The following is a 115,343-nucleotide window of genomic DNA, read 5'->3' on the forward strand; positions in this document are numbered from 1 at the left end:
AGGTAATCACTAAGTCATTGGCTTCTACACGACGAACGATTTCATTGTCGGCAATATCAAAGCCCGCCGGTACTTGCAAAGAGTGAATATTGGCACGCTTGGGTACTGGCACTACATGGTTTGCCACAAATGTACATTCAACACCAGTACGTTCAGCCGCGCGTACGATTGTTTCGCGAATAACTTTCGGACAGGCATCCGCATCTACCCATAATTTCATGATGTTTTCTCACTCAATTTCGCTTCGAGTTCTTCAACACGAGCAGTCAATTTGGCTACTGTCTCTTCAAGTGCAGCAAGGCGATCCTCTTCTTTTGGTTTTTGGACCGCGACTTCAACTTTCGGAATGCGGTTTGCGCTCTTCCAACTTTTAATAGTCGCAATCAGTGCTGGCATAGGCACAGGTGTTTTCATGCGAGCTTTTACCAGAGCCACAGTGGGTTCTTTACCCTGCTGTTGCAGTTGCTCCATCACGGCTTCCAGCTCTTTAGTGACGTCTTGAGTTAACATAATTTATCCATACTAAAATGACTTCTATCATCATACTTTGCACGGTCGATTTTAGCGAATAGCAATTTCGGCAGAGCCTTGTGCGAGATCTCTCACAGTGGTTGTGAGAGAAAACGATTTCGTCATCAGTTAAATAGAAAACATTTAAGCTAACTTATTGAAAAGTATGGTTTTAACATGTTTTTAACTAAGTTTTTTGCCAAAAGATTTTCTAGGGTAGATTGTGATTTAAAGGGAAAAGCGTAAATTAAACCTTGTCGGCAGGAAGCAGACATGGAACAGGAAAGCACCAAGGATTTGGTTATCGTCAGGAAGACGATTTGGTTATTCAGGATGAATGATCAAGCAAGGAGCGTAGGACATTGTAAGGACACAATCATCAATAGGATGTTGATGACTAAGGATAGACAATGGACCCCTCATAGGATTGAGGTAGGGACAGCATCAGGATGATGCAAGGGACACCGCTCAAGGAACAAGTGATGTGCGCTAACGGGGAATGTTAGCTATCAGGATGATAAGGACACCGCTAGGACGGCGACGTAAGGACTAAGCTGACGGAATCAGCCACTATTATGGATGATGCATGGAGCACTAATTAGTAGCCGGACTGCTGCGAGTAAGACTATGACCCCGATACGCTTGTGTCGGGGTCTTTCTTATTTAAGCCCTTTCATATTTTGGGATGATTGAAAGTGGCAATATCACATTATTTATAAATTCCTCATAACACTGAATAAAAAACAATCCAGATCAATATCCTTTCCAATCAGTTGGTTTAACTTTCGGCTTCTCAAAAAGGCGTTATGTGCCGCATAACATGTTCAAAGCTATTGAACTTTTGTTATGTGGATAAATTAAGTTTGCTGTAATCAAGGAACAGATGTGACCATAGTAACCAGAAGAATGCTTCTTCTACCCTACAATGAGTCGTTGCAACTAGAGTTCGTGATGTTAAATTGCTGTGCTAAAAATCGCGCAGAGATGAATGGACCTCATACGGTGTCTTCTGCCAAACAACTGTTTGAGAAGATTCTGGATGATGAGAATGTCCACAGTATGGCGGTGCTTGAAAGTACCAGCCGTGATTATATGGGACACGTGTTCATTTCAAACCTAGATCATGAACCTGAGCTAGGGTTTATCTTTGATAAAGCTTATTGGGGTAAAGGGTTAGCGACAGAAGCGCTAAAGGCGTTTTTCCCGAAAGCATGCCGTGAGCTTGGGCTACACAAAGTCAAAGCAAATGTGAATAGCCATCACAAAGCATCCATGGCAGTACTGGAAAAACTAGGATTTATAAAGACGAGAGAGAGCAAGGACCTTTACGGCCCTTACTTTGAAATGGAATTTACAAGCGATGTGGCGGTAGGTGAAAGTTCAGCGGCCTAAACCCGATCATCGTCAATTCACCTTGGTAGCAATCATCACCAAGAGATGAAAACTCAAATTGATACACTGTATGCCAACGCCAGATTCCGTCTGGCGTTTTCAGTTTATGGGCACCAAAAGCGATGCTTACCAGTTGAAGATCTAACTGCTCACATTTACGCGTAATCGCCGCTTTTGCCAACTCTGATTGACGTCGTTGTTGCCAAAACAAAAAGCAGAAAAAGCACAGTCCTAAAATGGCCAATAGGTCACCGATCATCCCTAATCCTTCATTATCCCTTTGTTGCTTGCTGCAGTTTCACCAATGCAGTCGCTAGCTCTTCCGATGGGCTAGAGTGCAGCAAAGGCAGCAATACCATTCTTAGCTCTGGCAGCATAACTAAATCGGCAAATAGCTGATTAAATAAAGCCTGATTACCAGTTTGTGCGAGGCGCAATAAAAATTGTTCAGCAATGCTAGCATCAGCCAGTAGGTGCCACGTACGACCTGCAATACCGATTAGTACTTCTTGGTGGCTTAAGCGTGGGCTTTGTAAAATTGCCTTCAAGATTGGCAAGGAAATCTCGGTTGGTGCGCCTGCTAGAGAGCGGATTAAAGCTGAGAGTAAGAATAGATCGGGCTCGTTACTTTCGATCTCTTGCTGCGCTTTCTCTGCAATGCGCTCAGCCAAACGTTCTTGCAAATCAACATGCTCTAACGCACCAAGTAGGGCGTATAGTGGTTCATTGGGTAAGTAGTTAAGGGCTTTACGCAAAGTCACGGCATTTTGCACTTTACCCAGACGAGCTGCCATATCAGTAATACCTTGCAGACCAACTGTTTGCCAGTTTTCCCAGCCTAAACCGCCCGTAAAGTAGTGCTGAGTATGCTCGTAGTATTGGCTGGTGGGTAAGTCCAAGTTTGCGCGAACTTGGCTATGGAAGACTGCCATCTTTTCTTCTGCGGGTTTGAAGGTGTATGGGTTGTTAGAGAGCTTTTGTTGCTGCTCTTCTGTCATTTCTTCACTTAGGCGAGTCCCCATCGCTTCTACGACGTATTTAATGAAGTTGCCAATATCCGCTTGCTTTAGCAGACCTCGCTCATCCAGCTCGAACTTTAAGAACCAAATCCAAGGTTGCTTTTGCTCATTCCAGTATGCGATCGCCAAGTGTGCTTTTCGCTGCATTGGGAATGGGTATGGGCATTGACCTTTTTCCACGTCAGCAAATACTTGTGGCTCGATGGTCTTGATACGACGACCAAGGTCGAAGATTTGATACTCACACTGACTGTTGCTTAGCAACTGAGTGAGGGTTTGAATGTTTTCCATTAAATACGACATCCTAATGTTCTTTTCACAAGAAATGGTATCATTCTTGGCTAATTCAAGGTTCGAGACGGAATTAATGGCAACAAACATCCAATTGGTCGACTTACTTCAACAACTTGAGGCACAACTGCAGCATCATGAGTTGTGGCAACAAACTATGCCCTCTGCAGAAGCGCTACAGAGTACAGAACCTTTCGCGATTGACACGCTGCATCCACATGAGTGGTTACAATGGATCTTTATTGCCCGTATGCGTGCGTTAGTTGAAGATAATCAACCTTTACCTCGAGGCTTTTCTATCGAGCCGTATTTTGCAGAAGTATGGAAACAAGAGCCGCATTACGCCGAGCTACTGGTAACCATTCGAACCATCGACGAACTATGTAAGTAACCTCAATGTCAGAACAAGAAACATCACCATCGGTTGAGCCAGTGGTACTAGAGATCGTTTATCAGGACGAGTATTTTGTCGCGGTTAATAAACCTGCGGGTATGTTGGTACACCGAAGTTGGTTGGATAAGCACGAAACTCAGTTCGTGATGCAAACATTGCGCGATCAAATTGGTCAGCATGTTTTTCCATTGCACCGGTTGGACCGCCCAACTTCAGGTGTACTGGTTTTTGCTTTATCCAGTGAAGTCGCATCGCAAGTGATGCCTATGTTTGCTGAGCATAAAATGGAGAAAACCTATCATGCAATTGTTCGAGGCTGGATTGAAGAAGAAGGTGTTCTTGATTACGCCTTGAAAGTTGAGCTTGATAAGATCGCTGATAAGTTCGCTTCACAAGAGAAAGAAGCGCAAGACGCCGTAACGGCATACAAACCGTTAGCGAAAGTGGAAGTGCCATACTCTACGGGTAAGTTTCCAACTACACGCTACTGTTTGATGGAGATGAAGCCAAAGACAGGGCGTAAGCATCAATTGCGTCGCCACATGGCGCACCTGCGTCATCCAATTGTTGGGGATACGACGCATGGTGACGGTAAACACAACAAACTTTATCGCACGGAATTTGATTCCCATCGCTTATTGTTGCATGCATCAGTGCTGCGCTTTGTGCATCCGTTCACTGATGAAGAAATCGTGATGAAAGCCAATATCGATGAGACTTGGCAGCAGTTGTTTGCTCGATTTACATGGGATGAATCGTTGGTAAGATAAACGGCTATCTTTATTAAGTCGAAAGATAGGAGGGGTGGTATATACCCAAGTAACCTCAAGATGCTAGGTTCAGCGAGACTGACTTGGTTTGTAGACGCGGCGGCGATTTAAAGGTTTAGTGGGTCTAAATCAAGAATCGGCAACAAAGTATACAAGCCAAGGCAGCTCGCCCTTTGGGAGCGTGTCATTGACCCGATTGCTGCGTCAAACAACTTGGAAAGAGCTGGCTATTACACTGCATTGTTTTCCTTGCTCTCGAATCAATGACAACACTCTGAATCCTGCATCTTGAAGTCACTTGGGTATATGTATCACCCCCTTTTTTATTCTTGAGGAATTGAGCGGACTACTTGAGTTTTTCCAGATCCGCTTCGATCTCGGCGATCTTGCTTGAAACCACCTTTTCTAGATGACGAAGATCAGAAAGTATCTTCTCTTTCACATCCACTTCAGCCACTTTCACAGGTTTGGTTATCTTGTTCAGCTCATCGATCACAAGCGTCAGGTTGCGGTTGATCTCCGTGACCTCTTTGTACTTGTGACTGCCACTGTCGACCAGTACATTTTTAACTTGGCGCGGGTATTTGAACTTAACACTTTTCGCGAAGAACTCGCCTTTCTGTTTGTGAAAGTAGATCTTTAGGACGTCTTTGTGTGCTTCTTGTCGCAGGGAGTAACGTTCAATCTGTTTCGGGTCATGGATGCCCAAACCAGTGAGGTGTGGATACATAGGCTACCTCTATCTAATAACTAGAATTAGTTTCCGTATAACTGTAGCAGCCCATTAATGAGCTAGATAGCTGATATTTAGCCAAATTGCTCAACTTGTGGGCAAGATCGCTATCGTTCTTGCCCACGTTAGTTATTGATGAAAGGAAGGTTTCTCTTAAGCTGAGACTGGCTCAGACAAATTCTCAATCAACTTCTCACGCAGTTCTGCTTGCTGTTCCTCGCTTAGCCTACCACCCGCTTCACTGGTTAGAATGAACAAGTCTTCTGCTCGTTCACCAATGGTGGTAATTTTCGCAGCGTGGAGGTTAATTCCCAAGTCAGCAAATGTACGACCAACTTTGGCCAGAAGCCCCGGAGTATCTAGAGCGACAAACTCCATCAAAGTGCGTTTCTTACTCTTGGTTGGCAGGAAGTCGACTTTGGTTTTTACATTAAAATGCTGAAGTTTATTCGGTGTGCGACGTGTTTTGATCTTGGTTGGGCGACCATCTTCCAATACATGAGTAATGTGCTTAGTAACGGCTCCGTGGCGACCTTCTTCAATCGCTTTGCCATGTTGGTCAAGAACCATAAAAGTATCGAGTACATAGCCATCTTTACTGGTCATGATTTGTGCGTCGTGCACGTTGAAGTTACGACGGTCTAACTCAGCAACAACGGTAGCAAACAACGCGGGTTGGTCTGGGCTGTAAACGAATACTTCGGTACCACCTCGTGTCGCTTTTTTACTGATAAGTACCAGTGGCTTTGCTGGGTCTTCCATACGCAGCAAATTCTCGCAATGCCACGCAATTTGCTTATGGGTGTGACGCAAGAAGTAATCAGCTTTAAAGCGCTGCCACAGCACCTCAATTTCTCGTGCCGAGAAGCCCTCTTTACGTAGTAGGGCAGACGCCATTTGTTGATTATGGCGAATACGTTCACGCACATCGACGGGATTTTCTAAGCCGCGACGCAGTGCACGTTGGGTGGAATAGAACAATTCCGCGAGCAAGGTGCGTTTCCAACTATTCCAAAGCTCTGGGTTAGTTGCGCAGATATCGGCTACCGTTAGACAAACAAGATACTCAAGGTACTCTTCATCACGTACTTGCTTGGCGAATTCTGTGATCACATCTGGATCGTAAATATCACGGCGTTGTGCAGTCACCGACATTAATAGGTGATGCCTTACCAGCCAGCTTACTAATTTCGCCTCTGGTTTAGACAAACCGTGTTCAATACAGAAGTCGTACGCTTCACCTTCGCCTATCACCGAATGGTCACCACCTCTGCCTTTGCCAATATCATGGAAAATCGCGGCTAGGATAAGCAGCTCTTTCTTTTGAATGCGAGGGTAAACCTCACAGCAAATCGGATGCTTACTGTGGTTCTCTGCGTAGCTGAAGGTATTAATGTGTTTGAGCAGGCGAATACTGTGCTCATCTACGGTATACACATGGAATAGGTCGAACTGCATCTGACCGACAATTTGGCTCCATTGTGGAAGGTATGCCGCGAGGACACCAAGCTTGTGCATCAGACTGAACGCTTTATGTAGGGCGTTCGGGTGGCGACACAATGCCATAAACTTTTCACGCGCTTCTGGCATGGTGTGTAAGAATTTATTCAATCGACGACGCGCAGTACGCAACTGACGCAATGTTGGTGGGCTAACCCCTTCGATGCTTGAATCATTGGCAATATGCAGAAACATATCCAGAATCGTCTCTGGGCGAGCTTGGAACAAAGCGGGCTTACGTGCCTCAATTAAGGCGCCACGACGTTGGAAGTCTTCATCAATGATTTCTGCATCTTCTGTTGCACCACCATTGATGATGGCTTGATCGAACAGCTTGAGTAGCATCTTATTGAGCTCTGCCACACGTCGAAGGGTACGGTAGAACTCTTTCATCATCATTTCGACGCCGCGATTACCTTCACCCACATAGCCAAGGTGCTCCGCGACCTGCGCTTGGTGGGCAAAGGTCAAACGGTTGTCGTAACGTCGTAGTTCAATATGCAGCGCAAAACGCACGCGCCACAGGAAATCCTGACATTCAACCAACTCACGGTATTCGGCATCTGTTAAGAATCCGTAGCGGCTCATCTCCAACAATGAAGTCGCGCCGAAGTGACGGCGTGCCACCCAACTTAATGTATGAATGTCACGTAGACCACCTGGTGTGGATTTGATGTCTGGTTCAAGATTGTAGGTCGTGTCATGGTACCGAGCATGGCGTTCGCGCTGTTCTTGAATTTTGGCTCGATAAAAGGTCTCGCTTGGCCAGAAAGAATCAGATAGCACCACTTTCTTCAGCGCTTGGAAGGTGTCTTCACTGCCACAGAGCAAACGAGCTTCTTGTAAATTGGTGGCGACAGTTAAATCTGAACGCCCAATTTCAGCACACTCCTCGACAGTACGAACCGCATGACCTACTTCAAGGCGTAAATCCCACAGTAGCGTAATGAACTCACTGATTTTGGCTTCTAGTGCATTAGGCAGTTTGTTGTTCGACAGAATCAAAATGTCGATGTCGGAAAGAGGGTGCAATTCACCACGACCATAACCACCTACCGCGACCAGAGAAATATTATGGATGTCTTTAAAACCAAAGTGTTGCCACAAACGATTGAGGAGTAAGTCCATGTACTCGGCTCGTGACAAAACAAGGTTGGTCACAGGGTGGTGCTGTAGAAATTCTTCTTTTTGGTATGAACTGAATTTTTCAAGTTCTTGCTTAAGTTCTCCGATATTGATTTGTTCATCGGTAAACGTAAGAGGAGACTGAAGGGTCATATTTGCTATCCGTGCAAGCTAAACTATTAGCAATCTAACAAATTTGAAGCAGATAAAAAATATCCCCGCATGAGCGGGGATAGGGAAAGTGATGGGCGATTAAACGTTTTTCATCATACGTGGAATGGTATCGTCGCTACGAAGTGTAAGCACTTCACAACCTTCTTTAGTTACCACGATAGTGTGTTCCCACTGCGCTGAGTTTTTACCGTCGCCGGTGTAAACTGTCCAATCGTCTTGCGCGTCAACAGTACAGCCAAATTTACCCGCGTTTATCATTGGTTCAATCGTAAAGCACATGCCTTCTTTTAGTACACGGCGGTCTTTGTTCTTGTAGTGAACCACTTGTGGCTCTTCGTGGAACTCATCACCGATGCCGTGACCACAGAAGTCTTTAACAATAGAGAACTTGTTACGTGGGTTGTTCTTGTTGTTTTCTTTAATGTACTTCTCGATTGCAGTACCGATGTCACCAACAGTTGCACCAGGCTTAACTTGACGCATACCGATGTAAAGTGACTCTTGTGCAACCATACATAGACGCTTGTTTGCTGGTGAAACATCACCAACTAGGAACATCTTAGACGTATCACCGTGGTAGCCTTGTGGACGAACGCTTAGGTCTGCGTTTTCATCGTTTGGAATAATCACTGTGATATCGACGTTGATGATGTCACCGTCTTTTAGGACCGCAGGTTTCATTTGACCGTTAGCACCCTTTTCATCTTGGGTTGCCGGTATACCGTGACAAACGATGTGGTTGATCGACGTACAGATTGATTTAGGGAATCCATGGTAATCAAGCGGTGCAGAGTAAGCGCCTCTCTCTAGAGCGTAATCGTGACAGATTTGGTTTAGCTCTTCTGTTGTCACACCTGCTTTGATGTGCGGTTCGATCATTTCTAGAACTTCTGCGGCTAGCTTGCCCGCAATGCGCATGCGTTCGATTTCTTCAGCAGTTTTAATCTTGATTGACATTGGCTTTCTCTACTTATTCGTAAGCACGCAAACGTGCGAATGCGCGCATTCTATCAGATATCGAGTGGCTAACCCAAGCCAGTTAAGAATATGAGTCATTCTTACTTGTAGTTTAGTTATGTAATTAAAGAGAGAGTAGGGGGGACTGTGATAGGTAAATTAGAATGGTAAGAAACAATTTTTACTAGCCATGTTGGGCTAAAATATGGTATAAAGCGCGCCGGAATCGAGGACTGTTCTCTTTACTTTTCGTTAGAGAAGTGGCGAAGCAGGCTTCTTCCGATTAACTTTTTATCTTTAAATCACACACATTCCGTCACATGTTCCGGGGTGCTGAGCAGAAGCTTGGTCGGAATTATGGGGGATGTGGAGGCCTAACCCCATAGAGGATTTTAAAATGGCAACTGTATCAATGCGCGATATGCTGAAAGCTGGTGTTCACTTCGGTCACCAAACTCGTTACTGGAACCCAAAAATGAAGCCATTCATCTTTGGTGCTCGTAACCGCGTTCACATCATCAACCTAGAAAAAACTGTACCAATGTTCAATGAAGCTCTAGCTGAGCTTGCTAAAATTGGCGAGAAAAAAGGTAAAGTTCTTTTCGTAGGTACTAAGCGCGCTGCATCTGAAGCTGTTAAAGAAGCTGCAATCGCAAGCAACCAATACTACGTAAACAACCGTTGGTTGGGCGGCATGCTAACGAACTACAAAACAGTTCGTCAGTCTATCAAGCGTCTAAAAGATTTCGAAGCACAGTCTCAAGACGGTACTTTCGACAAGCTAACTAAGAAAGAAGCTCTAATGCGCACTCGTGAAATGGAGAAGCTAGAGAAATCTCTTGGTGGTATCAAAGATATGGGCGGTCTACCAGACGCTCTATTCGTAATCGACGCTGATCACGAGCACATTGCAATTAAAGAAGCTAACAACCTAGGTATTCCAGTATACGCTGTGGTAGATACTAACTCTAACCCAGACGGCGTTGACTACATCATCCCAGGTAACGACGACGCGATCCGCGCAGTTCAACTATACCTAAACGCTGCTGCATCTGCAGTAACTGAAGGTCGCAACAAAGACGTTGCAGCAGTTGCTGAAAAAGACGGTTTCGTAGAAGCTGAATAATAGCGGCTCTGTGTCACACTTAGTCTATGTGAAACCTTGTTGTAGCATAGACTGAGTTATAGTTAGCAATGGGGGCCGACAATGTAGGCCCCTGTTTTTTACCTTATTTCGAATCAAACGAGGAATAGAGAATGGCAACTGTAACTGCTGCTCTAGTTAAAGAACTTCGCGAGCGCACTGGCGCTGGCATGATGGAATGTAAGAAAGCGCTTGTAGAAGCAAACGCTGACATCGAACTAGCAATTGAAAACATGCGTAAATCAGGCGCAGCGAAAGCAGCTAAAAAAGCTGGTAACGTTGCAGCTGAAGGCGCAATCATCATCAAAGAAGAAAACGGCGTTGCTGTTCTTCTTGAAGTTAACTGCCAAACTGACTTCGTTGCTAAAGACGGTAACTTCACTGCATTCGCAGACAAAGTAGCACTTGACGCTCTAGCGACTAAAGCTACTGCTGAAGAGCTAGTTGCTAAGTTCGAAGAAGAGCGCGTAGCTCTAGTTGCTAAAATCGGCGAAAACATCAACATCCGTCGCGTTGCATACGTAGAAGGTACTGCTATCGCTTCTTACCGTCACGGTGAGAAAATCGGTGTTGTTGTTGCTGGTGAAGGCGACGCAGAAACTCTTAAGCACGTTGCAATGCACGTTGCTGCTTCTAAGCCAGAGTTCGTTAACCCAGAAGACGTTCCAGCTGACGTAGTTGCTAAAGAGAAAGAAGTTCAAGTTGAAATCGCTATGAACGAAGGCAAGCCACAAGAGATCGCTGAGAAAATGGTTATCGGCCGCATGAAGAAATTCACTGGCGAAATCTCTCTAACTGGTCAAGCTTTCATCATGGAACCTAAGAAATCTGTTGGCGAAATGCTAAAAGAGAAAGGTGCATCAGTATCGACTTTCGTTCGTCTAGAAGTAGGTGAAGGTATCGAGAAAGCGGCTGAAATGAGCTTCGCTGAAGAAGTAGCACTAGCTCAAAAAGGTTAATCCTTAGAGATTTGTGCAAAGATTAGACCGTGGCCTTGGCTGCGGTCTTTTTACGAAAAGAGCGGCAAAAAATTAGCCGTGATGAATAGTCATCAGCAAACTTGTGTCTATTCATGACTGTTAATCGACAACTCTCTTTTGGAAGGTAAACTCCATGACTACGAACCCTAAACCAGCATATCAACGTATTCTATTAAAACTGAGTGGTGAAGCTCTTCAAGGCGAAGAAGGTTTCGGTATTGACCCAGCGGTTCTTGACCGTATGGCTCAAGAGGTTAAAGAGCTGGTTGAACTGGGTGTTCAAGTTGGTGTGGTAATCGGTGGTGGTAACCTGTTCCGTGGCGCTGGTCTTGCGGAAGCTGGTATGAACCGCGTAGTAGGCGACCACATGGGTATGCTTGCAACGGTAATGAACGGTTTGGCAATGCGTGACGCACTTCACCGTGCATACGTAAACGCTCGTGTAATGTCTGCAATTCCTCTAAAAGGTGTGTGTGACGACTACAATTGGGCAGACGCTATCCGCGAACTTCGTCAAGGCCGAGTGGTAATCTTCTCTGCAGGTACTGGTAACCCATTCTTCACAACAGATTCAGCGGCGTGTCTACGTGGTATCGAAATTGAAGCTGACGTAGTTCTAAAAGCAACGAAAGTTGATGGCGTATTTACTGCAGACCCAGTAGCAAACCCAGACGCAGAGCTGTATGATAAGCTATCTTACGCAGAAGTTCTGGATAAAGAGCTGAAAGTAATGGACTTGGCAGCGTTCACTCTAGCTCGTGACCACAAAATGCCAATCCGTGTATTTAACATGAACAAGCCAGGCGCACTACGTCGCGTGGTTATGGGTGAAGCTGAAGGCACGCTGATCAACGCTGACGCATAATCCTAAACGCCATCCACGCTAGGTTGGATGGCGTTTCGCTTTGCTCAACCCTTTTAGGCTTTCTTCAGGAAAGATGACATTTTTAAGGTGAAACCGTGATTAACGAAATCAATAAAGACGCGCAAGAGCGCATGGACAAAAGCGTTGAAGCGCTAAAGAACAACCTTTCTAAAGTTCGTACTGGCCGCGCGCACCCAAGCCTACTATCTGGTATCTCTGTAGAGTACTACGGTGCTGCTACTCCTCTTAACCAAGTAGCAAACGTTGTTGCTGAAGACGCTCGTACTCTAGCAATCACAGTTTTCGACAAAGAGCTTACTCAAAAAGTTGAGAAAGCAATCATGATGTCAGATCTTGGTCTAAACCCAATGTCTGCTGGCACAATCATCCGTGTTCCACTTCCACCGCTAACAGAAGAGCGTCGTAAAGACCTAGTTAAGATCGTTCGTGGTGAAGCTGAAGGCGCACGTGTTGCAGTTCGTAACATCCGTCGTGACGCAAACAGCGACCTAAAAGGTCTTCTAAAAGATAAAGAAATCTCTGAAGACGAAGATCGCAAAGCACAAGACGAGATCCAAAAACTGACAGACGTTGCAGTTAAGAAGATCGACGAAGTTCTTGCTGCAAAAGAAAAAGAGTTGATGGAAGTTTAATACTCCCACCCACATCACTGTTGGAAAACGCTGTGCTCACAGTGCAGCGTTTTTTTGTGTTAGTCTATCCAACTGATGGAACTCAATTAACTCCCTATGCAAAATTCTCAAGCCTTCTCTGATTCCCTCCCTAAGCATATTGCCATCATCATGGACGGTAATGGTCGTTGGGCTAAGTCCAAAGGAAAACCTCGCGTATTCGGTCATAAAAAAGGCGTTAGCGCCGTTCGTAAGACCGTTGCAGCCGCTTCTAAACTCGGCATTAAAGCCATGACCTTATTCGCTTTTAGCAGCGAAAATTGGCGTCGACCTGAAGAAGAGGTGGGGCTACTGATGGAGCTGTTCATTTCTGTTTTATCGAGCGAAGTAAAAAAGCTGCATAAAAACAATTTACGCTTGCGCGTTATTGGCGATACCAGCCGTTTTAGCGAGCGCTTACAAGGTAAAATTGTCGAAGCAGAAGCACTGACGGCGAACAACACGGGAATGGTGATCAACATTGCTGCTAACTATGGCGGTAAATGGGACATCACAGAGGCGGCAAAAACGTTAGCGCTCAAAGCTCGCAACGGTGAGATCCGTGTAGAGGATATCAACGAGCAGTTAATTTCCCAGCATTTGACTATGTCAGACTTACCTGAAGTGGATCTATTGATTCGTACGAGTGGTGAGTGCCGCATCAGTAACTTTATGCTGTGGCAAATGGCGTATGCAGAAATGTACTTTACTCCCGAGTACTGGCCAGAGTTTGACGAAGACAGCTTAGTAGAGGCTGTGACTTGGTTTATTAACCGAGAGCGTCGTTTTGGTTGTACTGGTGAACAAGTAAAGGCATTAATGGCTGCTCAATAAGGACTAGTTAGTTTGAAACAGAGAATAATAACAGCACTAATTTTAGCTCCCCTGGTTATTTTAGGTATTTTTAAATTACCCCTAATTGGCTTCATTATCGCTTTGACTGCGGTAACGCTATTAGGCTTTTGGGAGTGGACCCAGTTTACAGAAAGCAATTCACGTATTGCTGCGCTTGTTCCGGCAGCCGTTGTAACCGGACTAAGTTTTCTATTCATTTCGCCAGACGCAACCAGCTTAAATCAACTAGCAATGCCACACTACGCAGTATTATCGCTTGGCTTTGTATGGTGGATTATCGCAAGTGGGATGGCTATCACTTACCCTAAAACCACCAATTTATGGCAAGGTAGCAAAGCTCTTCGTCATGTATTCGGTTTTCTAACATTGATCCCTTTTCTTTGGAGTGTGATCATTCTTAGAGCTTCTGATATTTCAGTAGATCCATACCACGGCGCAAAACTTGTGCTGTACGTTTGCTTCTTGGTATGGGCTGCAGACAGCGGCGCTTACTTTGCTGGTAAAAGCATGGGTAAACGCAAAATGGCGCCTCATGTGAGCCCAAATAAGACAATTGAAGGTTTGGTTGGTGGCATCATCGCAGCATTAGTTGTCGGATGGTTATTCGCAGGTTGGTTCGATATCCAATTCACCAGCCCACTTCATATGGTGATGATTACTCTGATTACTGTTGTGATATCTGTTCTTGGTGACTTAGTTGAAAGCATGTTCAAACGTGTTTCAGGTATCAAGGACAGCAGCAACATCATTCCGGGACACGGTGGCATTCTTGACCGTATCGACAGCCTAACTGCTGCATTCCCAGTATTTGCTCTTCTTTACTACGTATTCTAATTTATCGGGAGCGGCATCGTCGCTCCTGAATTTTTCTAACGGTCTTACATCATGCAAAAGTTAACGATTCTTGGTGCAACAGGCTCAATTGGTGCAAGCACACTAAAAGTGGTTGAACAAAACCCTGAGCTGTTTTCTATCGTCGCATTAGCGGCAAGCACGAACGTTGAAAAGATGGTCGCACTTTGTCGCAAATGGCAACCTAAGTACGCGGTAATGGCGGATAAAGCGGCGGCTGTGGCTCTACAAAGTGAGCTAGCTTCAGTTTCTCCAAGCACAGAAGTGTTAGGTGGTGTTGATGCGCTTTGCCATGTGTCTGCGTTAGAGGAAGTGGATAGCGTAATGGCAGCAATCGTCGGTGCCGCAGGCCTGTTACCAACGATGGCAGCGGTAAAAGCGGGCAAGCGAGTGCTGTTAGCGAACAAAGAAGCGCTAGTGATGTCAGGTCAACTGTTTATTGATGCGGTTGCAGAACATGGTGCAGAGCTGCTTCCCGTCGACAGTGAACACAACGCTATTTTCCAATGTCTTCCGCAACAAGTTCAAACCAACTTGGGTCGTTGCAATCTTGAAGAGCATGGTATTTCTTCGATTCTTCTTACCGGATCAGGCGGTCCATTCCGCTATACCGATATTGCAGAGTTAGAAAACGTAACCCCAGCGCAAGCTATTGCTCATCCGAACTGGTCAATGGGACCAAAAATCTCGGTTGATTCTGCAACCATGATGAACAAAGGCCTCGAATACATTGAAGCGAAATGGTTATTTAATGCCGCTCGCGAGCAGTTAAAAGTGATCATTCACCCTCAGTCGGTTATTCATTCTATGGTGCAATATCGTGATGGCTCTGTGTTAGCGCAAATGGGGGAGCCTGACATGGCAACACCAATCGCATTGACAATGTCTTACCCATCGCGTGTGGATGCTGGGGTGAAACCACTCGATTTTACTCAAGTTGGAGAATTAACTTTCCTTCAACCTGATTTTGCTCGTTACCCTTGTTTAAAGCTAGCAATTGATGCTTGTTACGAAGGGCAACATGCAACAACGGCATTGAATGCAGCGAACGAAGTTGCTGTTGATGCCTTCTTAAATAACCGCCTTGGTTTCACAGATATCGCTCGCATCAATGAATCAGTTTTGAACAAAATCACTGCAAGCCATACAACTGAGAATGTGAATAGCTTGGAAAGCTTGATAGAGCTAGATAGAATGTCACGAACTATCGCCTTAGACTTTTTACGCGAGCGTAGCTAATGACTGGTATCTTGTGGAATTTGGTTTCTTTTATCGTTGCATTGGGCATTTTAGTTGCCGTGCACGAGTATGGTCACTTTTGGGTCGCGCGTCGTTGTGGTGTAAAAGTTGAAAAGTTTTCCATCGGTTTTGGCAAGTCTATCTGGAGCAAGGTAGGCAAAGATGGAACAGAATACAGCATCTCTATGATCCCTCTGGGTGGCTACGTCAAAATGGTGGATAGCCGTGTTGATGAAGTCCCAGAGCATGAAAAGCACTTAGCTTTCGACCAAAAGCCTTTGTGGAAACGCACGTCCATCGTGGCGGCAGGTCCTATTTTTAACTTCCTTTTTGCCATTGTGGCTTACTGGCTGGTTTTCCTGATCGGTGTTCCAGCGGTTAAACCCGTAATTGGTGAAGTTACGCCCAATTCAATCATTGCAGAAGCAGGAATTGAATCAGGGATGGAACTAAAATCTATCTCAGGCATCAAAACTCCGGACTGGGAATCAGTCAACATGGGATTAGTTTCTCATATTGGTGATGATTCGATGACAGTGACACTCTCTTCTGCAAACGAAGTGGGTTCAGAAGTCACGAAGACACTTGATATCCGTGATTGGAAGTTTGATCCAGAAACACAATCAGCGATGCAATCGTTGGGCTTCAAGCCATATACTCCAGAGATTTTTACGGAGTTAGCGCAAGTAAGCGAAGGTGGTGCTGCAGAGAAAGCAGGTCTGCTAGCTGGCGATAAGATCATTGCGATTAATGGAAATAAGATTTCTAAATGGGATGAAGTGGTAGAAGCCATTCGTTCTAACCCAGATACGCCAATGGAACTGACGGTGTTGCGTCAAGGTGAGGAGCAATCATTCACACTGACACCGGGTAGTCGTGAGCTAGCTAACAAACAAGTCGTTGGCTTTGCGGGTATCGCACCTGAAGTCGCAGAATGGCCAGAAAGTTATCGCTTCGAATTACAGTTTGGTGTATTCGAGTCTATTGGCAAAGCGATTGACAAAACTGGTCAAGTTATTGGACTTACAATCAGTATGCTTAAGAAACTGATTGTAGGTGATGTTGGTCTGAACAATTTGAGTGGACCAATCTCGATTGCCAAAGGAGCAGGGGCGACAGCAGACTACGGTCTGGTTTACTTTTTAGGTTTTCTGGCACTAATTAGTGTTAACCTAGGTATTATTAACCTCGTTCCTTTACCAATGTTGGATGGTGGTCATCTGCTATTTTTCGCAATTGAAGCGGTCATCCGACGCCCAGTTCCTGAGAAAGTACAGGAAATGGGGTATCGAATTGGTGGTGCGATTATCTTCTCGCTCATGGCGTTAGCGCTATTTAATGATTTTACTCGTCTGTGATAGTTCAGAGACAAAAGTAGTAGCAAGGAATAATTAGAACAAGTATGGCGATTAAGCGAATTCTGTTTGCAAGTTTACTGGCGACCAGTGTATCTGCAAATGGAGCAGAGAACTTTGTAGTTAAAGATATTGAAATCGATGGATTGCAGCGCGTCGCACTAGGTGCCGCGTTGCTGAAAATGCCTGTACGTGTCGGTGACACCGTTGACCAAGGCGATGTTGCAGAGATCATTCGTGCATTGTACGCATCGGGTAACTTCGAAGATGTAAAAGTACTGCGTGATGGTGATGTTCTGGTTGTTCAAGTGAAAGAACGTCCAACTATTGCGAGCATCTCATTCTCGGGTAACAAAGCAATCAAGGACGAGCAGCTACAAGAAAACCTGAATGCTTCTGGTGTTCGTGAAGGTGAAGCGCTTGACCGTACAACGCTAAGCAACATCGAAAAAGGTTTGGAAGACTTTTACTACAGTGTTGGTAAATACAACGCAACGGTAAAAGCGGTTGTTACTCCATTGCCTCGTAACCGTTCTGACTTGAAATTCGTCTTCACCGAAGGTGTTTCGGCGAAAATTCAACAAATCAACTTTATCGGCAATGAAGTCTTTTCTGACGAAGAACTTCTTTCTCGTTTCAACCTAAATGTTGATGTGCCATGGTGGAACTTCCTAGCGGACGAAAAATACCAAAAGCAAGTGCTTGCTGGTGATATCGAAGCTCTGAAGTCTTACTACCTAGACCGTGGTTACCTGAAATTTAACGTTGATTCGACACAAGTGGCGATTTCTCCTGACAAAAAAGGCGTATACATTACACTTGGTCTTGAAGAAGGCGACGTTTACACCGTTAAGGACGTAAAATTCCGTGGCAACCTGATTGGTGAAGAGGCGGAATTCGAAAAGCTTGTGCCATTTGAAGATAACGAGACATACAATGGTTCTCGTGTGACTTCGATGGAAGAAGGCATTAAGCGCGTACTTGGTGAATCTGGTTACGCTTACCCACAAGTCAATACCATCCCTGAGTTTGATGACGAGAACAAGCAAGTTTCTTTGATTGTGAACGTTGACCCAGGCAACCGTATTTATGTACGAGATATTCGCTTTACGGGTAACAACTCGACGAAAGATGAAGTATTGCGTCGTGAAATGCGTCAGATGGAAGGTAGCTGGCTAAACTCGAAATCTATCGAAACGGGTAAAACGCGTCTAAACCGTCTTGGCTATTTCGAAAATGTAGAGGTTCAAACGGTCCGTGTACCTGGCAGCGATGACCAAGTTGATCTTGTTTATACCGTAAAAGAGGCTAACTCAGGCAGCGTAAACTTCGGTGTAGGTTACGGTACTGAATCAGGCGTGAGCTTCCAAGTTGGTCTACAACAAGACAACTTTATTGGTAGTGGTAACCGCGTTGGTATTAACGCGATGATGAACGACTACCAGAAAAACGTGAGCTTGGACTACCGTGACCCATACTGGAACCTAGATGGTGTAAGTTTGGGTGGTAAGATCTTCTACGATGAGTTCGAAGCATCTGAAGCGGGTATCGTTGACTATACCAACCAAAGCTATGGTGCAAGTTTGACATGGGGCTTCCCATTTGACGAACTGAACCGCTTTGAGTTCGGTGTTGGTTACACCCACAACAAGATCGGTAACTTGTCACCTTACCTACAGGTAGAACAGTTCCTACAAGCGCAAGCTGACAACATTGATTCTAGCGGCGCATTGAATACTAATGACTTTGACTTCAACATCTCGTGGACACGTAACAACCTGAACCGTGGTTACTTCCCGACAGCAGGTAACCACCAACGTGCATTCTACAAGATGACCGTACCTGGCTCTGACGTTCAATACTTCAAGATGCAGTATGATGTTCGTCAATACGTGCCATTAACCAAGAAGCATGAGTTCACGCTCTTGTTCCGTGGTCGTCTAGGTTATGGTAACGGTTATGGTCAAACGGATGGCAACGATAACTTGTTCCCATTCTACGAAAACTACTACGCAGGTGGTTTTACAACACTACGTGGTTTCGGCTCTAACTCAGTAGGTCCGAAAGCGGTTTACCGTGATTACTCAGGCTCAAACAACGGTGCTGACACCGCAACAGATGATTCTGTTGGTGGTAACGCGGTAGCGCTTGCAAGTATCGAGTTGATCGTACCAACCCCATTTGCTTCGGATGAAGTTCGTAACCAAATTCGTACCAGTATCTTCTTTGATATGGCAAGTGTTTGGGATACGGAATTCGATTACCGCAGTTCTGGTGCTGAATACGGCGACCGTTACTACTACGATTACTCAGATCCAACCAACTACCGTTCATCTTATGGTGCGGCGTTGCAATGGATGTCTCCAATGGGACCACTAGTATTCTCACTAGCGAAACCAATTAAGAAATTTGATGGCGACGATGAAGAGTTCTTCACGTTCACTATCGGTAGAACCTTCTAAAGAGGAAAATATTTTGAATAAAATGATCAAAGCGGCAGGCATTGGCCTTCTTGTACTTAGCTCTTCAATGTTTGCAAACGCGGCAGAAGCTGCTCAGAAAATTGGCTACATCAACACTGCTCAAGTTTTCCAAGCACTTCCTCAACGTGAAGTGGTTCTACAAAAAATGCAGAAAGACTTTAAGAGCAAAGCTGATGAGCTGAAATCAATCCAAGCGCAAGCTAAGACAAAGATTGAAAAACTGCAGCGTGACGGCGAGCTTCTAGGTCAAGAAGAGATCGAAAAACTGCGTATTGATATCGCTAAACTAGACAGCGAATACAAAGTGAAAGCGCAAGCGCTTGAGAAAGCAAGTGCACGTCGTGAAGCTGAAGAGAAAGCAAAACTATTCAAAACTATCCAAGACGCAGTGAAGAAAGTAGCAGAGAAAAAAGGTTACGACCTAGTTATCGACATCTCTTCGCTTCAGTACGGTAAGCCAGAATACAACATCTCTGAAGACGTAATTAAAGCTCTAAAATAAGAAGTTATGAAGAAATTGACATTAGCCGAGTTGGCAACAATTACCGGGGGTGAGCTATTTGGTGACGAGTCTCTCGTTGTAAACCGCGTAGCTCCAATGGATAAAGCACAAGAAGGCGATGTGACCTTCTTGTCTAACCCAAAATACGCGAAACACCTATCTGAGTGCCAAGCAACTGTGGTAATGGTGAAACCAGAACACAAAGACCAGTGCGCGGGTAACACTCTGGTTGTTGCTGACCCTTACATTGCTTTCGCTCGTGTTGTTCAAGCGATGGACACCACGCCAAAGCCCGCTGATGAGATTGCACCAAGTGCAGTGATCGCAGCGGATGTAAAGATGGGTACTAACGTGACAATCGGTGCTAACGCAGTGATTGAAACGGGTGTAGAACTAGGCGACAACGTAAGTGTTGGCGCTGGTTGCTTTATCGGTAAAAACGCAAAGCTAGGTAACAATACTAAGCTTTGGGCTAATGTGACGATCTATCATGAAGTATCGTTGGGTGATGATTGTCTAGTTCAATCTGGTACAGTCATTGGCTCTGATGGTTTCGGTTATGCAAATGACAAAGGCGAATGGATCAAGATTCCTCAACTGGGTTCTGTGCGTATCGGTAACCGTGTCGAGATCGGTGCATGTACCACTATTGACCGTGGTGCGCTAGAAGACACCATCATCGAAGACAACGTAGTTCTTGATAACCAACTTCAAATCGCTCATAACGTGCAGATCGGATATGGTACTGTGATGCCAGGTGGTACTATTGTGGCGGGCAGTACGAAAATTGGTAAGTACTGTCAGATCGGCGGCGCGTCGGTTCTTAATGGTCACATCACGATTGCAGATGGCGTAGCTATCACCGGTATGGGCATGGTGATGCGCAGTATCGAAGAGAAAGGTCTGTACTCATCAGGCATTCCGCTGCAAACCAACCGAGAGTGGCGTAAAACGGCGACTCGAGTTCACCGTATTGACGAGATGAACAAACGCCTGAAAGCTGTTGAAAAGCAGCTGGAACAGAAAGAAGAATCTTAGTTCCACATTCTGAACAAAGACTCGCGAAATGCGGGTCTTTTTCTTCTATAATGACGCGCTATAAGTAGATTTATCACCAAGCTGGTATACACTTTGCAGGCAATTCCTGAATAAGTGGCATTTGCCGCTGCCTTGCCATCTTGGTTGTTGAGAATTGATATAGGAAGACGACTTTGACTACTGAAAAGAAAACGATGAACATCTCTGAAATTCAAGAGCTACTACCTCATCGCTACCCATTCTTATTGATCGACCGTGTGATTGACTTCCAAGAAGAGAAGTACCTTCACGCAATTAAAAACGTGTCGGTTAACGAACCTCAGTTTACAGGTCACTTTCCACAGCTACCAGTATTCCCAGGTGTATTGATCTTGGAAGCGATGGCTCAGGCGACAGGCCTACTTGCATTTAAATCATTTGGTGCACCAACGGAAAACGAACTGTACTACTTCGCAAGTGTAGACGGTGCTAAGTTCCGTAAGCCAGTAGTACCAGGCGATCAAATGATTATTGAAGTAGAATTTCTGAAAGAGCGCCGTGGCATTGCTGCATTTAGCGGTGTAGCAAAAGTTGACGGCGAAGTGGTATGTTCAGCTGAGCTGAAGTGTGCTCGTCGAGAGTTTTAATATGATTCATGAAACCGCTAAAATCCACCCAGCAGCGGTGGTAGAAGAAGGCGCGAAAATTGGCGCTAACGTGACCGTTGGTCCTTTCACTTACATCACCTCTACGGTGGAGATTGGTGAAGGCACTGAAGTGATGTCTCACGTAGTGATCAAAGGCCACACCAAAATTGGTAAAGATAACCGCATTTTCCCACATGCTGTGATTGGTGAAGAGAACCAAGACAAGAAGTACGGTGGCGAAGATACAACAGTGGTTATTGGTGACCGCAACGTGATTCGTGAAGCGGTTCAAATTCACCGTGGTACGGTTCAAGATAAAGCAACAACAGTGATTGGTGATGATAACCTGCTGTGTGTTAACGCTCACATCGCACACGATGTTATCGTAGGTAACCACACTCACATTGGCAACAACGCGATCCTTGGTGGTCACGTAACGGTTGATGATCATGCTGGTGTTATGGCACTTTCTGCGATTCATCCGTTCTGTACTGTTGGTGCTTATGCTTACGTTGGCGGCTGTTCTGCCGTTGTTCAAGACGTACCAGCTTACGTACTCGCGCAAGGTAACCATGCGACGCCATTTGGTTTGAACTTGGTTGGCTTGAAGCGTAATGGTTTTGAAAAACCAGAGATTCGTGCACTACAGAAAGCGTATAAAGAAATCTACCGTTCAGGTAAGACTCTGGAAGAAGTAAAACCAATCCTAGCTGAAATGGCACAAGAGTGGCCAGCAGTGAAACGTTTCTCAGACATTCTGGAAACGACGGAACGTGGCATCATTCGTTAATCAACGAGTGAGCGGTTAAATAGAAAAGATCGCGCCCAAGCAGGGCTGCGGTCTTTTTGTGTTTTATGGATAACGGTTTGTGTGAGAGAAAGTGTAAACCGTTATCCATAGCGCACAGGAAAAATAGCGAAGTAGATATGGAAAGACCATTACGTATCGGCATCATTGCCGGAGAACTGTCTGGCGACACGCTAGGTGAAGGCTTTATCAAAGCGGTGAAACAACAATACCCTGACGCGGAGTTCGTTGGTATTGGCGGTCCAAAGATGATCGCTCAAGGTTGTGAGTCTCTCTTCGATATGGAAGAGCTTGCTGTAATGGGCTTAGTAGAAGTTCTAGGACGCTTACCAAGACTGCTAAAAGTCAAAGCTGAGCTTGTTAAGTACTTTACTGATAACCCGCCAGATGTCTTTATTGGTATCGATGCACCAGATTTTAACTTGCGTGTTGAACTGGATTTGAAAAATGCAGGGATAAAAACCGTGCATTACGTGAGCCCTTCAGTTTGGGCTTGGCGTCAGAAGCGTATTTTCAAAATTGAAGCAGCAACCAATCTAGTGCTGGCATTCCTTCCGTTTGAAAAAGCGTTCTACGACAAATTCAATGTACCTTGTGAATTCATTGGTCATACTCTTGCAGATGCGATTCCACTGCAATCAGACAAAGCGCCTGCTCGCGAGCTATTGGGTCTAGAACAAGATAAGCAATGGCTAGCGGTGCTTCCGGGGAGTCGTGGTAGTGAGCTGAAAATGCTCTCTCAACCCTTCATTGAAACGTGTAAAAAACTCCATCAGAAATTCCCAGATCTTGGTTTTGTCGTTGCGTTAGTAAATCAAAAACGTCGTGAGCAATTCGAACAAGCGTGGAAAGAATACGCTCCAGAATTGGACTTTAAGTTGGTGGATGATACAGCGCGTAACGTAATTACGGCTTCAGACGCGGTGATGTTGGCTTCCGGTACCGTGGCCTTAGAATGCATGTTACTTAAGCGTCCGATGGTGGTGGGTTACCGTGTGAACGCTATGACGGCATTTCTTGCTAAACGATTGCTGAAGACTAAATACGTATCGCTACCGAATATTTTGGCTGATACCGAATTGGTCAAAGAATATCTGCAAGAGGATTGCACACCGGATAATTTATTCAACGAAGTGTCTCGCTTGCTAGAAAGTGACAACCAAGAAATGTTGGATAAGTTCACCGAAATGCACCACTGGATCCGTAAAAATGCGGACCAACAAGCCGCAAATGCGGTTCTAAAACTGATTGAAAAATAGAGATTTATCATGGCTGTTAAACCAAAAGCGACCAAAACCAAAGTTGAACTACCACCGTTTGAATATCCACAAGGCTATCAATTGGTTGCCGGTGTTGATGAGGTAGGACGCGGTCCTTTGGTTGGCGATGTCGTGACTGCGGCAGTGATCTTAGATCCGAATAACCCAATTGAGGGTTTGAACGATTCTAAAAAACTGAGCGAGAAAAAACGCATGGCGCTGCTGCCAGAAATCAAAGAGAAAGCGTTGGCTTGGTCAGTAGGGCGCTGCTCTCCAGAAGAAATTGACGAGCTAAACATCCTGCAAGCGACGATGGTTGCTATGCAACGTGCGATCGCTGGTTTGGAAGTGCAGCCAGACTTAGCTCTTATCGACGGCAACCGTTGCCCGCAACTTCCGATGGACTCGCAAGCCGTCGTGAAGGGCGATTTGCGTGTTGCTGAAATCAGTGCTGCTTCTATCATTGCGAAAGTCGTTCGTGACCAAGAAATGGAAGAGTTAGACAAGCAATACCCACAATTTGGTTTTGCTAAGCACAAAGGTTACCCAACCAAAGCGCACTTTGAAGCAATTGAACAACACGGTGTGATCAGTGAGCATCGTAAGAGCTTCAAACCAGTAAAGAAAGCGCTCGGCATCGAAGAATAAGCCAAAGTGGTATAACGGGCATATCGGTGTTATAAACCATGCCCGCTTTAGGTTAGAATCCCAAACAAGATTTAGTTTTACGGTACCTGTTAATGTCAGATCCTAAGTTCATTCACCTTCGAATCCACAGTGATTTCTCGATGGTGGATGGTATCAACAAAGTTCCACCGCTCGTTAAGAAAGTCGCCGAGCTCGGCATGCCAGCAATGGCGTTGACCGATTTCACTAACCTATGTGGTTTGGTGAAATACTACGGCACTGCGCATGGCAGTGGTGTGAAACCAATCATCGGCGCAGATTTCAAAATGCAATCGGATGAGTTTGGTGAGGAACTGACGCAACTGACCCTATTGGCTGCAGATAACGAAGGTTACAAAAACCTGACCTTATTGATCTCTAAAGCCTACCTTCGTGGTCACGTACAACACCAACCTGTGATTGATAAAGCTTGGTTAGCCGAGCTGTCAGAAGGTGTGATCGTATTATCTGGCGCGAAAAATGGTGAAATTGGTAAAGCGTTACTTAAGGGTAACCGCAAAGTGGTGGAAAGCTGTGTAGCGTTCTACCAAGAATATTTCCCAGACCGTTTCTATTTAGAGCTGGTTCGTACTGGTCGTTCCGACGAAGAGACTTACCTGCACTTTGCCATCGAATTGGCAGAAGAAACACAATTGCCAGTAGTCGCTACCAACGAAGTGGTCTTTCTCAGCGAAGATTTATTTGACGCTCATGAAATTCGCGTTGCGATCCATGACGGTTACACACTAGAAGATCCGCGCCGTCCAAAGAATTACAGCCCAGAACAATACCTGCGTACTGAAGAGGAAATGTGCGAGCTGTTTGCCGACATTCCGGAAGCACTAGAAAACAGTGTCGAAATTGCCAAGCGCTGTAACGTCACAGTACGTCTTGGCGAATACTTCCTCCCAGCTTTCCCAACCGAGGGTATGGAAGAGACTGATTTCTTGGTCATGAAGTCTCGTGAAGGTCTGGAAGAGCGTCTAGAGTTCCTATTCCCAGATGAGGAAGAGCGCAAGCAACGTCGTCCTGAATACGATGATCGTCTACAAATCGAACTCGACGTAATCAACCAAATGGGATTCCCAGGTTACTTCTTGATCGTAATGGAGTTCATTCAGTGGTCGAAAGACAACGCGATTCCGGTAGGTCCGGGTCGTGGTTCGGGTGCTGGTTCTTTGGTGGCATACGCATTAAAAATCACCGATCTTGATCCGTTAGAATATGACCTTCTATTCGAACGTTTCTTGAACCCAGAACGTGTATCCATGCCCGATTTTGACGTCGACTTCTGTATGGATAAACGTGACCAAGTAATTGATCACGTAGCAGAAATGTACGGTCGTGATGCGGTATCACAGATCATCACCTTCGGTACCATGGCGGCAAAAGCGGTAATTCGCGACGTAGGTCGTGTACTGGGGCATCCGTTTGGTTTTGTAGACCGCATCTCCAAACTGGTACCGCCTGATCCGGGTATGACTCTGGAGAAAGCGTTTAAAGCTGAGCCAGCACTGCCTGAGTTGTATGATGCTGACGAAGAAGTTAAAGAACTGATCGATATGTGTCGCATCCTAGAAGGTTGTACACGTAACGCCGGTAAGCACGCGGGTGGTGTTGTAATCTCACCAACCACAATTACAGACTTCGCCCCGATTTATGCTGACTCGGAAGGTCACTTCCCAGTTACTCAGTTCGATAAGAACGACGTTGAAACCGCTGGTCTGGTTAAGTTTGACTTCTTGGGTCTGCGTACCTTAACCATCATCGACTGGGCGTTGGGTCTGATTAACCCGCGTCTAGAACGTGAAGGCAAAGATCCTGTTCGCATCGAATCAATTCCACTGGATGATGCGGCGTCATTCCGTTTGCTGCAAAACTCAGAAACCACTGCGGTATTCCAGCTTGAATCGCGCGGTATGAAAGAGCTGATTAAACGTCTGCAACCGGACTGTTTTGAAGACATCATCGCATTGGTGGCACTGTTCCGCCCAGGACCGCTTCAATCGGGCATGGTAGATAACTTTATCGACCGTAAGCACGGTCGTGAGGCGATCTCTTATCCTGATGAAAAGTGGCAACACGAATCGCTTAAAGAGATTCTGGATCCGACTTACGGCATCATCCTGTATCAAGAACAGGTAATGCAGATCGCACAGGTACTGTCTGGCTACACCCTTGGTGGTGCGGACATGCTTCGTCGTGCGATGGGTAAGAAAAAACCGGAAGAGATGGCGAAACAGCGTGCTACCTTCGAAGAGGGGGCAATTGCCAACGGCGTCGATGGCGAGTTGGCGATGAAGATCTTCGACTTGGTAGAGAAGTTCGCGGGTTACGGCTTTAACAAATCTCACTCGGCAGCCTACGCACTGGTTTCGTACCAAACGCTATGGCTGAAGATGCACTATCCAGCGGAATTCATGGCAGCGGTAATGACTGCCGATATGGATAACACTGAGAAAGTGGTTGGCTTAGTAGACGAATGTTTCCGCATGAAGCTCACCGTGCTTCCGCCTGACATCAATGCCGGCTTGTATCGCTTTAACGTAGACGAGAATGGCGCGATTGTTTATGGCATCGGCGCGATTAAAGGTGTGGGTGAAGGTCCAATCGATGCGATCTTGGAAGCGCGCAACAAAGGCGGTCACTTCATCGACCTATTTGATTTTTGTGCGCGAATCGACCTGAAAAAGGTCAACAAACGTGTCATCGAAAAGCTGATTTACGCAGGCGCACTCGATAGACTGGGTCCACACCGTGCGGCACTAATGGCATCGCTTAATGACGCGGTGAAAGCGGCAAGCCAACACCACCAAGCGGAAGCATTTGGTCAAACGGATATGTTCGGTGTATTGACCGATGCTCCGGAAGAGGTGGAGCACAAATATACTCAAGTGCCAGCATGGCCAGAGAAAGTATGGTTAGAGGGTGAACGTGAGACGCTCGGTTTATATTTGACCGGACACCCAGTTAACGCATACATAAAGGAACTAAATAAGTACGTTAGTTGTCGACTAAAAGACGCAACCCCAACTCGTCGTGATCAATCCGTGACAGTCGCGGGTTTGGTGATTGCAGCTCGTGTAATGACAACCAAGCGCGGTACACGAATCGGTATCATGACTCTGGACGACCGAAGTGGTCGAATGGAGGTGATGTTGTTCTCGGATGCGCTTGATAGGTATGCAGAACTTCTCGAAAAAGATAAAATTTTGGTTGTTTCTGGACAGGTCAGCTTTGATGACTTCAACGGTGGCCTTAAAATGTCGGCGCGTGAAGTTATGGATCTGGGTACTGCGCGTGAGAAATATGCACGTGGTTTGTCAGTATCAATTGATGCTAAACAGATTAACGATAAATTCTTTGAGCAATTTACTCGTATTTTAGAACCGCACAAAGCCGGAACCGTACCTGTCAATGTATACTACCAGCGTGCCGACGCCAGAGCGCGGTTAACATTGGGCACCGAATGGCGAGTAACGCCAAGTGATACATTACTAGACGATTTAAAACAGTTACTTGGTAAGAGCCAAGTAGAACTCGAATTTAACTAAAAAATTCAGCGCAATACGTAAGACGCTGAGTCAAAAAGGATTCATAGATGAGCCTAAACTTTCTTGAATTTGAAAAGCCAATTGCAGAACTAGAAGCGAAAATTGAAGCGCTACGTGACGTATCTCGTCACGGTGGTGATTCTGCAATTGACCTTGATAAAGAAATCGAACAGCTTGAGAAGAAGAGCCTAGAGCTTAAGAAGAAAACCTTCAGCGACCTAGGTGCATGGGAAACAGCTCAACTGGCTCGTCACCCTTTACGTCCATACACGCTAGATTACATTCAGCACGTCTTCGAAGAGTTTGATGAGCTTGCGGGTGACCGCGCGTTCGCAGACGACAAAGCGATCGTTGGTGGTATTGCTCGTCTTGAAGGTCGTCCTGTGATGATCATTGGTCACCAAAAAGGTCGTGAAACCAAAGAAAAAGTAAAACGTAACTTTGGTATGCCAAAGCCTGAAGGTTACCGTAAAGCACTGCGTTTGATGGAAATGGCTGAGCGTTTCAACATGCCAATCATCACTTTCATCGACACAGCAGGTGCATACCCAGGTGTTGGCGCTGAAGAGCGTGGTCAATCAGAAGCTATCGCGAAGAACCTTAAAGTGATGTCTGGTCTTAAAGTACCAGTAATCTGTAACGTTGTTGGTGAAGGCGGTTCTGGTGGTGCACTCGCTATTGGTGTTGGTGACTACGTAAACATGCTTCAGTACTCAACGTATTCAGTAATCTCTCCGGAAGGTTGTGCTTCAATTCTATGGCGTGATTCAGACAAAGCGCCTCAAGCAGCAGAAGCAATGGGTCTAACAGCTCCGCGCCTAAAAGAGCTTGAGCTTATTGACGAAATCATTGAAGAGCCGCTAGGTGGCGCGCACCGCGACCACGTTCAAATGGCTGCAAACATGAAAGCTAACTTGCTTCGTCAGCTAGAAGACCTTGAGCAACTAGACCACGAAACGCTACTAGAGCGTCGTTACCAACGTCTAATGAACTACGGTTACTGCTAAGCGCTAGCTGATATCTCGCAAGATAACAGATAAAATAGAAAGGGTTGGGCATATGCCTAACCCTTTTTTGTTTCTATCGGATGGCTTATGGAATCGCTTTACTCGCATTTTGCTCAAGTTCTCGACCGCTATTTTCAACCAGATACAAAGATTGTCTTGGCGTTTAGCGGCGGGGTTGATTCGCGTCTGCTACTTGAGCTGCTCAGTCGTTATCAGCAAGTGAACTCAACTGAATCTAAGTTACTCAGGTGTCAGGCGGTATACGTTCATCATGGTTTAAGTTCGAATGCCGATGATTGGGCAGACAAATGCTTGCTATGGGCAAAACATGTGAACATTCCATGCACTGTTGAACGGGTTGAGTTAGACATCAACAGCGGTGAAAGTATCGAGTTGTTGGCACGTGAAGCTCGTTACCAAGCCTTAGAAAAGCATATCCAAATGGGTGACTTATTGCTGACAGGGCAACATGCCGATGACCAAGTGGAAACCTTCTTGTTAGCACTTAAACGAGGCAGTGGACCAAAGGGGTTATCAGCAATGGCTGAAAGCATGCCGTTTGCTGGTGGCATATTAGTTCGTCCGTTGCTGACCGTTAAGCGAGAGCAAATCGAAGCGGCAGCCAGAGAGCAAAAACTGGACTGGGTAGAAGACGAAAGTAACCAAGATATTCGTTACGACCGTAACTTCCTCCGTCATCGAATTGTGCCTGAGTTATCTGAACGTTGGCCGAGTGTCCATCAAGCCGTTCAGCGCAGTGCGAGTTTATGCGCGCAACAAGAAGCCTTGTTGGATGAACTGCTAGGAGCGGCATTTGAGCGTGTTTTGCAAACTGATCTCAGCGTGAGTATTGAAGCACTCAATGAACACAGTGAACTCGCGCGGGCAAGGCTTATCCGAATGTGGCTAGCAAAGCTTGCAGTCAACATGCCGACGCAGGTGCAACTCAATCTGATTTGGAGTGAAGTCGCTTTGGCGCAACAAGATGCCAACCCAAAGCTCAAGCTCAAACAAGGCGAAGTGCGCCGCTTTCAACATCGTCTTTACTGGGTGAAAGAAAGTGTCGATGTCACAACATGGCACAGCGAAATTCAGCTCGACACACGATTGGTACTGCCTGAACATTTAGGAGAGTTGACGCTAAGCACAAGCTCAGATAACGCGACAATAGCGTTACCGTCTCAGCCAGATCTGCTCAGAGTGACGTTTAATCCAGAGGGGCTTTCTGCGCACCCAACCACGCGGAATCACAGTCGTAAGCTGAAAAAGTTGTTTCAAGAGTACAATGTGCCAAGTTGGCTACGTCGTCAAATTCCGATTTTGATGTACCAAAATCAGGTAGTCGCCGTTGGAGATTTGTTTGTTGATCAGGCTTTCAGTGGTCAAGACTGTGAACTTATCTGGCGCAAGTCGTTGTAATTCATGCCACAATATCGAATATAAAAAACAGATACTTAAATAAAAACGATTAGGTGAAGCAATGAAGAAAACAATCATGGGCGCAATGGTGGCGCTAACCATGTTGAGTGGGCAAGCACTGGCTGCTGGAGATGCAGCGGCAGGACAAGCGAAAGCTGCTGTGTGTGCCGCTTGTCATGGCGCGGATGGTATCGCGGTGATTCCGGGTTATCCAAATCTGAAAGGGCAGAACGAGCAATACATTGAAAGCTCGATCAAAGCGTATAAAGCGGGTCAACGTACCGGCGGTCTTGCGCCTGTGATGCAAGCACAAGCGAACTTGCTCTCTGACGAGGATATTGCGAACTTGGCGGCATACTATGCGAGCTTAAAATAGGTACGAACAATAAGTTACGTTAAGCCAGAGTTTTTGCTCTGGCTTTTTGCTATTGACGAACACAACGTATGGTCTCAGTCACCTTGTATTTTGTTGCGTTCTTCGTCAAATAAACTCCATCAGTGTCAGGATTTTCAGTCGCTTGGTAATAACAAGGATTGAATGTTGTGGGACGCTAACCGATAATATGCGCAAACGATTGAAGCTTAAGGGATGAACATGAAAAAGATTGAAGCGATTATCAAGCCATTCAAATTGGATGATGTTCGAGAAGCATTGGCTGAAGTAGGCATTACAGGGATGACCGTCTCTGAAGTGAAAGGCTTTGGTCGCCAAAAAGGGCACACTGAGTTGTACCGTGGTGCAGAGTACATGGTGGATTTTCTGCCTAAAGTGAAGCTAGAAATCGTTGTGACTGAAGACGTTGCAGACAAGTGCGTAGAAACTATCATCGAAACAGCGCAAACGGGCAAGATTGGTGATGGTAAGATTTTCGTGACCGACGTAGAACGCGTAGTACGTATCCGTACAGGTGAAGAAGACGAAGACGCAATCTAACTCCGTCGAGATAGAATTAAGATTTCACTTCATTATGTGGTGAAAATTTGAGTAAGCTAAAAGGGAGCCGCGCATGGCTCCTTTTTTATTATTCGCATTTTATACCCAAGTAACCTCGAGATGCGTAGTTCAGCGAAAGTGACTTGGTTTGTAGAAGCGGCAACGTTCTGAATTCTGCATCTTGAAGCCACTCGGGTATATATGTGACATTTTTGTGTTTAGGTAGGTTTATGTATCAGCGTTTTGCTTTTGCGTTAGTTTTTCTCATTATCGCTGGGTTTGTGAGCTTTCAGGTCATTTTCACCGTGCCAGAACAGCCGCAAATTATTACTCAAACAGGGGCGAATATTACTCAAAACATCCGTTGTATGGAGTTTGATAAACCGCAAGCGCTCGATAAGGACGGTGAATTAAATGTCTTGGTGTGGAATATCTATAAACAGAACCGTGATAACTGGCAACAAGCATTGGATGCGTTTTCTGCCAATAAACAACTGTTGCTTCTACAAGAAGCGAGCTTAACGGATGAGTTTAAGAATTGGTTGGTAGAAGGGCATTGGGTGAGCAATCAAGTCAGTGCGTTCAAAGCATTGGGCAGCGGTGCTGGTGTGATTAGCATTGCTCAGCAAGCGCCAATCCGAGCTTGTGCGTATACATCGAAAGAGCCGTGGCTGCGTTTGCCGAAATCTGCGCTGTACAGCAAATATCAACTGAGCAATGGTCAAACTTTGGCAGTCGTGAACATTCATGCAATTAACTTTACCGTGGGCACAGAAGAATACACATCGCAGTTGTCTGCGTTAGAGATGGTATTGAAGGAGCACCAAGACCCAATTCTGTTTGCTGGGGATTTTAATAGCTGGAGTGAAGAACGTGTCGCTGCGATGAAAAAGGCGTTACAAAAAGCGCATCTTCAAGAGGCTAAGTTTAACCAAGATGACCGAACTCAATTCATTACGGGATTGCCACTTGACCATGTCTTTTATCGTGGTCTGACCCTCAAAAATGCGAAAGCGCCGCAGAGCGACGCTTCCGATCATAATCCACTGTTGGTGTCATTTATGCTCAACGATGAGCGCTGACAGCGTTAAGTTCGCTTGAGGACTTAAGTAATAACGATGTACAGTGCCCAAATCACGTAGAATGCAATCCAAGGCAGGCTCGAAATCACAAGAGCCTGTCCGCGTTCAAACTCAGTCCAAGTTAGAACCACGCCATAACCTAATACAATGTACCAAGGCAGCAATAGCGGTAGTGAGCTTGCAAAATGTGACCATTCGTTGGTTAACGGCAGTTTCAACAGGCCGTTAAGACTGTTTAGGTCTGCAGCGTAAGTCATCACTTCACCGTGTTTCAAAAGTAGGCTCGCGTAGCTGGCAATGTCACCCAGTACAGCAGGGAATAGGATTGCGCTTGAAGCGGCAAACCATTTCCAGTAACCGTATTGTTGTTTGCTCGCTTTTGTCGCTAGAAGGAACCAAAGCGACAGTAGAAGTAGCGTTGCAAAACGGTTAAACACGTCATTGATAATGGCACTTGCCATCAGCGTGTTCGACTCCAACAGTTCAATCTGCTTAGGATCGATCTGTTGGAACTGAGCGGTTAATTGTTCACTCAACCAAGTGAAATCCACATTCGAGAAATAGGCACCCCAAAACAGGAATGGGCTGATCATCAAGAAGATGAACGGTTGCCACCCCCAGCCTCCACGCTGATACAGCGCCAAGAAGCACGATGTTGGAGATCGGAAAATATCCAACAACATTACAAGCGGGTTACTCGATGGGTTCATACACTTACCTTAGTTACGTCAACATACAACTTAAGCTTCTGACCTGGTTTCAGGTACTTCTGCTTTTGAAGAGAATTCCATTTCACGATGTCGTTACTCTTCACCTTAAACTTGCTTGCAATACCACTGATGGTGTCGCCTGAGCGTACGTTGTAGAACACAGTGCGAATTACCGCACCTTTGTCTGAGTTCTTCCAAATCACCAGTTTTTGACCGACGCGCAGTGTGTCTTTTGGTCCCATACCGTTCCATTTCGCTAGGGATTTATGAGAGACCTTGTTCTCACGCGCGATAGACCACAAGCTCTCGCCAGATTGGACGGTGTGCGTCAATTTGTATTGACCACGAGCTTGAGATTGCATTTTGTTGAGGCGATTTTCAGCACTCAAAGCGTACTTAGAATCGTCTTTTGTTGACGTTGGGATCATCAGGTACTGACCAACGCGGATATTGTTGTTTGATAAACCATTAGCACGTTGGATAACTTTCGTTGTCGTGCCGTACTTTTGGGCGAGCACGCTGAGTGAGTCACCAGACTTCACTTTGTAGCGTGCTACTTTAACCCCTTTACCACGGTTCTTTTTCACTTGGGCAAGGAACTGATCCTTTTTCTCAATAGGAATAAGAAGTTGATGTGGTCCTTCTGGGGCGGTAGACCATTGGTTGTAAGCAGGGTTGTAACCTTGTAGCTCTTTTACGCCAATGCCTGCGTAATCAGCAGCAATCGCAAGATCGAGTTGCTCTTTCGGATCAACAAGTGTCAGTACTGGTTTGTTTGGGATCGGTGGGATCTCGATGCCGTACTTATCTTGGTTAGCGACGATGTCGGCAAGAGCAAGGAGCTTAGGAACGTAACTGCTTGTCTCCTTTGGAAGATCCAAAGAGAAGAAGTCTGTTGGCTTACCAAGCTTTTTGTTCTTACGAATGGCACTTGATACACGACCACCACCACTGTTGTACGCCGCGATAGCATGATCCCAGTTACCATCAAAGCGCTTGCTTTGTTGCTCTAGGTAATCGAGTGCAGCATTAGTTGACGCGTACACGTCGCGACGACCGTCGTACCAGTAGTTTTGCTCTAGTCCCATCATTTTGCCCGTACCAGGCACGAACTGCCAAAGCCCTGCTGCGCTGCCGTGCGAGTATGCAAACGCATCAAACGAGCTCTCTACCACAGGCAAAAGCGCCAACTCCATTGGCAGTCCACGTTCTTCGATGCGTTTTGTAATCATGTACAAAAACGGCTGTGCACGTTCTGAAACGGTGCGCAGGTGGCTAGGGTGCTTCAAATACCATGTGCGGTAGTAAGCAATTTTCTTGTTGTCTGGGATGTCCATCTCAAGTTGCATGCCGATACGTCGCCATACATCTTTTTGTTCCTGAGGAGAAAGGGCTTTTGGGGTCTCTTTAGCAGATTTCTTTGCTATTGATTGCTTTTTCTCGGAGTCCGTTTGAGCTGCATCTTGTTTTACTGCTTGCTCGGACTTATTGGTTTCTGGTGCTGGAGTGTTTGTTGAATCTGACTGAGTCAATTGACAGCCAGAAAGTAATAACGCCAACGCCCAACTGTACTTTAAACGCATGGATTCAGCCTATTTAGGGCCTGTTTATCTTCTCCTGCCTGTCGCGCAGCTAAGGTGCGTGGCAGTCGCAAGATAATAGACATCTTGTAACACTAACTAAAAGTAGGGCACATAGCCGCTACTGTATGCGTTTGGGTGAAATACAAACTGCTTTATATCAGCCCCTAAACGCAATAGAAGCGCCAGAGGCGCTTCTATGAAAATCAGCTCACGATAATACTTGCGTCGAGCAAGTTTACAAGCAGAAATTGGTTAAAATTCGTTCTTCCACTCACGTAGAGCTGTAAAAACCGAGCATGGATCGCTATTTTCAATACGGTTTGCGACGGATTGAATAACTTCCGCGTTGGTCGCACGAAGGAATGGGTTAATGAGTTTCTCTTTACGCAGCGTTGTCGGGAGAGTTGGAATGTTCAGCCCACGTAGGCGATTTACGTCGTCGCGGTACTGGCGCAAGTGTTCATTATCCGGCTCAACGGCAAGGGCAAATGCTACGTTACTTGCGGTGTATTCATGAGCGGAGAATACCTCGGTTTCTTCAGGAAGCTTGGAAAGCTTACTTAGGGATTCGAACATCTGCTCTGGTGTGCCTTCAAAAATGCGACCGCAACCAGCTGAGAACAACACATCGCCGCAGAAAAGCTTACCGTCACCGACATAGCCAATGTGACCCAGAGTGTGACCTGGTAAGCCAAGTACCATAAAGATTTCGCCAAACAACTCTAGTTTGTCGCCTTCTTCCATCGCATTGGTTAAAGTTGGAATAGGCTCCGCTTTTGGACCTACCACAGAAACATGTGGAAAAGCATGAACTAAATCTGGAACGCCACCAATGTGATCGTTGTGGTGGTGCGTAATTAAGATCGCTTCTAAAGTTAACTCGTTAGCCTGCAAATATTCTAACACTGGCTTAGCATCGCCCGGATCGACCACCGCACAACGCTTGTCGCTATTTTGTATCAGCCAGATGTAATTATCATTAAATGCGGGTATGCTTTTGATCTCTAACACGATTCGTTCTCCGTCACCCTTTTAATAGTCAGGTGGTTAATGAAACCAGCACTCAGCAACAAAACTTTACAGCACCCGTCGACTTGGTCAGAAATGAACAATGGTCCATGGGTACTTGAGTCAATCCAAACCCGCCTTGATGAGTGGTGTCCGAAGCTGTTCGGTTACCACATGTTGAAATTGGGTGGCTTGAGCTGTGAGCTAACCAGCTGTAGTTGTAACATTCAACACCAAGTCAACGTAGATATCCAGAACCCGTTGCATAATGTCATCGCAGATGGTTACGAATTACCCTTTTTAGAGAAAAGCTTTGATGTTGTTGTGCTGGCTCATCAGCTTGACTATGCAAGTGATCCCCATCGGTTGCTACGTGAAGTTGACCGCGTCATGATGGATGATGGTTATCTTATTATTACGGGGTTTAATCCGATCAGTCTCACTGGTGTAGCAAGTTTGTTGCCTTGGCGCAGAAACAACTTACCATGGAGCGGACGTATGTTCACCGCCAACCGTATCAAAGACTGGTTAGGTGTATTGAACTATCAAGTGATTCATTGTGACCGTTACGCGCTGTTTCCTATGACGCGTTACAAAACTATGTGGACGTGGCTAGAGAATAGCTTAGGCGATTGGGCATCACCGGCAGGAAGTTTGTACTATATCGTTGCTCGTAAACGAACGTACCCTCTCAAACCGATCAAGCCGCATTGGCGCTTGAAGAGAAAGTTAACACCATTGGGCGTGATGAACAGAGAGGGCAGTGCAGTGAAAAAGGTCTCAAGCGGTAAAAACTAAGATGCTTGGTACCCTGTATCTTCTTCGGTTGGGTTTTCTGCGGCTGCGCGTGCTAGCTCATCACAGATTTCGTTTTCACGGTGACCCGCATGACCTTTCACCCAGTGCCAATCTACTTGGTGGCGAGCGGTTTCTTTATCGAGTGCTTGCCATAGATCGGCGTTCTTTACCGGCTTTTTATCTGCGGTCTTCCAGCCACGTTTTTTCCAGTTGTGTATCCATTGCGTAATGCCTTGGCGCACGTACTGGCTATCCGTTGTTAATGTTACTTGGCATGGCTCTTTTAATGTTTGAAGTGCCACTACTGCTGCCAACATTTCCATACGGTTGTTGGTCGTCAATGTGTAGCCTTTTGCTAGCGTCTTTTCTGTTTGTTTGTAACGCAGAACAATGCCGTAACCACCTGGACCAGGATTGCCTAAACAAGATCCATCAGTGAAAATCTCAACGTGTTTGGTCATATTTTTGGTACTATTAGCCGAAACATTTAATAAAGCATAGTCTGACACACATAACCTTATGAATACCAGCAGCAATTCTGAACATAATCGTATTGTCGTACTCGATACCGAAACCACGGGTATGAACCTCGAAGGCGGCCCGCACTACATGGGGCACCGCATTATCGAGATCGGTGCCGTGGAAATCATCAACCGTAAGCTAACTGGTCGTCACTTCCACGTTTACCTAAAACCGGACCGTGACATTCAGCCAGATGCAATTGAAGTACACGGTATCACCGATGAGTTTCTTGTCGACAAGCCGGACTATGCAAATGTCCACCAAGAGTTTTTAGATTTCATCAAAGGTGCCGAGTTGGTTGCCCACAACGCGCCCTTCGATACCGGCTTTATGGATTACGAGTTTGAAATGCTCGATCCGACGATCGGTAAAACGGATGACTTCTGTAAGGTGACTGATACCCTTGCCATGGCGAAGAAAATCTTCCCAGGCAAACGAAACAACCTCGACGTTTTGTGTGAACGTTACGGCATTGATAACTCACACCGTACGCTCCACGGGGCATTGCTCGATGCGGAGATTCTAGCTGACGTTTACCTACTGATGACTGGTGGACAAACAAGCCTAGAATTCAACGCTAACAAGAGTGACGGCGGTGCAGAAGGTATTCGTCGTGTTGAAGGAAGAAAAGCGCTAAAGGTTTTGCGTGCAACTGCCGATGAAGTAGAAGCACACCAGAAAAGATTGGAACTGGTGAACGACAGTATTTGGCAGTAATAGGAGAGACTATGTTGAGGGCTTTGTCAGTCGCTATTTTAGCGTTCTGGAGTTGTTTCGCGTTTTCTGCGAGCGAGTCCGCTATGTCTTTGTTAGATAACCGATTTCGTGTCGACCCAACCATCGAACAAATTACCTTTCTGGTTTATCGCGAACAGAGCTCTCAGCCCGTTGTTCTTGTCCGTCCTGATGGCAAAAAATATTATGCATGGGGTACCTACGACAATGTGCGTTGGTACCAAGAGCCTTCTCTGGACATCATATCGATTGATAATCCAATGCCAGGTCCTTGGCAGGCTGTGGGTAAGGTCACTCCTAAAAACAACATCCGTCTGATTTCACATCTCAAGCTGAGTACCGATGTGTTCCCTAATCGCCTTTACCACAGTGAGGCGCTTAAGTTCACCGCGCGTTTAACCTCAGACGATCAACCGTTGGTATTGAGAGATTTTCTAGACCGCGTCAATCTGCGCGTCACCTTCACCAAATTTGTTGAGAATGAAGACGAACTGATCAAAGAAGCGCGACCAGTACCTATGGTGATCGGTGAGTTTGCCGATGATGGTCGTGGTTTGGATGAAAAAGCAGGTGATGGTGTATTTACGGTTCAGCTACCAATTGATGTTGAGCCGGGTAAGTACCGCGCACGCATTACATCAGGTAACGGGGTTTTCCTGAGAGCGCAAGAACAAATCGTGCTGGTCTATCCATCGCCAATTACGCGCACCTTTATTCAATCACGTCATGCAGACCAACCGCATCAGCTGGTGGTCAGTGGTGAACAAGGCATGATCACTCCGGGCTCTATTGCGGTGAACATTGAGCAGGAAGCGCCCGATGGTTTTATCAGTTATAGCCAAGGTCAAGTGTCGGCTGATGGCACGAAAACCACGCTCAAAATGGACAATGATCCAGAGCTAGGTAAATACTCATGGCACGGTGAGGTGTTTGCAACTGACTTAGCGACTAAGCGTTCATTAGTCTTCCCAATCAAAGAACAGTCATTTAGTGTTGTTGAAGAGGTGGATCTTGAAGCGGCTCGTGTCGCGAAAGAGGCGGAACTCGCTGAGCAGCGTCGTATTGAAATGGAAAAACGCATCATTGCTGAGCGCGAAGCGGAACGTAAGCGCAGCATGATCATCATAGGTATCGGAAACGTCATCGCACTGATTCTAGTGGTGCTATTCTGGATCATATGGAGCAAGGTAAAAGCTAAACGTCAAGCTATGCCAGAGATGCAATTGGAAGTCCCTAAGAAGTAGGGCAAAGAAATGAGATTATAGAACGGAGCCGATTGGCTCCGTTTTTGTTAGATCGTCTTACTAGAGTTTTATACCCAAATAACTCAGATACTCGGGTTCAGCGAGAATGAGTTGATGTGTAGACGCTGCGGCGATTTAAAGATCTTGATTCTAAATCAAGAATCGGCAACAAAGTATACAAGCCAAGGCCCTTACTATTTGTAAAGAGTGCCCTTTGAGAGTGTGTCATGAACTCGCTTTTTTATTAAACCAATGGTTGCACCAAACAACTTGGAAAGAGCTGGCTATTATACTGCGTTGTTTTCCTTACTCTCGAATCAATGACAACGCTCTGAATCCTGCATCTTGAAGTCACTTGGGTGTACTTTGGTTTAAAAACTGATATTTACATTGTGTGCTGCGTTTAAATTGAGGACTTTAGCTGTGACAATCAAATTATTAAATCTAGATCATTTACCTTTACAAAGAGCGCTAGTGGAATCTGCATGCAACGCCTTTGTGCACGAAGAAGAGGTGGTAGCCGCAGTATTGCTTGGCTCATTGTCTTCAGGAAAAGGGGATCGTGTATCGGATGCGGATGTTATCGTGTTTACCAAAAATAACTTCCATAAAAATGTCACACCTTGCTTTGCTCTGTTTGAGGAAGGCAAAGAGATCTTCTATCGTCTTGAAGGCGATCACAATGAGAATGCTTGCTTTAAAAAGTACATCTTTAACGATCTGACCAGTGCAGAGATTCATTGCTTGGATCTTAATGAACCTTTCCAACTTTCAAGACCCTTCAAAGTTCTATTCGATAAAGCTGATATCATCGATGAGTTAGTAACCGATGAGCCAGCCCCAAAGCACGAAGATTTTCCCGTTTATACAAGTGGAGACCAAGGTCTGATTTGGGAGCTGTTTGACTGTATAAAATGGCTGAGTCGCGACAACAATGAGTTGGCAAAAAACTACCTCAAGAAACTCGCAGACAAGCTCTAGGCATAGTGTCTTACAAGCCGCTTGGTGACTAGGAGGTGTTTATGAAGTACAAAAAACGTCGGACGTACAAATATAACCTTCATTCCGAAGAACAGATTGAAACCGGTATCGCCCTCGCGCAGCCTTTTGATAGTCCGTTTCTGAGTCTATCTGAGCAAGGTTTGTTGACGATTAAGAAAGGTTACTCATGGGATGGAGCGAGTGGTCCAGCGATTGATACTCAAAACATCCTCAAGGCGTCTTTGGTGCATGACGCGTTGTACCAGCTCATGAGGGAGGAAGTGTTGCCGCAAAGCAGTCGAGAGCAAGCGGATAGGCTTCTGCGTCAAATATGTCTCGAACACGGCATGTCGAACTTTAGGGCTTCCTACATCTATTACGGAGTCAGAGTGTTTGGTGGATGTTTTTCCAAACCGGATCTTTTATCTGTCTAGCTAGGCTCTCTTGGTAAGTAGATTCTGAATCACGTTCGTTCCTCACTGTTCAGAATGACGAAAACCTAGGAACACTGTGCGTATAGTAACCTGGTAACTCAAAGTAAACCGTCATTCTAGCGAGCTCCAGCGAGACTAAGAATCTGCTATCAGCACTCTAGGGCTTTGGGGCGTCATTATCTAAGGAACACGTGGAAAGTAGATTCTGAATCATGTTCGTTCCTCACTGTTCAGAATGACGAAAACCTAGGAACACTGTGCGTGCAGTAACCTGACAACTCAAAGTAAACCGTCATTCTAGCGAGCTTCAGCGAGACCAAGAATCTGCTATCAGCGCTCTAGGGTTTTGGGGCGTCCTCATCTAAGGAACACGTGGTAAGTAGATTCTGAATCATGTTCGTCCCTCACTGTTCAGAATGACGGAAACCTAGGAACACTGTGCGTGTAGTCACTTGATAACTCAGAGTAAAGCGTCATTCTAGCGAGCTTCAGCGAGACTAAGAATCTGCTATCAGCACTCTAGGACTTTGGGGCGTCATTATCTAAGGAACACGTGGAAAGTAGATTCTGAATCACGTTCGTTCCTCACTGTTCAGAATGACGAAAACCTAGGAACATTGTGCACATAGTAACCTGACAACTCAGAGTAAAGCGTCATTCTAGCGAGCTTCAGCGAGACCAAGAATCTGCTATCAGCGCTCTAAGGCTTTGGTCCTTATCTAAGGAACACGTGGTAAGTAGATTCTGAATCATGTTCGTCCCTCACTGTTCAGAATGACGGAGCTCTAGAAACACTGTGCGTGTAGTCACTTGATCACTCAAAGTAAACCGTCATTCTAGCGAGCTCCAGCGAGACTAAGAATCCGCTATCAGCGTTCTAGGACTTTGGGGCGTCCTTATCTAAGGAACACGTGGTAAGTAGATTCTGAATCACGTTCGTTCCTCACTGTTCAGAATGACGAAAACCTATGAACATTGTGCACATAGAAATCTGACAACTCAGAGTAAAGCGTCATTCTAGCGAGCTTCAGCGAGACCAAGAATCTGCTATCAGCGCTCTAGGGCTTTGGGGCGTCCTCATCTAAGGAGCACGTGGAAAGTAGATTCTGAATCACGTTCGTTCCTCACTGTTCAGAATGACGAAAACCTAGGAACACTGTGCGTATAGTAACCTGGTAACTCAAAGTAAACCGTCATTCTAGCGAGCTCCAGCGAGACTAAGAATCTGCTACCAGCGTTCTAGGACTTTGCGAGCGCCGTGTTGTGCGAAGCAGAGATTCAATAAAAAACGGGAGCCTTAGCTCCCGTTTTGCTTTTCTATTTTTCGTTTAAGTGATTACCTGCTTAAGCGACGTGCTCCATCTGAGGGTAAAGCGGCTTTGCGGCTAATAGCTCTGGCTCAAAGTCGTCTACGTTGATGGTGTCTAGACGATGCTGCTCTGCTTCTCTCAACAGATCCGCTTCTTCTTGAGTGATTACACCTTGCTCTAAACCTTCTTGAGCGATCATATCCAAACGTAGGAATGGGCGGCGTTTGCCTTGCGCTTTACATACCTTGTCGAACACAGGCTCAGCTTGAAGAATCACAGACAGTGCTAGCTCAATTTTACCTGCTGCATTGTGCTCAGTTGGTTCTAGGTACTGACCACGACCAATGCGTGAGCGTGTTGCACTTGGTGTTTGTAGAATACGAGCTACTTTGCTGTCTAGCTTATCACTTGGCGCTTTACGTACACGACCAAATGGCATGATCAATACACGCAGTGCACGACCGATCACTTTATTAGGGAAGTTCGCTAGGAACTCATCAATCGCTGCTTCAGTCTGCTTCAAGCTGTCTTGTAAGCCCCAGTGTACTAGCGGTAGGTCTTCAACCGGACGACCATCTTGCTCAAAGCGTTTTAGGGTTGCAGAGCCAAGGTACAGCTGACTTAGAATGTCGCCAAGACGTGCAGACAGACGCTCTTTACGTTTCAATGAGCCACCTAGCACCGCCATTGAGATATCCGATAGCAGAGCAAGGTTTGCACTGTAACGGTTCAATTGTTGGTAGTAACGTTTGGTTGCATCTTTGGTTGGTGATGAAGAACCTAGACCGTCACTTAGACCAAACCAGATACTGCGAACGAGGTTACTCATCGTGAAGCTCACGTGACCCGCCAGTGCTTTATCGAATTTTTCAACTGCATCGCCTGCGTCAGAGTAAGCCGCGTTCATCTCTTCAAGAACATACGGGTGACAACGAATCGCACCTTGACCAAAGATGATCATTGAACGAGTTAAGATGTTTGCACCTTCTACCGTTACTGCGATTGGCGCACCTTGGTAACCACGCGCTAGGAAGTTAGAAGGACCCATACAGATACCTTTACCGCCTACGATGTCCATCGCGTCGATGATGCTTTGCTGCCCACGGTGAGTACAGTGATATTTCACGATAGCCGAGATAACCGAAGGTTTTTCACCAAGGTCAATACCAGCTACAGTTAAGTTGCTTGCCGCATCCATAACGTAAGCATTACCACCTAGGCGCGCTAATGGTTCTTCTACGCCTTCCATATGACCGATAGGTTGTTTGAACTGACGACGAATACGCGAGTAAGCACCTGTCGCCATCGCGGCAGTTTTGATTCCACCAGTTGAGTTAGAAGGCAGTGTGATACCTCGACCAACTGACAGACATTCAACCAGCATACGCCAGCCTTGACCTGCCATTTTCTCGCCACCAATAATGAAATCCATCGGAACGAAAATGTCTTTACCGCGGGTTGGACCGTTTTGGAATGGTACATTAAGCGGGAAGTGACGATTGCCGATCTCAACGCCTTTTAGGTCCGTTGGAATAAGCGCACAGGTGATGCCCAACTCTTTTTGGTCGCCTAGCAAGCCATCAGGATCACGCAGTTTAAAAGCAAGACCAAGTACCGTTGCGACAGGAGCAAGAGTGATGTAGCGCTTGTTCCATGTTAAGCGCATACCAAGCACTTCTTCGCCTTCCCATTCGCCTTTACATACAATGCCGTAATCTGGGATTGAGCCTGCATCGGAACCTGCTTCTGGGCTAGTTAATGCGAAACATGGGATTTCTTTACCTTCAGCAAGACGGGGTAAGTAGTGGTTTTTCTGCTCTTCAGTGCCGTAGTGTTGCAGTAGTTCACCGGGACCTAACGAGTTTGGAACACCAACGGTAGATGACAAAACGCCAGAAACGCCGGTTAGTTTTTGTAATACCAAAGATTGAGCGTATGCAGAGAACTCAAGACCGCCGTATTTCTTCTTGATGATCATGGCGAAAAACTTATTGTCCTTAAGGTATTGCCACACTTCTGGTGGTAAATCTGCAAGTTCGTGTGTTACCTGAAAGTCACTAACCATGGCGCACACTTCGTTTACAGGACCGTCTAAGAAGTCTTGCTCTTCTTTACTTAATTTAGGAGCTTTGATGGCATGAAGTTTTTGCCATTCAGGTTTGCCCTTAAATAGTTCTGCTTCCCACCACACTGTACCGGCGTCTAATGCTTCTTTTTCGGTTTGAGACATAGCAGGTAGGACTTTCTTAAACAGAGCAAGTGCTTTTCGGCTAATGAGGGATTGACGAATGCTAGAAACCGCGAACACTGCAACGGCAAGAACGTAAAGTACCCAGCCAATAAAACCAACTGAGCCTGCGATAGTCAGTGCTAGCATGGCAGATGTTAGCAGGCTGACGGATTTCACGAGTGACATTCTGTGGTAAAGCGTAATGCCTAACACAACTGTCATCGCTACGATTGAGAGCAAGATGTCCATATGTTTTTTCCTTCTCAGACTTTAATTATGTTGTACGTCTGTATTTTGGTAAGAGGTCTAACCAGTTCTCATAAGTGTAATCAAAATATTAAAGAAATGTAAAACACAACATTGAGCAAAAAGTGATCTAAGTAGAGTTAAAATTCTAAAGTTGAGAGTTGGGTGATGATTTCATAAGCAAGTTAGCAAGTTTATTACCGTGAAGAATCCAAATCTTGTGGTTCGCTATCGACACTAATTCTCGTTTGTGGGTAAACTCAGAGTAATGAAATGTGCAAGGCAATTGCCTCATCAGCACAATTTGCTAAGCGAGAGGCTCAACCTCACTGTTTTGGCCGAAATAATAAAGAGAACGTCTTATGTACCAAGATCTGATTAGAAGTGAATTAAACGAAGCTGCTGAAGTTCTGAACAAGTTTTTAAGTGATGATCACAACATCGCGCAAATCGAAGCAGCAGCGAAAATGATTGCTGATTCTTTCAAGCAAGACGGTAAAGTTCTGTCGTGTGGTAACGGTGGTTCGCACTGCGACTCAATGCATTTTGCAGAAGAGCTAACAGGTCGCTACCGTGAAAACCGTCCAGGTTATGCTGGCATCGCTATTTCAGATCCAAGCCACCTTTCTTGCGTAAGTAACGACTTTGGCTATGACTTTGTCTTCTCACGTTATGTAGAAGCAGTGGGTCGCAAAGGTGATGTTCTGTTCGGTCTATCGACTTCTGGTAACTCAGGTAACATCTTAAAAGCGATTGAAGCAGCCCAAGCAAAAGGCATGAAGACGATTGCGCTAACGGGTAAAGATGGCGGTAAGATGGCCGGTCTTGCAGACATCGAGATCCGCGTACCGCATTTCGGTTATGCAGACCGTATCCAAGAAGTACACATCAAGATCATTCACATCATTATTCAATTGATCGAAAAAGAGATGGAATAAGATTTACAACTAAGCTGAATGATGGCTTAGTTGTGTTTTAAGGTAAGGAGTTCGTTAAACCATGTGTGAATTGCTCGGCATGAGCGCAAATGTTCCAACCGATATTTGTTTCAGTTTTACTGGATTGATGCAGCGCGGTGGTCGTACTGGTCCGCATCGTGATGGTTGGGGAATCACTTTTTATGAAGGAAAGGGATTCCGCACTTTCAAAGATCCAAACCCAAGTTGTGACTCAAAGATTGCTGAATTAGTGCAAAACTACCCGATAAAAAGTCGCGCAGTAGTGAGTCATATTCGTCAAGCTAACCGAGGTGGTGTGAATCTGGAAAACACCCATCCGTTTACGCGTGAGCTTTGGGGGCGTTACTGGACTTTTGCACACAATGGTCAGCTGACCGATTACCAAGATTTGTACACAGGGCGTCACCGTCCGGTAGGGCAAACTGACAGTGAAATGGCATTTTGCTGGCTATTAAAGCAGATGGAAGATAAGTATCCTGAGCCTCCTCAGGATATGGAAGCGGTCTTTATCTATGTCGCTGAATGTTGCGACAAGCTAAAAGAGAAAGGCGTGTTCAACATGCTGCTCAGCGACGGTGAGTTTGTGATGACTTACTGTACCAACCATTTGTATTGGATTACCCGTCGAGCTCCATTTGGCAAGGCTGCTCTGTTGGATGAAGATGTAGAAATCAACTTCCAAGAAGAGACGACACCAAATGATGTGGTTTCTGTGATTGCAACTCAGCCGCTTACTGGCAATGAAACATGGCATCGTATGAAGCCGGGCGAGTACGGTTTGTTTCACGTTGGGGAATTGGTATTGAACAATGCCAAAGCTCTGGAAGATGTTCCATTTGCTGCACCGAAGCCAGGTAACCAAGCGCCAACTGAGCCGCTGGAGTGATGGTTTTTTGCGATGAATATCTAAATAAAGCTCGCTTAATCGCGAGCTTTATTTTTATGCGTCTTAAACCGAAGGCGGGTACAGATGAGCATTCTTACTTCCTAGCGTATTGATAATAGATTCCTAGTCTCGCTAAGGCTCGCTGGAATGACGTAAATGATTGAAGTGAAATTGATTTTTCTTTGCCTGCAGCGTCATTCTGAACGACGAGGAACGAGTCAGATTCAGAATCTACTATCCGAGTGTTGTATTGCTAAGGTGGTGTCAGGGACTTTTTAGGTTGTTAGTTTTGGTTTCTAGTTTGACAACGGCTTCATTGAGCCAAGCTTATAAGATTTAAAATAACAAAAGGCAGCCTGATGGCTGCCTTTTTGCGTTTGGAATTTGGTATTCAGAATTACTCGTCAGCGTAGCCGTGTTCACCAAGCTCAAAACCATCAAGAAATGCTTTGCCATCTTTCATGGTTAAGCGCTCTTCTACTAACCACTTAGTCACCATTGGGTAGATCTTGTGCTCTTGAGTTTGAACGCGAGCGGCTAGAGTATCGGCATCGTCGTCTTCAAATACTGGCACTTTTGCTTGCAATACCACAGGTCCGCCGTCTAATTCTTCTGTCACAAAGTGAACACTGGTGCCGTGTTCTTTGTCGCCTGCATCAATCGCGCGCTGGTGGGTGTGTAACCCCGGGTACTTTGGCAGAAGAGAGGGGTGGATGTTGATCATCTTGCCCAGATAGTGGGAAACAAACGCGCTGCTCAAAATACGCATGTAGCCTGCGAGCACAATGACGTCTGGTTGGTACTCATCGATTTGCTGCATCAGTTCAGCATCAAAGTCTTCGCGTGAATCAAATGCTTTTGGATCGACAAAATGGTCGTTCACATCAAACTGCTTTGCACGTTCTAAACCATAAGCGTCAGCTTTGTTGGAGAATACGGCTGCGACTTGTGCATTTGGCATGTTGTCTTCGCAAGCTTCCAAGATAGCTTGCAGGTTACTGCCGTTACCTGAAATGAGGACCACTATGTTTTTCATGATATTGAGACTGCCTTGATACTGTAGGTTTGACGTGCGTAATTGCTAAATTACCTACTATTAGAATGGTTTTCGATGTTCCAGATAGCAGAATGAGGACTATATCCCCAAATGACTTCATTAGGCTGGATTCAGAGCTTTGTCACCAATTCTAATTCAAGGAAAACAACGCAGTGGAATAGTAAGCTCTTTCCAAGTTGTTTGACGATGAAATCGTATTGGTGACATGCTCCCGAAGGGCGAGCTGTATTGGCTTGTATACTTTGTTAACGATTTTTGATTTAGAACCACTAGATCTTCAAATCGTTGTCGCGCCTACAAACCAATTCATTCTCGCTGAACCAGCATTTAGAAGTTATTTGGGGATAACATCCCCATTCTTTTTATTTTTTGAGCTTGATTCGCAAGTTATTGGATTTCAACTTGCTCTTCATTGGCTTCTGCTTGAGCAATTTCACCAATCACCCATGCGTTTTCGCCTTCTTCTTTAAGAAGTGCAACTGCTGCGTCCGCTTGGTCTTTTGGTAGTGCAACGACTAGACCAACACCACAGTTGAACGTACGGTACATCTCGTGTGTTTCAACGTTGCCTTTCTCTTGTAACCATTTGAAGATGATTGGCCATTCCCAACTGTTACCATCGATAACGGCTTTGGTTCCTTCAGGCAGTACGCGTGGAATGTTTTCCCAGAAACCACCACCAGTGATGTGAGAGATCGCGTGGATATCGTGTTTCTCAATCATCTTAAGTGCTGATTTGATGTAAATCTTAGTTGGTTCTAGAAGGTGTTCGCCAATAGTGCGACCTGCTAGCTCTTCGTTCTTATCTGCGCCAGAAACTTCTAGAATCTTACGGATAAGCGAGTAACCGTTCGAATGTGGACCGCTAGAGCCAACTGCGATAAGTGCATCACCAGCGGCTACTTTAGTACCATCAATCACATCTTCTTTTTCCACTACGCCAACACAGAAGCCTGCAACGTCGTAGTCTTCGCCTTCGTACATGCCTGGCATTTCAGCGGTTTCACCACCGATAAGTGCACAGCCTGCTTGAACACAGCCATCAGCGATACCAGAAACTACGTCTGCCGCTGTGTCTACATCCAGTTTGCCTGTCGCGTAGTAATCTAGGAAGAATAATGGCTCTGCACCTTGAACGATTAGATCGTTTACACACATTGCCACTAGGTCAACGCCAATAGTGTCGTGCTTGTTCATATCCAGCGCTAGGCGAAGTTTTGTACCAACACCGTCAGTACCAGAAACCAGTACAGGCTGTTTGTATTTAGTTGGTAGTTCACACAATGCGCCAAAACCGCCGATACCACCCATCACTTCAGGGCGACGAGTACGCTTAACCGCACCTTTAATACGATCTACAAGCGCGTTGCCTGCATCAATATCTACACCAGCGTCTTTATAGCTAAGAGAAGAGTTGTTACCACTCACAGGGAAGTCCTCGGTTTTTAAGTTGGATATGAAAACGGCGCTATTCTACCAGTGGTTAAATACAGATAGCAAACGTTTGCGTCGGTTTTTTTCTTTAGTGATCTATCCTGATATCCCTGCAAAAATCATGTATAATCTGAAGGTTTGTTTAAATATTGCCAATAAAGCCGGAGATGGAAATGAAAGTTGTTGAAGTTAAACACCCTCTAGTAAAACATAAAATCGGTCTAATGCGAGAAGGTGACATCAGCACGAAGCGTTTTCGTGAGTTAGCGACAGAAGTCGGTAGCCTACTTACTTACGAAGCGACTGCAGACTTTGAAACAGAGAAAGTAACCATTGAAGGTTGGAATGGTCCTGTAGAAGTTGACCAAATCAAGGGTAAAAAAGTAACAGTAGTGCCAATCTTGCGTGCAGGTCTAGGCATGATGGATGGTGTTCTAGAGCACATGCCAAGCGCGCGTATCAGTGTTGTTGGTATCTACCGCGATGAAGAAACACTAGAGCCAGTACCATACTTTAACAAGCTTGCTTCTAACATCGATGAGCGTATTGCTCTAGTTGTTGACCCAATGCTTGCAACAGGTGGTTCTATGATCGCGACTATCGACCTTCTAAAAGAGAAAGGTTGTCAGGCAATCAAAGTACTTGTTCTTGTCGCTGCTCCTGAAGGTATCGAAGCGCTAGAAAAAGCTCACCCAGACGTTGAGCTATACACAGCTGCAATCGATGAGAAGCTAAACGACAAAGGTTACATCGTTCCTGGTCTAGGTGACGCTGGTGACAAGATCTTCGGTACTAAATAAGCGTTATTGCTTTTACTGAATTGAATAAATAAAGGCTTGGTGAAAACCAAGCCTTTTTTGTCTCTGCTATGTGGAAGCTAGAAGTTAGATATGAAAGTGATAACCGCGCGACTCAAATCAATTAAGCCGCACGATAAATTACTTCGCGTTGTCTTCTTCCATCTGTGCATTATCCACCACGTGGTTTTCACCAAGATCGTGTGGTAGCACAAGGTTAAGAATGATAGCCACGATACCACACAGGCTCACACCTTGTAGGCTGAACTCGCCAATACCGAAAGCCATGCCACCGATACCAAATACCAGTGTTACTGCGACGATCACTAGGTTACGTGATTTGTGCAGGTCCACATTGTTTTTGATGAGCGTGTTTAGACCGACGGTTGCGATAGAACCGAACAATAGGATCATGATGCCACCCATAACCGGAACAGGGATCGTTTGTAGAATGGCTCCGAGCTTACCCACTAAGGCAAGTACGATTGCCGTGATCGCCGCCCATGTCATGATCACAGGGTTAAAGGCTTTAGTCAGCATCACTGCGCCCGTTACTTCGCTGTAAGTTGTATTTGGTGGAGCACCAACCATAGAAGCCGCAATTGTTGCCACCCCGTCACCCGCAATCGTGCGGTGAAGACCAGGTTTCTTGAGGTAGTTTTTACCCGTTACGTTTGAGATAGCCAGCATGTCTCCTACGTGCTCTACCGCTGGTGCAATCGCAACTGGGATCATGAATAAGATAGCGTTGATGTTAAACTCTGGCGCTGTGAAGTTTGGCATGGCTAGCCAAGCTGCTTGAGCTACTGGAGTGAAATCAACCACACCATAGAAAAGCGAAACAGAGTAACCCGCTAAGATACCGCCGACGATAGGCACCAGTTTTAGGAAGCCTTTCGCGAATACACTCAGTGCGATGGTCGTTAGCAATGACACTGCTGAAATGATAACTGCAGCATCACCATTTACGAGTTGGATGGCACCGTCACCGGTTTTACCTACCGCCATGTTTACTGCTGTTGGTGCCAAACCAAGACCAATGACCATAATCACCGGACCTACCACAACTGGTGGTAAAATTTTATGGATGAAGCCGACACCACGCACTTTGATCATCGCACCAAGCGCGACATAAACCAAACCCGCCGCCATTAAGCCGCCCATAGTCGCACCGATACCCCAAGTTTGGATACCGAACATAATAGGAGCAATAAACGCAAAAGAAGAGGCAAGGAAGATAGGAACGGAACGTTTAGTTATTAGTTGGAAAAGAAGAGTACCGACACCAGCACCAAACAGAGCAACGTTTGGGTCAAGGCCAGTAAGAAGTGGTACTAATACGAGAGCACCAAAAGCGACAAAGAGCATCTGAGCGCCTTGTAACGCGTTTTTCATAATAATTCCCTATTTCAAAGATACGCAGACAAATCCGGCGAATCTTATCATCTGGCAATCGATTGCAATGTTGCCTAGATCAAACTTTTGTGTGGATTTATAAGGTCGACGAATGTTTAGTTTCACTTACGTGTTTTAACTTGGTCAGAATACAGACAATTCACTCAGTACTCTTCTTGCTCACGGTTTGATAGTTGCTTATCATGCGGGTTCTTGTTCAGAGGATTATGAAAACTATGCGCTATTTAGCTCTCTTATTGATAGGTTGGTTGTCTCTGCCAGTTTATGCATTAACTCAGGTAGATATCTATCGTGCCGAAGTGGCGATCGACGGTGAGCAAAAAGACGGCGAAGAGCTCGCTCGTCAACAAGGTATGCAAGATGTGATTGTGCGTGCGACAGGTAGCCAATCTTCCCTTAGCAACCCGGTAATAAAGAAAGCAGTGGGTTCAAGTTCTCGCTACATTTCTCAGCTTGGTTATGGTCAGCTTGATGGTCAAAGCAGTTTAAAGATGCTGTTTAATAGTGGTCAGATTCGTTCACTACTGACTCAAGCGCAATTACCATTATGGTCTCCAAACCGTGCCAACATCTTAGTTTGGATGGTAGAAGAGCAGGGCTATGATCGTACGATCACTTGGGAGCATTCAGACTCAACCAGTGCTGCTGCACTGCGCGCTGCGGCTGAATCTCGAGGCCTACCAGTCACTATGCCTGTGGGGGACTTTGATGATGTTACGGGTGTGAACGTGTCTGATTTGTGGGGGGGCTTTGTAGACCCAATCAGCCAAGCGAGTCAGCGTTACCCTGTTGATGCTGTGCTAGTGGTGCGTGTGCAAGGCGATAAAATTCGCTGGACGCTATATGACCAATCACCAGCGCAACTTGCTCAGTCGCAACAGTCACCTCGCAGTGGCTCAGCGTCTGGTGCAAATGCAATCTCCGCCATGATGGGTGGTATCGCCGACTACTACGCGAAGAAGAGTGCTGTTGTGGTATCAAGCAAATCATCTGAAGCGATTGATGTGAAGGTATTAGATGTCGCATCAGCGGTGGACTTCTTTAATCTTGAGAACTCATTGACGAAGCTAAACTCAGTTGCGGGTACTGAAATCAAACGAATTCAAGGCAATCAAGTGACGTTAACGATTCACTTGTTGGCATCTCAACAAGCGTTTGAACAAGAAGCGTCTTCTATCCGTTCACTTGAGATTACCGAAGACCCGCTTGAGAATGTAGAGCCGTCAGCACCAGCCCAGCTTCCTGAGGAAGTTGCTCAACCAGCACAATTGCCAGCGGAAACAACAGAAGATCAAACCGCTCAAGTCGTTGAGCTCGATACGGCAACGGAAACAAATGTGGCAACTGAGCCGGCATCAATCACACCTGCTGTTGCACTACAACCAGCGCCAAAGCAGTACGATCTGATCTACAAATGGAATGCTCCAGTTCGCACGAAAGCCGAGCCAGTAGAACAAGATTCTGAAATCGCGCCAGTATTGGAAACGGATGTGGTTGAAAACCTAAGTTAAGGTTTATTCAAAACAAAAAAGAGTCGCTTAGTGCGACTCTTTTTTTTAGTGGTTCTATGGCTGGAGATGTGATGAAGCTGGTTCAGCTTGAAGCGCCATGTCCCTGTAATTGTTTCGCTTCTATTTATTGAACTTCGCTTTTTCTTCTTTTTCGACTTGAGATAAGCGTTTTAACTTCAGACCCAACTCTTTACCACGTGCTCGGGCAAACAAAATGTTACCTGCAAAGCCGAGTGAGGTAAGGAGCAACTCTATTGCGGCCAACCAACGCTCACCATCGTCAACATACAAAATCGTCAACGCATGCAAGAAATACAGCATTAGAACGAAGTTTGCCCAAGCGTGTGTGTAGGGTTTGCCCGCTAAAATACCAGGAAGTGGCAACAATAGAGGAATACACCAAGCAATCGCCAATGTAGTGCTGCTTAGATGTGGGTGAGGGGACAACGCCAGTTGCCAAATCGCAACCCAAGCCAATAACGCCAAATTACCAAACAGCGCCATGTAGCGATAGGTTTGAGTGCGTGTGCTAAGAGGTGGTTGGTCAATAATGTCAGACATCGATTTACTTATCCTTGAGCTTACTGACTTCCTTTGAGCTTTTTCGCTGTGGTTGCCAGTCGTTTTCCTAATTGTTGTGCGAGACGAATCTCTTCTGCCGTGAGACTTGGCTCTTGTCCTACACTGCTTGCTCCATAGGGTGTGCCTCCTGATTGCGTGGTGTGCAGTTCTGGCTCTGAATAAGGGATTCCTAATACCATCATGCCGTGATGCAATAATGGGGTCATCATGCTTTGTAGCGTGGTTTCTTGACCGCCATGCATGGAAGACGAAGAGGTAAACACACAAGCTGGCTTATCGATAAGGTCGCCATTCACCCACAAAGGTGTGGTTTGATCCCAAAAGTGCTTGAGCGGCGCTGCCATGTTGCCAAACCAAACTGGGCTGCCAAACGCGAGACCATCGCACTGCTTCAACTCATCTAGAGTAGCAATTGGATCAGAAGGGGTATGTGAGTGAGGTGACAATTCTTCAACTGTACGTAAAATCGCTTCGCAATGAGGAGTCGACTCGACTCCTCTTGCTATTTGTCTTGCCAGTTGTTTTGTCGAGCCATGACGGCTGAAATACAAAATGAGGATCTGGCAATCCATTTACAGAATTTCCAAAACTTGTTCTGGTGGGCGACCGATTTTTGCTTTCCCATTTGCAACTACTACTGGGCGTTCAAACAGTTTCGGGTTTTGTGCCATCGCTTCGAACAGTTGCTCATCACTGACAGAGGCTTCTCCCAGTGCCAGCTCTTTGTAGATGTCTTCTTTGGTACGCATCATTTCGCGTACGGAAGAGAAACCAAGTTGAGCATAAAGCACTTTCAGTTGTTCAACATTAAGCGGTGTATCAAGGTATTTAACCACTTCCGGTGTTACGCCATTTTGCTCAAGCAGTTCAAGTGTTTGACGGCTCTTTGAGCAGCGAGGGTTGTGATAAATCACGACTGACATGGTTTTCTCCATTTCGTTATTGTAATGCCATGAATCGATCTCTTTGGATCATCAGTTGGTCGATACGAGCGTCATATCGAGCTTGTTGTAAGCTACCTAACTTAGCAATTTTACTTGCTTCACTATAATACTGGATGGCTTTGTTCCAGTTGGCTCGCAATGCCAAAATTTCGGCACGTGCGGCGAGTTCTTCATCACTTTTACCCAGCGCATGACTGCCTTGTGAAAGCAGGTGCCAGCCATTCGTGTCTTCTGGGTTATCGTGTGTGTAGCGCTGCAGAATACGCACCGCTTCTTGGTCCTTTTTCGCCTCAAGTAATGCGTTTGCATAGTTGATGGTCAGGACTTTGTTTTGTGGGTTGCGTTTGAGCGCGCTACTCAACATATCCACTGCTTTTTGTGGTTGCTTTTGAGCAATATAAAGATCGGTCATTGCATCCAGATAAAACGGGTTACCTGGGTCTTGCTGAAGGAGCTTTTTCAATAAAGGTTCCGCTTCACTCAAACGCTTGTTGTCGAGGTGTACCAAGGCTCGACCATAATCAAATGATGGCACAATATCGGGTGAGGCTTTCTTTTGAGTTCGGTCAAACCAACTCATTGCTGCTTGACCATCAATTCCGGCATAACGTGCGACAATGCGAGCTCGGGTTAAATGGTAATCAATAGAAGGCATCACCCGCATTGGTGGGTAAGCACGAGCACGAGCACGACTGTCTGTAATACGATCTTCAGGCAACGGGTGAGTGAGCAACATTGGTGGCGGCTTGCTCGCGTATCGATATTCATCCGCTAGGCGACCAAAAAAGCGTGGCATCGCTTGTGCATCAAAGCCCGCTTTTGCCAGTGTCGCGATACCAAAGCGGTCTGCTTCTTTCTCGTTGGAGCGAGTGTAGTTGATTTGGCTTTGCATATTGCCAGCGGTTGCTGCCGTCACCGCTGCCATACCAGCTTCAGGAGAGGCTATCGCAAGCAGAAGAGCGCCAGCAAGTGCTGCCATGGTTGCTGGTGAACGACGAGCTTGTTCTTCCATGCTTCGTGCAAGGTGGCGCTGAGTAACGTGCGCGATTTCGTGAGCAACAACGGAGGCTAACTCACTTTCAGTGCGGGCATGGAGAAAGAGACCTGAGTGCAGGGCAACGTAGCCGCCAAAAAAAGCGAAGGCGTTGATGTTGCGATCTCGGATCATGAAAAAGTGGAATGGGGTTTTTACGTCATTGGCATTCGCGACCAAACGGTGACCCAGTGAGTCGATGTACTCGTTAATAACAGGGTCATTGACGATAGGTTTGCTGGCTCTAAGCATACGCATATAGGCGTCACCATAAATCAACTCTTGATCTATCGTTAGAGTGCCTCCGGCTGCCGTACCAATATCTGGGAGGTCGGGACTATTGGCATAAACTGGCGTTGGTGTACTCAATGCAGCAGCAAGGCATAAACAAACTAGCGAGCGAGTGCGTTTTAACATACGGTTTAAAGATTCTCCAAAATACCGAGTGTGTGCTTGAGGGGCGAAATCCATTCAACATCAGCACAGACTTTATGGTCATCCTTGTGGGATGAATATGCTAGCAATAAGACCGAAGATAAACGAATTGGTTTCGTAAATTGTCAATCTAAAAGTCCTGCGCGTCTACTCTTAAATCATGTGAGAAATGCTAGCACCAGCTCAAAAAGCCGTTACAATACAACCCTATCACAAGTGCAGAGCAATACAATGGAATCCATATTACTTGATTTGCGTAAGGAACGCTGCCCTATGGCACTGTTACTTGCCAAGCGTCACGCTGCTGAGGTGTTTCAGGAAGAAACACAACAAGATCATCAGCTTGTTATTCAAGTGGTGGATAAAAGCTCTAAGCACGATATCGTGAAGTATTTGCGTAACCAAGGCTACACAGTGGATTGCCAAGCTTCTCCTGAACACTTCACTTTGACCGTATTCAATAAGGAATCTTCGTACGATGCTTGAAATGGTAAGTCGTTGGTATAAGCGACGCTTTTCAGACCCACATGCAGTGAGCCTCGTGGCGATACTGCTGTTCGGCTTTATTACAATTTACTTTTTCGGGCATTTGATTGCGCCATTGTTGGTGGCGATTGTTCTTGCATATTTACTTGAATGGCCAGTAACGCAGATGTGCCGTTTGGGTATCCCACGTACGTTTTCTGTCATCACTGTCATACTGATTTTTATTGGCTTAATGTTGATCGCGGTATTTGGTTTAGTGCCGACCATTTGGACTCAGGTGGGCAACTTAATCAACGATATTCCGAACATGTATGCTGGACTACAAAAGTTCATTGCAACCTTGCCACAACGTTACCCTGAGCTGGCGAACCTAGAAATTGTTGAAACCGTGGTGACTAACGCGAAGAACCAAGCGATTGGCTTAGGTGAGAGCGTCGTAAAAGGCTCACTGGCTTCTCTAGTGAGTTTAGCAACGCTAGCGGTTTACTTGATTCTTGTTCCATTATTGGTGTTCTTCTTACTAAAAGACAAAGATGAGATGCTCAGCATGGCAAGTGGCATCTTACCGAAGAACCGTAAGCTGGCGAACAAAGTATGGCACGAGATGAACGAACAAATCTCGAACTATATTCGTGGTAAGGTGCTGGAAATCTTGATCGTGGGTGGCGTGAGTTACGTGACTTTTGCGATTCTTGACCTGCGCTACTCTGCATTGCTTGCTGTAGCGGTGGGTTTGTCAGTGCTTATCCCGTACATCGGTGCGGCTGCGGTGACGGTTCCGGTCGCGATTGTCGGCTTGTTCCAATGGGGCTTAACGCCTCAGTTCTATTGGTTACTTGTTGCCTACGGCATTATTCAGGCGCTAGACGGTAATGTGTTGGTTCCGGTACTGTTCTCTGAAGCGGTTAACCTTCACCCAGTAGCGATCATTGTTGCCGTGTTGGTATTTGGTGGTTTGTGGGGCTTCTGGGGGGTCTTCTTCGCTATCCCATTGGCGACGCTTGTAAAAGCAGTATGGAACGCGCTACCAAGTACGGAAGAAAGCGAACCAATACAAGAATAGAAATTGAATCCAATAAAAAGCCCAGCGATCGCTGGGCTTTTTGATGTTTGATTGAAAACTAGGTTTACGCGTTTTCTTTCAAGTAGTTCACAACCACTTCATGGTGATCTTTGGTTTTGAACTTGTTGAACACGTGTTCGATAACACCTTCCTCATTGATCAAGAAGCTGATGCGGTGAAGACCATCGTAGACTTTACCCATAAACTTCTTCTCGCCCCAAACACCGAACTGGTCAGCAATAGCATGGTCTTCGTCAGAAAGTAGCGTGAAGTTTAGCTCGTCGCGTTCAATGAACTTACCTAGACGTTTTACTGGATCGATACTCACCCCCAATACCACAACGTTATGTGCGTCTAGTTCTGCTTTTACATCACGCAGACCTTTTGCTTGAGTCGTACAACCTGGTGTCATCGCTTTTGGGTAGAAGTAAAACAGTACTTTCTTACCTTTGAAGTCACCGAGAGAAACGGTGTTGCCATCTTGGTCGAGCAAAGAGAAGGCTGGCGCTGGCGTGCCTGCTGTCAGCGTATTCATCATTATTTCCTTTACTTATAGATTATTTTTAATGAAATTCAGAGAACCTTGCACGTTGAGCGTGTTACAAAGTTCATCGAAATCTTCTTGTAATTGCATCAAGTTACAATCTGCACTTACTGAAGCGGTGATTGCAATGTGGAATTGGTCGGCATCCAGCTGGATCTTTGATTTACTGATTGTTTGCGCACTAAGTGATTGTAGGCCAATCTGTTTATCGGCAAAGAATTGCGTAAACTTCTCGGTTAAACCGATGCGGTCTTCTGATTCAATAAACACTTCCATGGTGTAACTGTTATCGAGCAACTCATGGGCTGATGTGCGTTTCATGATGGTGATGAGGTCGTGTTCTTGCCCAAGAAGTGGCAATTGTGTTTCGACACGAGTGACATTACTGGCGTTACCAGTAAGCAGCATGATAAGGGTAAATTCGTTACCAAAGATAGCGATACGGCTATCGACAATGTTACAGCCAGCTTGTGTGACGAGCTTAACCACTTGGTTACATATGCCCGGACGATCCGTTCCAACCGCTGTAAGTACCAGATGTTGCTTCATAAATGAGCTTCTTGTCCTTTCTTCAATAGAGAGATGTTAGCACAGATATGGAGTAGAAATGTCGAGTCAGTTCTTTTTTTAAACTTGTTAAAACGCTTTGTTGATTTAGTGAACAGTTTGCTGATTGCGTGCACTATTAATTCACTCAACGCTGACTTGAGCTTCTCGGCGAGAGAGTATATTCCGCGCCTAATTGAAAGCGGTGAGAAATCCTTGCTGCAACGAACACGATTATCAGAATGGCTAGGATTGAGAACAAAATTCACATTTTAGTTGCTAGACCTCTAACAACTGATAATTATTCATTCATTTGTACTTTGTAAGCGAGTTTACGCTCTTGTGTTTTTCAATCGCATTACAGTACCATGCAGAAAGAGTTAAATGAGGGAGATAAACATGTTTTCAGGAAGTATCGTAGCGCTGATTACACCACTAAAAGCAGATGGTGAAGTAGACTTTGATAGTCTACAAAAGCTTGTTGAGTACCATGTTGAAGCTGGTACAGACGGTATTGTTGCAGTTGGCACCACTGGTGAGTCAGCGACTCTAACCATTGAAGAGCATGTAAAGGTCGTAAATAAAACCGTTGAATTCGCAAACGGTCGTATCCCAGTGATTGCTGGTACGGGAGCAAATGCAACCCACGAAGCAGTTACATTTAGCAAATTATTGGCTGATTCTGGTATTGCTGGCTTCCTGAGTGTAACGCCTTACTACAACAAACCAACTCAAGAAGGTTTGTTCCAACACTACAAAGCAATCGCAGAAGCGAGTGATGTACCTCTAATTTTGTACAATGTACCGGGTCGCACTGCGGTAGATATGTCGCCTGAGACAGTGGCACGCCTATCAAAGCTTGATAATATCGTGGCATTGAAGGATGCGACGGGTGATTTAAGCCGAATTGCACTTCACCGTGAACTTTGTGGCGAAGATTTTATCTTACTAAGTGGTGATGATGCGACGGGTCTAGAATTTGTTAAACTAGGCGGTCACGGCGTTATCTCAGTAACGAACAATATCGCGGCTAAAGACATGGCAGACATGTTCCATTTGGCAGGTGAAGGTAAATTTGAAGAAGCAGAAGCGATCAACGATCGTCTGATGACTCTGCATAAAAACCTATTCGTTGAATCAAGCCCGATCCCAGTGAAATGGGCAGCACATAAGCTTGGTTTGATTGAAGAGGGTGAGCTGCGTCTTCCTTTAACCCCACTTTCTGAAAAATCGCAGCCAGTTGTGGAACAAGCGCTAACAGACGCCGGTATTTACTAGGATTGAAGTTCATGCTGAGGGTGGTAAAGCCCTCAGTGTTTTAGGAGTATAAATGAAGCTTTCAAGCCAGTTAGTGTTAAGCTCACTAGCTGTATTCGTATTGACTGCCTGTTCAGGTGGTGCCAATCAGCGTCGTCAAGCAAAGGACGACTTCGAGTATTTGAACACGCCTGCTCTTGAAGAGTGGAGTGTACCGGCAGGTGCTCAACCTCAGTTTTACCCGAACTACCGTATTCCTGAAGGAAACTACGCTGGTGGTATTGGTAAAGATGTTGATATTCGTCCGCCTCAGCAAGTATTGGAATTGATCCCTGGTGCTCGCCTAGATCGCAGTAGCGACGGTGAAGTAACACTATGGCTGCTTCGTAAGGATGAACTGGATAAAGTTTGGAAGACCGTTCAAGAGATGGTTGCAGAGAACAAGATCCCAGTTGAAAGCCAAACGGATAACCGCATCGAAACAGGTTGGGTGACTTGGAACTCTCCTGATGAAGAGATGGAAATCGGCAGCCGCTACGAGATTACTCGCGGTGAGATGAATGGTCGTCATGGCTTCAAGGTAAGCTTGATTGACTGGCGTGAAGGCAACCAAGTCAAAGAAGTGACACGTACCAACCGTGAGCGTTACAACGTGTTCATGACCAACTTGGTAACGGCACGCTACGACCAACACGTACGTGAAGAAGCGCAACGTAAAGCACAAGAGCTAGTGAAACACATCCCAATTACCATGGGTAAAGACCGCAGTGGTCTGCCAGTTATCATTGCTCGTGCACAATACAATGTCGTGTGGAACCGTCTGCCTGATATCATGCCGAAGATGGGCTTCAAGATTGAAGAGCGCAGTCAGTCGCAAGGTACAGTGACTGCGAAATACGCGTCACCGGATGATGCGTTCTGGAATGACATTGGTGTTAAGCCAATCGATCTAAACTCTGGTACTTACACCTTCTTGCTTGGTGATCTAGGTAACCGTACTTCTATCAACATTACTGATTCGTCTGGTAAGCCAGTAGAAGAAGAGTTCTTGAAATCACTTGCGCCAGTACTGGCTGCGGTTGTGAAAGACTAACTTCGCTACAAATAAGTAGATTTGAATAGTAAAAAAGGGACCGCAATGGTCCCTTTTTGATTGCTTACTTGATGTCAAATGTTGAAGAGTGCATCAAGTGCGAGAGATTAGCGATTTTCGTCTTTCTTCTCGCTTTCCTCTCCATAGCGTTCTTTGTCTAGTTCGTTCAGCTTATCTAAATCGTTTTTTCGACTTTTATCCATCTGACCAAACTTCATTTTTGCGGTGTACTTAAGCGCAGCAATGTTACCAACCACGATACTGAGCACTATGATGATAATGACCCAGGGGTTGGTGAGAATTTCGATCATAGAGCCTCCGGCGGCGTGATGTTGTGAATAAATTGGGTGATAACCTTATCCAAATTATTCAATATGACATCCATCCCTGCAATGCTGTCGATCTGATTTTGCTTAATTAACTGAGTTTTCAGCAACTCTGGTGTTAACAATGACAGGCATTGTTGCCCTACAGATTTGTGGCTGATGTGCCAAGGTTCGATGGCGACACCGCCTAAGTCTTGTTGATAAGGGAAAAAGAACCCAAAGCTATCGAGGTTATCGACTAACCATTGATAGAAAGCACGCTGATGACCTTCGAGATACTCCCATGGTTCCAATTGTAATTGTGTATCAGCGGGTAATAAGTTACGCGCATAAACATCAAAATCACACCCCCAATGATGGCGACTGCCTCCGGGTAAGGCGGACCAACGAAGAATCGCAGTGAGCTTTTCTTCGTCATTGAGTAGAGTTTTGTCGAGCGGTTGCGAATCGGAATCGAGGATCTTCAGTTCACCTGCAAACTTACCGTTCCAGATTGCTTTCTGACGGTTAAAGTCACGGAACCCACTGGCGATCTCCATCTTAAAGCCTGATTGTGTGGCGGCTTCAATCATGTTTAGTAAGTCGTCAGCCACTTCAGGGTGAAGCAGAAAGGCTTTTTGACCCACTAATGTGGATTGCAGATGGGAATCGGTCATTCCGGTAAGTTGCTCTGGCGTCATGGCACTCTCGTTAATTGTTGCATGTTTCGTTATGACACTATTGTGCGAGTAAGTGTTTCAACGTGTTTTGGTACATGTCCGTTAATTTCTCAAGGTCATCGACTTTTACACATTCGTTCACTTTGTGGATAGTCGCGTTCACCGGACCAAGCTCAACCACCTGACCGCCCATGCGTGCGATAAATCGACCATCAGACGTTCCGCCAGTGGTGAGCAACGCAGGCTTCGTGCTGTTGACTTCATCGACGGCAGCAACGACTGTGTCAAGCAATGCTCCAGTATCGGTGAGGAACGGGTCACCATTGAATGTCCATTTCAGATCGTAGTTTAAATCGTGTTTGTCGAGTGTTTGGGTCACGCGGTCAACAATGATTTCGTTGCTGAGTTCTGTGCTAAAGCGCAGGTTGAACTGTACGTTAAATTCGCCAGGAATCACATTCGATGCACCAGTACCAGCAGAGACATTCGGGATTTGGAAGCTTGTCGGTGGGAAGTAATCGTTGCCTTGGTCCCATTCTGTCGTAGCAAGTTCATGAATGGCTAATAGTGATTGATGAACCGGATTATTAGCAAGGTGAGGGTACGCCACGTGACCTTGTGTTCCTTTTACCGTTAAATCACCCGTGATTGAGCCACGACGACCATTCTTAACTACATCTCCCACAACTTCAGTGCTTGAAGGCTCACCAACGATGCACATGTCGATGTTCTCGTCACGAGCCATGAGCGTTTCAACGACGCGAACGGTGCCATTAATGAAAGGACCTTCCTCGTCTGAAGTGATCAAAAAGCCAATCGAACCTTTATGGTCTGGGTTTTCTGCAATAAAGCGTTCAACCGCGACCACCATACAAGCTAGAGAGCCTTTCATGTCTGCTGCGCCACGCCCGTGAAGGTAACCGTCGATAATGGTTGGTTCAAAAGGAGGTGTGTCCCATTGCTCCAATTTGCCTGCTGGCACGACATCTGTGTGTCCGGCGAAAGCAAACAGTGGTGCTTCTGTACCTCGGCGAGCCCAGAAGTTTGTTGTGTCTTCAAACACCATCACTTCGATTTCAAAACCAAGCGCTTTTAATCGCTCGATCATTACTTCCTGACAGCCTGCATCTTCAGGCGTTACGGACTGGCGGCTGATCAGGTCTTTAGCGAGTGCCAGTACTGGACTGTCTGTCATCCTTGATTGTTCCTTTAATTAAGAGTTAAAAATGGTCGCGTATTGGTCTGCTTTGAAACCAATATGAAGTTGGTCTTCAACTTTCAAGATTGGGCGCTTAATCATCGCTGGGTTTTCTACTAGCAGCGCGATTGCGTTTTCTTCGTTAAGAGAATCTTTTTGTTCTTGAGTCAGCTGTCGGAAAGTCGTGCCACGTTTATTCAGTACTTGTTCCCAACCCAGCGCGTTACAAAATTCAGTCACCATTGCCGCATCGATACCTTGTTTGCGGTAGTCGTGAAAATCAAAAGCAACGTTTTCCGCTTCTAGCCATTTCTTGGCTTTTTTAATCGTGTCGCAGTTTGGGATGCCGAACATGGTGATCGTCATATTATTTCCTTTTCTCTTTGTGCTTTACTTATCGGTTTGCGCTATGGAACGCCCGATTTTGCATTGTTTTTGGCTGTTCAAGCATCCTATCAAGAAGCAACCACTGTGACAAAATCATGCGGCGAATATTTCACAGGTCAGTGCTCTATTGGACCGTGCTCAGTCGTTCATTCCTCCACCAAACAGCGATAAGAATGATAAAAAACTTGGCTAAATAGCACGGAAAAGTCGAGTTATTGATCAAACGCAACATCTTGCTGAGCAAAAAAGAAATAATGAATCAGCACAATTTTAGGAGGTGTCAATGGAATTGAGTCCTGTTTTTGCAAGGCGGCTATATTTGGCCTTGTTGGTGGAAAACCTAGAAAGGCCAAATGTACCAAAATTGATCGAAAGAACGGGGTGGCCTCGTCGTACTATTCAAGATGTACTCAAGGCATTACCGGGGATCGGCATCGAACTCATCTTCGTTCAAGATGGTCGACGTCATAACGACGGCTATTACCAACTTTCGGATTGGGGACCTTTTGACAGTCAATGGGTTCTTGAGCGAGAGGGAGATATCGCTAGCAGTCTTGGATTTCGTGCATAAGCCAGCAATTGCTGGCTTTTTTTACGTCTGGGAAACGCTTATTGGCAGCGGTAGGCAGTACCAAGCACACTGAAGGAAGTTGCAAAGTCTTGTGGAGCGATCATGTAAACCGTATCGGCATTGAGCAATACTGCATTGTTTTTTAGGTCGACCATGGCTCCATGCATCATGGCGTCATTGGTGTAGAACAAGTAACTGTACCAGTGACCTTCGCTGCCAGTGACTTCACCTAAATACTCGCATTGATCCGGATTGAACTGGCTATCAAAGCGAATCTGAACGTCATCACTTGATGCCGTTGGTAGCGTTGATGGTGACGAACAACCCATCAAAGCCAATGCGATGCCTCCTATCATCACATAACGCTGCATATTATTTCCCCATCATGATGTAAGCCGCGAAACCAATCCAGCTCAGAACCAATAGTGCCCAAGGTAATACAGCTGGCTTGCTCGTTGGTGCTTCAATATTTGCTGATTCTTGTTCAACGACGTCATCACGTTGACGCTGTTTTTCTCTCTGTTGTTTCTTCTTCGCTTTGTCTGCTTGTCGATTGCGTTCTTTCTGCTGTTTTTTATACTGCGCGATGCCTTTCTCAATGCCCTGAGCAATCAGTTTGGTTTGCTCTTTCGTTTGACCGGGTTTTTGAGTGGACTTTGCAATCTTCATCGCTTCAGTTTGCGTTTCTTGGGAAGGAATGGGTGCTGCTGTGTTTTTCTTTTTCATGTTTCTTATCGACGTCGCTGTAAATCTAAACCTAGTTTACCTGCGTACGATGATGAAATGAACTTTAGTTCTCAGCTTTGCTAGGTTGCAACTCTGAAACGATCGGTTAAAGTGGCGTTTTTATGAAACGAAGAAGACGAGATTGTGCGTTACTCATTTGATCAATATGACGCTCATGGATTTTTAAAAGCGCCGATTATGTTATGGCTAGGATGGATGTTCCTAGCGCGCTCTTGGGTGGTGTTTGCCATGGCAGGAGTGAGTAGAGACAGCGGTAGCAAGATACTATCGATTGTGTACCCCGATTCTAATACGTTATACCTCGGACTATCGATGGGTATCCCAAGTCTATTATTGATGTGGTTAATGGGCTTGCGGCATCCAGAGCGAGGGTGGGTGAATCAAATTACCCAGCATGGTCGTGCCATGACTTTGATCTTGTGCGGTATTCAACTGGCTCAGACCATGTATCATGTCTACCTCGAACATGGTGTATTCAATTGGGCGAATGCGCTCACAATTACCTTGTTAACTTGGTTTATGATCTATCTTCTAAATGGAAGATGGGTAAAAGACTGCTTTAACGTGCCACAAGTTGAGCACAAAGAAGAACAGCCATCAAAAAATTAAAAACAATAATTCCCGCATGGGGCAATGTATAGAGGATATCTCAATGTCACAAGCTCAAACGGCGATTGTGCCTGAAGCAGGACCATTTGCACTTTACACTCAGTTAAAAGTGAACCAAAACCGTGAAAACGTACTGGCAAAACTAAAAGCGCTACCTGAGCTAGTAAATGAGCTCAATGCGAACCAACCAGGTGCTGATTTAACGATTTCTATCGCATTCACGAAATCTTTTTGGCAGCACCTAAACATGCAAATGCCAGAAGAGTTGATCGACTTCCCTGAGTTGGGGGAAGGTGACGTATTTGCGCCAGCAACAGACGTGGATGTCTTGATTCACTGTCACTCAACTCGTCACGATTTGCACTTCTATGTACTGCGTAAATTCTTAGTTGAAACTGCAGAAGATGTGACGGTAGTGGATGAAACTTACGGTTACCGTTACCTAGATGCTCGTGACATGACGGATTTCGTTGATGGCACAGAAAACCCGAAAGGTGATGCGCGTGCTGACGTTGCATTGATCAAAGACGGCGCTTTCGCTGGTGGTAGCTACGTGATGGTTCAACGCTTTGAGCACAACTTGCCTGCATGGAACCGTTTGAACGTATCTGCACAAGAGAAAGTCATTGGTCGTACTAAGCCAGATTCTATTGAGCTAGAAGACGTGCCAGCGGCTTCTCACGTAGGTCGTGTAGACATCAAAGAAGAAGGCAAAGGTCTTAAGATCGTTCGTCACAGCTTGCCGTACGGCACAGTAACTGGCGCACATGGTCTTCTGTTCATCTCTTACTGCAACACTATCCACAACATCAAAGTGATGCTAGAGAGCATGTACGGTGTTACCGATGGTAAGACTGACCAACTGCTTCGTTTCACCAAAGCAGTAACAGGTGCATATTTCTTCGCTCCTTCACAAGAAATGCTAGCGGAATTGGCGATTAAGTAATTCTTCGCCAACCCTCCAATGATTAAAAAGGCAGAGTGATCTGCCTTTTTTGTTTCCCCTCATTCTTGCCTGATAAGACTAACGGACCGTCAGTGGTCTTTTGCCATCAATAGCGCCTTTCTCTAGTTCGTAAAGTGGGCTAGTACTGTGACTGCTCCAGCGATGATCTTCGCGTGACTTCTTGCGATATTGCGTTGGCGTTACACCAATATAATTCTGAAAAGTCTCATAAAATCGGCTGCTAGAATTAAAACCTACCGTTAAAGCAATATCTAAAATTGTCCGGTCAGTATCACTCAACAGTGCTCTGGCGTGGTTAATCCGCATTGCCGTGATATATTGCTTGATGGTCATCTGCATGGTTCGTTGGAACACGTTCATCGCGTAGTTAGTGTGCAGCCCAATGTGCTCTGCTATGTCTTTTATCGTGACCGGCTGGTTATGATGGGTGGCAATGTATTCCAGCATTTGACTGACGTAAAACTGCGAGTGTTTGGAGACGCCTTTCTTGGTCGATTTTTCTTGTCGATTGATACTCAGTTGTTGCCAGCCATCTAAACACATTCTTTTTAACATCAAGCCAATTTCATCAATCGCTAATTGCTGGCGACTTTCCGAAGAGTGGTTTATTTCTTCTGCCCAGCGTGCTAACTCAAACTCACTGACTAATGAACTGGCGGTTGATTGCAGCACACAACCATGGGTGATCTGATTGACGAAGTCTCGATTTAGCGTCCAAGACATAAAGTGGTGAATCGGAATATTGATGATCCCCATATTATGACTTTTGCCCGGATTGGTGAGCCGATGAGGAACTGACGCCCAAAACAATCCTATCGATCCTGCTTTCACCACGACTGGACTGCCATTAATGATGTACTCGACATCATCACCAAAAGGAATGTTGACCTCTACTTGTCCGTGCCAGTGATAACCTGGCATAGAGTGGGGCGGTCTAAGCTCGATATCGATTTTTTCATAGGATGAGTACAGCGAAAGTGGGCTTACAGAAACCGTTTCGGAAGAATACTTATCTTGAATCACCACTTTCAATGTATCTAACTCTGCCTTGGACTCTACCTTCGCCATCGCCCACCTCTTAGGAAACTGTATAAGTTATTTGTACTAAATCTGTTGAAACAAAACTCAGAACAGCTTCAAAAACACCGATTACTCTGTTTTATAAGATTTTGGTTATGTGACTTAAGTCGCCGTAATAACTAGCCTCAGCGTATCTTCCCACCTTCTTTATCCGTGATTTATACAAAAATATCCCATTTCCTAAGATTTTTTATTGGTTGATTTTAAATATTAGGAAACGGGAGAGTGATTGGTTTATCTGAGACGAATTCGGTCTTGCGGCAGGTGTAACTTAAATGCATCGAAACAAAAGTATGAAAGCAAAAAGGATTCAACTATGAAAAGCCCTAAAATCACATTCATCGGTGCGGGTTCTACGATTTTTGTGAAGAACATTCTTGGCGATGTGTTTCATAAGCCGGCCTTCAAAGGAGCGCAAATTGCCTTGATGGATATTGATGAAATCCGCTTGGAGGAATCACACCTAGTAGTAAGCAAGTTGATGGAATCATCCGGTGCGACGGGTACGATCACTTGTCACTTAAACCAAAAAGAAGCATTGCAAGGTGCAGACTTTGTCGTCATCGCATTCCAAATCGGTGGGTATGAGCCATGCACTGTAACGGACTTTGAGATTTGTAAGCGTCACGGTTTGGAGCAAACCATCGCCGACACCTTAGGCCCAGGCGGCATCATGCGCTCACTGCGCACGATTCCTCACCTTTGGAGCGTGTGTGAAGACATGACTGAAGTGTGTCCAAATGCCACCATGCTCAACTACGTTAACCCAATGGCGATGAACACATGGGCGATGTATGAGAAATACCCTCACATCAAACAAGTGGGCTTGTGCCATTCCGTGCAAGGGACGGCGGAGGAGCTGGCTCGCGACCTTGATATCGAATATTCAGACCTTCGTTACACCTGTGCAGGCATCAACCACATGGCGTACTACCTGACACTCGAAAAGAAAAACGAGCAGGGGGAATATGTCGACATTTATCCTGATTTGCTTGAGGCATTTGAATCAGGCAAAGCGCCGAAGCCGGGTTTGCATCACAACGGTCGCTGCACCAACCTAGTCCGCTACGAGATGTTTAAGAAGTTGGGCTACTTTGTGACGGAATCATCAGAACATTTTTCTGAATACACCCCATATTTCATCAAACCAAATCGCCCAGATCTGATTGAACGTTATAAAGTGCCACTTGATGAATATCCTAAACGTTGTGTAGAACAAATTGCTGATTGGAAAAAAGACCTCGAAGACTTCAAAAACGCGGATCAAATCACCGTCAAAGAGTCGCATGAATACGCGAGCACCATCATGAACTCGATTTGGACAGGCACGCCAAGTGTTATCTACGGCAACGTGAAGAATGAAGCGTTAATTGACAACTTGCCACAAGGTTGTTGTGTGGAAGTGGCTTGTCTGGTGGACGCAAACGGCATTCAACCTATCAAAGCTGGTCGATTACCAAATCACTTAGCGGCATTAATGCAGACCAACATCAATGTTCAGACTCTGCTGACGGAAGCCATCCTCACTGAGAACCGAGATCGTATCTATCATGCTGCCATGCTTGATCCTCATACCGCGGCAGTGCTTGGACTCGAAGAGATTTATGCCCTTGTTGATGACTTGATTGAAGCACACGAAGGTTGGTTGCCAGCGTGGGTGCATCAGTAAATCCTGAATCACAAAACCAATATCAATAAAAACGACAATAACGTGAATATACTGCGCCTTCTCGATGAGGGGGCGTAAGGAGTAACAAATGAGTATCTCTATGAATACCAAGCTAAGCTACGGCTTTGGCGCATTTGGTAAAGACTTCGCTATCACCATCGTTTACATGTACTTGATGTTCTACTACACCGATGTTGTTGGTATTTCGGCTGCCGTGGTGGGAACCATCTTCTTAATTGCGCGTATTTGGGATGCAGTGAATGACCCAATTATGGGTTGGATCGTGAACAATACCCGCACACGTTGGGGTAAATTTAAACCTTGGATTTTAATTGGCACCATCACCAACTCAGTGGTGTTGCTCATGCTGTTTAGTGCGCATCACATCGAAGGACCATGGCTTATTGCTTATGCAGCAGTGACTTACATTTTATGGGGCATGACCTACACCTTAATGGATATTCCTTTCTGGTCACTGGTTCCAACACTCACTCTGGACAAACGTGAGCGTGAAGAGCTTGTGCCATACCCTCGATTCTTCGCTAGCCTTGCATGGATTGTTACCGCCGCAATCGCAATGCCGTTCGTGAATTATGTCGGTGGCGACGACAAAGGATTTGGCTTCCAAGTGTTTGCCATTTTGCTTGTCGGTTGTTTCCTTGTCTCAACGTATATCACGCTACGTAACGTCAAAGAGCGCTATTCAACCAGCAACCTTGACGTGACGAAACCTGAAGAAAAAGTCTCACTGAAGAAGCTCCTCTCGCTTATCTACAAAAATGACCAGTTAACGAGCGTGCTTTGTATGGCACTGTCATACAACCTCGCTACCAACATCATCACAGCATTTGCGGTTTACTACTTCACATATGTGGTCGGAAATGAGGAACTTTTCCCTTACTACATGGCTTACGCTGGTATCGCGAACCTAATTACACTGGTGTTGTTCCCTAAATTGGCGCAAATGTTTTCACGTCGAGTGTTATGGGCATGTGCGTCTAGCTTCCCAATCTTAGGCAGTGCAGTCCTTATCTACGTAGGCATGTATGACAAACAAAGCATTCTGCTGATTTCTACAGCGGGCGTGTTATTGCAAATCGGTACGGCGCTATTTTGGGTGCTGAACGTCATTATGGTGGCGGATACAGTGGACTATGGTGAGTACAAGCTAGGTTCACGCTGCGAGAGTATTGCTTACTCAGTACAAACGCTGGTGGTTAAAGCAGGTTCAGCTTTTGCGGCTTTCTTCATTGGTATCGCACTGACCGCAGTGGATTATGTACCGAACATGGAACAAAGCCCTGAAACCGTCTTTGGCATGCAATGCATCATGGTTGGGCTGCCAGCGTTCTTCTTCGCTATCGCTTTGGTTGTGTACTTCCGCTTCTACAAACTCAACGGTGCTTACCACCAAAAAATTCAGGACCATCTGACCGAGAAATACGACCATATTACGACGCAAGAGACGTCAAAAGACCTTACGCGTAAATCTGCCAAGCCGGCAGAAGCACTCTAATCCTACACAGTCAGCGTAAGCTTATTGTTTACGCTGACCTATCAGCACAACGCTCCGCCTTTTTATTTCTCCATCTCTTTTCTCAAAAAACACTAAACCTTTATTTAATTTGGTCGATAAGTATTCAAAGCCTTAATTTTAGGACCCTTTATTTGTGGCGATCACCGTTAATACCAATGTGGCAGCACTTGTCGCACAGCGTCATTTGACCAGTGCAACTGACATGCTGAACCAATCCATGGAGCGTTTGTCTTCAGGGAAGCGTATTAACAGTGCAAAGGATGACGCTGCGGGCCTGCAAATCTCCAACCGCTTGCAATCGCAAATGCGTGGTTTGGATGTTGCCGTGCGTAACGCGAACGACGGCATTTCCATTATGCAAACAGCGGAAGGCGCGATGAATGAAGTGACCAATATCATGCAGCGCATGCGTGATTTGTCGCTCCAATCTGCTAACGGTTCAAACAGCAAAGCAGAACGTACAGCACTGCAGGAAGAAGTTTCTTCACTTAACGATGAGCTAAACCGCATTGCAGAAACTACCTCTTTTGGTGGGCGAAAACTGTTGAATGGCAGCTTTGGTAAATCAGCATTTCAAATTGGTGCAGCGTCAGGTGAGGCGGTACAAGTAGAATTAAAGTCGATGCGCAGTGATGGCATTGAGATGGGCGGTTTTAGTTATATTGCAAACGGACGCGCAAGTTCTGATTGGCAAGTAAAAGATGGTGCAAATGAACTTAGCATGTCATTTAATAATCGTTTTGGTGAAACGGAAACCATCCAAATTAATGCTAAAGCTGGTGATGATATCGAGGAGCTTGCGACTTATATCAATGGTCAGACGGACAAAGTTACGGCGTCAGTGAATGAAAAGGGTCAGTTGCAGTTGTTTATGGCTGGTGAAGAAACCTCGGGAACTTTATCGTTCTCAGGTGACTTAGCGAGTGAACTGGGGTTACAGCTAAAAGGGTACGATGCGGTTGATAACATTGACATTACGTCTGTCGGTGGCGCTCAACAAGCTGTGGCTGTCCTTGATACTGCGATGAAGTACGTTGATAGCCATCGTGCAGAGCTAGGCGCGTATCAAAATCGCTTTAATCATGCGATCAATAATCTGGATAACATCCACGAAAACCTAGCAGCATCGAACAGCCGCATTCAAGATACTGACTACGCCAAAGAAACCACGCAAATGGTGAAGCAACAAATTCTGCAGCAGGTAAGCACCTCTATTCTTGCACAAGCAAAACAAGCCCCAAACCTTGCTTTAACCTTACTTGGCTAAGGCATTCTACTTCGTAATTTCAAGACAAAATCAGCCTGTATCGACAGCGAGAAAAGAAGCTTTAGCGATAATTTGAAGTTTTTTTGCTTTTTTATCTGCTTCGTCACGATTACCCCTCCAAATGAAATTTTTTAAAAAATATCTAAATTTTTTCCTAAAGAAATCAGGGTATGCGCCGTTAATAAAAGTAACTTTGAGAGAACTACTTGGTTTTCCGAGACGTCGGAAACCGCTACATCGGAAAATCAATTGGAGAAATCACCATGGCAGTGAATGTAAACACTAACGTATCAGCGATGACCGCTCAGCGTTACCTAAACAACGCAAACTCAGCACAACAAACTTCAATGGAACGTTTGTCTTCAGGTTTCAAAATCAACAGCGCGAAAGATGACGCTGCGGGTCTTCAAATCTCGAACCGCTTGAACGTACAAAGCCGTGGCTTGGATGTGGCTGTTCGTAACGCGAACGACGGTATCTCGATTGCACAAACAGCAGAAGGTGCAATGAACGAGACAACCAACATCCTACAACGTATGCGTGACCTATCTCTTCAATCAGCGAACGGCTCTAACTCAAAATCTGAGCGTGTTGCGATTCAAGAAGAAGTAACGGCACTAAACGACGAACTAAACCGTATCGCTGAAACAACATCATTCGGTGGTAACCGTCTACTTAACGGTACTTACGGTACTCAGTCTTTCCAAATCGGTGCAGATAACGGTGAAGCCGTGATGCTAAACCTAAAAGACATGCGCTCTGACAACCAAATGATGGGCGGCGTGAGCTACCAAGCTGAAAAAGGCAAAGACAAAGACTGGGGTGTTGAAGCGGGCAAAAACGACCTAAAAATCAGTCTGACAGACAGCTTCGGTAAAGAGCAAGAAATCAACATCAGCGCAAAAGCGGGTGACGATATCGAAGAGCTTGCGACTTACATCAACGGTCAAACAGACCTAGTGAAAGCGTCAGTAGACCAAGACGGTAAACTGCAAGTTTTCGCTGGTAACAACAAAGTTGAAGGCGAAGTAGAGTTTTCTGGCGGTCTTTCTGGTGAGTTAGGTCTAAGCGATGGTAAGAAAGTAACGGTTGATACCATCGATGTAACATCAGTAGGTGGCGCACAAGAATCTGTCGCTATCATTGATGCGGCGTTGAAATACGTAGATAGCCACCGTGCAGAGCTAGGTGCTTTCCAAAACCGTTTCAACCACGCAATCAGCAACTTGGACAACATCAACGAGAACGTGAACGCGTCGAAGAGCCGTATTAAAGATACCGACTTCGCGAAAGAAACGACTCAAATGACTAAGTCACAAATTCTATCGCAAGCGTCAAGCTCAATCCTTGCGCAAGCGAAACAAGCGCCTAACTCAGCGCTAAGCCTACTAGGTTAATTTTCAACCTAAAGGCAAGAACCTCATTGGCTCGTGGTGAGAGATGAGCGAGTAAACCCAGCTTCGGCTGGGTTTTTTTCTGCCTGTTTTGGATTAGGGTCTGTTGACCTTTTGTGATGATTTTTGCAGCAATTTGTAGGTGTTTTATACAAGGCAGAGGCTTTGATATGTAGCTATTCTACCTGATAAGCCGATAACGCAGTAGAAAGCACCTACAAACGCTGCCCAAAGGGTTCGGCTGGGCGCCCCCGGCTAAAAGCGTTTTACTCTTTGTTGAGTCAATTTTACTTAGAACCACTAGGTTTAAATCGACTCGCCGCGATTAAAACGCTTTTATCTCGAACAAAATTTAACCACGAAAGATAAACAGACCCTAATAACCCAGCAGCTAGCCAACCCATTGAATATTAGAGATTCATCACACTTCAGTAAGCTAAAGAAAATAATCGCAAAAAATTGAAAATTTCTCCTAAAGGATATTTATAGGTCGCCGTTAAAGGGACTGAGAGAAATGAGATGTACCTAAGTGAGGTGAGAGACACGACGGTGCATCAACTAAAGCCTTAAGGAGATCAATTATGGCGATTAACGTTAATACTAACGTTTCTGCGATGACCGCACAGCGTTACCTAAACCAAGCGGCTGAAGGTCAACAAAAATCAATGGAGCGTTTGTCTTCGGGTTATAAAATCAATAGCGCGAAAGATGATGCTGCAGGTCTACAGATTTCTAACCGTTTGAACGCACAGAGCCGTGGTCTAGACATGGCTGTGAAAAACGCGAACGACGGTATTTCTATTGCACAGGTTGCTGAAGGTGCAATGAATGAATCTACCAACATCCTACAACGTATGCGTGACCTATCGCTTCAATCTGCGAACGGTTCGAACTCAAAATCAGAACGTGTAGCGATCCAAGAAGAAGTAACAGCGCTTAACGACGAGCTAAACCGTATCGCTGAAACAACCTCTTTCGGTGGTAACAAGCTTCTAAACGGTACTTACGGTACTCAATCTTTCCAAATCGGTGCGGACTCTGGTGAAGCAGTAATGCTTTCTATGGGTAACCTACGTTCTGATACTTCTGCAATGGGTGGTAAGAGCTACGCAGCAGAAGACGGTAAAGATGCGTCATGGACAGTGAGCGATAAAACTGAACTGAAAATGACGTACACCAACAAGCAAGGCGAAGAGCAAGAGCTTACTGTCCAAGCAAAACAAGGCGACGATATTGAGCAGCTAGCGACTTACATCAACGGTCAAAGCGAAGATGTAAAAGCGTCTGTTGGTGAAGATGGCAAACTACAAGTATTTGCTTCTTCTCAAAAAGTAACGGGTGACGTTGAGTTCTCTGGTAACCTAGCGGGTGAGATCGGCTTCGGTGACGCAAAAGACGTAACGGTTAAAGACATCGACGTAACAAGCGTTGCAGGCTCTCAAGAAGCGGTAGCTATCATTGATGGCGCACTAAAATCAGTAGACAGCCAACGTGCGTCTCTTGGTGCATTCCAAAACCGTTTCAACCACGCTATCAGCAACCTAGACAACATTAACGAGAACGTTAATGCGTCTAACAGCCGTATTAAAGATACTGACTACGCGAAGGAAACAACGGCAATGACTAAGTCGCAAATCCTTCAACAAGCAAGTACTTCAATCTTGGCTCAAGCGAAGCAGTCACCATCTGCAGCGCTAAGCTTGTTGGGCTAATCGGGTCGACTCAGCCTAGTGATTACGTCACCAAAGCGATAGACCTATCGTTAGCCCATAAGGTGGAAGGGAGATTGTAATGGAAATATCCTCCTACACATCGAACATCCAGCCTTACGGCACACCGAGTGGCACAAAAGTTGCTAAAGAAAATGGCGTAGGCGCGCCTAGCACAGCAAGTTCAAACGGTACCGCTTCGCCTGTAAAAGCGAGCGATGCCGAACGCGATCTCTCTGTTCAAGCTGCACTTGAAATGGCGGATACCCGCCAAGAGCTGAACAGAGAAGAACGCGAAAAAATGGTTAAGCAAATGAATGAATTTGTCGACGCCATGAATAAGGGAGTGGCGTTTCGTGTTGATGAAGAATCGGGTCGAGACGTCGTGACGATATACGAAGCCACAACCGGTGATGTTATTCGTCAAATTCCTGATGAAGAAATGCTAGTGGTTTTGCGTCGCCTAGCTGAACACACAGCTAACAGCGGTTTGTTAGTTGAAAAGGTGTAAGTCGTTTTTGAGGTGATTTGATGAGTTTAGGCCCTTTGGGGATGTCTGGCGGCATGGATATCAATTCCATGGTCAGCAAAATTGTGGATGCCGAGCGTGTGCCAAAGCAGCAACGCATCGACAACGAGCGTGCGACAATTGACGCCAGCATCAGTGCCTACGGGCGACTCAGAGAATCGTTGGATACGATGAAGAATCTCATGACGAACTTTCGTCAGGAGAAGGCTTTTGCTGTTCGTACGGTAGATACTACCGACGATGCAGTGGTATCTGCGACCGCAACAACAGACGCTATAGCCGGTAAGTATGCTATCGATGTGTTGCAGCTTGCACAGAGTCATAAAGTGGCTTCTGACGTTTTGCCAGAAGATGCTAAGTTTGGACCTGGTAAGCTGCAGATTTCTCTTGGTGATGACACCTTCGACGTTAATGTCCGTTCTAGTTCTAAGCTAGTTGATGTCGTTCGTGGAATTAACGGCGCTAAGGATAACCCTGGCGTACGTGCTTCCGTTATTAACGACGTAGAAGGGCCGCGTTTGATCCTTGCTTCGAATCTATCGGGCAAGGACCATCAAATTAAAGTCAGTGTGGATGCCGATGCAGGTAACCCGCTGAAACATTTCGAATACAAAACTCTAGAAGACCGAGTGAACGCGCTTGAAGAAGCTCGTGAAGCGGCTGAAGCCGTACTTGGACCTCTAAAAGAACCAGAATCAACACCCGATGCAGACCTACCAGAACAGGTGGATGCAGACGGCAATCCTATACCTCCTGAAGAACAAAAAGCGGCAGAAAGTGCGCAAGATGGCGCATCCGATGAACCGATCTCTGCATCCGGCGCTGCTGCGGCGAAAGCTGGACAAGAAGCGATTGATGCCGCTAACAAGCGTGCAAGTATGCGCCCACAAGACAGCATTCCCGGTTGGACTGAAACAGCTTCAGGAACACTTCTCGATTCTTACCGTCCACCGGAACTCGAACTGGATGAGAAAGCGATTGAGAAAGCGCCAGATGTCCCTGGGTGGGATAACACCGCCTCAGGCACACTCACCGATTCATACGTAACAACGAAAGAAGCGAAACAACAGCTCGAACAAGAAAAAGCGGAAATCGAGCAAAAGATTGCGGATGAAAAACAAGAGCTTGACCAAAAAGTTGAACGAGGTGAGCTAACTGAAGCGCAAGCAAAACAAATTCATCGAGCCAAGCTTGAGCCAGAGGAGCGCGAACGTCTTGAAAAAATAGACGTAGCAGAAGCCAAAATCGCAGAAGCAGAGAAGTCTTTTGAAGCGTACTCGGGCATGATGGAAGTACAAGCTGGGCAAGACTCGCAAGTGATGCTTGATGGCGTTGCACAGCTATCTAGTCACAACAACGTGATTGAAGATGCTATTGAAGGTGTCAACTTGACCCTTAAAGGCAAGTCCGAAGTAGGTAAACCTCCTGCTGAAATTGGCGTAGAATACGACCGCGGCAGCGTGCGTAATGACATTGAAAGCTTTGTCTCTGCTTACAACTCGTTCTACCAAACATCGAAAGCACTATCGAGTGTTGACCCTACCACTGGTCAGAAAGGACCGCTTGCGGGCGACAGTACAGTGCGTAATGCTGATGCGAGGCTGAAAGCGGTATTCTCAACGGCGATTGACAAAGCACCAGAAGATTTAAAATCCCTGACTGAGTTCGGTATCACGACCACACGCCAGGGCACATTAGAGATTAACTACGACATGCTGGATCGCCAGTTGAACAGCAACTTTAACGAGTTGGAAAAGTTCTTTGGTGGTAATACCGGTTTTGCCAAACGCGTGGAAGACGCGATTCAGGGCATTACAGGGTTTACTGGCAGTATTCGTACTCGTGAAAAAAGCTTAACTGAGCAGAACTATCGTTTAGGTGATGACCAAGCGGCATTAGATCGCCGTATGGATAGCCTTGAAAAACGCACCCACGCTAAGTTTGCCGCTATGCAAGATGCCACGGGTAAGATGCAAGGGCAGTTGGGCGCATTGATGAACGCGTTGGGTCAATAGATGCGAAGTGAACTCATTGAAATTAGTGATATTGATCAACTAATTGCGCAAGAACTAGAAAAAGTCGACTTTAATGCTGAAGAAATTCTTCGCTTGGTCGATATCAGGGAACGGTTATTGCAAAACCTGCTACCCATTGTCGAGAGCAATCCGCTGGTGAAGCAGGAAGCAGAGTGGCAAGACTTGCTCACTCGTACCAAAAGAATTGTTGAGCTGATGCAAAACGAAACCACGAACGTTGGTAAAGAGCTACATAAGTTCCGTTATGGTAAGCGTTCGCTTCAGCAGTACAAAAAATTTATATAAAAGAGGAATACTATGCGCGGTTCTTTGCAAGCATACAAAAAGGTATCAGTCGACAGCCAGCTGAGTGCGGCGTCTCCGCACAAAGTCATTCAAATGCTAATGGCAGGTGCGATTGAGCGTCTGATCCAAGGTAAAGCAGCAATGCAAGCAGGCAACATTCCAGCAAAAGGCGAGCGTCTAGGTAAAGCGTTAGACATCATCATTGCGCTACGCAGCTGCCTTTCAATGGACGATGGTGGTGACATTGCTTCAAACTTAGATTCACTTTACGAGTTTATGATCACTCAGATTTCTGCCGCGAACCACCAAAACGATCCTCAACCGATCGACGACGTTATCGACATCATCCGTGAGATCAAATCAGCGTGGGACCAGATCCCAACTGAGTTCCACAACCTAACTGCTGCAGAAGTAGGCATTTAATAAAGAAAACAATACCTTACTGATTTGGTAGGGTATTGTGTCTGATTGCACATCAAGTCGTTCAGCAAAGTTACAATCAAGCTCACACCTCTTTATTGCTTGGTTGCCTTATTTTTTTATTCAAATAAAATAGAAGTCATTAGTGGCCCTAATGGCTTTTTTTTGTTGCTGATTTTCCTATTTTGTCTATCGTTAATTGAGAGTGGTCCCACCTTTTCTGACACTCAATTGCGCAAATCAAGGTCTGGCCGCAACAACCCCATAATAAAGGCAATCATTCTTACTTATGCAAGGTTTGGCAAAGCTGCTTGTAATCGATGACGACGCACCAAGTCGTTTAAATATAAGCAATATATTGGAATTTGTTGGAGAAAGTTGCGAAGCTGTCAGTTCTGAGCAGCTAGGCGATGTAGACTGGTCTAGTGTTTGGTCAGGTTGTATTGTGGCTAACATCTCTGCCGGTCAGGCTGCGACAGCAGTAATGACACAACTCAACGAAGCGTACCATATCCCTCTTCTCGTTATGGGCTCTTTCCCATTGCCTGTTGATGACTTGCCAAATTTTGTCGGTGAATTAGAGCAACCTCTAAACTACCCGCAACTTAGCGAAGCGTTACGTCACTGCAAAGACTTTCTTGGTCGCAAAGGTGTGAACGTTGTTGCAAGTGCTCGCAAAAACACTCTTTTCCGCAGTCTCGTTGGTCAAAGCCGTGGTATCCAAGAAGTTCGTCATTTGATTGAACAAGTATCAGGTACAGAGGCAAACGTCTTGATCTTGGGTGAATCAGGGACAGGCAAAGAAGTGGTGGCGCGCAATATCCATTATCATTCTGCTTACCGCAACGGTCCGTTTGTGCCAATTAACTGTGGTGCGATCCCACCAGAGCTTTTAGAAAGTGAGCTATTTGGTCATGAAAAAGGTGCATTTACCGGAGCTTTAACGGCACGTAAAGGTCGTTTTGAATTAGCAGAAGGTGGCACGATCTTCCTTGATGAGATTGGTGATATGCCAATGTCTATGCAAGTGAAGCTGTTGCGCGTATTGCAAGAGCGCTGCTTTGAGCGTGTTGGTGGCAATACGACGATCAAAGTAAACGTTCGTGTTGTAGCTGCAACTCACCGTGATCTAGAAACCATGATCGACGATGGCACGTTCCGTGAAGACCTCTTTTACCGTTTGAATGTATTCCCAATTGAAATGCCTGCGCTAAAAGCGCGTAAGCAAGACATTCCTTTGCTGCTGCAAGAGCTAATGACGCGTCTTGAAGCTGAAGGCGGACAACCAATTTGCTTCACTCCTCGTGCTATCAACTCGCTGATGGAACACAACTGGCCAGGTAACGTACGTGAACTTGCTAACCTTGTTGAGCGTATGGTGATCCTATACCCGAATAGCTTGGTCGACGTGAATCATCTTCCGACTAAATACCGCTACAGTGATATTCCTGAGTTCCAACCTGAAGGGAACCCATTCACAACAGTGGAAGAGCAAGAGCGTGATGTATTCCAAGATATCTTCTCTGAAAACTTCAGCTTTGAAGAGCAGAGCGATCTTGACCACAACATGAATGCACCTCAAGCACTGCCACCGGAAGGAGTCAACTTGAAAGAGTTGCTAGCCGATATGGAGGTCAACATGATCAGCCAAGCGTTAGAAGCGCAAGGCGGTGTAGTGGCACGAGCGGCAGATATGCTCGGTATGCGTCGTACGACATTGGTTGAGAAAATGCGTAAATACAACCTACAGCGCTAGGTTTATCTGATAGCCAAAGTTCACACTTTCAACGGTGATTGGTTATCTTTTCTGATAACGAAAGCACCATTTTCCTAGTGTCAACTTCTTGTCGTTCGCATAACGCTATGATAAATATAGAAAATAGCTTGGTACGCTAATTGCTTACCAAGCTATTTTAGTTTGTAAGTGGCGACAATTCGACAGGCAGTGAATGGACAACAACACTAACCAATCCCATTTAGACTCAGTAGAGAATCAGGTAGAGCGTTATAAACAGGTTCTGGACGTAATGCCGGCTGGCGTGATCTTGTTAGACACGCACGGAGTGGTCCGTGAAGCCAACCCGGAAGCGCATCGAATTCTTGAGATTCCATTAGTCAACGAGAAATGGTTCAACATCATCCAAGCGGTTTTTGATCCGCGTGAAGATGATGGTCATGAAATTTCACTGCGCAATGGTCGCAAAGTGCGTTTGGCCATCTCTGCCTCGGCGACGGGTCAGCTTATCCTGATCACTGACCTAACAGAAACCCGCTTACTGCAATCTCGCGTGAGTGACTTACAACGTTTGTCATCACTCGGTCGTATGGTGGCGTCGCTCGCTCATCAAGTTAGAACGCCTTTATCAAGTGCGATGTTATATGCATCAAATTTAGGTGCGCCGAATCTCCCTCCTGCGACAAGAGAGCGATTTCAGAGCAAATTAATGGATCGACTGCACGATTTGGAGAAGCAGGTTAATGATATGCTGCTTTTTGCCAAAGGTGGTGATAATAAAGTCATTAAGCCATTTAACATTGCTCAGCTGGTGGCTGAATATCAGCCCATGGTGGAAACCGCACTGAAAAACAACAGCATCGATTACTTCCTAGAAGTTGAGGAAGAGCAGACTGAGCTATTAGGTAACGCGAATGCCATTGCTTCAGCATTGAGTAACTTAGTGATGAACGCGATTCAGATGTCAGGCAAAGAATCGCAAATTGATGTCTTTTTCCGCCCGGTAAACGGTGAACTGCGCATTTCTGTGCAAGACAGCGGACCGGGTATACCAAAAGAACTACAAGCCAAAATTATGGAGCCCTTCTTTACCACGCGTTCTCAAGGAACGGGGTTGGGACTTGCTGTTGTTCAAATGGTTTGCCGTGCCCATGACGGTCGATTGGAACTCATTTCAGAGCAGGGTGATGGAGCCTGCTTTACCATGTGCATTCCGCTAGAGCGAGTGCAAGCACATACTGGAGAATCATAATGGCGCAAAGCAAAGTGCTGATCGTAGAAGACGATGAAGGTCTTCGTGAAGCCCTAGTGGATACTCTGGCTCTGGCTGGGTATGAGTGGTTAGAAGCCGATTGTGCAGAAGACGCTTTGGTGAAACTGAAGTCGAACGCGGTAGACATCGTAGTTTCAGATGTACAAATGGCAGGTATGGGTGGCTTAGCGCTGCTCCGTAATATCAAACAGAATTGGCCAAATATGCCCGTTCTGCTTATGACGGCTTATGCAAACATTGAAGACGCCGTGTCGGCAATGAAAGAAGGTGCGATTGATTACATGGCGAAGCCATTTGCACCAGAAGTCTTGCTCAACATGGTAAGTCGCTACGCGCCAATTAAAAGTGACGACAATGGTGACGCGGTAGTTGCAGATGAGAAAAGTCTGCGTCTGCTTGCTCTAGCTGACAAAGTAGCGCGCACTGATGCCAACGTTATGATCTTAGGTCCTAGCGGTTCTGGTAAAGAGGTTATGTCGCGTTACATTCACAACGCTTCAAACCGTAAAGATGGTCCATTTGTTGCCATTAACTGCGCTGCGATCCCAGATAACATGCTTGAAGCGACGCTGTTTGGCTACGAAAAAGGTGCCTTCACTGGGGCAGTTCAAGCTTGTCCAGGCAAATTCGAACAAGCACAAGGCGGTACCATCTTGCTAGATGAAATCAGCGAGATGGACTTGAGTCTGCAAGCGAAGTTACTACGTGTTTTACAAGAGCGTGAAGTGGAGCGTCTGGGCAGTCGTAAGAGTATCAAGCTTGATGTTCGCGTACTTGCAACCAGCAACCGCGATCTTAAACAGTACGTTTCAGAAGGAAACTTCCGTGAAGACTTGTACTACCGTTTGAATGTTTTCCCAATCGCATGGCCAGCACTCTGCGAACGTAAAGGTGACATCTCGCCACTTGCGCAGCATCTTGCTGAGCGCCATTGCAGCAAGATGGGTATGCCTGTGCCTAAGTTCTCTCAAGTTGCATTAGATAAGCTGCTTCAATACCCATGGCCGGGTAACGTTCGTGAGCTGGATAATGTGGTTCAACGTGCGTTGATTTTGAGTGAAAACGGTGACATAGATGCTGAACATATTTTGCTAGAAGGTGTAGATTGGCAAGATGCAAACAGTCTGCAACATGTTGTTCAGAATGCAGAAATGGTCGTACCGGATGTCAAGCCAGTCGCACAAGCTGAGCCAATCAACCGAGTAGCGTCTGGTGGTGAAGGTCTAGGCGGGGAACTCCGTGACCAAGAATACGCCATTATTTTGGAAACATTGATCGAATGTAACGGACGTCGTAAAGAAATGGCAGAAAAACTGGGTATTAGCCCACGAACTCTGCGCTACAAACTTGCTAAAATGCGTGACGCTGGTATCGATATTCCGGCTTAGTAATCACATAAATAGCCATAAGACGAAAGTGTGGGTAAACTACGGCACTATTGTCTTATGGCACAGTAATTGCTGTGTCAATAATCAGTTTTAGTTAATAGTCAAACTTTTGGCTTAGAGGTGACAATGAAAGTTGATGGTATTCAGGCAGAAATGCGCGCCATGATGGTGGAAGCGAGTAACACTGCTCCTACGGCGACAGGCGCGAAAGTTGGTGCAGATTTTGGTGATCTCCTAACAAAAGCCATCAATAACGTAAACTCACTTCAAAAAGCATCGGGTGACCTGCAAACGCGTTTTGACCGTGGTGATGCCGATGTTTCCCTTTCTGACGTTATGATTGCTCGTAACAAGTCCAGTGTTGCTTTCGATGCCACTGTTCAAATCCGCAACAAGCTCGTTGAGTCCTATAAGGATCTCATGAATATGCCAGTGTAATTTAGGTAATAAGTGTGGCAGACAAGTCTACAGATTTAACCGTCACTGATGGCGGCGCAGATGGTGCACTGATTGCTGGCTCAGATCTGGATGTGGAAAGCCAAAACCCAGATCTTGAAGAGCGCAGTGCGTCAAAATTCGATATGGCAGTAGGCGACCTCGATTTACTTCGTCAGGTCGTGTTAGTGCTGTCCATCTCTATCTGTGTTGCGTTAATCGTGATGCTTTTCTTCTGGGTGAAAGAACCGGAAATGCGCCCACTTGGTGCTTACGAAACGGAAGAACTGATCCCTGTGCTGGACTATCTCGACCAGCAAAAAATCAATTACAAGCTAGATGGTAATACCATTTCGGTAGAAGCGAGTGACTATAACTCGATCAAGCTCGGCATGGTGCGTGCTGGTGTAAACCAAGCGACGGCGGCGGGCGATGATATTCTGTTGCAAGATATGGGCTTTGGTGTATCACAGCGTTTGGAACAAGAACGTTTGAAGCTCAGCCGTGAACGCCAACTGGCTCAAGCGATTGAAGAGATGAAGCAGGTACGTAAAGCTCGTGTGCTGCTTGCCCTGCCAAAACACAGTGTGTTTGTTCGCCACAACCAAGAAGCGTCTGCTTCGGTATTTTTGACGCTCTCCACAGGTGCGAACCTTAAACAGCAAGAAGTGGATTCTATCGTCGATATGGTCGCGAGTGCTGTTCCGGGCATGAAGACCTCTCGTATTACGGTAACTGATCAACACGGTCGCCTGCTTAGCTCGGGTTCTCAAGACCCTGCGTCTGCGGCTCGTCGTAAAGAGCAAGAGCTAGAGCGAAGCCAAGAGCAAGCCCTGCGTGAGAAAATCGATTCTGTGCTTCTGCCTATTTTGGGCTTCGGTAACTACACCGCTCAGGTGGATATCCAAATGGATTTCAGTACTGTTGAGCAAACCCGTAAGAATTTCGATCCGAATACTCCGGCAACCCGTAGCGAATACGCGCTAGAAGATTACAACAATGGCAACATGGTCGCGGGCATTCCTGGTGCATTGAGCAACCAGCCGCCAGCGGATGCGTCTATTCCTCAAGATGTGGCGCAAATGAAAGACGGCACATTGACTGGTCAGGGTTCGGTACGTAAAGAATCAACGCGTAACTTTGAGCTTGATACCACGATCAGCCATGAACGTAAGCAAACCGGTACGCTGGCTCGTCAAACGGTTTCTGTTGCGATCAAAGACCGCCGTACCGTGAATCCTGATACTGGTGAAGTGACTTATACACCATTGTCTGAATCTGAAATTAATGCAATTCGCCAAGTTCTGATCGGCACGGTTGGTTTCGATCAAAGTCGTGGTGACTTACTCAACGTTTTGAGCGTCAAGTTTGCTGAACCAGAGCTTGAGCAAATGGCTGATCCACCAATTTGGGAGCATCCAAACTTCAACGATTGGGTTCGTTGGTTTGCAAGCGCGTTAGTGATCATCGTGGTTATCTTGGTACTGGTTCGCCCAGCAATGAAGAAACTGCTCAACCCAGCCAACAACGACGAAGACGAAATGTACGGACCAGATGGCTTGCCAATTGGTGCGGATGGCGAAACCAGCCTGATTGGTAGCGACATCGAAAGCGGTGAACTGTTTGAGTTTGGCTCAAGCATCGATTTACCTAACCTTCACAAAGATGAAGATGTACTCAAAGCAGTGCGCGCTCTGGTGGCGAATGAGCCAGAGCTTGCCGCTCAAGTTGTGAAAAACTGGATGAACGAAAATGGCTAACGATATCGTACCTCAAGATGAAAACGGCGCAGGCGTTCCTGCGGAGTTTGATGTCTCTAGCATGACAGGCGAAGAAAAAGCGGCGATCTTGCTGCTCAGCCTGAATGAAGGTGATGCCGCTGGCATTATTCGTCACTTAGAACCAAAACAAGTTCAACGTGTTGGTAGTGCGATGGCACGTGCTAAAGATCTAAGCCAAGACAAAGTGTCTGGTGTGCACCGCGCGTTTTTAGAAGACATCCAGAAATACACCAACATCGGTATGGGCAGCGAAGACTTTATGCGTAATGCGCTGGTGGCTGCTCTGGGTGAAGACAAAGCAAACAACTTGGTTGATCAAATCCTACTGGGTACAGGCTCGAAAGGTCTGGATTCACTTAAATGGATGGACCCTCGCCAAGTGGCAAGCATCATTGTCAACGAGCACCCGCAAATCCAAACCATCGTACTTTCGTACTTGGAAGCGGATCAGTCTGCAGAAATTCTTTCTCAGTTCCCAGAGCGTGTGCGTCTGGATCTGATGATGCGTATTGCCAACCTAGAAGAAGTTCAGCCATCGGCACTGGCAGAGCTGAACGAGATCATGGAGAAACAGTTCGCAGGTCAAGCGGGTGCGCAAGCCGCGAAGATTGGCGGTCTGAAGGCAGCAGCAGAAATCATGAACTACCTAGACAACAACGTCGAAGGTATCTTGATGGAGCAAATTCGCGACCAAGACGAAGACATGGCGACACAAATCCAAGACCTTATGTTCGTATTCGAGAACTTGGTGGAAGTGGACGACCAAGGCATTCAGAAGTTGCTGCGTGACGTTCCTCAAGATGTCCTACAGCGTGCACTTAAAGGTGCCGACGACTCTCTACGTGAGAAAGTCTTCAAGAACATGTCTAAACGTGCAGCTGAGATGATGCGCGACGATATCGAAGCAATGCCGCCAGTTCGCGTAGCAGACGTAGAAGCGGCGCAAAAAGAGATCCTGGCAATTGCTCGTCGTATGGCAGATGCTGGCGAGATCATGCTATCTGGTGGCGCGGACGAGTTCTTATAATCATTTCTTCGTTCCTTTTCTTCCTTCAAGCTGGGGAGAAAAGGAGCAAGCACTTCCTTAAATAACGCACTTTATTTTCAACATAAACAGATTGTAGGTTAAGCATGGCTGGCGATAGAAAACGTGGATTTATCCGTCCTGATGAAGACGATGCGATGATCGAACCTCAGCGCTGGGGCTTGCCTGATTATGGCGAGCCAAAAGCAAAGCAAGCCAAGCAAACTGCGTTTAACTACGATCCGAGTTGGGTACCAAACTTTGACGAGCCGGAAGAAGAACAAGCGCTTGAACTGACAGAAGAACAGATTGAACTGATCAAGCAAGGCGCTTATCAAGAAGGTCTCTATCAAGGTCAAGAAGCGGGTTTCAAGCAAGGTTACGACAAAGGTAAAGAAGAAGGCGTTCAAGCTGGTCATGCAGAAGGTCTGGAACTGGGCAAAGCCGAAGGCGTAACGGCTGGACAAGAATATATCCAGCAGCAAGTGGAAACCTTTATGAACTTGGCAAACCAGTTCGCTCAACCTTTGGAGTTGATGAATGCTCAGGTTGAAAAACAATTGGTCGACATGGTGCTATGCCTAGTTAAAGAAGTGGTACACGTGGAAGTGCAAACCAACCCTCAAATTATTCTCGATACTGTAAAGCAGTCAGTTGAAGCACTTCCAATTTCTGGTCATCCAATCACCTTGCACCTGAACCCTGATGATGTTGCGATCATTCGCTCTGCATACGGTGAAGAAGAACTTGATTGTCGTAACTGGACTTTGGTGGCTGAGCCGTCATTAAACCGTGGCGACGTACAGATTGCTGCTGGCGAATCGAGCATCAACTATCGTATGGAAGAACGCGTGAAAAGTGTGTTGAACAGCTTCTGTGGTGCAAACCGCCATCAAGGGGGCGAGTAATCCATGCAAGCCTTGGCTGACCGTTTAAAAAACTACAAAATCGAAGGGCTAACCACGCGCCCAGTTGCTTCAGGTAAGCTCGTTCGCGTTGTAGGCTTGACCTTAGAGGCGACAGGCTGTCGTGCTCCGATTGGTAGTTTGTGTCTAGTCGAGACCATGTCAGGTCATATGGAAGCGGAGGTCGTGGGCTTTTCTGGTGATAACCTTTTCTTAATGCCGAGTGAGCAAATCACTGGCATTTTACCGGGCGCGAAAGTGACGCCGTTAACCAGTGAAGCCGGTTTGCCAGTCGGAATGGAACTGCTTGGGCGTGTGATTGATGGTGTGGGCAACCCACTTGATGGTCTTGGTCCTCTTTACACGGAGCATCGAGCTTCGTTCAATGCCGAACCAATAAACCCCCTAGCACGTAAACCTATTTCTGAGCCGCTTGATGTCGGCTTAAAAGCCATTAACGGTTTGTTGACCGTAGGTAAAGGCCAACGTATCGGTCTGTTTGCTGGTTCGGGTGTTGGTAAATCGGTCACCCTCGGTATGATGACGCGAGGCACTACAGCACAAGTCGTTGTCGTTGGTCTGATTGGTGAACGTGGACGCGAAGTAAAAGAATTCATCGAAGAGATTTTGGGTGAAGATGGACGCCGCCGTTCTGTGGTGGTGGCTGCACCTGCCGATGCTTCTCCTTTGATGCGTTTGAAAGGCTGTCAAACGGCACTGACGATTGCCGAATACTTCCGTGACCAAGGACTAGATGTTCTCCTACTAATGGACTCTCTGACGCGTTTTGCTCAAGCACAGCGTGAGATTGCATTGTCTGTGGGTGAGCCGCCTGCAACCAAAGGTTATCCGCCTTCGGTATTTGCTAAACTGCCAGCGCTGGTGGAACGCGCTGGTAATGGTGGTGATGATCAAGGATCAATTACCGCTTTCTTTACTGTTTTGACCGAAGGTGACGATCTGCAAGATCCGATCGCCGATGCATCACGTGCGATCCTAGATGGTCACATTGTGTTGTCTCGTGAAATGGCGGATGCAGGTCATTATCCAGCCATTGATGTAGAGAAATCGGTGAGCCGTGTTATGCCGCAAATCACCACTGAAGAGCATGTATTGATGTCGAAAGCGGTCCGTCAGGTGTTGTCGATTTGCCGTAAGAACCAAGATCTGGTATCGATTGGCGCTTACAAACCGGGTACTGATCCTGCTATCGATGGCGCGTTTACCCTTAAGCCAAAATTGGATGAATACTTGCAGCAACGCATGAAAGAGTCTGTGCCTTATGACATGTGTGTCAATATGTTGAAGAGCATCTTGGGTGGGTAATAGCGCATGAATAACGCCATGGAGTTCCTACTTGATCAGGCAAAAGAGCGCGAAGACCAAGCAGTATTAGCGCTCAATAAAGCCCGCACAGAGCTAGAAGATTATTACCGCCAAGTTGAGCAGATTGAAAAGTACCGTTTAGATTACTGCCAGCAACTGGTAGATCGTGGTATGGCAGGACTCACTGCGAGCCAATACGGTCACTTGAATCGCTTTTTAACCCAGCTTGATGAAACGCTTTCCAAACAAAAGCAAGCCGAAAGCCACTTTAAAGAACAGGTGGTTAACTGCCAAGATTACTGGTTAAACATGCGTAAAGAGCGTATGTCTTATGAGTGGATGATCGAAAAGCGCGAGAAGGAAAAGCAAATTGCGGAAGCCAAGCGCGAACAAAAGCAGATGGATGAGTTTTCTACCTTACTGTACAGCCGGAAACCGCAACGATTCTAAATGTTCTTACTCTCGATGTTGGCGTAGATTACATTTCTACCGATTCCAACAAGGTCACTTTGACGGAATCTTGCTCAATTAACTCAAACACTTTTGGTCGAATTTCTCGAATCCACCACTCGTTGTAGGTTTCGGCGTAAAGTGATTGGCGTGCTTGTTCACTGTCAAATTCGCGCAGCCAAACAAAGTAGTCATGTCCATCTTCGCCTGTATGAACATACGTGTTTAATACGCGCATGCCTTTGGAGCGTTGATAGGGAAGTAACTCGTCCTTCATCCACGTTAACCATTGCTCTGTTTTACCAGTTTTGATTTTGTATTGGCGTAATTCTGTGACTTTCAAAGCGATTCCTTAAAGGTTGAGCGAGGTTTTTTATTTACTCCTCAACGACTCTGCAGTCAAATTAATAAAGTGACTAGATTTACGGCAAGTTTGATCTTTGTTCCATCCGTATCCCTTCTTTGCTCCGTCAGAAATTCCACACTATAGGTTGGCGTGATTTTTGCAATTTAACCGATAGTATCGGGTCTCATGACCCAAGTTTGCCGCTAATGAGCAATCCGACAGCGCCATGCTCAACGCTGCCGATAACGAGAGTTTCTATATGAATGTGAATTTATCCAATGTTTCTGCAACCAGTAAGGTCTCGGTTTCCGATTCTTCGAATAAAGTTGCTGCAGAAGACCCTGAAAGCAAAGGTTTTTTTGAAACCTTAGCAGGGGTGTTTACCGATTCACAAAAATCAGAAAAAGCCGTCGCAAAACCTGATGTGTCAGAAGCTTCGGCAGAAACCACAGATGACGCTGCAAAGGTAGCATCGGTAAGCTCAGAAGGTGAGAGCCAAGAAAAAGTCGTGGCAGACGGTGAAAAAACAACATCGTCAGAGTCCACCGATGCGCTGCTGACACATAATCAGTCAACGAAGTCGTCAGAGGGGGCAGATAATGAGCAAGCTGCCAATTCAGAAAAACCAGGCTCGGCAGCAACAGTGGCTGCGGTAAATTCGTCGGTAGACGGGCATGTTGTGAAAAGTGAAGACGGGTCTGAGTCTGTATCGGCTCCGGCTACATCATCAACGACAAGCCAAACTCAAAACGTAAAAGTTGCTGATACAGAACAAGCTCAAAGTGCTCATGTAAAAAACGCGATGGGAGAAGGTGAGCAACTTCTTGGTCGTATAGAACAGGCCAACCAGACTCTTAAACCTACTGAGTCTTCAGTTGATAGCGGCAAAGCCTTGCCACCAGAACTTAATGTTACACAAACAGGGAACGATAAGGCGCAAAGTGTACCACTCACTCCTGAGCAGCAGGCGATTCTTGCTGCTGGGTCTGTCCAGCAAGGGGAAGCAGTTTCTTCGACTGGTAATGAGAAGGTCGTATTCGATGCTAATGGTAAGCCTGTCGTCGTTGCTTCTAAAGACATGACTGAGCAACAAGCCTCAAACCTAGTGCAACAGCAAACAAGTGCTCAAGCTCCTGCGCAAATTGATTGGAATTCACCTGGTGCGCAAGCTGCCCATACGGAAGCAACGGTGAATGCAACTACGCAAGCCGCAGTGAATGGTCAAGTCGTTGCGCAAGGCGTGCAACCTCAAACAATGCAAGGCGCTGAAGTATTTGCTGGTGCTGAATCACTAACCGCTTCGGCTGCACTACAACAAGGCTTATCTGGTGACGCAGAAGCGGTACCTGTTAAACGAATTACGCTTGATGAGTTACACATCATCGATACCAAACTGGCACAAGGTAAACCACTTTCAAAACAAGAAATTGATGTGATTGAAGGGTTAAAAACGGGTGAGTTGGTTGCGGATATTCCAGAACAAGATCTTGCTCAGTTTGTCGCCTTGCCAAGTGATGTTAAAGCTGCGATGGTGGAGCATCAGGTGGCCCACACTCCGACTCGTGTTGCAGCATCAGCAGTGGCGGCTCAGCAAGCACATCATATTGTTGCTCAGGACGCTAAACACGCAGCCGCACAAGCCACTGCGCAGCCAGCCGTGGCGACCAATGTTGATAAAGCTGCTATGTCAGCTATGCCAGAAGCTTTGGTTGCTGCAAGCATGAATCCGACCGCGCACGCAACATCAAGCGCAGAGTTAAGTAAGAAAGTTATGAACGCGAGCCTTGCTGCCGGTGCGCTAAAAGGAGCAAGCAGTAAACAAGATAAGCCAGAACCACAACATGGACTGGCGGGGCAACTTCAAGCAGCAGCAGGTCAACAAGGTGTGACGGCTCAGCAACAAGCGCGAGTGGATGCAGCTCAACAAGCCCAACTGCCTTTGCAGCTTACCAAAGAGCTCGCTAATGACCAGGTGGCAGAAAAAGTACAAATGATGATGTCGAAGAACTTGAAAAACCTCGATATTCGTCTTGACCCACCTGAGTTAGGGCGCATGCAAATTCGCATGACAATGAACAACGATCTCGCTAACGTGCATTTTACAGTGGCGAATCCACAGGCACGTGATTTGATCGAACAGACAATGCCACGCCTTCGAGAGATGTTGGCACAACAAGGTATGCAGTTGGCGGATTCTTCTGTACAGCAGCAGAGCAGTGGACAGCAGCAAAGTGGTTACGCAAATGCTGAACAGAATGGTCAAGGCGGGCAAGGTCGTGGATTTTCTGGTCAGTCAGATGAAAACTTTGATGCCGACACGAATCTTGATTTGAATGTCGTTTCAAAGCGTGATGGAATTAGTTTTTACGCATAAAATAGCGGTCTAGAAAAAGCAGAACAATAAGAGACAGTAATGGCAGAAGAACAGTTACAAGGTGCGGATGCGCCAAAAGGAAAAAGTAAATTACTGATCATCATTATCGCAGTGGTGGTTTTGCTGGTTGGTGGTGGTGCCGCCGCTTTCTTCTTAATGGGCTCTGATGAGCCAGCGCAAGCGGAGCAGACCGAGCAAGCACAAGCGCAAACAGCGGCTGAGCCGATCGCTTATGTGAATATCGCACAACCCTTTATTTTTAATGTGACGGGCGACCGTCGTGACAGACTGGTACAAATCAAAGCGCAATTGATGGTGCGTGGCAGTGAAAATGAGCAATTAGCTCGTTACCACTCTCCGTTGATTGAGAGTTCATTGTTGTCAACTTTTGCATCGGCAACCGTTGAGCAGCTTCGTTCCCCTACGGGACGTGTTGAGCTGCGTGACCGCGCTTCTGACGATATCAAAGCTGCACTCAATGCTGCTGTTGGTAAGCCAGTGATTGAAAAAGTACTGTTTACAGATTTTGTGATTCAATAGGTAAAACGTGACCGATCTATTAAGCCAAGACGAGATTGATGCGCTTCTGCATGGGGTTGACGATGTCGATGACGTTGATGAACCCATAGATAACGACACCGAAGGTGCCGTCAATTTCGATTTCTCGTCTCAAGACAGGATTGTACGTGGTCGAATGCCGACGCTCGAACTTATCAACGAGCGTTTTGCACGACACATGCGTATCAGCCTGTTTAACATGTTACGTAAAACCGCTGAGGTCTCGATTAACGGCGTACAGATGATGAAGTTTGGTGAATACCAAAATACTCTGTACGTTCCAACCAGTTTGAACATGGTGCGTTTCCGTCCACTAAAAGGTACGGCATTGATCACCATGGAAGCGCGTTTAGTCTTCATCTTGGTAGAAAACTTCTTTGGCGGTGATGGTCGCTTCCACGCCAAAATTGAAGGTCGTGAATTTACCCCAACTGAACGTCGCATCATCCAGCTTCTATTGAAGATTGTTTTCGAAGACTACAAAGAAGCATGGTCGCCGGTCATGGGGGTGGAATTTGAATACCTTGATTCAGAAGTAAACCCAAGCATGGCGAACATTGTCAGCCCGACTGAAGTGATTGTCGTAAGCTCATTCCATATTGAAGTGGATGGCGGCGGTGGTGACTTCCATGTGGTGATGCCGTACTCAATGGTTGAGCCTATTCGAGAATTGCTCGATGCTGGTGTTCAATCTGACAAGATGGAAACCGACGTTCGTTGGAGCTCTGCACTGCGTGAAGAGATCATGGATTGTCCGGTTAACTTCCGCGTCAATCTGCTTGAGAAAGACATCTCCCTACGTGATTTGATGGAGTTGCAACCGGGCGATGTGATCCCGATTGAAATGCCAGAACATGCGACCATGTTCATCGAAGATTTACCGACTTACCGCGTGAAGATGGGACGCTCTGACGACAAGCTTGCGGTGCAAGTTTCTGAAGAAATTGAACGCCCACACGTAGTGAAAACCGATTTAGCCTTCTTAGGTAAAGACATTATGTCTGAGCTTGAGAATGACGACGATACAGACGATTAAGAAATCCTTACTCCCTAAGTCGCAACAGCTGCTAGTACTCACAACAGGGACAAAGCAAGCTCACAGTGCGCAAGTAAGGTTTAACACAGGACAGAAAAATGGAACCGAGTGACGATCAAAAGCTAGCAGACGAATGGGCAGCCGCTCTTGGCGAGGACCCGTCTGCGCCTTCAATTGATGTTGATGAAGTATTGGCAGCGCCACTGGAAGAGTTGAAAGACACCTCTAGCCCAATCTCTGATGATGAGCGTCGTAAACTCGACACCATCATGGATATCCCCGTGACTATTTCGATGGAAGTCGGTCGTTCGCAGATCAGCATCCGTAACCTATTGCAATTGAACCAAGGTTCGGTTGTGGAGTTGGACCGATTGGCTGGTGAGTCGCTCGATGTATTGGTTAACGGTACTTTGATTGCTCACGGTGAAGTCGTGGTCGTCAACGATAAGTTTGGTATTCGTCTTACTGACGTGATCAGCCAAACTGAACGCATTAAAAAGCTGCGCTAATATGAGCAGCTCAATCAAAACTCGATTGAAGCAAATCACGGGAGCACTTGGCTTAATGCTAAGTGCTCCTTATGCATTTGCTGCCGCGCCAAGCAACTTAGATTTGGCGACGACACTGGGCTCTTTGGTGCTGGTTATTGGTGTGATTCTTCTGCTCGCTTGGATGCTAAAACGCATGCAAGTACCAGCATTGGGTCAACAAAAAGGGCTGCGTATTATTAGCCAGTTACCGGTTGGTACTAAAGAACGAATTGCGGTTGTTCAAGTAGGGGAAGAGCAGTTCTTGGTTGGTATTACTAGCCAATCCATTCAAACGCTTGCCAAACTTGAAACGCCACTGAAAGAGGAAGAGTTGGCCACCGGCGCTTTTGCTAGCCAGTTCAGCCAGCTAATAAAAAAACATGATAAAGGATAATTCAATCCGCCTGATGTTCAGCGTGTTTGTGCTGATGGTCGGAATGCTGTTTTCTTCACTTTCGTTTGCTCAGGCTGAAGAGTCGCCGTTGCCAGCTAACCTCGCTCAAGGTGACAGCGTGACCGTGAAAGCGATGGAAAGTGAATCAGGCTCAAGTCGCACTATGTCGGTGACCAATGGGGGCGGTATTCCTGCTTTCACTATGACCACCAACGCCGATGGCAGCGAAGATTACTCGGTTACCTTACAAATCCTTGCGTTGATGACGATGCTTGGCTTCTTGCCAGCGATGGTGATCTTGATGACCTCGTTCACTCGCATTGTGGTCGTGATGTCGATCTTACGGCAAGCCATGGGTTTACAACAGACGCCTTCCAACCAAGTCATCATCGGTATTGCGCTCTTTCTTACCTTTTTTGTCATGTCACCGGTGTTAAATGAGATCAACGATAAAGCAGTTCAGCCTTATTTGAATGAACAAGTGACAGCGCGTGAAGCCTTTGATGCGGCTCAAGTGCCGATGAAAGCGTTCATGCTCAAGCAGACTCGAATCAAAGATTTGGAAACTTTCGTCAATATGTCTGGCGAAGAGGTGACAAACCCAGAAGATGTGTCGATGGCGGTGTTGATTCCTGCTTTCATTACTTCTGAGCTTAAGACCGCTTTCCAAATTGGTTTCATGCTGTTCTTACCATTCTTGATCATCGACCTAGTTGTTGCGTCGGTGCTGATGGCAATGGGTATGATGATGCTATCACCAATGATCGTATCGCTACCATTTAAGCTGATGCTGTTTGTGCTGGTGGATGGGTGGAACCTGATATTGTCGACACTCGCCGGCAGTTTTGCCCTTTAGATTGGCACAGAGAGAAGAGGGTAAGACATGACTCCTGAAATGTTTGTCGAGCTTTTCCGTGATGCACTTTGGATGGTGCTGATCATGGTCTGTGCCATTATTATCCCAAGCTTGCTTATCGGTCTTGTTGTCGCGATTTTCCAAGCGGCAACCTCTATCAACGAACAAACGTTGAGTTTCTTACCTCGTTTGATTGTGACTTTATTGGCGTTGATGTTATTTGGTCACTGGATGACACAGATGTTGATGGAATATTTCTTCGGTCTGATTGAACGTCTTCCACAGGTGCTCTACTAGAGGCGCATATGGAGTATCCTACCGATATAGTCCTCGACTGGATCGCGAATTACTTCTGGCCCTACACACGTATCTCTGCCATGTTGATGGTGATGACGGTGACAGGGGCACGTTTTGTCTCGCCTCGAATTCGACTCTACCTAGGTTTAGCGATCACTTTTGCCGTTGCTCCGGCGATTCCAGCTGTGCCGCAGGATATTGAGCTGCTCTCTTTTCGTGGTTTCATGACCATTGCGGAACAAATCATAATTGGTGTTGCGATGGGCATGGTGACCCAGTTTATGATTCAAACCTTTGTTCTACTTGGTCAGATCTTGGGTATGCAATCGAGCTTGGGTTTTGCGTCCATGGTCGACCCAGCGAACGGCCAAAACACCCCTTTGCTTGGTCAGTTGTTCATGTTTTTAGCGACCATGTTCTTCCTTGCTACCGATGGGCATTTGAAAATGCTGCAACTGGTGGTGTTGAGCTTTAAAACCTTGCCGATAGGTTCTGGCTCGCTTAATGCGGTGGATTTTCGCGAAATGGCGGGTTGGCTTGGCATCATGTTTAAGACCGCTTTGAGTATGTCGTTGTCCGGCATTATCGCGCTGCTTACGATTAACTTATCATTTGGTGTAATGACCCGTGCCGCGCCTCAGTTGAATATCTTCTCGCTTGGTTTTGCGTTTGCCTTGATGGTCGGCTTATTGCTTTGTTGGTACATTTTGGCGGGTTTGTACAGTCATTATGAATTGTTCTGGGCAGTGGGTGAGGAGCAGATTTGTAACCTCATTCGCTTAGATTGCTAGGAGGCTGGATTGGCAGAGTCAGACGGTCAAGAACGCACCGAAGAAGCCACGCCCCGACGGTTACAACAAGCCAGAGAAAAGGGGCAGGTTGCTCGGTCTAAAGAGCTCGCATCAGCATCGGTATTGATTGTTGGTGCTATCGCCTTAATGTGGTTTGGCGAGTCTTTGGCACGTTCGTTGTTTTCGATTATGAGCCGCTTATTTGATCTCAAACGCGATGAGATTTTTGATACGGCTAAGTTGTTCGACATTGCATTTGGTGCGATGGGCGATCTGCTGTTTCCGCTTTTTCTTATCCTCATTACCTTGTTTATTGCTGCAATGATTGGCGCGGCTGGTGTGGGGGGCATTAGCTTTTCTGCTGAAGCGGCGATGCCAAAACTCTCCAAAATGAACCCGCTTAGCGGCTTAAAGCGCATGGTGGGCATGCAGAGTTGGGTAGAGCTTATCAAGTCCATCTTAAAAGTCGCACTTGTGACGGGAATGGCGATATACCTCATCCAAGCCTCACAAGCGGATTTGATTCAACTTAGTATGGACGTGTATCCGCAGAACATATTCCATGCGCTGGATATCTTGCTTAACTTTATTTTACTGATCAGTTGCTCGTTGCTTATCGTTGTTGCGATCGATATTCCATTTCAGATTTGGCAGCACGCCGATCAACTAAAAATGACCAAGCAAGAAGTCAAAGACGAATACAAAGAGACCGAAGGTAAACCGGAGGTCAAAGGTCGTATTCGTATGCTGCAACGAGAAGCGGCTCAGCGTCGAATGATGGCTGATGTCCCTCAGGCGGACGTTATCATTACCAACCCGGAGCACTTTTCCGTCGCACTGCGTTATAAACAGAAAACCGACCGTGCGCCTGTAGTGATCGCCAAAGGTACCGACCATATGGCGATGAAGATTCGAGAAGTGGCGCGCGAACATGACATTACTATTGTTCCTGCTCCACCTTTGGCGCGTGCGCTTTACCACACCACAGAGTTGGAACAAGAAATCCCAGATGGACTGTTTACTGCCGTAGCACAAGTGCTCGCGTTTGTGTTCCAACTTAAGCAGTATCGCAAACGTGGCGGTCAACGACCTAAGATTCAAGATTATGACCTGCCTATCCCTCCTGAACATCGCCACTAATGAAAATAATTGCATTGATGGATTAGACAAAAATTCACATTAGATCAAAGGATTGTAATTTCTTTGAGCAACTAGTCATTATTTTGGCGTTAATCATGGTACACACATTGCTTATATCGCCCTAATCAACAACAATACCTAAACTTTTAGGCGAAAGCTGTCGCGTAATACTAATAGTATGTTTGTACTAACGTGATGCTCCAGACCGATTGAGACACCTCGCAGTATGAAGTTAAGCCTGCCTTTTGCAGATAAATTACCACGAATCCCACAGCGCTCCATGCCTGCCATTGGTGCGCCTGTTATGGTATTGGCCACCCTTGCAATGGTGGTACTACCCATACCAGCGTTTCTGTTGGATTTGTTCTTCACTTTTAACATCGCCTTAGCCATGGTGGTGTTGTTAGTGACCGTTTACACACGTCGTCCACTCGACTTTGCGGCTTTCCCAACGGTGCTGCTTATTGCAACCTTATTACGTCTGGCGTTGAACGTTGCATCTACTCGTGTGGTACTGCTTTATGGTCATGAAGGGGGTAACGCTGCGGGTAACGTTATCGAAGCGTTTGGTAACGTAGTTATCGGTGGTAACTACGCCGTCGGTCTTGTGGTCTTCCTCATCTTGATGATCATTAACTTTATGGTTGTTACCAAAGGTGCGGGTCGTATTTCTGAGGTAAGTGCTCGCTTTACCTTGGATGCCTTACCGGGTAAGCAGATGGCGATCGATGCCGACTTGAACGCCGGTTTGATTGACCAAGACCAAGCGCGTTTACGCCGTTTTGAAGTTACCAAAGAAGCCGACTTTTACGGTTCAATGGATGGTGCGTCAAAATTCGTAAAAGGTGATGCGATTGCAGGTATCTTAATCCTATTTATCAACATTATTGGCGGTCTGTCGATTGGTATGGCGCAATACGGTTTGGGCTTCTCTGAAGCGATGCAAATCTATACCTTGCTGACCATTGGTGACGGCTTGGTGGCGCAAATTCCATCGCTATTACTTTCTATCGCAGCGGCGATGATGGTAACGCGTCAAAATACCGATGAAGATATGGGTGAGCAGCTGATTTTTCAGATGTTCGACAACCCAAAAGCATTGATGATTACTGCTGCTATCCTTGGCGTGATGGGTATCGTTCCGGGCATGCCGCACTTCTCGTTCTTGTCACTGGCGGCAATCGCGGGTGGTGGTGCCTATTGGCTGGACAAAAAACAGAAACAAAAAGCCAAAGAGCCAGCATTACCAGCGAAAGCTGAAGATGGCAGTGAGCCGATCTCTCAACGTGAACTGTCTTGGGATGATGTGCAACCCGTCGACATCATCGGTCTAGAAGTCGGGTACCGTTTGATTCCTTTGGTTGACCGTGACCAAGGCGGAGAGTTGCTAGAACGTGTAAAAGGGGTACGTAAGAAGCTTTCGCAAGATTTTGGTTTCTTGATCCCTGCGGTTCATATTCGTGACAACCTTGAGCTGACACCTAATAGCTATCGTATAACCCTAATGGGAGTTGCCGTTGGTGAGGCAGAAATTCGCCCAGACCAAGAGCTGGCGATTAACCCTGGACAGGTTTACGGTATGATTGAAGGTGAGCCAACCATGGACCCGGCATTTGGTCTGGAAGCGGTTTGGATTCGTGAAGAGCAGCGTGAACATGCTCAAGCGTTAGGTTACACGGTGGTTGACTCTTCAACCGTGTTAGCGACGCATTTAAGCCAATTGCTTACCAATAACGCGTCGCAATTGATTGGTCACGAAGAAGTACAGAACCTATTGGAAATGCTAGGGCGCAGTGCACCTAAGTTGGTTGAGAATTTTGTCCCAGACCAACTTCAGCTTGGTGTGGTAGTGAAAGTACTGCAAAACTTACTTAACGAAGCCATTCCGATTCGTGATATTCGAACCATTGTGCAAACCTTGGCGGAGTACTCAAGCAAGAGTCAAGAACCTGACATTTTGACTGCTGCCGTTCGTATCAGTTTGAAACGTCTAATTGTTCAGGAAATCAATGGTATAGAGCCAGAGTTACCAGTGATAACACTTATACCTGAACTGGAACAAATATTGCATCAAACAATGCAGGCATCAGGTGGCGAATCTGCCGGTATCGAACCGGGATTGGCAGAGCGACTTCAGTCCTCTCTGAGCCAAGCGACACAAGAGCAAGAACTGAAAGGGGAACCTGCGGTTCTGCTGACATCTGGTGTATTGCGTTCAACACTGGCTAAGTTCGTTAAGAACACAATACCTAACCTCCGCGTACTGTCTTACCAAGAAATACCGGACGAGAAACAGATCAGAATTGTGCAAGCGGTGGGCAACTAAGCCCTTCGCATCATTAATGGATTCATAGTTTGAAAATTAAACGATTTTTTGCCAAAGACATGCGAACTGCGTTGCTCCAAGTGAAAGAAGAACTTGGCGCAGAAGCGGTGATCATGTCGAACAAGAAAGTGGCGGGCGGTGTAGAGATCGTTGCAGCGATTGACGGTGAGTCTAACGCAGCACCAACCTCACAAGCGCAATCGCTTCCTAACCGTGGCGCAGCTCAATCAAATCGTTATAGCGAACAACGTCAAATCCCGTCATCTGCTTCAGAGCGTTTCCAAGATCGCCGTTTAGATGATGACAGAATTAGCCTAAACGCGAACAAAGATAAATCAGGCTCAATGACGCAACGTTTCGCGAACATGCTCAAGCAATACAGCAGCGGTGCAGCCGAGTCAGATGACCATGTCGCAGAGAATGAAGATTCTTTGTCCGCATTGCTGCAGCGCCAAAATAAGCACCGTGAAAGCTATAACCAAGAGAAACCTGCGCCTTACCAACCAGACTCGCCACTGGCGAAACTGATTGCGCAAGACAACCGATTTGACCGCCCAACTCCTAAGTTGGATCCAACGCGCTATGACCGTCGCCGTCCATCGGATGAACGCGATGACTCTGCCGATGAGCTAGAGAACATGCGTGAAGAGATGACGTCGATTCGTCGTTTGTTGGAACATCAAGTGTCGGGTTTGATGTGGCAAGAGGTCGAACGTCGCGAGCCATTAAGAGCAATGCTGATTAAGCGTTTGGAGCGTATGGGTGTTTCACCTGAACTTGCCGACCAAATGGCTTGCTACATTCCAGAAGATACGAAACCAGCGCGAGCGTGGAAAGCACTGCTGTCTCTTGTGGCGGATCAGATCAACATTCCGAAACAAGACATTTTGAAGCGTGGCGGTGTCGTCGCATTACTTGGTCCAACAGGAGTGGGTAAAACGACTACGGTGGCTAAGTTAGCGGCACGTGCGGCAATGGAGTTTGGTGCCGATAATGTTGCCCTTGTGACAACGGACACATATCGTATAGGTGCACATGAGCAGCTCTCAATTTACGGAAGAATTATGGGTTGTCCTGTAAGAGTTGCTAAAGATTCTAACGAGTTAGCCGATGTTATATATCAGCTACGAAACAGAAGACTGATTTTGGTCGATACGGCAGGGATGGGGCAACGAGACGTAAGACTCTCTGAGCAGCTCGATACCTTAATGCAAGAAAGCGGAGAAGTGATTCACAGCTACCTTGTTTTGCCAGCTACTGCACAACGTCGAGTTCTGCAGGAAACTCTGGATCACTTCCGACGCATTCCGCTGTCGGGTTGTATTTTGACTAAGCTTGACGAGTCGTTAAGTCTAGGCGAATTCATCAGCGTGGTGATTCAGAACGCGATGCCAGTGGCATACATTGCCAACGGTCAGCGCGTACCAGAAGACATTGTGATAGCACAACCAAAATACATGATTGCGAAAGCAAATGAACTGTTAGAGAAGTCGACAGAGAACGAACCTCACTTTTGGAATAGTGATAACGAAGGACTCTAGGGCGGCGGACTACTATGACTGACAATATGATACACGATCAAGCAAGCGGCCTCCGTCGCTTAACACAACCATCATTGACTAAAGTAATCGCTGTTACTGGCGGCAAAGGTGGTGTGGGTAAATCAAACGTAACACTGGGTCTGGCGATCTGCATGGCACGCCAAGGCAAAAAAGTGATGGTTCTCGACGCAGATTTAGGTCTAGCTAATGTGGACGTTATGCTCGGAATTCGTTCAAAACGTAACCTAGGGCATGTCCTTGCGGGTGAATGTGAGCTAAAAGATGCGATTGTTGAAGGCCCTTATGGTATAAAGATAGTCCCTGCAACTTCTGGCACACAAAGCATGACTGAGCTGTCTCACGCTCAACATGCTGGACTCATCCGTGCATTTGGTAGTCTTGAAGAGGAAATGGACGTACTGTTGATTGATACAGCTGCGGGCATTTCTGACATGGTGATTAGCTTTTCACGAGCAGCTCAAGATGTTGTGGTTGTGGTTTGCGATGAGCCAACTTCAATCACTGATGCATATGCATTAATCAAGCTGTTGAGTAAAGAACACCAGGTTCAGCGCTTCAAAGTTGTTGCAAATATGGTCAGAAGCTACCGTGAAGGCAGAGAATTATTCGCAAAGTTGACTCTAGTCACAGAGCGCTTCTTGAATGTCAGCCTTGAACTCGTAGCATGTATTCCATTGGATGACAAAGTACGTCAAGCCGTGAAAAGACAGAAGATCGTTGTGGACGCATTCCCACGTTCTCCTGCGGCTTTAGCGATCAGCTCATTAGCGAACAAAGCACTAACGTGGCCACTACCTAAAACACCAAGTGGACACCTAGAGTTTTTTGTGGAAAGGTTGCTAAATCGTACTGAATTCGCAGAGGACCCTTTTGGTGAATAAAGCGATTACCTATAACCAACATGGCAAATTTAATAGCCAGCAGGCGTTCATTGAACGTTACTCGGTGTTGGTTAAGCGTATTGCTCACCACCTGTTAGGCCGTTTACCGCCGAGTGTTCAGGTAGAGGATTTAATTCAGGCCGGCATGATCGGTCTTATCGAAGCTCAGCAGAATTATGATGGTTCTAAAGGTGCGAGCTTTGAAACGTATGCGGGTATCCGTATTCGCGGTGCAATGTTAGATGACATTCGCAAAGGCGACTGGGTACCTCGTTCTGTTCATAAGAACAATCGCGAAATTAACCAAGCGATCGCAGAGCTGGAAGGTGTACTAAATCGCGACCCATCTGATGCTGAAGTAGCAGCGCATCTTGGTATGACACTAGACCAATATCATAGTGCTCTTACCGATATAAACTGTTCAAAATTAGTGGGAATTGAAGATTTAGGCGTCTCTGATGATGTGATTTCACCGGCTGATGAGACCGATGACAGCAACCCGTTTAAGGGTGTAGCTGATGAATCGTTCAGAAAAGCACTGGTTGAATCAATAAAACAGCTTCCAGAGCGTGAAGCTTTAGTACTTTCGCTTTATTATGACGAAGAACTCAATTTGAAAGAGATTGGCGATGTGTTGGGTGTGAGCGAATCTCGCGTAAGCCAAATACTGAGTCAAGCGATGCAACGTTTACGCACCAAGCTCAGTGCGTGGACACAAAATGACTAAACACACTGATTTTACGATTCAGTGGAGGCAATTTTGAATAAAAACATGAAGATCCTTATTGTTGATGATTTCTCAACAATGCGCCGTATTGTTAAAAACCTGCTTCGTGACTTGGGTTTCAATAACACTCAAGAAGCGGACGATGGTTTAACTGCATTACCTATGCTGAAAAAAGGTGACTTCGACTTTGTTGTAACCGACTGGAACATGCCAGGTATGCAAGGCATCGACTTGCTGAAACACATCCGTGCTGACGCTGAACTGAAGCACTTGCCTGTGCTAATGATCACAGCGGAAGCAAAGCGTGAGCAGATCATCGAAGCAGCGCAAGCAGGCGTTAACGGCTACATCGTTAAGCCATTTACAGCTGCAACGCTTAAAGAAAAATTAGATAAAATTTTCGAACGTTTATAACTCTCTCTTTCTCTTTGTTAATCGAGTCATCACTTCTAATACCTACTACTAAAGGGTGGCTCGCTTGACGTTTAAAAAGCGATAAGAAAGAACTAAACGTAAAAAAGGGTCTATTCAGGATGATCTCACTAGAGCAGGCGAAGTCGCTCGTTCAGATGCTAGAAAACGGGGAACAGGACCAAGCCAATGAGCTTGTTGCCTCGATATATGAAAGCGATGGGAATCCGATGCTAAAAGAAATCGGAACATTAACCCGCGACCTTCATGATTCACTTAAGCACTTCAACATCGATCAACGCATGACAGAAATTGCGAAAGCGGAAATCCCGGACGCAAGGGACCGTCTGCAATACGTGATTGATAAAACTGAGTTGGCAGCGAATAAAACGATGGATGCGGTTGATTGCTGCTTACCTATCGCCGACAACCTGCATGAGTGCCTTCAACAAGTTCGCCCTCAGTGGAACGAACTCATGCACGGACGCATCGAATTAAGCGATTTCAAAGCACTTTGCCACCGTATCGATGGGCTGTTAGTTCAAGTAGAAGGTGATAGCACTGAATTGCGCGGTCAGCTGACCGAAATTCTTATGGCACAAGACTTCCAAGACTTAACGGGTCAAATCATTCGCCGCGTGATCACGCTTGTCAATGAAGTGGAAGATCGCCTGGTTGAGATCTTGACCGTGTTTTCTGGAAATAAACCAGAAGAACAGACTCAAGTTTTGCCAGAACCGTCAGATAAAAAGATTAAACAATCAAGCGAAGCAGAAGGCCCGATTCTTCACCCTGAACTCAGGGAAGATGCGGTTTCATCGCAGGACGAAGTCGACGACTTGTTGTCCAGTCTTGGATTTTAAAGGTAACGTATGAGCTACGATTTAGACGAAGATATTCTTCAGGACTTTCTAATTGAGGCTGGGGAAATTCTTGAGCTGCTGTCTGAGCAGTTGGTTGAACTGGAAAATAATCCAGAAGACAAAGATCTCCTAAACGCGATTTTCCGCGGCTTTCACACTGTAAAAGGTGGTGCAGGCTTCCTATCATTGGCAGAGCTGGTTGACACTTGTCACGGTGCTGAGAACGTGTTCGACGTATTGCGAAACGGTCAGCGTTCAGTCACGCCAAGTTTGATGGACACCATGCTAAAAGCGCTTGATACGGTTAACCATCAGTTCCAAGCGGTTCAAGACCGTGAACCACTGGATGCAGCCGATCCTGCACTGTTGGAAGAACTTCATCGTTTATGCAAACCTGAGTCTGAAGACGAAGTCGTTGCGGCGGTTGAAGTGCCAGTTGCTGAGCCAGAACCAGTTATTCCAGAGCCAGTTATCGAACAACCAGCAGCGCCAGTAGAAGCAGCACCTTCTAGCGTGGGTTCTGTTGATGAAATCACTCAAGACGAGTTTGAGAAACTGCTGGATGAGTTACACGGTAAAGGTTCTGCTCCGGGTGCATCTGCGCCAGCAGCACCAGCGGCTCCAACGCCAGTAAGTGCACCTTCATTAGACAGTGGTGATATCACTGATGATGAATTTGAACGTCTTCTTGACGAGCTGCATGGCGTAGGTAAGAGCCCATCGGCATCAGAAGTGGTACCAGTAGAAACGCCTAAAGCGCCAGAGCCGGCTGCTCCTGCTGCGTCAGCATCAACTGACGGCGATCTGATGACCGATGAAGAGTTTGAAAAACTTCTCGACGAATTACATGGTTCGGGTAAAGGTCCATCTATCGAAGAGTTAGATTTTGCGACTAAACCAGCATCAGAAAATATTACGCCTGAAGCGCCAAAAGCAGCTCCAGCACCTCAGCCTGCTCCAGTAGCGGCTGCGCCTTCTCCAGCGCCAGCTCCGGCACCTAAGCCAGAAGCAAAACCGGTTGCAGTAAAAGAAGAAGCAAAATCAGCAGCGCCTGCGGTTAAGAAACCACAAGCAGAAGCCACAGTGCGTGTTGATACTTCAACTCTAGACACCATCATGAACATGGTGGGTGAGCTTGTATTGGTGCGTAACCGTCTACTAAGTCTTGGTTTAAATAGCAACGACGAAGAAATGTCGAAAGCAGTAGCAAACCTAGATGTTGTTACCGCAGACCTTCAAGGTGCGGTAATGAAAACGCGTATGCAGCCAATCAAGAAAGTGTTTGGTCGCTTCCCACGCGTTGTTCGTGACTTGGCGCGTAACCTAAATAAAGACATCGTGCTTGAAATGCGCGGTGAAGAAACCGATCTTGATAAAAACCTAGTAGAAGCACTTGCAGATCCATTGATCCACTTGGTGCGTAACTCGGTTGACCATGGTATCGAAATGCCAGACGACCGCGCGAAAGCTGGTAAATCTCGTACTGGTAAAGTGATTCTGTCTGCATCGCAAGAAGGTGACCATATTGAACTGGCTATCGTTGACGATGGCGGCGGTATGGATCCAAATAAACTCCGTGGTATCGCAGTAAAACGCGGCATGATGGATGAAGACGCAGCAGCACGCTTATCGGATAAAGAGTGTTTCAACCTCATTTTTGCACCAGGCTTCTCGAGCAAAGAGAAGATTTCTGATATCTCTGGTCGTGGTGTAGGTATGGACGTGGTTAAGACGGCGATCAACACCTTGAACGGTTCTATCGATATCGATTCAGAATTGGGTAAAGGCACTAAGATCACCATCAAAGTACCACTGACGCTTGCGATCCTACCAACACTAATGGTTGGTGTTGGCGGTCATCCGTTCGCACTGCCTCTTGCATCGGTTAATGAAATCTTCCACTTAGATCTTAGCCGTACCAACGTTGTTGATGGTCAACTAACCATTATCGTACGTGATAAGTCTATCCCACTGTTCTACCTACAAAACTGGTTAGCTTCTAAGTCGCCACGTGTAGAAGAGCGCATTGGTCATGGTCATGTTGTTATCGTTCAAATTGGTAGCCAACGTGTCGGCTTTGTGGTGGATACATTGATTGGTCAAGAAGAAGTGGTTATCAAACCACTGGATAACCTATTGCAAGGCACGCCAGGTATGGCAGGTGCAACGATTACCAGTGACGGTCACATCGCATTGATTCTTGATGTGCCAGATCTACTTAAGCAATACGCTGCAGCTTCGCGCATTTAAGCGAAGCTGGAGTTGAAAAAAGGAATAAGATGGCGATTAAAGTACTAGTCGTTGATGATTCGAGTTTTTTCCGTCGTCGCGTTAGCGAAATCATCAACTCAGAATCGCGCCTAGAAGTGATAGACGTTGCGGTTAATGGCAGAGAAGCGGTTGAGAAAGCCAAAACTCTAAAACCTGACGTCATCACTATGGATATTGAAATGCCAGTCATGGACGGTATTACTGCCGTGCGTGAAATTATGGCTACGTCTCCTACGCCAATCCTAATGTTTTCGTCCCTGACTCATGATGGGGCGAAGGCTACGCTTGACGCACTAGACGCTGGTGCATTGGACTTCTTACCGAAGAAATTTGAAGATATTGCTCGTAACCGTGATGAAGCGGTATCGCTACTCCAACAACGTGTCATTCAAATTGCTTCTAAGCGCGCATTTATGCGTCGCCCAATGGCGAAACCTGCTGCGACTGCACCGAGCTCAACAACTCGTCCATTAGCATCACGCAATACTGCGCCTGCCGCAGCAACTGCAAGTCGCCCTGTGGCAGCAAAATACCGCGCTTCAGGTAAGAAATATCAGTTAACAGCTATCGGTACTTCCACTGGTGGTCCTGTTGCTCTGCAAAAAATTCTGACTCGTTTACCCGTAAACTATCCGCACCCAATCGTGTTGATCCAACATATGCCAGCTACTTTTACTGCTGCTTTTGCAAGTCGTTTAAATACGCTTTGTAAGATCCAAGTAAAAGAAGCTCAAGATGGTGACGTATTGCAAGCTGGTGTTGCCTATTTGGCGCCAGGCGGTAAACAAATGATGATCGACGGTCGTGCAGGTGCTGCTCGTCTGCGCATTATCGATGGCGGCGACCGCATGAACTACAAACCTTGTGTGGATGTTACGTTTGGCTCTGCTGCAAAAGTATACGGTGACAAAGTATTGTCGATGGTACTGACAGGTATGGGGGCTGACGGTCGTGAAGGCGCACGCATGTTGAAATCAGCAGGCTCAACAATTTGGGCTCAAGATGAAGACAGTTGTGTGGTTTACGGTATGCCACAAGCGGTTGCGAAAGCGGGCATCTCTACAGAAGATTTACCTCTCGACCGCATTGCGGAACGCATGTTGGTAGAAGTGGGCTTAGCGTAGGAAAGATCATGATCGTTTGGAGTGTTGCTAACCAAAAAGGTGGGGTAGGGAAAACGACATCAACTGTGACGTTGGCTGGGCTATTGAGCCAAAAAGGTCATCGTGTATTGATGGTTGATACAGACCCTCATGCGTCACTGACGACTTACCTTGGTTATGATCCGGATGCAGTAACGTCGAGCTTGTTTGATTTGTTCCAATTGAAGACGTTTTCACGTGAGACAGTAAAGCCGTTAATCGTCGAGACTGAACTTGAAGGAATGGACATCATCCCGGCACATATGTCACTTGCAACGCTTGACCGTGTGATGGGAAACCGCAGCGGCATGGGCTTGATCTTAAAACGAGCGCTTCAAGCCGTAGCAGAAGATTATGACTATGTGTTGATCGACTGCCCGCCAATTCTTGGCGTAATGATGGTCAATGCGCTAGCAGCCAGTGATCGTATCCTTATCCCTGTTCAAACTGAGTTCTTAGCGATGAAAGGTCTTGAGCGTATGATGCGCACTTTGACCATTATGCAGAAGTCTCGTCCAGGTGGCTTTAAAGTGACGATCGTACCAACCATGTACGATAAGCGCACAAGAGCTTCGTTGCAGACACTGACTCAGCTTAAGAAAGATTATCCTAATCAGGTATGGACTTCTGCGGTGCCGATTGACACGAAATTCCGTGATGCAAGCTTAAAGCATTTACCAGCATCACACTTTGCTTCTGGTAGTCGTGGTGTGTTTGCTTACAAGCAACTGCTGATTTACTTGGAGAGGTTGGCGTTCGATGAGCAATAACGACGTACTTTCCAGTGAACAGGCGCTCGATGATTACTTCAGCGCATTGCTTGGCGAAGAGGTCGAGGTCATTGAGCAAGAAGAAGAGCTTGACTTACTCGCTCAAGAACTATCATCTGCAGAGCCAGAGCCAGAGCCAGAGCCAGAGCCAGAGCCAGAGCCAGAGCCAGAGCCAGAGCCAGAGCCAGAGCCAGAGCCAGAGCCAGAGCCAGAGCCAGAGCCAGAGCCAGAGCCAGAGCCAAAATTACAAATACAATACGCGGAACCAGAGTCGTACCAATACAGCGATACTTACTCACCTGAGTTAGAAGCGCCTAATTTGGAAGACGTTCAACGATTGTTAAGCCAGCTGGAATCCACCAATGTAGTGGCAGAGTTGGATATCGATGACATTTTGGATCAAAACACGATTGATATCGCAGCCGAAGCTAAATCAATCGAACCAGAAATTGAAATCGAAGCTGCGGCAGTTGCCGTGGATGAAATTCAAGAGTGGGATATCGAAGAAGAATTGATTCCTGCTGTTGAGACCGAGCAGCCAGAACCAGTTTGGACTCAATCTGAAACTGAAGCGTTTGAGCCTGAAGTTGACGTTGAAGCTGATGTGGAAGTCGAACAGCACATTGAGACAGAAGCCGAACTGGAAACGGAAACAGGCTCACTGTTGCCAAACACTTGGGAAAGCACGCAACGTAGCGAAGATTTTCAGGTGCTGTACTTTGATGTTAATGGTGTGACGTTTGCCGTTCCACTTGATGAGCTCGGTGGTATCCATCAAATTACGGAACTGAACCATTTGATTGGTCGTCCTGCATGGTACCTAGGTTTGCAAACCAGTCGTGAGCAACAATTTGATGTTGTCGACACTGCGAGGTGGGTGATGGCTGATAAGCTTCATGACGAAGAGTACAAAGATAACTACCAATACGTCGTTATGCTTGGTGAAAGCATGTGGGGGTTGGCAAGTAACCAATTAATGGGTACTGAGACACTCAATATCGACAAAGTCCGTTGGCGTGAACAAGCAGGTAAGCGCCCTTGGCTAGCGGGCATGGTGAAAGAAAAAATGTGTGCTTTAATTCATGTCCAAGCACTTATAGACATGCTAAACGCTGGTTTAGATGTAAAATCACTGAATTAGATTTTTGGTCGGGAACGACAATTACGAGGATTAACTATGTCTCAAGCTTTTGAAGTAGAAGTGAAGAAAGATACATCGAACGACGAAGTTCTTCAGTGGGTGACGTTCCAACTAGAAGAAGAAACGTACGGCATTAACGTAATGCAAGTTCGCGAAGTTCTTCGCTACACAGAAATCGCTCCGGTTCCAGGTGCGCCAGATTACGTACTGGGTATTATCAACCTACGTGGTAATGTCGTAACGGTTATCGATACACGTTCACGTTTTGGTTTGATGGAGGGTGAAGTTACTGACAACACTCGCATCATCGTGATTGAGTCTGAGCGTCAAGTTATCGGTATCTTAGTAGATAGCGTCGCTGAAGTTGTTTACCTACGTTCTTCTGAGATCGACACTACGCCTTCTGTAGGTACGGACGAAAGCGCGAAATTCATCCAGGGTGTAAGCAACCGTGATGGCAAGCTACTTATTCTTGTTGATCTGAACAAGCTGCTAACTGATGACGAATGGGATGAGATGGCTCACCTATAATTGGCTGATGAATCATGGCTGACGAAACCTTCCTATCTTTACCGCTCTTAGTGGGCGGTCTAGCATTTGCCTTCTTGATTTTGCTTTTGTTGCAAATTCGCGTTCGTGCGGGTCTGCAAAAGCAAATGGACCAGCAGCGTGCGCAAGCACGTCACGCAGAAAAAGAAGTGCAAAAGCTAAACAAGCAATTGTTGGAAGTGCGTTCAGTGGTCGTTGGTTTAGGTCAAAAGGTCACTGAGCAACAAGATGTGATTCAACATCTTAATGAGCGCATTCGTGAACTTGAGCACGCAGATACAGATGGTCGTTTGTACAGCCGTGCTTCTAAAATGGTTCAACTTGGCGCTGACATCAATGAGTTGATTGAAGAGTGTGAATTGCCAAAAGCAGAAGCAGAATTGATGCTTTCTCTGCAGAAAAAACTGGCAGGTCAAGAGAAGATCCCTCCACTTAGCGGTCAACCATCAGATGATCCGACATACCCACCTCGTGGACGACGTCGATAAAGAATGAAAAAAGAAGCTTCGGCTTCTTTTTTTATTTTTAAAATAAAAACTTATAATCACTTATGGTTATTTTTATTAAAATGTGACTATAAGTTAACAAAAACTCACGAACTTACATACATCATCGCTTTCTTATCCTGTTTTGTCACAACTAAGCTGTGCTAATATAGCGACTCGTTCATTTTTTAGTTGAAGCCCTATGTTAGAAGTCTCTAACCTAACTGCGATCCGTGATGACAGGGTCCTGTTTGAAAACCTGCAATTCGAAATTAAACCTGGAGAGTTGGTCCAGATTGAAGGACGTAACGGTACAGGCAAAACAACATTGCTGCGTATTGTGACAGGGTTAGGGGACAGAGAAGAAGGCATCATCAAATGGAAAGGCGAAGAGGTTGAAAAGTCTCGTGATGTTTTCCATCAGGACCTTTTGTTCCTAGGGCATCAAACTGGCGTTAAACGCGAACTTACTGCGTTTGAAAACCTACGCTTTTACCAATCTATCCATAATAATCGTTCCTCAGATGAAGAAATCTTTGCTGCTTTAACCCAAGTGGGTCTTGCAGGCAGAGAAGATGTGCCTGTAGCACAACTTTCTGCAGGACAGCAGCGTCGCGTTGCATTGGCAAGACTGTGGCTAAGTAATCAAATTTTATGGATTTTGGACGAACCGTTAACTGCAATCGATAAGCAAGGTGTGAAGGTGCTTGAATCGTTGTTTGCAAATCATGCAGACAATGGTGGCATTGTGATTTTAACGACACACCAAGATATGTTTGCAGACAGCCCGAAACTTAGAAAAATAAAACTGGGTGACTAATATGATTTCGGCAATGTCGACCATTATCCGCCGCGAGCTTTTGATTGCATTTCGCCGTCAAGCAGACATCTTGAACCCTTTGTGGTTTTTCATCATTGTTATCACACTTTTCCCTCTTAGCATCGGTCCAGAGCCTAATTTGTTAGCACGTATTGCAGCAGGCATTGTTTGGGTTGCTGCGTTGCTATCCGCCTTATTATCATTAGAACGTCTATTCCGTGATGATTATCAAGATGGTGCGCTTGAGCAAATGATGCTAATGCCGATCCCACTGCAACTTGTTGTGATTTCCAAGGTCATAGCTCACTGGTTGTTAACGGGATTGCCTCTGATCTTAATCAGTCCATTGTTGGCGATTCTATTATCTCTTGATTTTAATACTTGGCTGTCTGTTGTACTGACATTGGTCATCGGTACACCGACGTTGAGTTTTATCGGTGCTATTGGTGTAGCACTGACTGTTGGGTTACAAAAAGGCGGCGTTCTTTTAAGTTTGCTAATTCTCCCGCTTTACATCCCAATTTTAATTTTCGCTACGTCCGCGATTGATGCCGCAGCACTGGGTATGGCGTATAACGGGCAATTAGCGATTTTAGGCGCAATGTTGATGGGGGCTGTCACTCTCACACCATTCGCCATCAGCGCAGCATTGAGAGTTAGTGTTAACTAACTCAGTAAAGTGCGCGTTTAGCGACGTTTGATCAAAGAATTATTATTAAAGCACTGCTACGGTCTCGACCCTCTGGACAGTGTCCCTGAAGTAAGAGTGAGAACTTAACATGTGGAAATGGCTACATCCTTATGCCAAGCCAGAAGCAGCTTATCACCTGAGCGGTAAGTTTCTTCCTTGGTTTTCTGTATTGGCCCTCGTATGCCTATCGGTTGGTACCGTCTGGGGGCTCGCATTTGCACCTTCGGATTACCAGCAAGGCGATAGTTTCCGAATCATTTACATCCACGTACCTTCGGCTATTTGGTCTATGGGCGTGTACATGTCGATGGCTATAGCTGCATTTATCGGCTTGGTTTGGCAAGTACGTCTATCTGACATGGCAGCACTGGCCATGGCGCCTATTGGTGCGGTATTCACCTTTATTGCTCTGTTAACGGGTGCCGTTTGGGGTAAACCTATGTGGGGCACTTGGTGGGTATGGGATGCTCGTCTAACCTCTGAACTTATTCTTCTATTCTTATACCTTGGTGTTATTGCACTTTACCACGCGTTTGACGATCAAAAGACAGCGGCAAAAGCGGCGGGTATTTTGGCAATCGTTGGTGTGGTCAACCTACCGATTATCCACTTCTCTGTTGAGTGGTGGAATACGCTTCACCAAGGCGCGACAATCACCAAATTTGAAAAACCATCCATCTCATCCAATATGCTTTGGCCGTTGCTGCTAAACATTTTTGGTTTTGCGTTCTTCTTTGGCGCGGTAACGATGGTGCGCTTCCGTAACGAAATTATCAGCAAAGAGAGTCATCGCCCTTGGGTGCAAAAACTCGCGGCTGAAAAAACTCAGTGAGGTAATTGAATATGCATTTTGAATCTCTGAGCGAACTCTTTGCCATGGGTGGCTACGCAGGTTACGTATGGAGCGCGTTTGGTATTACTTTCTTATCTATGATCATTCTTTTAATTTCGAGTATCCGCCGTGGGGATGCGTTGTTAAAAGAAGTGAAAGCGAAAATTGATCGTCAAGCGCGAGTCGACGCGGCGAAGAATATGGAGAACACGTTATGAACCCGAGACGTAAAAAGAGGCTAGGCATCGTTCTGGCTATCTTTATCGGTATTAGTGCAACCATCGGTTTGATGCTTTATGCGTTGAACCAAAATATGGATCTATTCTACACGCCGACGGAATTGGTAAATGGTAAACCTGACGGTACTAAACCAGAAGTTGGTCAGCGTTTGCGTATCGGCGGCATGGTGGTTGTAGGCTCAGTTCGCCGTGACCCAGAGTCACTAAAAGTGAGCTTTGATCTGCACGACGTGGGTCCTAAAGTGACGATCGTGTACGAAGGTATTCTTCCTGATTTGTTCCGCGAAGGTCAGGGTATTGTTGCTCAAGGTGTTCTTGAAGACGCAACAACCGTAAAAGCTTTTGAAGTGTTGGCAAAACACGATGAAGAGTACATGCCACCTGAAATTGCAGAAGCAATGAAGAAGACTCACGAGCCTCTGCAGTACACATCAGAACAGAAACAAGGAAGCGGCCAATGATTGCTGAAATCGGTCACTTTGCCCTCATACTTTCGCTAGCAATGGCATTGTTGCTAAGCATATTGCCGTTATGGGGTGCATCAAATAACAACACTATGCTGATGAACACAGCACGACCACTTTCATGGTCGATGTTCGTCATGCTGTTTTTCTCATTTGCGATTTTATGTTGGGGATTCTACACCAACGACTTTACGCTCCAATACGTTGCAAGTAACTCAAATAGCCAACTGCCTTGGTACTACCGCTTAACGGCTGTTTGGGGCGCGCACGAAGGCTCACTACTGCTTTGGGTACTTATCCAAGCTGCGTGGACAGTCGCGGTCGCTACTTTCAGCCGTGGTATGCCACAAGAATCCGTTGCGCGTGTACTTGCGGTAATGGGCATGATCTCAGTGGGCTTCCTACTATTTATCATCCTGACTTCGAACCCGTTCCTACGCACTTTGCCGTTCTTCCCGGTAGATGGTCGTGACTTGAACCCGCTTCTTCAAGACCCGGGTTTGATTGTTCACCCACCTATGCTTTACATGGGGTACGTAGGCTTCTCGGTTGCCTTCTCGTTCGCGATTGCGTCTTTGATGACTGGTCGTCTTGATACGGCTTGGGCTCGTTGGTCTCGTCCTTGGACAACCGCTGCTTGGGTATTCCTAACACTAGGTATCGCACTAGGTTCTTGGTGGGCATATTACGAACTTGGCTGGGGTGGCTGGTGGTTCTGGGATCCAGTAGAAAACGCATCATTCATGCCTTGGCTAGCGGGTACAGCACTGATGCACTCTCTAGCGGTAACCGAAAAACGCGGTACATTTAAAGCGTGGACGGTACTTCTTGCTATCTCTGCATTCTCTTTGAGTTTGTTAGGTACCTTCTTAGTGCGTTCCGGTATTTTGGTATCGGTACACGCGTTCGCGTCTGATCCATCACGCGGTATGTTTATCCTAGGTTTCCTAGTCTTTGTTATCGGCGGCTCACTCCTGCTATTCGCAGTGAAAGGGGCAGCGGTTCGCGTACGTGGTAATTTCGATTTGGTGTCGCGTGAGAACGCGCTGCTTGCTAACAACGTGCTTCTGATTGCTGCGCTAGTCGTAGTATTGGTTGGTACCTTATTACCATTGGTTCACAAACAAATTGGTCTTGGTTCAGTATCTATCGGTGCACCATTCTTCGACATGCTGTTTGCGTGGTTGATGATGCCGTTCGCCTTCCTACTAGGTATTGGTCCTATGATTCGTTGGAAGCGCGACAATCTATCTAAGCTTATTAAGCCAATGATTGTTTCTGGTGTGCTTGCTTTCGCACTAGGTGCTGTGTGTGTATTCCTGTTCGCCGATTTCTTCTCAGCGATGGCTTACATCGGTTGGGTAATGGCAATCTGGATCATTGCAATGCATGGCTTTGAACTGTACGAGCGTGCTACTCACCGCCACAGCTTCGGCGAAGGTGTTCGTAAACTTCAACGTAGCCACTGGGCAATGATGCTTGGTCACATTGGTCTAGCCGTTACTGTGATTGGTATTGCGATGGTGCAAAACTACAGTATCGAACGTGACGTGCGTTTGGCTCCGGGTGAGCACTTCAAGATTTACGGTTATGATTTCTACTTCTCAGGTCTACGTGACAAAGATGGTCCAAACTACGATGGTTACATCGCAGACTTTGAAATCACGAATGATGGTAAGTATGTGAACACGTTGCACGCTGAAAAACGTTTCTACCGTACAGCGAAGTCGATGATGACTGAAGCGGCAATCGACCGCGGTATCACTCGCGACCTATATATTGCGATGGGTGAGCGTCTAGAAGATAACCGTTCTTGGGCGGTTCGTATTTACTACAAACCATTCGTTCGTTGGATCTGGGCTGGTTCATTGATCATGTCTTTGGGTGGTGCTCTTGCTATCTCTGATAGACGTTACCGCTTCCGCAAAACGGCTAAGAAAGGCGATAAGTCAAAGCTAGCGGAGCAGGAGGCAAAATAAATGAATAAGAAAGTCTTATTTATCCCGTTGGTAGCTTTCATGGTATTGGCGGGTATCTTCGCAACTCAGTTGGTTCGCAACCAAGAGGGTGACGATCCAACGAAACTTGAGTCAGTACTGGTTGGTAAGCCAGTACCTGAGTTCCATCTAGAGGATTTAGCTGAACCTGGTAAACAGTACGATCAGTCGATCTTTAAAGGCGAACCACTGTTGCTTAACGTTTGGGCGACTTGGTGTCCGACTTGTTACGCTGAACATAAGTACCTCAATGAGCTTGCAGGGAAAGGTGTGAAGATCATCGGCATGAACTACAAAGATGATCGCAACAAAGCAGTGGGTTGGCTAAATGACCTAGGCAACCCATACCTAATCAGCTTGTTTGATGGTAGCGGCATGCTAGGTCTAGACCTTGGCGTATATGGCGCTCCTGAAACATTTATCATCGATGCAAACGGTGTGATCCGTTACCGTCATGTTGGTGATGTAAACCCTCGCAACTGGGCGGAAACGTTGGAGCCGCTGTACACCAAGTTGGTTGAGGAGGCGAAGCAATGAGAAAGTTTTTCTTAGCGGCTTTTGCTGCGATGACATTTTCTCTTGCTGCTCATGCAGCGATTGAAGTGTATGAGTTTGACAATCTAGAGCAAGAACAGCAGTTCAAAGAGCTTGGTCATACTCTTCGTTGTCCTAAATGTCAGAACAACACCATCTCTGATTCGAATGCAGAATTGGCTCAAGACTTACGCCATAAGGTGTACGAAATGACCAAAGAAGGTAAGTCGAAAGATGAGATCGTGGACTACATGATTGCTCGTTACGGCAACTTCGTAACGTACAATCCTCCGTTTACTTTTGCGACTGCAATTCTGTGGCTAGGTCCACTAGCAGTGGTATTAGGTGGCTTTGGTTTAATCGTGCTGCGTAGCCGTAAATCAAAAGCAAAAGCAGTTCAAGCAAGTAACGAACAATGGGACGAGGAAAAAGAAGCGCGTCTCAAATCATTGCTTGATGAAGAGAACAACGGAGATAAGAAGTAATGACACTATTTTGGGTTTCTACCGTTGTTCTTACGCTGATAGCTTGTGTCTTAGTTGCACTGCCGCTGCTTAAGCA

At 46.1% G+C, this 115,343-nt stretch carries 117 protein-coding genes (2 of these 117 only partly in view); 88 read left to right on the forward strand and 29 right to left on the reverse strand.

Annotated elements, in window-relative coordinates; all coding sequences use genetic code 11:
- Together QMY49_RS02130 and QMY49_RS02135 are read right to left on the reverse strand one after the other, a co-directional pair.
- Positions 1 to 220 carry the beginning of a YaiI/YqxD family protein gene (locus QMY49_RS02130; protein ID WP_005446198.1) on the reverse strand. Its footprint begins 230 nt before the window's first position, so the window shows 220 of its 450 coding nt (coding positions 1-220); the start codon lies at positions 218 to 220; its stop codon lies off the left edge, out of view.
- Complete coding sequence (locus QMY49_RS02135; protein ID WP_050907951.1) at positions 217 to 510, reverse strand: hypothetical protein; 294 nt, start codon at positions 508 to 510, stop codon at positions 217 to 219. The genes QMY49_RS02130 and QMY49_RS02135 overlap by 4 nt, the downstream gene beginning before the upstream one ends.
- A 906-nt stretch (positions 511 to 1,416) precedes the next feature.
- On the opposite strand from QMY49_RS02135, the gene QMY49_RS02140 reads away from it, so the two are divergent.
- A complete protein-coding gene (locus QMY49_RS02140; RefSeq protein WP_005446192.1) occupies positions 1,417 to 1,902 on the forward strand; it encodes a GNAT family N-acetyltransferase in 486 nt (161 codons plus the stop codon).
- Here QMY49_RS02140 and QMY49_RS02145 read toward each other — a convergent pair.
- Both QMY49_RS02145 and QMY49_RS02150 read right to left on the reverse strand, forming a co-directional pair.
- A complete protein-coding gene (locus QMY49_RS02145; RefSeq protein ID WP_005446190.1) occupies positions 1,862 to 2,161 on the reverse strand; it encodes a DUF3301 domain-containing protein in 300 nt (99 codons plus the stop codon). The two genes, QMY49_RS02140 and QMY49_RS02145, sit on opposite strands and share 41 nt — an antisense overlap.
- Before the next feature lie 13 nt (positions 2,162 to 2,174).
- Entirely contained in the window at positions 2,175 to 3,212 is a 1,038-nt protein-coding gene (locus tag QMY49_RS02150; protein ID WP_274881149.1) for a DUF3549 family protein, read from the reverse strand.
- A 76-nt stretch (positions 3,213 to 3,288) separates the two neighbouring features.
- Here QMY49_RS02150 and QMY49_RS02155 point away from each other — a divergent pair, with 76 nt between their 5' ends.
- Together QMY49_RS02155 and truC are read left to right on the forward strand one after the other, a co-directional pair.
- A complete protein-coding gene (locus QMY49_RS02155; protein ID WP_009698643.1) occupies positions 3,289 to 3,603 on the forward strand; it encodes a YqcC family protein in 315 nt (104 codons plus the stop codon).
- A 5-nt stretch (positions 3,604 to 3,608) separates the two neighbouring features.
- A complete protein-coding gene (gene truC / locus QMY49_RS02160; protein WP_283312627.1) occupies positions 3,609 to 4,376 on the forward strand; it encodes a tRNA pseudouridine(65) synthase TruC in 768 nt (255 codons plus the stop codon).
- 346 nt (positions 4,377 to 4,722) lie between these two features.
- Here the strand turns inward: truC and QMY49_RS02165 are convergent, their stop codons facing one another.
- The 3 genes from QMY49_RS02165 to map all read right to left on the reverse strand — a co-directional run bounded on the left by QMY49_RS02165 (position 4,723) and on the right by map (position 8,865).
- Positions 4,723 to 5,106 (reverse strand): DUF3461 family protein, encoded by a 384-nt coding sequence (locus QMY49_RS02165; RefSeq protein WP_005436760.1) that lies wholly within the window; start codon positions 5,104 to 5,106, stop codon positions 4,723 to 4,725.
- Between the two features lie 156 nt (positions 5,107 to 5,262).
- The gene (glnD, locus tag QMY49_RS02170; protein WP_009701987.1) at positions 5,263 to 7,887 is read right to left on the reverse strand and encodes a bifunctional uridylyltransferase/uridylyl-removing protein GlnD; all 2,625 of its coding nucleotides are present in this window, start codon (positions 7,885 to 7,887) and stop codon (positions 5,263 to 5,265) included.
- A 99-nt stretch (positions 7,888 to 7,986) separates the two neighbouring features.
- Positions 7,987 to 8,865, reverse strand: coding sequence for a type I methionyl aminopeptidase (gene map / locus QMY49_RS02175; protein ID WP_283312631.1), 879 nt, complete (start codon positions 8,863 to 8,865; stop codon positions 7,987 to 7,989).
- A gap of 397 nt (positions 8,866 to 9,262) precedes the next feature.
- On the opposite strand from map, the gene rpsB reads away from it, so the two are divergent.
- From rpsB to QMY49_RS02280, 21 genes are all read left to right on the forward strand, one after another.
- Positions 9,263 to 9,991, forward strand: coding sequence for a 30S ribosomal protein S2 (gene rpsB / locus QMY49_RS02180; RefSeq protein WP_005446181.1), 729 nt, complete (start codon positions 9,263 to 9,265; stop codon positions 9,989 to 9,991).
- A gap of 131 nt (positions 9,992 to 10,122) precedes the next feature.
- Positions 10,123 to 10,968 carry a translation elongation factor Ts gene (gene tsf / locus QMY49_RS02185; protein WP_005446179.1) on the forward strand — a complete coding sequence of 282 codons (846 nt, stop codon included), beginning with the start codon at positions 10,123 to 10,125 and terminating at the stop codon, positions 10,966 to 10,968.
- A gap of 154 nt (positions 10,969 to 11,122) precedes the next feature.
- Positions 11,123 to 11,854, forward strand: a complete 732-nt coding sequence (pyrH, locus tag QMY49_RS02190; RefSeq protein ID WP_005446177.1) for a UMP kinase — start codon at positions 11,123 to 11,125, stop codon at positions 11,852 to 11,854.
- 95 nt (positions 11,855 to 11,949) lie between these two features.
- Positions 11,950 to 12,507, forward strand: coding sequence for a ribosome recycling factor (gene frr, locus QMY49_RS02195; protein WP_005446175.1), 558 nt, complete (start codon positions 11,950 to 11,952; stop codon positions 12,505 to 12,507).
- A gap of 96 nt (positions 12,508 to 12,603) precedes the next feature.
- Positions 12,604 to 13,359: an undecaprenyl pyrophosphate synthase gene (uppS, locus tag QMY49_RS02200; protein ID WP_005446173.1), complete on the forward strand. Its 756-nt coding sequence runs from the start codon at positions 12,604 to 12,606 to the stop codon at positions 13,357 to 13,359.
- Between the two features lie 12 nt (positions 13,360 to 13,371).
- Positions 13,372 to 14,214, forward strand: a complete 843-nt coding sequence (locus QMY49_RS02205; RefSeq protein WP_005446172.1) for a phosphatidate cytidylyltransferase — start codon at positions 13,372 to 13,374, stop codon at positions 14,212 to 14,214.
- A gap of 51 nt (positions 14,215 to 14,265) precedes the next feature.
- On the forward strand, positions 14,266 to 15,471 hold the full coding sequence (gene ispC, locus QMY49_RS02210) for a 1-deoxy-D-xylulose-5-phosphate reductoisomerase (RefSeq protein ID WP_005446171.1): 1,206 nt from the start codon (positions 14,266 to 14,268) through the stop codon (positions 15,469 to 15,471).
- Positions 15,471 to 16,829, forward strand: coding sequence for a sigma E protease regulator RseP (gene rseP, locus QMY49_RS02215; protein WP_009698640.1), 1,359 nt, complete (start codon positions 15,471 to 15,473; stop codon positions 16,827 to 16,829). Before ispC ends, rseP begins: the two co-directional genes overlap by 1 nt.
- Before the next feature lie 44 nt (positions 16,830 to 16,873).
- A complete protein-coding gene (gene bamA, locus QMY49_RS02220; protein ID WP_005446169.1) occupies positions 16,874 to 19,288 on the forward strand; it encodes an outer membrane protein assembly factor BamA in 2,415 nt (804 codons plus the stop codon).
- A 13-nt stretch (positions 19,289 to 19,301) separates the two neighbouring features.
- Positions 19,302 to 19,811, forward strand: coding sequence for an OmpH family outer membrane protein (locus tag QMY49_RS02225; protein WP_005446168.1), 510 nt, complete (start codon positions 19,302 to 19,304; stop codon positions 19,809 to 19,811).
- Between the two features lie 6 nt (positions 19,812 to 19,817).
- Positions 19,818 to 20,849: a UDP-3-O-(3-hydroxymyristoyl)glucosamine N-acyltransferase gene (gene lpxD / locus QMY49_RS02230; protein WP_283312637.1), complete on the forward strand. Its 1,032-nt coding sequence runs from the start codon at positions 19,818 to 19,820 to the stop codon at positions 20,847 to 20,849.
- A 173-nt stretch (positions 20,850 to 21,022) separates the two neighbouring features.
- A complete protein-coding gene (fabZ, locus tag QMY49_RS02235; protein ID WP_005430234.1) occupies positions 21,023 to 21,475 on the forward strand; it encodes a 3-hydroxyacyl-ACP dehydratase FabZ in 453 nt (150 codons plus the stop codon).
- Position 21,476: 1 nt separating this feature from the next.
- Positions 21,477 to 22,265 (forward strand): acyl-ACP--UDP-N-acetylglucosamine O-acyltransferase, encoded by a 789-nt coding sequence (lpxA, locus tag QMY49_RS02240; RefSeq protein ID WP_005446164.1) that lies wholly within the window; start codon positions 21,477 to 21,479, stop codon positions 22,263 to 22,265.
- Positions 22,266 to 22,402: 137 nt separating this feature from the next.
- A complete protein-coding gene (gene lpxB, locus QMY49_RS02245; RefSeq protein WP_222326706.1) occupies positions 22,403 to 23,542 on the forward strand; it encodes a lipid-A-disaccharide synthase in 1,140 nt (379 codons plus the stop codon).
- A gap of 9 nt (positions 23,543 to 23,551) precedes the next feature.
- Complete coding sequence (rnhB, locus tag QMY49_RS02250; protein WP_005446160.1) at positions 23,552 to 24,190, forward strand: ribonuclease HII; 639 nt, start codon at positions 23,552 to 23,554, stop codon at positions 24,188 to 24,190.
- Between the two features lie 92 nt (positions 24,191 to 24,282).
- On the forward strand, positions 24,283 to 27,762 hold the full coding sequence (dnaE, locus tag QMY49_RS02255) for a DNA polymerase III subunit alpha (RefSeq protein WP_005446158.1): 3,480 nt from the start codon (positions 24,283 to 24,285) through the stop codon (positions 27,760 to 27,762).
- Positions 27,763 to 27,809: 47 nt separating this feature from the next.
- A complete protein-coding gene (accA, locus tag QMY49_RS02260; RefSeq protein WP_005446156.1) occupies positions 27,810 to 28,769 on the forward strand; it encodes an acetyl-CoA carboxylase carboxyl transferase subunit alpha in 960 nt (319 codons plus the stop codon).
- 87 nt (positions 28,770 to 28,856) lie between these two features.
- Positions 28,857 to 30,188 (forward strand): tRNA lysidine(34) synthetase TilS, encoded by a 1,332-nt coding sequence (tilS, locus tag QMY49_RS02265; RefSeq protein ID WP_253650641.1) that lies wholly within the window; start codon positions 28,857 to 28,859, stop codon positions 30,186 to 30,188.
- A 61-nt stretch (positions 30,189 to 30,249) separates the two neighbouring features.
- Positions 30,250 to 30,564, forward strand: a complete 315-nt coding sequence (locus tag QMY49_RS02270) for a c-type cytochrome (protein ID WP_005446152.1) — start codon at positions 30,250 to 30,252, stop codon at positions 30,562 to 30,564.
- 219 nt (positions 30,565 to 30,783) lie between these two features.
- Positions 30,784 to 31,122, forward strand: a complete 339-nt coding sequence (gene glnB, locus QMY49_RS02275) for a nitrogen regulatory protein P-II (RefSeq protein ID WP_005436810.1) — start codon at positions 30,784 to 30,786, stop codon at positions 31,120 to 31,122.
- Positions 31,123 to 31,352: 230 nt separating this feature from the next.
- The gene (locus tag QMY49_RS02280; RefSeq protein WP_283312645.1) at positions 31,353 to 32,204 is read left to right on the forward strand and encodes an endonuclease/exonuclease/phosphatase family protein; all 852 of its coding nucleotides are present in this window, start codon (positions 31,353 to 31,355) and stop codon (positions 32,202 to 32,204) included.
- A 23-nt stretch (positions 32,205 to 32,227) separates the two neighbouring features.
- Here QMY49_RS02280 and QMY49_RS02285 read toward each other — a convergent pair whose 3' ends face one another.
- From QMY49_RS02285 to gloB, 3 genes are all read right to left on the reverse strand, one after another.
- A complete protein-coding gene (locus tag QMY49_RS02285; RefSeq protein ID WP_009698632.1) occupies positions 32,228 to 32,914 on the reverse strand; it encodes a YIP1 family protein in 687 nt (228 codons plus the stop codon).
- Entirely contained in the window at positions 32,911 to 34,497 is a 1,587-nt protein-coding gene (locus QMY49_RS02290; protein WP_005446145.1) for a lytic transglycosylase, read from the reverse strand. Before QMY49_RS02290 ends, QMY49_RS02285 begins: the two co-directional genes overlap by 4 nt.
- Positions 34,498 to 34,749: 252 nt before the next feature.
- The gene (gene gloB, locus QMY49_RS02295) at positions 34,750 to 35,508 is read right to left on the reverse strand and encodes a hydroxyacylglutathione hydrolase (RefSeq protein WP_009703865.1); all 759 of its coding nucleotides are present in this window, start codon (positions 35,506 to 35,508) and stop codon (positions 34,750 to 34,752) included.
- Between the two features lie 39 nt (positions 35,509 to 35,547).
- On the opposite strand from gloB, the gene QMY49_RS02300 reads away from it, so the two are divergent.
- Positions 35,548 to 36,303: a class I SAM-dependent methyltransferase gene (locus QMY49_RS02300; protein ID WP_005446141.1), complete on the forward strand. Its 756-nt coding sequence runs from the start codon at positions 35,548 to 35,550 to the stop codon at positions 36,301 to 36,303.
- Here QMY49_RS02300 and rnhA read toward each other — a convergent pair.
- Positions 36,300 to 36,764 carry a ribonuclease HI gene (gene rnhA / locus QMY49_RS02305; protein ID WP_005446139.1) on the reverse strand — a complete coding sequence of 155 codons (465 nt, stop codon included), beginning with the start codon at positions 36,762 to 36,764 and terminating at the stop codon, positions 36,300 to 36,302. The genes QMY49_RS02300 and rnhA overlap by 4 nt on opposite strands.
- A 58-nt stretch (positions 36,765 to 36,822) precedes the next feature.
- Here rnhA and dnaQ point away from each other — a divergent pair, with 58 nt between their 5' ends.
- The 4 genes from dnaQ to QMY49_RS02325 all read left to right on the forward strand — a co-directional run bounded on the left by dnaQ (position 36,823) and on the right by QMY49_RS02325 (position 40,219).
- A complete protein-coding gene (dnaQ, locus tag QMY49_RS02310; protein ID WP_038899081.1) occupies positions 36,823 to 37,542 on the forward strand; it encodes a DNA polymerase III subunit epsilon in 720 nt (239 codons plus the stop codon).
- 11 nt (positions 37,543 to 37,553) lie between these two features.
- Positions 37,554 to 38,804: a TIGR03503 family protein gene (locus tag QMY49_RS02315; RefSeq protein WP_009698629.1), complete on the forward strand. Its 1,251-nt coding sequence runs from the start codon at positions 37,554 to 37,556 to the stop codon at positions 38,802 to 38,804.
- A 474-nt stretch (positions 38,805 to 39,278) separates the two neighbouring features.
- Positions 39,279 to 39,785, forward strand: a complete 507-nt coding sequence (locus QMY49_RS02320; RefSeq protein WP_005446134.1) for a nucleotidyltransferase domain-containing protein — start codon at positions 39,279 to 39,281, stop codon at positions 39,783 to 39,785.
- A 41-nt stretch (positions 39,786 to 39,826) separates the two neighbouring features.
- Positions 39,827 to 40,219 carry a DUF1353 domain-containing protein gene (locus QMY49_RS02325; RefSeq protein ID WP_005446132.1) on the forward strand — a complete coding sequence of 131 codons (393 nt, stop codon included), beginning with the start codon at positions 39,827 to 39,829 and terminating at the stop codon, positions 40,217 to 40,219.
- 1,344 nt (positions 40,220 to 41,563) lie between these two features.
- Here QMY49_RS02325 and fadE read toward each other — a convergent pair.
- Positions 41,564 to 44,008, reverse strand: coding sequence for an acyl-CoA dehydrogenase FadE (gene fadE / locus QMY49_RS02330; RefSeq protein ID WP_283312649.1), 2,445 nt, complete (start codon positions 44,006 to 44,008; stop codon positions 41,564 to 41,566).
- Between the two features lie 359 nt (positions 44,009 to 44,367).
- Between fadE and lpcA the strand changes: the two genes are divergently transcribed.
- Together lpcA and QMY49_RS02340 are read left to right on the forward strand one after the other, a co-directional pair.
- Positions 44,368 to 44,943, forward strand: coding sequence for a D-sedoheptulose 7-phosphate isomerase (gene lpcA, locus QMY49_RS02335; protein WP_005436835.1), 576 nt, complete (start codon positions 44,368 to 44,370; stop codon positions 44,941 to 44,943).
- Between the two features lie 61 nt (positions 44,944 to 45,004).
- Positions 45,005 to 45,850 carry a class II glutamine amidotransferase gene (locus QMY49_RS02340; RefSeq protein ID WP_005445320.1) on the forward strand — a complete coding sequence of 282 codons (846 nt, stop codon included), beginning with the start codon at positions 45,005 to 45,007 and terminating at the stop codon, positions 45,848 to 45,850.
- Between the two features lie 397 nt (positions 45,851 to 46,247).
- On the opposite strand, the gene purN is transcribed toward QMY49_RS02340, so the two are convergent.
- Both purN and purM read right to left on the reverse strand, forming a co-directional pair.
- Positions 46,248 to 46,886 carry a phosphoribosylglycinamide formyltransferase gene (gene purN / locus QMY49_RS02345; RefSeq protein WP_005445321.1) on the reverse strand — a complete coding sequence of 213 codons (639 nt, stop codon included), beginning with the start codon at positions 46,884 to 46,886 and terminating at the stop codon, positions 46,248 to 46,250.
- A gap of 408 nt (positions 46,887 to 47,294) precedes the next feature.
- On the reverse strand, positions 47,295 to 48,335 hold the full coding sequence (purM, locus tag QMY49_RS02350) for a phosphoribosylformylglycinamidine cyclo-ligase (RefSeq protein ID WP_017189240.1): 1,041 nt from the start codon (positions 48,333 to 48,335) through the stop codon (positions 47,295 to 47,297).
- 179 nt (positions 48,336 to 48,514) lie between these two features.
- On the opposite strand from purM, the gene upp reads away from it, so the two are divergent.
- Positions 48,515 to 49,141, forward strand: a complete 627-nt coding sequence (gene upp, locus QMY49_RS02355) for a uracil phosphoribosyltransferase (RefSeq protein ID WP_005445324.1) — start codon at positions 48,515 to 48,517, stop codon at positions 49,139 to 49,141.
- A 138-nt stretch (positions 49,142 to 49,279) separates the two neighbouring features.
- Here upp and QMY49_RS02360 read toward each other — a convergent pair whose 3' ends face one another.
- Positions 49,280 to 50,533, reverse strand: coding sequence for a uracil-xanthine permease family protein (locus QMY49_RS02360; protein ID WP_005433047.1), 1,254 nt, complete (start codon positions 50,531 to 50,533; stop codon positions 49,280 to 49,282).
- Positions 50,534 to 50,769: 236 nt separating this feature from the next.
- Here QMY49_RS02360 and QMY49_RS02365 point away from each other — a divergent pair, with 236 nt between their 5' ends.
- Entirely contained in the window at positions 50,770 to 52,065 is a 1,296-nt protein-coding gene (locus tag QMY49_RS02365) for a DUF2066 domain-containing protein (protein ID WP_045488950.1), read from the forward strand.
- 120 nt (positions 52,066 to 52,185) lie between these two features.
- On the opposite strand, the gene QMY49_RS02370 is transcribed toward QMY49_RS02365, so the two are convergent.
- Genes QMY49_RS02370 through bepA form a run of 4 tightly spaced genes read right to left on the reverse strand, consistent with a single transcriptional unit; the run spans position 52,186 to position 55,041 of the window.
- A complete protein-coding gene (locus tag QMY49_RS02370; protein ID WP_053050611.1) occupies positions 52,186 to 52,626 on the reverse strand; it encodes a DUF2069 domain-containing protein in 441 nt (146 codons plus the stop codon).
- Between the two features lie 20 nt (positions 52,627 to 52,646).
- Positions 52,647 to 53,219, reverse strand: a complete 573-nt coding sequence (wrbA, locus tag QMY49_RS02375) for an NAD(P)H:quinone oxidoreductase (RefSeq protein ID WP_005445329.1) — start codon at positions 53,217 to 53,219, stop codon at positions 52,647 to 52,649.
- The gene (gene arsC / locus QMY49_RS02380) at positions 53,220 to 53,570 is read right to left on the reverse strand and encodes an arsenate reductase (glutaredoxin) (RefSeq protein ID WP_283312658.1); all 351 of its coding nucleotides are present in this window, start codon (positions 53,568 to 53,570) and stop codon (positions 53,220 to 53,222) included. It lies immediately after the preceding gene.
- Positions 53,571 to 53,586: 16 nt separating this feature from the next.
- Positions 53,587 to 55,041 (reverse strand): beta-barrel assembly-enhancing protease, encoded by a 1,455-nt coding sequence (gene bepA, locus QMY49_RS02385; RefSeq protein WP_005445335.1) that lies wholly within the window; start codon positions 55,039 to 55,041, stop codon positions 53,587 to 53,589.
- Positions 55,042 to 55,290: 249 nt separating this feature from the next.
- Here bepA and QMY49_RS02390 point away from each other — a divergent pair, with 249 nt between their 5' ends.
- Together QMY49_RS02390 and QMY49_RS02395 are read left to right on the forward strand one after the other, a co-directional pair.
- The gene (locus QMY49_RS02390) at positions 55,291 to 55,545 is read left to right on the forward strand and encodes a sulfurtransferase TusA family protein (RefSeq protein WP_017189245.1); all 255 of its coding nucleotides are present in this window, start codon (positions 55,291 to 55,293) and stop codon (positions 55,543 to 55,545) included.
- Entirely contained in the window at positions 55,538 to 56,608 is a 1,071-nt protein-coding gene (locus QMY49_RS02395) for an AI-2E family transporter (RefSeq protein WP_005445339.1), read from the forward strand. Before QMY49_RS02390 ends, QMY49_RS02395 begins: the two co-directional genes overlap by 8 nt.
- A gap of 64 nt (positions 56,609 to 56,672) precedes the next feature.
- Here QMY49_RS02395 and bcp read toward each other — a convergent pair whose 3' ends face one another.
- A complete protein-coding gene (gene bcp / locus QMY49_RS02400; RefSeq protein ID WP_005445341.1) occupies positions 56,673 to 57,143 on the reverse strand; it encodes a thioredoxin-dependent thiol peroxidase in 471 nt (156 codons plus the stop codon).
- 15 nt (positions 57,144 to 57,158) lie between these two features.
- On the reverse strand, positions 57,159 to 57,701 hold the full coding sequence (locus tag QMY49_RS02405; protein ID WP_005445342.1) for a glycine cleavage system transcriptional repressor: 543 nt from the start codon (positions 57,699 to 57,701) through the stop codon (positions 57,159 to 57,161).
- Positions 57,702 to 58,097: 396 nt separating this feature from the next.
- Between QMY49_RS02405 and dapA the strand changes: the two genes are divergently transcribed.
- Both dapA and bamC read left to right on the forward strand, forming a co-directional pair.
- Complete coding sequence (gene dapA, locus QMY49_RS02410) at positions 58,098 to 58,976, forward strand: 4-hydroxy-tetrahydrodipicolinate synthase (RefSeq protein ID WP_005445343.1); 879 nt, start codon at positions 58,098 to 58,100, stop codon at positions 58,974 to 58,976.
- A 52-nt stretch (positions 58,977 to 59,028) separates the two neighbouring features.
- Entirely contained in the window at positions 59,029 to 60,048 is a 1,020-nt protein-coding gene (gene bamC, locus QMY49_RS02415) for an outer membrane protein assembly factor BamC (protein ID WP_005445344.1), read from the forward strand.
- Positions 60,049 to 60,155: 107 nt separating this feature from the next.
- On the opposite strand, the gene QMY49_RS02420 is transcribed toward bamC, so the two are convergent.
- Genes QMY49_RS02420 through QMY49_RS02435 form a run of 4 tightly spaced genes read right to left on the reverse strand, consistent with a single transcriptional unit; the run spans position 60,156 to position 62,597 of the window.
- Positions 60,156 to 60,359: a DUF2897 family protein gene (locus QMY49_RS02420; protein WP_005445345.1), complete on the reverse strand. Its 204-nt coding sequence runs from the start codon at positions 60,357 to 60,359 to the stop codon at positions 60,156 to 60,158.
- Positions 60,356 to 61,054, reverse strand: a complete 699-nt coding sequence (locus QMY49_RS02425) for a M15 family metallopeptidase (protein WP_017189298.1) — start codon at positions 61,052 to 61,054, stop codon at positions 60,356 to 60,358. Before QMY49_RS02425 ends, QMY49_RS02420 begins: the two co-directional genes overlap by 4 nt.
- Positions 61,055 to 61,091: 37 nt before the next feature.
- Complete coding sequence (dapE, locus tag QMY49_RS02430; protein WP_283312664.1) at positions 61,092 to 62,228, reverse strand: succinyl-diaminopimelate desuccinylase; 1,137 nt, start codon at positions 62,226 to 62,228, stop codon at positions 61,092 to 61,094.
- Positions 62,229 to 62,246: 18 nt separating this feature from the next.
- Complete coding sequence (locus tag QMY49_RS02435) at positions 62,247 to 62,597, reverse strand: ArsC family reductase (RefSeq protein ID WP_005436871.1); 351 nt, start codon at positions 62,595 to 62,597, stop codon at positions 62,247 to 62,249.
- A gap of 304 nt (positions 62,598 to 62,901) precedes the next feature.
- On the opposite strand from QMY49_RS02435, the gene QMY49_RS02440 reads away from it, so the two are divergent.
- Positions 62,902 to 63,189, forward strand: a complete 288-nt coding sequence (locus QMY49_RS02440) for a winged helix-turn-helix domain-containing protein (protein ID WP_005445349.1) — start codon at positions 62,902 to 62,904, stop codon at positions 63,187 to 63,189.
- A gap of 38 nt (positions 63,190 to 63,227) precedes the next feature.
- Here the strand turns inward: QMY49_RS02440 and QMY49_RS02445 are convergent, their stop codons facing one another.
- Together QMY49_RS02445 and QMY49_RS02450 are read right to left on the reverse strand one after the other, a co-directional pair.
- Positions 63,228 to 63,560: a DUF4156 domain-containing protein gene (locus QMY49_RS02445; RefSeq protein WP_005445350.1), complete on the reverse strand. Its 333-nt coding sequence runs from the start codon at positions 63,558 to 63,560 to the stop codon at positions 63,228 to 63,230.
- A gap of 1 nt (position 63,561) precedes the next feature.
- Positions 63,562 to 63,915: a DUF2956 domain-containing protein gene (locus tag QMY49_RS02450; protein WP_050924428.1), complete on the reverse strand. Its 354-nt coding sequence runs from the start codon at positions 63,913 to 63,915 to the stop codon at positions 63,562 to 63,564.
- Positions 63,916 to 64,059: 144 nt separating this feature from the next.
- On the opposite strand from QMY49_RS02450, the gene QMY49_RS02455 reads away from it, so the two are divergent.
- Positions 64,060 to 64,545, forward strand: a complete 486-nt coding sequence (locus QMY49_RS02455; protein ID WP_005445352.1) for a DUF2919 domain-containing protein — start codon at positions 64,060 to 64,062, stop codon at positions 64,543 to 64,545.
- 43 nt (positions 64,546 to 64,588) lie between these two features.
- Entirely contained in the window at positions 64,589 to 65,491 is a 903-nt protein-coding gene (locus tag QMY49_RS02460; RefSeq protein WP_005445353.1) for a Dyp-type peroxidase, read from the forward strand.
- A gap of 78 nt (positions 65,492 to 65,569) precedes the next feature.
- On the opposite strand, the gene melR is transcribed toward QMY49_RS02460, so the two are convergent.
- Positions 65,570 to 66,580 carry a transcriptional regulator MelR gene (gene melR, locus QMY49_RS02465; RefSeq protein ID WP_283312669.1) on the reverse strand — a complete coding sequence of 337 codons (1,011 nt, stop codon included), beginning with the start codon at positions 66,578 to 66,580 and terminating at the stop codon, positions 65,570 to 65,572.
- Positions 66,581 to 66,908: 328 nt separating this feature from the next.
- Here melR and melA point away from each other — a divergent pair, with 328 nt between their 5' ends.
- The 18 genes from melA (at position 66,909) to fliJ (ending at position 87,755) form a co-directional block, all read left to right on the forward strand.
- Positions 66,909 to 68,261 carry an alpha-glucosidase/alpha-galactosidase gene (melA, locus tag QMY49_RS02470; protein WP_009698611.1) on the forward strand — a complete coding sequence of 451 codons (1,353 nt, stop codon included), beginning with the start codon at positions 66,909 to 66,911 and terminating at the stop codon, positions 68,259 to 68,261.
- Between the two features lie 88 nt (positions 68,262 to 68,349).
- On the forward strand, positions 68,350 to 69,777 hold the full coding sequence (gene melB / locus QMY49_RS02475) for a melibiose:sodium transporter MelB (RefSeq protein ID WP_050935929.1): 1,428 nt from the start codon (positions 68,350 to 68,352) through the stop codon (positions 69,775 to 69,777).
- Positions 69,778 to 69,931: 154 nt separating this feature from the next.
- Complete coding sequence (locus QMY49_RS02480; RefSeq protein WP_239213369.1) at positions 69,932 to 71,065, forward strand: flagellin; 1,134 nt, start codon at positions 69,932 to 69,934, stop codon at positions 71,063 to 71,065.
- Between the two features lie 263 nt (positions 71,066 to 71,328).
- Complete coding sequence (locus tag QMY49_RS02485) at positions 71,329 to 72,462, forward strand: flagellin (protein WP_005447265.1); 1,134 nt, start codon at positions 71,329 to 71,331, stop codon at positions 72,460 to 72,462.
- 578 nt (positions 72,463 to 73,040) lie between these two features.
- On the forward strand, positions 73,041 to 74,171 hold the full coding sequence (locus QMY49_RS02490; RefSeq protein WP_005448343.1) for a flagellin: 1,131 nt from the start codon (positions 73,041 to 73,043) through the stop codon (positions 74,169 to 74,171).
- Positions 74,172 to 74,250: 79 nt separating this feature from the next.
- Positions 74,251 to 74,679, forward strand: a complete 429-nt coding sequence (gene flaG, locus QMY49_RS02495) for a flagellar protein FlaG (protein ID WP_017817799.1) — start codon at positions 74,251 to 74,253, stop codon at positions 74,677 to 74,679.
- A 20-nt stretch (positions 74,680 to 74,699) separates the two neighbouring features.
- The gene (fliD, locus tag QMY49_RS02500; protein ID WP_283312676.1) at positions 74,700 to 76,712 is read left to right on the forward strand and encodes a flagellar filament capping protein FliD; all 2,013 of its coding nucleotides are present in this window, start codon (positions 74,700 to 74,702) and stop codon (positions 76,710 to 76,712) included.
- Positions 76,713 to 77,018 (forward strand): flagellar protein FliT, encoded by a 306-nt coding sequence (gene fliT / locus QMY49_RS02505; RefSeq protein WP_005448349.1) that lies wholly within the window; start codon positions 76,713 to 76,715, stop codon positions 77,016 to 77,018.
- A gap of 12 nt (positions 77,019 to 77,030) precedes the next feature.
- The gene (gene fliS / locus QMY49_RS02510; protein WP_005438665.1) at positions 77,031 to 77,441 is read left to right on the forward strand and encodes a flagellar export chaperone FliS; all 411 of its coding nucleotides are present in this window, start codon (positions 77,031 to 77,033) and stop codon (positions 77,439 to 77,441) included.
- Between the two features lie 286 nt (positions 77,442 to 77,727).
- Positions 77,728 to 79,194 carry a sigma-54 dependent transcriptional regulator gene (locus QMY49_RS02515; protein ID WP_283312679.1) on the forward strand — a complete coding sequence of 489 codons (1,467 nt, stop codon included), beginning with the start codon at positions 77,728 to 77,730 and terminating at the stop codon, positions 79,192 to 79,194.
- A 193-nt stretch (positions 79,195 to 79,387) separates the two neighbouring features.
- Positions 79,388 to 80,425: a sensor histidine kinase gene (locus QMY49_RS02520; protein WP_005448353.1), complete on the forward strand. Its 1,038-nt coding sequence runs from the start codon at positions 79,388 to 79,390 to the stop codon at positions 80,423 to 80,425.
- Positions 80,425 to 81,834, forward strand: a complete 1,410-nt coding sequence (locus QMY49_RS02525; protein WP_005448355.1) for a sigma-54-dependent transcriptional regulator — start codon at positions 80,425 to 80,427, stop codon at positions 81,832 to 81,834. The genes QMY49_RS02520 and QMY49_RS02525 overlap by 1 nt, the downstream gene beginning before the upstream one ends.
- A 126-nt stretch (positions 81,835 to 81,960) precedes the next feature.
- Positions 81,961 to 82,272 carry a flagellar hook-basal body complex protein FliE gene (fliE, locus tag QMY49_RS02530; protein ID WP_005448364.1) on the forward strand — a complete coding sequence of 104 codons (312 nt, stop codon included), beginning with the start codon at positions 81,961 to 81,963 and terminating at the stop codon, positions 82,270 to 82,272.
- A gap of 14 nt (positions 82,273 to 82,286) precedes the next feature.
- On the forward strand, positions 82,287 to 84,029 hold the full coding sequence (gene fliF, locus QMY49_RS02535) for a flagellar basal-body MS-ring/collar protein FliF (RefSeq protein WP_283312682.1): 1,743 nt from the start codon (positions 82,287 to 82,289) through the stop codon (positions 84,027 to 84,029).
- Entirely contained in the window at positions 84,022 to 85,077 is a 1,056-nt protein-coding gene (gene fliG, locus QMY49_RS02540; protein ID WP_005448366.1) for a flagellar motor switch protein FliG, read from the forward strand. Before fliF ends, fliG begins: the two co-directional genes overlap by 8 nt.
- Before the next feature lie 104 nt (positions 85,078 to 85,181).
- Positions 85,182 to 85,982, forward strand: a complete 801-nt coding sequence (gene fliH, locus QMY49_RS02545) for a flagellar assembly protein FliH (RefSeq protein ID WP_005448367.1) — start codon at positions 85,182 to 85,184, stop codon at positions 85,980 to 85,982.
- Between the two features lie 3 nt (positions 85,983 to 85,985).
- Positions 85,986 to 87,305, forward strand: coding sequence for a flagellar protein export ATPase FliI (gene fliI / locus QMY49_RS02550; protein ID WP_005448368.1), 1,320 nt, complete (start codon positions 85,986 to 85,988; stop codon positions 87,303 to 87,305).
- Positions 87,306 to 87,311: 6 nt separating this feature from the next.
- Complete coding sequence (gene fliJ / locus QMY49_RS02555) at positions 87,312 to 87,755, forward strand: flagellar export protein FliJ (RefSeq protein WP_005448369.1); 444 nt, start codon at positions 87,312 to 87,314, stop codon at positions 87,753 to 87,755.
- A gap of 28 nt (positions 87,756 to 87,783) precedes the next feature.
- On the opposite strand, the gene QMY49_RS02560 is transcribed toward fliJ, so the two are convergent.
- Entirely contained in the window at positions 87,784 to 88,098 is a 315-nt protein-coding gene (locus QMY49_RS02560; RefSeq protein WP_005448370.1) for an NIPSNAP family protein, read from the reverse strand.
- A 262-nt stretch (positions 88,099 to 88,360) separates the two neighbouring features.
- Between QMY49_RS02560 and QMY49_RS02565 the strand changes: the two genes are divergently transcribed.
- From QMY49_RS02565 to ccmI, 30 genes are all read left to right on the forward strand, one after another.
- Positions 88,361 to 90,475 carry a flagellar hook-length control protein FliK gene (locus QMY49_RS02565; RefSeq protein WP_283312685.1) on the forward strand — a complete coding sequence of 705 codons (2,115 nt, stop codon included), beginning with the start codon at positions 88,361 to 88,363 and terminating at the stop codon, positions 90,473 to 90,475.
- Positions 90,476 to 90,514: 39 nt separating this feature from the next.
- Positions 90,515 to 91,015: a flagellar basal body-associated protein FliL gene (gene fliL, locus QMY49_RS02570; protein WP_009696009.1), complete on the forward strand. Its 501-nt coding sequence runs from the start codon at positions 90,515 to 90,517 to the stop codon at positions 91,013 to 91,015.
- A 7-nt stretch (positions 91,016 to 91,022) separates the two neighbouring features.
- Positions 91,023 to 92,069, forward strand: a complete 1,047-nt coding sequence (gene fliM, locus QMY49_RS02575; protein ID WP_005448375.1) for a flagellar motor switch protein FliM — start codon at positions 91,023 to 91,025, stop codon at positions 92,067 to 92,069.
- A 98-nt stretch (positions 92,070 to 92,167) separates the two neighbouring features.
- On the forward strand, positions 92,168 to 92,578 hold the full coding sequence (gene fliN / locus QMY49_RS02580) for a flagellar motor switch protein FliN (protein WP_005448377.1): 411 nt from the start codon (positions 92,168 to 92,170) through the stop codon (positions 92,576 to 92,578).
- Between the two features lies 1 nt (position 92,579).
- A complete protein-coding gene (gene fliO / locus QMY49_RS02585) occupies positions 92,580 to 92,993 on the forward strand; it encodes a flagellar biosynthetic protein FliO (protein ID WP_005448379.1) in 414 nt (137 codons plus the stop codon).
- On the forward strand, positions 92,980 to 93,849 hold the full coding sequence (fliP, locus tag QMY49_RS02590) for a flagellar type III secretion system pore protein FliP (RefSeq protein WP_017189311.1): 870 nt from the start codon (positions 92,980 to 92,982) through the stop codon (positions 93,847 to 93,849). Before fliO ends, fliP begins: the two co-directional genes overlap by 14 nt.
- A 27-nt stretch (positions 93,850 to 93,876) precedes the next feature.
- Positions 93,877 to 94,146, forward strand: a complete 270-nt coding sequence (fliQ, locus tag QMY49_RS02595) for a flagellar biosynthesis protein FliQ (RefSeq protein ID WP_005433008.1) — start codon at positions 93,877 to 93,879, stop codon at positions 94,144 to 94,146.
- An 8-nt stretch (positions 94,147 to 94,154) separates the two neighbouring features.
- Positions 94,155 to 94,937, forward strand: a complete 783-nt coding sequence (gene fliR, locus QMY49_RS02600) for a flagellar biosynthetic protein FliR (RefSeq protein WP_283312687.1) — start codon at positions 94,155 to 94,157, stop codon at positions 94,935 to 94,937.
- Between the two features lie 9 nt (positions 94,938 to 94,946).
- Positions 94,947 to 96,077 (forward strand): flagellar biosynthesis protein FlhB, encoded by a 1,131-nt coding sequence (gene flhB / locus QMY49_RS02605; protein WP_005448387.1) that lies wholly within the window; start codon positions 94,947 to 94,949, stop codon positions 96,075 to 96,077.
- Positions 96,078 to 96,303: 226 nt separating this feature from the next.
- Positions 96,304 to 98,403 carry a flagellar biosynthesis protein FlhA gene (gene flhA / locus QMY49_RS02610; protein ID WP_005448388.1) on the forward strand — a complete coding sequence of 700 codons (2,100 nt, stop codon included), beginning with the start codon at positions 96,304 to 96,306 and terminating at the stop codon, positions 98,401 to 98,403.
- Positions 98,404 to 98,432: 29 nt separating this feature from the next.
- Positions 98,433 to 99,944 carry a flagellar biosynthesis GTPase FlhF gene (flhF, locus tag QMY49_RS02615; RefSeq protein ID WP_050935329.1) on the forward strand — a complete coding sequence of 504 codons (1,512 nt, stop codon included), beginning with the start codon at positions 98,433 to 98,435 and terminating at the stop codon, positions 99,942 to 99,944.
- A 14-nt stretch (positions 99,945 to 99,958) separates the two neighbouring features.
- Positions 99,959 to 100,846, forward strand: coding sequence for a MinD/ParA family protein (locus QMY49_RS02620; RefSeq protein WP_283312690.1), 888 nt, complete (start codon positions 99,959 to 99,961; stop codon positions 100,844 to 100,846).
- Complete coding sequence (locus QMY49_RS02625; RefSeq protein WP_005448391.1) at positions 100,839 to 101,573, forward strand: RNA polymerase sigma factor FliA; 735 nt, start codon at positions 100,839 to 100,841, stop codon at positions 101,571 to 101,573. The genes QMY49_RS02620 and QMY49_RS02625 overlap by 8 nt, the downstream gene beginning before the upstream one ends.
- A 45-nt stretch (positions 101,574 to 101,618) precedes the next feature.
- Positions 101,619 to 101,987 carry a chemotaxis response regulator CheY gene (gene cheY, locus QMY49_RS02630; RefSeq protein ID WP_017635949.1) on the forward strand — a complete coding sequence of 123 codons (369 nt, stop codon included), beginning with the start codon at positions 101,619 to 101,621 and terminating at the stop codon, positions 101,985 to 101,987.
- A 119-nt stretch (positions 101,988 to 102,106) separates the two neighbouring features.
- Positions 102,107 to 102,847, forward strand: a complete 741-nt coding sequence (locus QMY49_RS02635) for a protein phosphatase CheZ (RefSeq protein WP_005448392.1) — start codon at positions 102,107 to 102,109, stop codon at positions 102,845 to 102,847.
- Positions 102,848 to 102,856: 9 nt separating this feature from the next.
- A complete protein-coding gene (locus tag QMY49_RS02640) occupies positions 102,857 to 105,097 on the forward strand; it encodes a chemotaxis protein CheA (RefSeq protein ID WP_283312691.1) in 2,241 nt (746 codons plus the stop codon).
- A gap of 29 nt (positions 105,098 to 105,126) precedes the next feature.
- Entirely contained in the window at positions 105,127 to 106,242 is a 1,116-nt protein-coding gene (locus QMY49_RS02645; RefSeq protein WP_005448394.1) for a protein-glutamate methylesterase/protein-glutamine glutaminase, read from the forward strand.
- An 8-nt stretch (positions 106,243 to 106,250) separates the two neighbouring features.
- Complete coding sequence (locus tag QMY49_RS02650) at positions 106,251 to 107,030, forward strand: ParA family protein (RefSeq protein WP_005448395.1); 780 nt, start codon at positions 106,251 to 106,253, stop codon at positions 107,028 to 107,030.
- Positions 107,020 to 108,171: a chemotaxis protein CheW gene (locus QMY49_RS02655; RefSeq protein WP_283312694.1), complete on the forward strand. Its 1,152-nt coding sequence runs from the start codon at positions 107,020 to 107,022 to the stop codon at positions 108,169 to 108,171. The genes QMY49_RS02650 and QMY49_RS02655 overlap by 11 nt, the downstream gene beginning before the upstream one ends.
- Before the next feature lie 36 nt (positions 108,172 to 108,207).
- Positions 108,208 to 108,702, forward strand: a complete 495-nt coding sequence (locus QMY49_RS02660) for a chemotaxis protein CheW (protein ID WP_005438733.1) — start codon at positions 108,208 to 108,210, stop codon at positions 108,700 to 108,702.
- A gap of 14 nt (positions 108,703 to 108,716) precedes the next feature.
- Complete coding sequence (locus QMY49_RS02665; RefSeq protein WP_005447967.1) at positions 108,717 to 109,208, forward strand: DUF2802 domain-containing protein; 492 nt, start codon at positions 108,717 to 108,719, stop codon at positions 109,206 to 109,208.
- 199 nt (positions 109,209 to 109,407) lie between these two features.
- Positions 109,408 to 110,025, forward strand: a complete 618-nt coding sequence (ccmA, locus tag QMY49_RS02670) for a cytochrome c biogenesis heme-transporting ATPase CcmA (RefSeq protein ID WP_005447968.1) — start codon at positions 109,408 to 109,410, stop codon at positions 110,023 to 110,025.
- A 1-nt stretch (position 110,026) separates the two neighbouring features.
- Positions 110,027 to 110,695, forward strand: a complete 669-nt coding sequence (gene ccmB, locus QMY49_RS02675; protein ID WP_005447970.1) for a heme exporter protein CcmB — start codon at positions 110,027 to 110,029, stop codon at positions 110,693 to 110,695.
- A gap of 109 nt (positions 110,696 to 110,804) precedes the next feature.
- Complete coding sequence (locus QMY49_RS02680; RefSeq protein WP_005447972.1) at positions 110,805 to 111,548, forward strand: heme ABC transporter permease; 744 nt, start codon at positions 110,805 to 110,807, stop codon at positions 111,546 to 111,548.
- 11 nt (positions 111,549 to 111,559) lie between these two features.
- Positions 111,560 to 111,766: a heme exporter protein CcmD gene (ccmD, locus tag QMY49_RS02685; protein WP_005447974.1), complete on the forward strand. Its 207-nt coding sequence runs from the start codon at positions 111,560 to 111,562 to the stop codon at positions 111,764 to 111,766.
- A complete protein-coding gene (ccmE, locus tag QMY49_RS02690) occupies positions 111,763 to 112,248 on the forward strand; it encodes a cytochrome c maturation protein CcmE (protein ID WP_005447975.1) in 486 nt (161 codons plus the stop codon). The genes ccmD and ccmE overlap by 4 nt, the downstream gene beginning before the upstream one ends.
- Positions 112,245 to 114,230: a heme lyase CcmF/NrfE family subunit gene (locus QMY49_RS02695; protein WP_005447977.1), complete on the forward strand. Its 1,986-nt coding sequence runs from the start codon at positions 112,245 to 112,247 to the stop codon at positions 114,228 to 114,230. The genes ccmE and QMY49_RS02695 overlap by 4 nt, the downstream gene beginning before the upstream one ends.
- Positions 114,231 to 114,785 carry a DsbE family thiol:disulfide interchange protein gene (locus QMY49_RS02700; protein ID WP_005447979.1) on the forward strand — a complete coding sequence of 185 codons (555 nt, stop codon included), beginning with the start codon at positions 114,231 to 114,233 and terminating at the stop codon, positions 114,783 to 114,785.
- Positions 114,782 to 115,267 (forward strand): cytochrome c-type biogenesis protein, encoded by a 486-nt coding sequence (locus tag QMY49_RS02705; RefSeq protein ID WP_005447981.1) that lies wholly within the window; start codon positions 114,782 to 114,784, stop codon positions 115,265 to 115,267. The genes QMY49_RS02700 and QMY49_RS02705 overlap by 4 nt, the downstream gene beginning before the upstream one ends.
- A protein-coding gene (gene ccmI / locus QMY49_RS02710; protein ID WP_005447982.1) for a c-type cytochrome biogenesis protein CcmI crosses the window boundary here: on the forward strand, positions 115,267 to 115,343 show its 5' end (the start). The gene runs 1,141 nt beyond the window's last position; the window shows 77 of its 1,218 coding nt (coding positions 1-77); it begins with the start codon at positions 115,267 to 115,269; its stop codon lies off the right edge, out of view. Before QMY49_RS02705 ends, ccmI begins: the two co-directional genes overlap by 1 nt.

It is taken from the genome of Vibrio harveyi, assembly GCF_030060435.1.
Lineage (GTDB): Bacteria > Pseudomonadota > Gammaproteobacteria > Enterobacterales > Vibrionaceae > Vibrio > Vibrio harveyi.

Bases quoted from the DNA above. Each gene is read 5' to 3' on its own strand.
- QMY49_RS02135 (WP_050907951.1), bottom strand. From the start codon at position 510: ATGTTAACTCAAGACGTCACTAAAGAGCTGGAAGCCGTGATGGAGCAA.
- QMY49_RS02140 (WP_005446192.1), top strand. From the start codon at position 1,417: ATGCTTCTTCTACCCTACAATGAGTCGTTGCAACTAGAGTTCGTGATG.
- QMY49_RS02145 (WP_005446190.1), bottom strand. From the start codon at position 2,161: ATGATCGGTGACCTATTGGCCATTTTAGGACTGTGCTTTTTCTGCTTT.
- QMY49_RS02150 (WP_274881149.1), bottom strand. From the start codon at position 3,212: ATGGAAAACATTCAAACCCTCACTCAGTTGCTAAGCAACAGTCAGTGT.
- QMY49_RS02155 (WP_009698643.1), top strand. From the start codon at position 3,289: ATGGCAACAAACATCCAATTGGTCGACTTACTTCAACAACTTGAGGCA.
- truC (WP_283312627.1), top strand. From the start codon at position 3,609: ATGTCAGAACAAGAAACATCACCATCGGTTGAGCCAGTGGTACTAGAG.
- QMY49_RS02165 (WP_005436760.1), bottom strand. From the start codon at position 5,106: ATGTATCCACACCTCACTGGTTTGGGCATCCATGACCCGAAACAGATT.
- glnD (WP_009701987.1), bottom strand. From the start codon at position 7,887: ATGACCCTTCAGTCTCCTCTTACGTTTACCGATGAACAAATCAATATC.
- map (WP_283312631.1), bottom strand. From the start codon at position 8,865: ATGTCAATCAAGATTAAAACTGCTGAAGAAATCGAACGCATGCGCATT.
- rpsB (WP_005446181.1), top strand. From the start codon at position 9,263: ATGGCAACTGTATCAATGCGCGATATGCTGAAAGCTGGTGTTCACTTC.
- tsf (WP_005446179.1), top strand. From the start codon at position 10,123: ATGGCAACTGTAACTGCTGCTCTAGTTAAAGAACTTCGCGAGCGCACT.
- pyrH (WP_005446177.1), top strand. From the start codon at position 11,123: ATGACTACGAACCCTAAACCAGCATATCAACGTATTCTATTAAAACTG.
- uppS (WP_005446173.1), top strand. From the start codon at position 12,604: ATGCAAAATTCTCAAGCCTTCTCTGATTCCCTCCCTAAGCATATTGCC.
- ispC (WP_005446171.1), top strand. From the start codon at position 14,266: ATGCAAAAGTTAACGATTCTTGGTGCAACAGGCTCAATTGGTGCAAGC.
- rseP (WP_009698640.1), top strand. From the start codon at position 15,471: ATGACTGGTATCTTGTGGAATTTGGTTTCTTTTATCGTTGCATTGGGC.
- bamA (WP_005446169.1), top strand. From the start codon at position 16,874: ATGGCGATTAAGCGAATTCTGTTTGCAAGTTTACTGGCGACCAGTGTA.
- lpxD (WP_283312637.1), top strand. From the start codon at position 19,818: ATGAAGAAATTGACATTAGCCGAGTTGGCAACAATTACCGGGGGTGAG.
- lpxA (WP_005446164.1), top strand. From the start codon at position 21,477: ATGATTCATGAAACCGCTAAAATCCACCCAGCAGCGGTGGTAGAAGAA.
- lpxB (WP_222326706.1), top strand. From the start codon at position 22,403: ATGGAAAGACCATTACGTATCGGCATCATTGCCGGAGAACTGTCTGGC.
- rnhB (WP_005446160.1), top strand. From the start codon at position 23,552: ATGGCTGTTAAACCAAAAGCGACCAAAACCAAAGTTGAACTACCACCG.
- dnaE (WP_005446158.1), top strand. From the start codon at position 24,283: ATGTCAGATCCTAAGTTCATTCACCTTCGAATCCACAGTGATTTCTCG.
- accA (WP_005446156.1), top strand. From the start codon at position 27,810: ATGAGCCTAAACTTTCTTGAATTTGAAAAGCCAATTGCAGAACTAGAA.
- tilS (WP_253650641.1), top strand. From the start codon at position 28,857: ATGGAATCGCTTTACTCGCATTTTGCTCAAGTTCTCGACCGCTATTTT.
- QMY49_RS02270 (WP_005446152.1), top strand. From the start codon at position 30,250: ATGAAGAAAACAATCATGGGCGCAATGGTGGCGCTAACCATGTTGAGT.
- glnB (WP_005436810.1), top strand. From the start codon at position 30,784: ATGAAAAAGATTGAAGCGATTATCAAGCCATTCAAATTGGATGATGTT.
- QMY49_RS02280 (WP_283312645.1), top strand. From the start codon at position 31,353: ATGTATCAGCGTTTTGCTTTTGCGTTAGTTTTTCTCATTATCGCTGGG.
- QMY49_RS02285 (WP_009698632.1), bottom strand. From the start codon at position 32,914: ATGAACCCATCGAGTAACCCGCTTGTAATGTTGTTGGATATTTTCCGA.
- QMY49_RS02290 (WP_005446145.1), bottom strand. From the start codon at position 34,497: ATGCGTTTAAAGTACAGTTGGGCGTTGGCGTTATTACTTTCTGGCTGT.
- QMY49_RS02300 (WP_005446141.1), top strand. From the start codon at position 35,548: ATGAAACCAGCACTCAGCAACAAAACTTTACAGCACCCGTCGACTTGG.
- rnhA (WP_005446139.1), bottom strand. From the start codon at position 36,764: ATGACCAAACACGTTGAGATTTTCACTGATGGATCTTGTTTAGGCAAT.
- dnaQ (WP_038899081.1), top strand. From the start codon at position 36,823: ATGAATACCAGCAGCAATTCTGAACATAATCGTATTGTCGTACTCGAT.
- QMY49_RS02315 (WP_009698629.1), top strand. From the start codon at position 37,554: ATGTTGAGGGCTTTGTCAGTCGCTATTTTAGCGTTCTGGAGTTGTTTC.
- QMY49_RS02325 (WP_005446132.1), top strand. From the start codon at position 39,827: ATGAAGTACAAAAAACGTCGGACGTACAAATATAACCTTCATTCCGAA.
- fadE (WP_283312649.1), bottom strand. From the start codon at position 44,008: ATGGACATCTTGCTCTCAATCGTAGCGATGACAGTTGTGTTAGGCATT.
- lpcA (WP_005436835.1), top strand. From the start codon at position 44,368: ATGTACCAAGATCTGATTAGAAGTGAATTAAACGAAGCTGCTGAAGTT.
- QMY49_RS02340 (WP_005445320.1), top strand. From the start codon at position 45,005: ATGTGTGAATTGCTCGGCATGAGCGCAAATGTTCCAACCGATATTTGT.
- purN (WP_005445321.1), bottom strand. From the start codon at position 46,886: ATGAAAAACATAGTGGTCCTCATTTCAGGTAACGGCAGTAACCTGCAA.
- upp (WP_005445324.1), top strand. From the start codon at position 48,515: ATGAAAGTTGTTGAAGTTAAACACCCTCTAGTAAAACATAAAATCGGT.
- QMY49_RS02360 (WP_005433047.1), bottom strand. From the start codon at position 50,533: ATGAAAAACGCGTTACAAGGCGCTCAGATGCTCTTTGTCGCTTTTGGT.
- QMY49_RS02365 (WP_045488950.1), top strand. From the start codon at position 50,770: ATGCGCTATTTAGCTCTCTTATTGATAGGTTGGTTGTCTCTGCCAGTT.
- QMY49_RS02370 (WP_053050611.1), bottom strand. From the start codon at position 52,626: ATGTCTGACATTATTGACCAACCACCTCTTAGCACACGCACTCAAACC.
- wrbA (WP_005445329.1), bottom strand. From the start codon at position 53,219: ATGGATTGCCAGATCCTCATTTTGTATTTCAGCCGTCATGGCTCGACA.
- arsC (WP_283312658.1), bottom strand. From the start codon at position 53,570: ATGTCAGTCGTGATTTATCACAACCCTCGCTGCTCAAAGAGCCGTCAA.
- bepA (WP_005445335.1), bottom strand. From the start codon at position 55,041: ATGTTAAAACGCACTCGCTCGCTAGTTTGTTTATGCCTTGCTGCTGCA.
- QMY49_RS02390 (WP_017189245.1), top strand. From the start codon at position 55,291: ATGGAATCCATATTACTTGATTTGCGTAAGGAACGCTGCCCTATGGCA.
- QMY49_RS02395 (WP_005445339.1), top strand. From the start codon at position 55,538: ATGCTTGAAATGGTAAGTCGTTGGTATAAGCGACGCTTTTCAGACCCA.
- bcp (WP_005445341.1), bottom strand. From the start codon at position 57,143: ATGAATACGCTGACAGCAGGCACGCCAGCGCCAGCCTTCTCTTTGCTC.
- QMY49_RS02405 (WP_005445342.1), bottom strand. From the start codon at position 57,701: ATGAAGCAACATCTGGTACTTACAGCGGTTGGAACGGATCGTCCGGGC.
- dapA (WP_005445343.1), top strand. From the start codon at position 58,098: ATGTTTTCAGGAAGTATCGTAGCGCTGATTACACCACTAAAAGCAGAT.
- bamC (WP_005445344.1), top strand. From the start codon at position 59,029: ATGAAGCTTTCAAGCCAGTTAGTGTTAAGCTCACTAGCTGTATTCGTA.
- QMY49_RS02420 (WP_005445345.1), bottom strand. From the start codon at position 60,359: ATGATCGAAATTCTCACCAACCCCTGGGTCATTATCATCATAGTGCTC.
- QMY49_RS02425 (WP_017189298.1), bottom strand. From the start codon at position 61,054: ATGACGCCAGAGCAACTTACCGGAATGACCGATTCCCATCTGCAATCC.
- dapE (WP_283312664.1), bottom strand. From the start codon at position 62,228: ATGACAGACAGTCCAGTACTGGCACTCGCTAAAGACCTGATCAGCCGC.
- QMY49_RS02435 (WP_005436871.1), bottom strand. From the start codon at position 62,597: ATGACGATCACCATGTTCGGCATCCCAAACTGCGACACGATTAAAAAA.
- QMY49_RS02440 (WP_005445349.1), top strand. From the start codon at position 62,902: ATGGAATTGAGTCCTGTTTTTGCAAGGCGGCTATATTTGGCCTTGTTG.
- QMY49_RS02445 (WP_005445350.1), bottom strand. From the start codon at position 63,560: ATGCAGCGTTATGTGATGATAGGAGGCATCGCATTGGCTTTGATGGGT.
- QMY49_RS02450 (WP_050924428.1), bottom strand. From the start codon at position 63,915: ATGAAAAAGAAAAACACAGCAGCACCCATTCCTTCCCAAGAAACGCAA.
- QMY49_RS02460 (WP_005445353.1), top strand. From the start codon at position 64,589: ATGTCACAAGCTCAAACGGCGATTGTGCCTGAAGCAGGACCATTTGCA.
- melR (WP_283312669.1), bottom strand. From the start codon at position 66,580: ATGGCGAAGGTAGAGTCCAAGGCAGAGTTAGATACATTGAAAGTGGTG.
- melA (WP_009698611.1), top strand. From the start codon at position 66,909: ATGAAAAGCCCTAAAATCACATTCATCGGTGCGGGTTCTACGATTTTT.
- melB (WP_050935929.1), top strand. From the start codon at position 68,350: ATGAGTATCTCTATGAATACCAAGCTAAGCTACGGCTTTGGCGCATTT.
- QMY49_RS02485 (WP_005447265.1), top strand. From the start codon at position 71,329: ATGGCAGTGAATGTAAACACTAACGTATCAGCGATGACCGCTCAGCGT.
- QMY49_RS02490 (WP_005448343.1), top strand. From the start codon at position 73,041: ATGGCGATTAACGTTAATACTAACGTTTCTGCGATGACCGCACAGCGT.
- flaG (WP_017817799.1), top strand. From the start codon at position 74,251: ATGGAAATATCCTCCTACACATCGAACATCCAGCCTTACGGCACACCG.
- fliD (WP_283312676.1), top strand. From the start codon at position 74,700: ATGAGTTTAGGCCCTTTGGGGATGTCTGGCGGCATGGATATCAATTCC.
- fliT (WP_005448349.1), top strand. From the start codon at position 76,713: ATGCGAAGTGAACTCATTGAAATTAGTGATATTGATCAACTAATTGCG.
- fliS (WP_005438665.1), top strand. From the start codon at position 77,031: ATGCGCGGTTCTTTGCAAGCATACAAAAAGGTATCAGTCGACAGCCAG.
- QMY49_RS02515 (WP_283312679.1), top strand. From the start codon at position 77,728: ATGCAAGGTTTGGCAAAGCTGCTTGTAATCGATGACGACGCACCAAGT.
- QMY49_RS02520 (WP_005448353.1), top strand. From the start codon at position 79,388: ATGGACAACAACACTAACCAATCCCATTTAGACTCAGTAGAGAATCAG.
- QMY49_RS02525 (WP_005448355.1), top strand. From the start codon at position 80,425: ATGGCGCAAAGCAAAGTGCTGATCGTAGAAGACGATGAAGGTCTTCGT.
- fliE (WP_005448364.1), top strand. From the start codon at position 81,961: ATGAAAGTTGATGGTATTCAGGCAGAAATGCGCGCCATGATGGTGGAA.
- fliG (WP_005448366.1), top strand. From the start codon at position 84,022: ATGGCTAACGATATCGTACCTCAAGATGAAAACGGCGCAGGCGTTCCT.
- fliH (WP_005448367.1), top strand. From the start codon at position 85,182: ATGGCTGGCGATAGAAAACGTGGATTTATCCGTCCTGATGAAGACGAT.
- fliI (WP_005448368.1), top strand. From the start codon at position 85,986: ATGCAAGCCTTGGCTGACCGTTTAAAAAACTACAAAATCGAAGGGCTA.
- fliJ (WP_005448369.1), top strand. From the start codon at position 87,312: ATGAATAACGCCATGGAGTTCCTACTTGATCAGGCAAAAGAGCGCGAA.
- QMY49_RS02565 (WP_283312685.1), top strand. From the start codon at position 88,361: ATGAATGTGAATTTATCCAATGTTTCTGCAACCAGTAAGGTCTCGGTT.
- fliL (WP_009696009.1), top strand. From the start codon at position 90,515: ATGGCAGAAGAACAGTTACAAGGTGCGGATGCGCCAAAAGGAAAAAGT.
- fliN (WP_005448377.1), top strand. From the start codon at position 92,168: ATGGAACCGAGTGACGATCAAAAGCTAGCAGACGAATGGGCAGCCGCT.
- fliO (WP_005448379.1), top strand. From the start codon at position 92,580: ATGAGCAGCTCAATCAAAACTCGATTGAAGCAAATCACGGGAGCACTT.
- fliP (WP_017189311.1), top strand. From the start codon at position 92,980: ATGATAAAGGATAATTCAATCCGCCTGATGTTCAGCGTGTTTGTGCTG.
- fliQ (WP_005433008.1), top strand. From the start codon at position 93,877: ATGACTCCTGAAATGTTTGTCGAGCTTTTCCGTGATGCACTTTGGATG.
- fliR (WP_283312687.1), top strand. From the start codon at position 94,155: ATGGAGTATCCTACCGATATAGTCCTCGACTGGATCGCGAATTACTTC.
- flhA (WP_005448388.1), top strand. From the start codon at position 96,304: ATGAAGTTAAGCCTGCCTTTTGCAGATAAATTACCACGAATCCCACAG.
- QMY49_RS02620 (WP_283312690.1), top strand. From the start codon at position 99,959: ATGACTGACAATATGATACACGATCAAGCAAGCGGCCTCCGTCGCTTA.
- cheY (WP_017635949.1), top strand. From the start codon at position 101,619: ATGAAGATCCTTATTGTTGATGATTTCTCAACAATGCGCCGTATTGTT.
- QMY49_RS02635 (WP_005448392.1), top strand. From the start codon at position 102,107: ATGATCTCACTAGAGCAGGCGAAGTCGCTCGTTCAGATGCTAGAAAAC.
- QMY49_RS02640 (WP_283312691.1), top strand. From the start codon at position 102,857: ATGAGCTACGATTTAGACGAAGATATTCTTCAGGACTTTCTAATTGAG.
- QMY49_RS02645 (WP_005448394.1), top strand. From the start codon at position 105,127: ATGGCGATTAAAGTACTAGTCGTTGATGATTCGAGTTTTTTCCGTCGT.
- QMY49_RS02650 (WP_005448395.1), top strand. From the start codon at position 106,251: ATGATCGTTTGGAGTGTTGCTAACCAAAAAGGTGGGGTAGGGAAAACG.
- QMY49_RS02655 (WP_283312694.1), top strand. From the start codon at position 107,020: ATGAGCAATAACGACGTACTTTCCAGTGAACAGGCGCTCGATGATTAC.
- QMY49_RS02660 (WP_005438733.1), top strand. From the start codon at position 108,208: ATGTCTCAAGCTTTTGAAGTAGAAGTGAAGAAAGATACATCGAACGAC.
- QMY49_RS02665 (WP_005447967.1), top strand. From the start codon at position 108,717: ATGGCTGACGAAACCTTCCTATCTTTACCGCTCTTAGTGGGCGGTCTA.
- ccmA (WP_005447968.1), top strand. From the start codon at position 109,408: ATGTTAGAAGTCTCTAACCTAACTGCGATCCGTGATGACAGGGTCCTG.
- ccmB (WP_005447970.1), top strand. From the start codon at position 110,027: ATGATTTCGGCAATGTCGACCATTATCCGCCGCGAGCTTTTGATTGCA.
- QMY49_RS02680 (WP_005447972.1), top strand. From the start codon at position 110,805: ATGTGGAAATGGCTACATCCTTATGCCAAGCCAGAAGCAGCTTATCAC.
- ccmD (WP_005447974.1), top strand. From the start codon at position 111,560: ATGCATTTTGAATCTCTGAGCGAACTCTTTGCCATGGGTGGCTACGCA.
- ccmE (WP_005447975.1), top strand. From the start codon at position 111,763: ATGAACCCGAGACGTAAAAAGAGGCTAGGCATCGTTCTGGCTATCTTT.
- QMY49_RS02695 (WP_005447977.1), top strand. From the start codon at position 112,245: ATGATTGCTGAAATCGGTCACTTTGCCCTCATACTTTCGCTAGCAATG.
- QMY49_RS02700 (WP_005447979.1), top strand. From the start codon at position 114,231: ATGAATAAGAAAGTCTTATTTATCCCGTTGGTAGCTTTCATGGTATTG.
- QMY49_RS02705 (WP_005447981.1), top strand. From the start codon at position 114,782: ATGAGAAAGTTTTTCTTAGCGGCTTTTGCTGCGATGACATTTTCTCTT.